Source organism: Candidatus Obscuribacterales bacterium (assembly GCA_019744775.1).
GTDB lineage: Bacteria > Cyanobacteriota > Vampirovibrionia > Obscuribacterales > Obscuribacteraceae > SBAT01.
On record JAIETZ010000011.1, the window covers coordinates 114,586 to 202,011 of the forward strand.

82 protein-coding genes (1 of these 82 only partly in view) are annotated in these 87,426 nt (G+C 46.9%); 43 read left to right on the forward strand and 39 right to left on the reverse strand.

All coding sequences use genetic code 11. The annotated features are described in order from the left end of the window. The 7 genes from miaB to K2Y22_16350 all read right to left on the reverse strand — a co-directional run. Positions 1 to 676, reverse strand: the 5' portion of a protein-coding gene (gene miaB / locus K2Y22_16320) for a tRNA (N6-isopentenyl adenosine(37)-C2)-methylthiotransferase MiaB (GenBank protein MBX9880024.1). The gene continues 593 nt to the left of window position 1, outside the view; 676 of the gene's 1,269 nt are visible here — the first part of the coding sequence; it begins with the start codon at positions 674 to 676; its stop codon lies off the left edge, out of view. A 156-nt stretch (positions 677 to 832) separates the two neighbouring features. Further along, positions 833 to 973, reverse strand: coding sequence for a hypothetical protein (locus tag K2Y22_16325; protein ID MBX9880025.1), 141 nt, complete (start codon positions 971 to 973; stop codon positions 833 to 835). A gap of 59 nt (positions 974 to 1,032) precedes the next feature. After that, positions 1,033 to 1,839, reverse strand: coding sequence for an FkbM family methyltransferase (locus K2Y22_16330; protein ID MBX9880026.1), 807 nt, complete (start codon positions 1,837 to 1,839; stop codon positions 1,033 to 1,035). A gap of 21 nt (positions 1,840 to 1,860) precedes the next feature. Next, positions 1,861 to 3,282 (reverse strand): hypothetical protein, encoded by a 1,422-nt coding sequence (locus K2Y22_16335; GenBank protein MBX9880027.1) that lies wholly within the window; start codon positions 3,280 to 3,282, stop codon positions 1,861 to 1,863. Between the two features lie 122 nt (positions 3,283 to 3,404). After that, on the reverse strand, positions 3,405 to 4,535 hold the full coding sequence (locus K2Y22_16340) for a hypothetical protein (protein MBX9880028.1): 1,131 nt from the start codon (positions 4,533 to 4,535) through the stop codon (positions 3,405 to 3,407). 114 nt (positions 4,536 to 4,649) lie between these two features. After that, positions 4,650 to 5,750 carry a bifunctional diaminohydroxyphosphoribosylaminopyrimidine deaminase/5-amino-6-(5-phosphoribosylamino)uracil reductase RibD gene (ribD, locus tag K2Y22_16345; GenBank protein MBX9880029.1) on the reverse strand — a complete coding sequence of 367 codons (1,101 nt, stop codon included), beginning with the start codon at positions 5,748 to 5,750 and terminating at the stop codon, positions 4,650 to 4,652. Beyond that, a complete protein-coding gene (locus tag K2Y22_16350) occupies positions 5,743 to 6,771 on the reverse strand; it encodes a 6-phosphofructokinase (protein ID MBX9880030.1) in 1,029 nt (342 codons plus the stop codon). Before K2Y22_16350 ends, ribD begins: the two co-directional genes overlap by 8 nt. 189 nt (positions 6,772 to 6,960) lie before the next feature. On the opposite strand from K2Y22_16350, the gene K2Y22_16355 reads away from it, so the two are divergent. The 6 genes from K2Y22_16355 (at position 6,961) to K2Y22_16380 (ending at position 11,526) form a co-directional block, all read left to right on the forward strand. Then, positions 6,961 to 8,100, forward strand: coding sequence for an acetate--CoA ligase family protein (locus K2Y22_16355; protein MBX9880031.1), 1,140 nt, complete (start codon positions 6,961 to 6,963; stop codon positions 8,098 to 8,100). A gap of 15 nt (positions 8,101 to 8,115) precedes the next feature. Continuing rightward, on the forward strand, positions 8,116 to 8,997 hold the full coding sequence (sucD, locus tag K2Y22_16360; protein MBX9880032.1) for a succinate--CoA ligase subunit alpha: 882 nt from the start codon (positions 8,116 to 8,118) through the stop codon (positions 8,995 to 8,997). Positions 8,998 to 9,174: 177 nt separating this feature from the next. Continuing rightward, entirely contained in the window at positions 9,175 to 10,110 is a 936-nt protein-coding gene (locus tag K2Y22_16365) for a patatin-like phospholipase family protein (GenBank protein MBX9880033.1), read from the forward strand. Positions 10,111 to 10,134: 24 nt separating this feature from the next. Further along, positions 10,135 to 10,983: a tetratricopeptide repeat protein gene (locus tag K2Y22_16370; protein MBX9880034.1), complete on the forward strand. Its 849-nt coding sequence runs from the start codon at positions 10,135 to 10,137 to the stop codon at positions 10,981 to 10,983. A 15-nt stretch (positions 10,984 to 10,998) separates the two neighbouring features. Next, a complete protein-coding gene (locus K2Y22_16375) occupies positions 10,999 to 11,229 on the forward strand; it encodes a tetratricopeptide repeat protein (protein MBX9880035.1) in 231 nt (76 codons plus the stop codon). 54 nt (positions 11,230 to 11,283) lie between these two features. Beyond that, positions 11,284 to 11,526: a hypothetical protein gene (locus K2Y22_16380; protein ID MBX9880036.1), complete on the forward strand. Its 243-nt coding sequence runs from the start codon at positions 11,284 to 11,286 to the stop codon at positions 11,524 to 11,526. On the opposite strand, the gene K2Y22_16385 is transcribed toward K2Y22_16380, so the two are convergent. Further along, positions 11,523 to 12,023 carry a flavin reductase family protein gene (locus K2Y22_16385; GenBank protein ID MBX9880037.1) on the reverse strand — a complete coding sequence of 167 codons (501 nt, stop codon included), beginning with the start codon at positions 12,021 to 12,023 and terminating at the stop codon, positions 11,523 to 11,525. The genes K2Y22_16380 and K2Y22_16385 overlap by 4 nt on opposite strands. A 361-nt stretch (positions 12,024 to 12,384) precedes the next feature. On the opposite strand from K2Y22_16385, the gene K2Y22_16390 reads away from it, so the two are divergent. Continuing rightward, positions 12,385 to 12,807: a type II toxin-antitoxin system VapC family toxin gene (locus K2Y22_16390; GenBank protein MBX9880038.1), complete on the forward strand. Its 423-nt coding sequence runs from the start codon at positions 12,385 to 12,387 to the stop codon at positions 12,805 to 12,807. A 91-nt stretch (positions 12,808 to 12,898) separates the two neighbouring features. Here K2Y22_16390 and K2Y22_16395 read toward each other — a convergent pair whose 3' ends face one another. The 3 genes from K2Y22_16395 to def all read right to left on the reverse strand — a co-directional run bounded on the left by K2Y22_16395 (position 12,899) and on the right by def (position 15,542). Then, on the reverse strand, positions 12,899 to 14,257 hold the full coding sequence (locus tag K2Y22_16395) for a YvcK family protein (GenBank protein MBX9880039.1): 1,359 nt from the start codon (positions 14,255 to 14,257) through the stop codon (positions 12,899 to 12,901). Further along, on the reverse strand, positions 14,254 to 14,766 hold the full coding sequence (locus K2Y22_16400; protein ID MBX9880040.1) for a hypothetical protein: 513 nt from the start codon (positions 14,764 to 14,766) through the stop codon (positions 14,254 to 14,256). The genes K2Y22_16395 and K2Y22_16400 overlap by 4 nt, the downstream gene beginning before the upstream one ends. Before the next feature lie 200 nt (positions 14,767 to 14,966). Further along, complete coding sequence (gene def, locus K2Y22_16405) at positions 14,967 to 15,542, reverse strand: peptide deformylase (protein MBX9880041.1); 576 nt, start codon at positions 15,540 to 15,542, stop codon at positions 14,967 to 14,969. 119 nt (positions 15,543 to 15,661) lie between these two features. On the opposite strand from def, the gene K2Y22_16410 reads away from it, so the two are divergent. Further along, the gene (locus K2Y22_16410) at positions 15,662 to 16,630 is read left to right on the forward strand and encodes a hypothetical protein (GenBank protein MBX9880042.1); all 969 of its coding nucleotides are present in this window, start codon (positions 15,662 to 15,664) and stop codon (positions 16,628 to 16,630) included. On the opposite strand, the gene cobU is transcribed toward K2Y22_16410, so the two are convergent. Further along, positions 16,631 to 17,182, reverse strand: a complete 552-nt coding sequence (cobU, locus tag K2Y22_16415) for a bifunctional adenosylcobinamide kinase/adenosylcobinamide-phosphate guanylyltransferase (protein ID MBX9880043.1) — start codon at positions 17,180 to 17,182, stop codon at positions 16,631 to 16,633. Between the two features lie 51 nt (positions 17,183 to 17,233). Here cobU and K2Y22_16420 point away from each other — a divergent pair, with 51 nt between their 5' ends. Together K2Y22_16420 and fabF are read left to right on the forward strand one after the other, a co-directional pair. Beyond that, positions 17,234 to 17,827: a M48 family metallopeptidase gene (locus K2Y22_16420; protein ID MBX9880044.1), complete on the forward strand. Its 594-nt coding sequence runs from the start codon at positions 17,234 to 17,236 to the stop codon at positions 17,825 to 17,827. A gap of 655 nt (positions 17,828 to 18,482) precedes the next feature. Beyond that, the gene (gene fabF / locus K2Y22_16425) at positions 18,483 to 19,757 is read left to right on the forward strand and encodes a beta-ketoacyl-ACP synthase II (GenBank protein ID MBX9880045.1); all 1,275 of its coding nucleotides are present in this window, start codon (positions 18,483 to 18,485) and stop codon (positions 19,755 to 19,757) included. A gap of 104 nt (positions 19,758 to 19,861) precedes the next feature. Here fabF and K2Y22_16430 read toward each other — a convergent pair whose 3' ends face one another. Together K2Y22_16430 and K2Y22_16435 are read right to left on the reverse strand one after the other, a co-directional pair. After that, positions 19,862 to 22,192: a hypothetical protein gene (locus K2Y22_16430; protein MBX9880046.1), complete on the reverse strand. Its 2,331-nt coding sequence runs from the start codon at positions 22,190 to 22,192 to the stop codon at positions 19,862 to 19,864. A gap of 131 nt (positions 22,193 to 22,323) precedes the next feature. After that, positions 22,324 to 25,014: a hypothetical protein gene (locus K2Y22_16435; GenBank protein ID MBX9880047.1), complete on the reverse strand. Its 2,691-nt coding sequence runs from the start codon at positions 25,012 to 25,014 to the stop codon at positions 22,324 to 22,326. Between the two features lie 319 nt (positions 25,015 to 25,333). On the opposite strand from K2Y22_16435, the gene K2Y22_16440 reads away from it, so the two are divergent. The 7 genes from K2Y22_16440 (at position 25,334) to K2Y22_16470 (ending at position 30,343) form a co-directional block, all read left to right on the forward strand. Beyond that, complete coding sequence (locus K2Y22_16440; GenBank protein MBX9880048.1) at positions 25,334 to 25,834, forward strand: cysteine dioxygenase family protein; 501 nt, start codon at positions 25,334 to 25,336, stop codon at positions 25,832 to 25,834. Then, complete coding sequence (cysK, locus tag K2Y22_16445; protein MBX9880049.1) at positions 25,834 to 26,802, forward strand: cysteine synthase A; 969 nt, start codon at positions 25,834 to 25,836, stop codon at positions 26,800 to 26,802. The genes K2Y22_16440 and cysK overlap by 1 nt, the downstream gene beginning before the upstream one ends. Before the next feature lie 2 nt (positions 26,803 to 26,804). Continuing rightward, complete coding sequence (gene cysE / locus K2Y22_16450; GenBank protein ID MBX9880050.1) at positions 26,805 to 27,524, forward strand: serine O-acetyltransferase; 720 nt, start codon at positions 26,805 to 26,807, stop codon at positions 27,522 to 27,524. A gap of 14 nt (positions 27,525 to 27,538) precedes the next feature. Beyond that, complete coding sequence (locus K2Y22_16455) at positions 27,539 to 28,495, forward strand: hypothetical protein (GenBank protein MBX9880051.1); 957 nt, start codon at positions 27,539 to 27,541, stop codon at positions 28,493 to 28,495. Between the two features lie 70 nt (positions 28,496 to 28,565). After that, the gene (locus K2Y22_16460) at positions 28,566 to 29,465 is read left to right on the forward strand and encodes a hypothetical protein (GenBank protein ID MBX9880052.1); all 900 of its coding nucleotides are present in this window, start codon (positions 28,566 to 28,568) and stop codon (positions 29,463 to 29,465) included. Between the two features lie 84 nt (positions 29,466 to 29,549). Next, entirely contained in the window at positions 29,550 to 29,894 is a 345-nt protein-coding gene (locus K2Y22_16465) for a hypothetical protein (protein MBX9880053.1), read from the forward strand. A gap of 236 nt (positions 29,895 to 30,130) precedes the next feature. Beyond that, positions 30,131 to 30,343, forward strand: coding sequence for a hypothetical protein (locus K2Y22_16470; protein MBX9880054.1), 213 nt, complete (start codon positions 30,131 to 30,133; stop codon positions 30,341 to 30,343). A gap of 334 nt (positions 30,344 to 30,677) precedes the next feature. Here K2Y22_16470 and K2Y22_16475 read toward each other — a convergent pair whose 3' ends face one another. Together K2Y22_16475 and K2Y22_16480 are read right to left on the reverse strand one after the other, a co-directional pair. Next, a complete protein-coding gene (locus K2Y22_16475) occupies positions 30,678 to 30,896 on the reverse strand; it encodes a hypothetical protein (protein MBX9880055.1) in 219 nt (72 codons plus the stop codon). A gap of 1 nt (position 30,897) precedes the next feature. Then, positions 30,898 to 32,031, reverse strand: a complete 1,134-nt coding sequence (locus K2Y22_16480; GenBank protein ID MBX9880056.1) for an acyl-CoA dehydrogenase family protein — start codon at positions 32,029 to 32,031, stop codon at positions 30,898 to 30,900. Between the two features lie 109 nt (positions 32,032 to 32,140). Between K2Y22_16480 and rpe the strand changes: the two genes are divergently transcribed. Together rpe and K2Y22_16490 are read left to right on the forward strand one after the other, a co-directional pair. After that, the gene (rpe, locus tag K2Y22_16485) at positions 32,141 to 32,803 is read left to right on the forward strand and encodes a ribulose-phosphate 3-epimerase (protein ID MBX9880057.1); all 663 of its coding nucleotides are present in this window, start codon (positions 32,141 to 32,143) and stop codon (positions 32,801 to 32,803) included. A 58-nt stretch (positions 32,804 to 32,861) separates the two neighbouring features. After that, positions 32,862 to 33,458 (forward strand): hypothetical protein, encoded by a 597-nt coding sequence (locus K2Y22_16490; GenBank protein MBX9880058.1) that lies wholly within the window; start codon positions 32,862 to 32,864, stop codon positions 33,456 to 33,458. On the opposite strand, the gene K2Y22_16495 is transcribed toward K2Y22_16490, so the two are convergent. Next, on the reverse strand, positions 33,455 to 33,847 hold the full coding sequence (locus K2Y22_16495; GenBank protein ID MBX9880059.1) for a hypothetical protein: 393 nt from the start codon (positions 33,845 to 33,847) through the stop codon (positions 33,455 to 33,457). The genes K2Y22_16490 and K2Y22_16495 overlap by 4 nt on opposite strands. Further along, positions 33,847 to 35,052 (reverse strand): ATP-dependent endonuclease, encoded by a 1,206-nt coding sequence (locus K2Y22_16500; GenBank protein MBX9880060.1) that lies wholly within the window; start codon positions 35,050 to 35,052, stop codon positions 33,847 to 33,849. The genes K2Y22_16495 and K2Y22_16500 overlap by 1 nt, the downstream gene beginning before the upstream one ends. Positions 35,053 to 35,116: 64 nt before the next feature. Here K2Y22_16500 and K2Y22_16505 point away from each other — a divergent pair, with 64 nt between their 5' ends. The 3 genes from K2Y22_16505 (at position 35,117) to ispG (ending at position 38,374) form a co-directional block, all read left to right on the forward strand. Then, positions 35,117 to 36,499, forward strand: a complete 1,383-nt coding sequence (locus tag K2Y22_16505; GenBank protein ID MBX9880061.1) for an MATE family efflux transporter — start codon at positions 35,117 to 35,119, stop codon at positions 36,497 to 36,499. Positions 36,500 to 36,592: 93 nt separating this feature from the next. Continuing rightward, positions 36,593 to 37,084, forward strand: coding sequence for a hypothetical protein (locus tag K2Y22_16510; protein ID MBX9880062.1), 492 nt, complete (start codon positions 36,593 to 36,595; stop codon positions 37,082 to 37,084). A 60-nt stretch (positions 37,085 to 37,144) separates the two neighbouring features. After that, the gene (gene ispG / locus K2Y22_16515) at positions 37,145 to 38,374 is read left to right on the forward strand and encodes a flavodoxin-dependent (E)-4-hydroxy-3-methylbut-2-enyl-diphosphate synthase (protein MBX9880063.1); all 1,230 of its coding nucleotides are present in this window, start codon (positions 37,145 to 37,147) and stop codon (positions 38,372 to 38,374) included. A 64-nt stretch (positions 38,375 to 38,438) separates the two neighbouring features. On the opposite strand, the gene K2Y22_16520 is transcribed toward ispG, so the two are convergent. From K2Y22_16520 to K2Y22_16540, 5 genes are all read right to left on the reverse strand, one after another. Further along, entirely contained in the window at positions 38,439 to 39,422 is a 984-nt protein-coding gene (locus K2Y22_16520) for an electron transfer flavoprotein subunit alpha/FixB family protein (protein ID MBX9880064.1), read from the reverse strand. A gap of 116 nt (positions 39,423 to 39,538) precedes the next feature. Beyond that, the gene (locus tag K2Y22_16525; GenBank protein ID MBX9880065.1) at positions 39,539 to 40,321 is read right to left on the reverse strand and encodes an electron transfer flavoprotein subunit beta/FixA family protein; all 783 of its coding nucleotides are present in this window, start codon (positions 40,319 to 40,321) and stop codon (positions 39,539 to 39,541) included. Positions 40,322 to 40,438: 117 nt separating this feature from the next. Further along, complete coding sequence (locus K2Y22_16530) at positions 40,439 to 41,134, reverse strand: TIGR00730 family Rossman fold protein (GenBank protein MBX9880066.1); 696 nt, start codon at positions 41,132 to 41,134, stop codon at positions 40,439 to 40,441. A gap of 3 nt (positions 41,135 to 41,137) precedes the next feature. Then, positions 41,138 to 42,181 carry a DNA polymerase III subunit delta gene (holA, locus tag K2Y22_16535; protein MBX9880067.1) on the reverse strand — a complete coding sequence of 348 codons (1,044 nt, stop codon included), beginning with the start codon at positions 42,179 to 42,181 and terminating at the stop codon, positions 41,138 to 41,140. 90 nt (positions 42,182 to 42,271) lie between these two features. Further along, positions 42,272 to 42,520, reverse strand: coding sequence for a hypothetical protein (locus K2Y22_16540; protein ID MBX9880068.1), 249 nt, complete (start codon positions 42,518 to 42,520; stop codon positions 42,272 to 42,274). 246 nt (positions 42,521 to 42,766) lie between these two features. Here K2Y22_16540 and gpmI point away from each other — a divergent pair, with 246 nt between their 5' ends. From gpmI to K2Y22_16570, 6 genes are all read left to right on the forward strand, one after another. After that, positions 42,767 to 44,311, forward strand: a complete 1,545-nt coding sequence (gene gpmI, locus K2Y22_16545; protein MBX9880069.1) for a 2,3-bisphosphoglycerate-independent phosphoglycerate mutase — start codon at positions 42,767 to 42,769, stop codon at positions 44,309 to 44,311. 172 nt (positions 44,312 to 44,483) lie between these two features. Next, on the forward strand, positions 44,484 to 44,732 hold the full coding sequence (locus tag K2Y22_16550; protein ID MBX9880070.1) for a hypothetical protein: 249 nt from the start codon (positions 44,484 to 44,486) through the stop codon (positions 44,730 to 44,732). A gap of 116 nt (positions 44,733 to 44,848) precedes the next feature. Next, positions 44,849 to 45,778: a hypothetical protein gene (locus K2Y22_16555; GenBank protein MBX9880071.1), complete on the forward strand. Its 930-nt coding sequence runs from the start codon at positions 44,849 to 44,851 to the stop codon at positions 45,776 to 45,778. 182 nt (positions 45,779 to 45,960) lie between these two features. Next, a complete protein-coding gene (gene rph / locus K2Y22_16560; protein ID MBX9880072.1) occupies positions 45,961 to 46,686 on the forward strand; it encodes a ribonuclease PH in 726 nt (241 codons plus the stop codon). Positions 46,687 to 46,790: 104 nt separating this feature from the next. After that, positions 46,791 to 48,356 (forward strand): AarF/ABC1/UbiB kinase family protein, encoded by a 1,566-nt coding sequence (locus tag K2Y22_16565; GenBank protein ID MBX9880073.1) that lies wholly within the window; start codon positions 46,791 to 46,793, stop codon positions 48,354 to 48,356. A 190-nt stretch (positions 48,357 to 48,546) separates the two neighbouring features. Then, positions 48,547 to 49,041, forward strand: coding sequence for a hypothetical protein (locus K2Y22_16570; protein ID MBX9880074.1), 495 nt, complete (start codon positions 48,547 to 48,549; stop codon positions 49,039 to 49,041). Here the strand turns inward: K2Y22_16570 and K2Y22_16575 are convergent. From K2Y22_16575 to K2Y22_16585, 3 genes are all read right to left on the reverse strand, one after another. After that, the gene (locus tag K2Y22_16575) at positions 49,038 to 49,859 is read right to left on the reverse strand and encodes a DNA adenine methylase (protein ID MBX9880075.1); all 822 of its coding nucleotides are present in this window, start codon (positions 49,857 to 49,859) and stop codon (positions 49,038 to 49,040) included. The two genes, K2Y22_16570 and K2Y22_16575, sit on opposite strands and share 4 nt — an antisense overlap. A 2-nt stretch (positions 49,860 to 49,861) precedes the next feature. Further along, complete coding sequence (gcvPB, locus tag K2Y22_16580; GenBank protein MBX9880076.1) at positions 49,862 to 51,340, reverse strand: aminomethyl-transferring glycine dehydrogenase subunit GcvPB; 1,479 nt, start codon at positions 51,338 to 51,340, stop codon at positions 49,862 to 49,864. Between the two features lie 74 nt (positions 51,341 to 51,414). Beyond that, the gene (locus K2Y22_16585; protein MBX9880077.1) at positions 51,415 to 52,038 is read right to left on the reverse strand and encodes a hypothetical protein; all 624 of its coding nucleotides are present in this window, start codon (positions 52,036 to 52,038) and stop codon (positions 51,415 to 51,417) included. A 105-nt stretch (positions 52,039 to 52,143) separates the two neighbouring features. Between K2Y22_16585 and K2Y22_16590 the strand changes: the two genes are divergently transcribed. Continuing rightward, on the forward strand, positions 52,144 to 53,376 hold the full coding sequence (locus tag K2Y22_16590; protein MBX9880078.1) for a hypothetical protein: 1,233 nt from the start codon (positions 52,144 to 52,146) through the stop codon (positions 53,374 to 53,376). Here the strand turns inward: K2Y22_16590 and K2Y22_16595 are convergent, their stop codons facing one another. Next, positions 53,377 to 54,651 carry a (Fe-S)-binding protein gene (locus tag K2Y22_16595; GenBank protein ID MBX9880079.1) on the reverse strand — a complete coding sequence of 425 codons (1,275 nt, stop codon included), beginning with the start codon at positions 54,649 to 54,651 and terminating at the stop codon, positions 53,377 to 53,379. It abuts the gene before it with no gap. An 8-nt stretch (positions 54,652 to 54,659) separates the two neighbouring features. Continuing rightward, positions 54,660 to 55,904, reverse strand: a complete 1,245-nt coding sequence (locus K2Y22_16600; protein ID MBX9880080.1) for an FAD-binding oxidoreductase — start codon at positions 55,902 to 55,904, stop codon at positions 54,660 to 54,662. A 69-nt stretch (positions 55,905 to 55,973) separates the two neighbouring features. Between K2Y22_16600 and csaB the strand changes: the two genes are divergently transcribed. The 6 genes from csaB to K2Y22_16630 all read left to right on the forward strand — a co-directional run bounded on the left by csaB (position 55,974) and on the right by K2Y22_16630 (position 61,372). Next, positions 55,974 to 57,065 carry a polysaccharide pyruvyl transferase CsaB gene (gene csaB / locus K2Y22_16605; GenBank protein MBX9880081.1) on the forward strand — a complete coding sequence of 364 codons (1,092 nt, stop codon included), beginning with the start codon at positions 55,974 to 55,976 and terminating at the stop codon, positions 57,063 to 57,065. Positions 57,066 to 57,135: 70 nt separating this feature from the next. Beyond that, complete coding sequence (locus tag K2Y22_16610) at positions 57,136 to 57,912, forward strand: WecB/TagA/CpsF family glycosyltransferase (protein MBX9880082.1); 777 nt, start codon at positions 57,136 to 57,138, stop codon at positions 57,910 to 57,912. Next, entirely contained in the window at positions 57,913 to 58,299 is a 387-nt protein-coding gene (locus K2Y22_16615; GenBank protein MBX9880083.1) for a ribonuclease III, read from the forward strand. 114 nt (positions 58,300 to 58,413) lie between these two features. After that, positions 58,414 to 59,505, forward strand: coding sequence for a cell wall metabolism sensor histidine kinase WalK (locus K2Y22_16620; GenBank protein ID MBX9880084.1), 1,092 nt, complete (start codon positions 58,414 to 58,416; stop codon positions 59,503 to 59,505). Continuing rightward, the gene (locus K2Y22_16625; GenBank protein ID MBX9880085.1) at positions 59,505 to 60,842 is read left to right on the forward strand and encodes a response regulator; all 1,338 of its coding nucleotides are present in this window, start codon (positions 59,505 to 59,507) and stop codon (positions 60,840 to 60,842) included. Before K2Y22_16620 ends, K2Y22_16625 begins: the two co-directional genes overlap by 1 nt. 71 nt (positions 60,843 to 60,913) lie before the next feature. Then, a complete protein-coding gene (locus K2Y22_16630) occupies positions 60,914 to 61,372 on the forward strand; it encodes a thioredoxin fold domain-containing protein (GenBank protein ID MBX9880086.1) in 459 nt (152 codons plus the stop codon). On the opposite strand, the gene K2Y22_16635 is transcribed toward K2Y22_16630, so the two are convergent. Then, positions 61,362 to 61,967, reverse strand: a complete 606-nt coding sequence (locus K2Y22_16635; protein MBX9880087.1) for an HAD family hydrolase — start codon at positions 61,965 to 61,967, stop codon at positions 61,362 to 61,364. The genes K2Y22_16630 and K2Y22_16635 overlap by 11 nt on opposite strands. Before the next feature lie 84 nt (positions 61,968 to 62,051). Here K2Y22_16635 and K2Y22_16640 point away from each other — a divergent pair, with 84 nt between their 5' ends. Next, complete coding sequence (locus tag K2Y22_16640; GenBank protein ID MBX9880088.1) at positions 62,052 to 62,483, forward strand: BlaI/MecI/CopY family transcriptional regulator; 432 nt, start codon at positions 62,052 to 62,054, stop codon at positions 62,481 to 62,483. On the opposite strand, the gene K2Y22_16645 is transcribed toward K2Y22_16640, so the two are convergent. The 5 genes from K2Y22_16645 to K2Y22_16665 form a co-directional block, all read right to left on the reverse strand. Beyond that, the gene (locus K2Y22_16645) at positions 62,484 to 64,121 is read right to left on the reverse strand and encodes a TolC family protein (GenBank protein ID MBX9880089.1); all 1,638 of its coding nucleotides are present in this window, start codon (positions 64,119 to 64,121) and stop codon (positions 62,484 to 62,486) included. Between the two features lie 15 nt (positions 64,122 to 64,136). After that, a complete protein-coding gene (locus K2Y22_16650; protein MBX9880090.1) occupies positions 64,137 to 65,465 on the reverse strand; it encodes an efflux RND transporter periplasmic adaptor subunit in 1,329 nt (442 codons plus the stop codon). A 5-nt stretch (positions 65,466 to 65,470) separates the two neighbouring features. After that, the gene (locus tag K2Y22_16655; protein ID MBX9880091.1) at positions 65,471 to 68,695 is read right to left on the reverse strand and encodes an efflux RND transporter permease subunit; all 3,225 of its coding nucleotides are present in this window, start codon (positions 68,693 to 68,695) and stop codon (positions 65,471 to 65,473) included. A 97-nt stretch (positions 68,696 to 68,792) separates the two neighbouring features. Further along, entirely contained in the window at positions 68,793 to 70,859 is a 2,067-nt protein-coding gene (locus K2Y22_16660) for an FAD-dependent oxidoreductase (GenBank protein ID MBX9880092.1), read from the reverse strand. Positions 70,860 to 70,928: 69 nt separating this feature from the next. Further along, positions 70,929 to 73,619, reverse strand: coding sequence for a pilus assembly protein N-terminal domain-containing protein (locus K2Y22_16665; protein ID MBX9880093.1), 2,691 nt, complete (start codon positions 73,617 to 73,619; stop codon positions 70,929 to 70,931). An 828-nt stretch (positions 73,620 to 74,447) separates the two neighbouring features. Between K2Y22_16665 and K2Y22_16670 the strand changes: the two genes are divergently transcribed. Then, positions 74,448 to 75,206 carry a response regulator transcription factor gene (locus tag K2Y22_16670; GenBank protein MBX9880094.1) on the forward strand — a complete coding sequence of 253 codons (759 nt, stop codon included), beginning with the start codon at positions 74,448 to 74,450 and terminating at the stop codon, positions 75,204 to 75,206. Between the two features lie 102 nt (positions 75,207 to 75,308). Here K2Y22_16670 and ahcY read toward each other — a convergent pair whose 3' ends face one another. Beyond that, complete coding sequence (gene ahcY, locus K2Y22_16675) at positions 75,309 to 76,583, reverse strand: adenosylhomocysteinase (protein ID MBX9880095.1); 1,275 nt, start codon at positions 76,581 to 76,583, stop codon at positions 75,309 to 75,311. Positions 76,584 to 76,945: 362 nt separating this feature from the next. On the opposite strand from ahcY, the gene K2Y22_16680 reads away from it, so the two are divergent. Then, a complete protein-coding gene (locus K2Y22_16680; GenBank protein ID MBX9880096.1) occupies positions 76,946 to 77,533 on the forward strand; it encodes a hypothetical protein in 588 nt (195 codons plus the stop codon). Positions 77,534 to 77,703: 170 nt separating this feature from the next. Here the strand turns inward: K2Y22_16680 and eno are convergent, their stop codons facing one another. After that, complete coding sequence (gene eno, locus K2Y22_16685; protein ID MBX9880097.1) at positions 77,704 to 79,017, reverse strand: phosphopyruvate hydratase; 1,314 nt, start codon at positions 79,015 to 79,017, stop codon at positions 77,704 to 77,706. Between the two features lie 195 nt (positions 79,018 to 79,212). Between eno and K2Y22_16690 the strand changes: the two genes are divergently transcribed. The 4 genes from K2Y22_16690 (at position 79,213) to K2Y22_16705 (ending at position 82,926) form a co-directional block, all read left to right on the forward strand. After that, entirely contained in the window at positions 79,213 to 79,566 is a 354-nt protein-coding gene (locus K2Y22_16690; protein MBX9880098.1) for a hypothetical protein, read from the forward strand. A gap of 174 nt (positions 79,567 to 79,740) precedes the next feature. Next, on the forward strand, positions 79,741 to 81,351 hold the full coding sequence (locus K2Y22_16695) for a B12-binding domain-containing radical SAM protein (protein ID MBX9880099.1): 1,611 nt from the start codon (positions 79,741 to 79,743) through the stop codon (positions 81,349 to 81,351). Positions 81,352 to 81,394: 43 nt separating this feature from the next. Then, the gene (locus K2Y22_16700; protein ID MBX9880100.1) at positions 81,395 to 82,330 is read left to right on the forward strand and encodes a hypothetical protein; all 936 of its coding nucleotides are present in this window, start codon (positions 81,395 to 81,397) and stop codon (positions 82,328 to 82,330) included. Next, positions 82,327 to 82,926: a hypothetical protein gene (locus K2Y22_16705; GenBank protein ID MBX9880101.1), complete on the forward strand. Its 600-nt coding sequence runs from the start codon at positions 82,327 to 82,329 to the stop codon at positions 82,924 to 82,926. Before K2Y22_16700 ends, K2Y22_16705 begins: the two co-directional genes overlap by 4 nt. Here the strand turns inward: K2Y22_16705 and K2Y22_16710 are convergent. The 3 genes from K2Y22_16710 to K2Y22_16720 are packed head-to-tail and all read right to left on the reverse strand — an operon-like array spanning position 82,917 to position 86,663. Further along, on the reverse strand, positions 82,917 to 84,197 hold the full coding sequence (locus K2Y22_16710; GenBank protein MBX9880102.1) for a Glu/Leu/Phe/Val dehydrogenase: 1,281 nt from the start codon (positions 84,195 to 84,197) through the stop codon (positions 82,917 to 82,919). The two genes, K2Y22_16705 and K2Y22_16710, sit on opposite strands and share 10 nt — an antisense overlap. A 6-nt stretch (positions 84,198 to 84,203) precedes the next feature. Continuing rightward, positions 84,204 to 85,874, reverse strand: a complete 1,671-nt coding sequence (gene ftcD / locus K2Y22_16715; GenBank protein MBX9880103.1) for a glutamate formimidoyltransferase — start codon at positions 85,872 to 85,874, stop codon at positions 84,204 to 84,206. Between the two features lie 18 nt (positions 85,875 to 85,892). Continuing rightward, positions 85,893 to 86,663: a M50 family metallopeptidase gene (locus K2Y22_16720; GenBank protein MBX9880104.1), complete on the reverse strand. Its 771-nt coding sequence runs from the start codon at positions 86,661 to 86,663 to the stop codon at positions 85,893 to 85,895. A gap of 56 nt (positions 86,664 to 86,719) precedes the next feature. Between K2Y22_16720 and K2Y22_16725 the strand changes: the two genes are divergently transcribed. Further along, positions 86,720 to 87,337 carry a class I SAM-dependent methyltransferase gene (locus K2Y22_16725; protein ID MBX9880105.1) on the forward strand — a complete coding sequence of 206 codons (618 nt, stop codon included), beginning with the start codon at positions 86,720 to 86,722 and terminating at the stop codon, positions 87,335 to 87,337. The last annotated feature ends 89 nt before the right edge of the window (positions 87,338 to 87,426 follow it).

The window sequence follows — 87,426 nt, forward strand, 5'->3', positions numbered from 1 at the left end:
TTAGATCGCGCGGGTGACCGGTAAGAAAACGAATGCGTTTGATGGCATCTTGTTCACCAATCATTTCTATCAAATGTCCAAGATGTCTAACAGGATCTAAATCATGCCCGTAAGCAGTAACGTTTTGTCCAAGCAACGTCACTTCCTTGTAGCCGACATCGACAAGTTCTTTTATCTCTTGCAAGATAACGTCAGGCGTACGGCTTTTTTCTCTGCCGCGTACATAGGGAACTATGCAATAAGTACAGTTGTAATCACAGCCGTAAATTACCGACACCCAAGCACTGAAATCGTTTTGTCTAATTACAGGTGTCTCCGGCAAATCATCCGGCAACTCTGTAAACAGCTCAGCTATGCGCTCGCCCTTTTCCGCCTGCAAAACCAAATCAGGAAGCCTATGTAAGTTGTGTGTGCCGAAAACCAGATTGACATAAGAGCATCTCTTCAAAAGATCTTCGCCCATGTCTTGCGCGACACAGCCACCGACTGCAATAAGAGAGCCGTCTCTTTTATGCTTATTCCAATGGCCTAGATAACTAAATACTTTGTCCTCAGCACCTTCGCGAATGGCGCAAGTGTTGAGAATCATCAAGTCAGCGTTTTTTTCGTTGTCCGTCTGCGCATAGCCAATTTCATCAAGCAAACCAAGCATATGCTCAGAGTCAGACTTATTCATCTGACATCCAAATGTCTCAATGTAAACTTGCTTCGTAGCCAAATCTAGTACCGGCTTAGGAGCTGCTCTCTTTCTTTGATGCGCTCAAGCAGATTTTCACAGGAGTTGCGAATCCATTCCATGCGCCCTTCATGTGAGGATGGCACTTCGTGCTCTTCATGGATTTTCGGGTAGATCACCTCGGCACTGCCGTCTTGATTGTGATCCACGTACATCGTAAATTTCAACATTTCCCGCCCCGCCAGTAGGCTCACCGGATATCGCCAAGTTATAACTCATGGCCGGTGAGTCAGTCATTATATCGCCTCAAAGATAAGAGCACGCTCATTATGCGACTCTCATTTAATTGTCAGGCGCTAGAGGCAATTCTTGTGAATGGCTAAGACACAGCGCAACGATGGGTCTGCGAAGGGCGCCTTGAGAGGATGAAGTGAATGCCCGTGAAATAACAAAAAGTTATTCGCCATGAGAAATTCTTTTGTCTCTCTGCCACACCCATCTATTAGAACTGCTTTGACTCTATTCTTCTCAATAAGGTTACTTGCTCCAGCTAATATCTTCGTCTCGTGACCTTCGGCATCCAATTTAATTACTAGAGAATCACTGGCAAACGTAAAACTATCGAGACGTCTGCATTTGATTGTGTGTTGTTTGTCCAGAAGTTGTTTCATGCCGGAATGTTGCAGTGGTGCAAATGCACCGGATGTCACACCCTCACAAAAAATCATTTCTTCTTCTGCGTCGGATAGACCTAATTGATACAACTCGGCATCTTTTCCTGCCATTGTTTTTGTCAATCGAACAAACGTGTCAGGGTTCGGTTCGAAGGCGTACATTTTTACATCGGCAATGCTGCCCACACGCGACAATACTGACGAAAACAAACCCACATTGGCACCAACATCAATAAATGCATCGCCCTTTCTCAAGAGAAAAGCAATATTTATAAGAGGTCCAGTTTCGTCACGAAGCAGCGCGCACATCTGCACAAAATCATACGCACGGATACAACCAATTTCTTGTCTACTGTTTACATACAGCGGCGACCCAAAAAGATCTATCGTCTTGTCGTATTCAGGCACAAGCAAACTCGTCAAAAGCGAACGTAACTTCGGTCGATTGAGGATATGCTTGTAAAAGATGTTGTAAATCAGTCGCTGCATTTACGCAACATGATATAGCAGTTATGGTTGGACTTCAACGTCGACTATATCTTCGTGCGGTGCGCTTTTCGCAGCTGTTTTCGCCGCGCTTTCGCCTGCCTCTTCAACAACTTCACCTTGAACAGTATGTTCAGCTTGCTTAGCCCAAGGACGATCGCGCCATGAATTGAAGGCATCGCCGGCGCCACCGGCCTTCGGCTTGAATTGGCTGGCGCCATCTTCAAGCAGCCCGGCAACTGAACCTGCTTCACCTGCTGCACCTGCACGTCCGAAGCGCCCAAGTCCTTTTAAAGGCGCCAGCAACATAACGGCTTGAGCTGCAGTCTGCCCAAATGTTCTAGGATCTTTTAGATATTCTCCAGCTCGTCCTATGTCGGAACCAATATCGGGAGCACCACCGTAATAGTTGGCTGCAGTTGCTAGTGGATCTATCACCGCATGAGCAATGTCACCAGCGGTTCCAACCGGTGTCATTAAAGTACCGATGCCTCTAACCAGCATGTCACGCACAGCATGACCTGCATAATCAGTCGGCGCGATTGGTCCGAATACTTGATTCATTGTCTGCTCAGTTGCATTTTCTGCCTGCTGCACAATTGCATTTTCGGGTCGATGCGGAGAAACCAAGTTGGCTAGACCTATGACGGCGTGAGCAACTTCACCTACAAATCCGGACACTGCCTGTTCAGCCGGTTTTAGAAAATCCGGAGTAATTTGGTTAATAGCCCCATCAAAAGCTTGACCTATACCGTCAATAATTCCAATAGTTGCGTTGTGCATCATTTGGTCTCGTTCTGCCACCGTGAGATCCGGTGGATTTACGTTTTGCGGCTCGCCGGTGTTCGCAAATGCATTGCCCTGCATTCTTAGCTCAGCTTTTTCTTGCCCCGAGTACGAAGACATTTCTCTTTGTGCGTCTTTCTTCTCGTTGCCGTTGGCATCGTAATGAGAGACATATTTCTTGTCGTAATTGACGAACTTAAATTCACCATCTTTGCCGACAATCATTTGTCCGCGCATATGGGATTTGCCATCCGTCTGATTCCATTGGTTTGGATCTTTCTTGTCCCGCTCCCACTGGTGACCGTTTTTGTCAGTGTAGTTCGTTAGGTGTCCTTCTTTATCGTAAGTAAACTTGCGAGACTTGCCGTCTTCGTACTTCACTTCAGAGACGCGCTTATGACCATTGGGACCATCTTCGAGCGTCGCGCCATTTTTCGGTTTATCCGAATGCATTTTGCTGAAGTCGCTAACAATTTCCGTCTTAGCAAGGTGCCCTTTCTCCATTTGCTGTTGCGCCATAGCAATAGTTTGGCTGGCATCGGTCGCTTTATGATCTGCGTGATCTTTATAAGCCTGTTCGGATGAACCAGTCAGATTTTTGCTTTCCGGTTGCTTTGATTGTTTATCCGGCTTTTCATTTTGACGTTCGGCTGAACTCATGACTCAATACATCTCCCTAAACCTTGACCGAATGGCGATTTGGTCCACCCCATAATCTGATATACCCCTCGATGGCTCGTTTCTGGACAAATATGGGTCGGTGAAGGAATAAAGTTAATTTTCTAGGCTATGTCCGATGTACCGTAGGCAGAACTAGTCTTTCCGCCCGTCAGCCTATAGACCATTTCGCCATAAAAGCGAAACTTTTGACTATTGCGCTCTCTTGGCGGGATTGCTTGCATCTCCGACCTTAGTTGCTCAAGCGGCAATGCACTGATACGAGCTATTTCGGCAGGCTCAAGACCAAAATTGCGAGCAAAGGCGGCAATTTCTGCCGGCGTAAGCGGAGTCCCAGCCTGTTGGTCCACTGGTTGCGGTTTTGGTTCGCTAGTTGTTGCCGGTGGAATAGTTTGGTCTGGTTTCACAGGCTCCGGCTTCTCGGGCTCCGGTTGCGGTTTTGGCTCGGTAGATGTCTCTGGTGGAACACTTTGATCTGGCTTCACCGGATCCGGCATCTCTGGCTCTGGCTGCGGTTTTGGCTCGGCAGACGTCTCTGGTGGAACAGTTGGATCTGGCTTCACCGGATGCGTATCCGGCTGCGGTCTTGGCTCGGAAGTTGCCTCCGGAGGTAGAGGTTGATCTTGCTTTGGTTTTTCCAGTGAATCTTGAGGCAAGCCAGTGGCAGCAAATTGCTTGCCGGCAGCTTCAAGAGCAATCAAATCTTCTTTGGAGTACTCATCATATTTTTTCTGCGCATCAACCTTTTCTTTTCCGTCAGCACCATAATGCGAAACATAGTCCTTATCATGATTGATAAAGGTAAACGAACCGTCCTTACCGACAATCATTTCACCATGCAAAACACTTTTGCCATCTTGCTGCGTCCATGCATCAGGTGCCGAAAATTTCCAAAGGTGTCCATCCTTATCTTTATACGTGTCTATCTGACCGTCTTTGTAAGTGAATTGTCTGGATGTGCCATCTGCATAGTTAATTGACTCAACCCGTCCGTTCTCATCCAACACTGGCGGATTGGGCGGAGCATCAGACAGCTTTTCGAGTGCGCTATCGTGAAACTCTACTGGCGGCAAAGTACCGTCCCCAGCATTCTTGAAGCGGTGACTGTCAGCATCATAAGCAAGCTTTGATTGAGCGTAAAGGTCGGCTACCGATCCACCTGAATGTGTATCGAAAGCATCTGTACGAAACTTGGGTAAGTCCAAATCTGTAGAGTCTTGTTCTGGTCTAAACATCGGACCCTCTCCTAGTAATCAACCGCTCGGCAATCCGTTGGAACGGCTGTAGTCACTAACTATCCAGCCCAGGGCAAACCTGGACAGCAGAGCAGATTAAATGTAGCAATTCGTTTAGAGCCGCGGCTCAACCAAGCCCTGGACCAGAATGTCGCTCCCCAGGGTGCTTATTTTCATTTGCCGAAGATTAAAGGCTTGGGTCAACAGCACTTCGGAAACATTTGCCACAGCAGGAATGGAATTAGCATCGGAAATAATCTTCGGCGCAATCAACCATTGCACTTCATCAACCAGTCCTGACTCCAAAAGGCTACCCGCCAATCGACTACCGCCTTCGCAAAGAACACTCTGCACGTCTCTTTCCAAAAGCCCTCTCAAAACTAATTGCAAATCGAGTCCGGCCGCATTGCTTTTCACCGCAACTATCTCTACATCTGAAAAAATCTTGTTGTCGCGTAGAGATTCTTCACTGCAGAAAATTATTGTCTTGCCGCCGGTTGTTTTCTGGAAGACTTTCATTGCCGGATCGAGTTTGAGTTTTGAGTCGACTATAACTCGAACAGGATCTCGACTTCCTCGAATGTCGCGAACATTCAGTTGTGGATCATCTTTTATCGCCGTGTGTGCGCCTACCATAACCGCATCATATTCATTGCGTAATTGATGAACATGCGCGCGCGCTTCAGCGCCCGTAATCCATCTACTATTGCCATGCCTGTCGGCAATTCTTCCATCAAGGGTTGTAGCCAATTTCAAACAAACCCATGGCAAACCGGTCTTAATACGTTTTACAAAAGCTCTGTTGAGCCATTGGCACTCATCTTCAAGTACACCAACTCTTGTCTCGATGCCGGCATCATTAAGTTGTTTGATACCACCACCGGCAACTTTGGGATTGGGATCGCCCATTCCGATGACTACTCGTTTCACGCCACTGGCAATAACCGCCTCGGAACAAGGAGGTGTGCGACCATGATGACAGCATGGTTCAAGATTGACATACAAAGTCCCGCCACGCGCTGCATCGCCTGCTTCTTTTATCGCGTGCACTTCAGCATGAGGTGTGCCTGCCTTTTCGTGAAAGCCAGAGCCGACAACTTTGCCGGTAGCATCGACAATTACCGATCCCACCATCGGATTAGGAGAAGTCCTGCCTGTAGCTTTACTAGCAAGCTCCAAGCAGGACAACATGTGGACTATGTCAATATCATCCAAAAAAGACTTCCGCCACTTTGTTGTAGAGACTCATATCAAGTGTCTTCAGTTTACCGACGCCGGCTTCGATTGGCACATCGACTATCTGGCTGCCATTCAAAGCAACCATGCGACCAAACTTGTTGGAATGAACAAGCTCAGCAGCAGCTACGCCAAAGCGTGTTGCCAAAACGCGATCAAATGCAGTCGGTGATCCACCACGCTGAATGTGACCGAGCACTACAGCACGTGTTTCACACCCTGTTTCTTTCTCAATTATTTTGGACAGACGTTCGCCAATGCCACCGAGAATTACGTGACCGAAAGCATCAACTTCTTGAGACTTAAGCACTTCTTCGTCTTGCAACTTAGCGCCTTCTGCGACAACGATAATCGAATAACGGTGTCCTTGCTTCTTACGCTTATTAACAACTTCAACTACATCTTTCAATGCAGTCGCTTTTTCCGGCACCATGATGTAGTGAGCGCCACCAGCTATGCCGCCGTAGCAAGCGATCCAACCAGCGTGACGTCCCATTACTTCGCAGACGAGAACTCTGTCGTGTGATTCAGCTGTTGTGTGCAATCTATCAATACACTCGGTAACGATACTTACAGCTGTATCAAAACCAAAGGTAAAGTCGGTTGCATCCAAGTCGTTATCAATTGTCTTTGGAACACAAACAATATTCAAACCGAAATCTTTGTTCAATTTAAAAGCAACACCGCAAGTATCTTCACCACCGACAGCAATTAATGCGTCTAATTTATTGGCTTTCAAATTTTCAACAATCTTTTGCGGGCCGCCTTCAACTTTGTACGGATTGGTACGCGAAGTTTTGAGAATTGTGCCACCTTGCTGCAACAAGTTGTATGTATCATCAAGCGCAAGCGGCATCGTCTTATTCTCGATAGGACCACGCCAGCCTTCCATGAAGCCGATTACTTCAGAACCTTTTTCATGGCTGCGTGTTACGACAGCACGAATAACTGCATTAAGACCTGGGCAATCACCACCACCCGTTAATATGCCAATCCGCATTCGTATCTCCTTGTTTAAAGCGCATAGGATCAGTAGCTTCGCTTGCCATCTGTCCGTTCATCCGTTCAAATGAATAATCAATTTTACAGTTAAGTCCCTATTTCGTTGCTCTAACAAGGCTTCATGATCTACACTAAACCTCATCGATAGCAAACCCCGACTGCGCCCAACTGGGCTGGAGGCTGGCACTTGAATCTCTACGAATATGAAGCGAAAGAAATCTTTGCTGACTATGGCATCACCATTCCGCCTGGTGTGCGCATTACCAAACCTGAACAATTGGCTGGAATACACTTCGGATATCCACTGACACTAAAATGTCAGGTGCTCACTGGTGGACGCGGCAAAGCCGGCGGCATCAAGTTCGGTAAGGACTTAAAAGACGCTCAAGCTCTTGCCAAGGATCTCCTCCAACTTTCCATCAAAGGCATCAAGACAGACAGTCTTTTGGTTGAGCCAAAAGTTGCTATCGCCAAAGAGCTTTACTTGGCAGTCACACTCGATCGCTCACGCGGTTGCCCAATTTTCATTGCCAGCGCCGAAGGCGGCGTAGAAATTGAATCATCAGGCAAAGTTGTCACAATGCCGATTCCATATCCGTTCCATCCATATGTAGCGCGCGAGTTGGCCAAGCAGTTGGGACTTTCTAAAAAGGTTCTCAATAAAGTTGCTGACATTGCCACCAAACTTTATCAGTGCTACGACGAATTGGATCTCGATCTGGCTGAAATCAATCCTTTGGTTATCACGGAAGGCGACGATGTCTTGGCACTCGACGGCAAGATTGTCGTCAACGATGACTCAATAGACAGACATCCGGAATTCCAAGGTTGGGAAAAGGATCACCTCGCCGGTCTTAGCGATCGCGAAGCTCGCGCAAAAATGCTCGGCTTGAACCTAGTCGAATTGGACGGCAATATCGGTATTCTCTGCAACGGCGCAGGACTAACAATGGCCACCATGGACATGGTCAAATACTTCGGCGGAGAGCCGGCCAACTTCTTGGATGTTGGCGGCGGCTCCGATAAAGACAAGACACTCTTTGCTTTGGATATCGTCAATGAGAATCCGGACGTAAAAGTAATCTTGTTGAACATCCTGGGTGGTATCACTGCCTGTGATGAAGTTGCTGGAGCTCTGATTGAATTCATCAAACAGAATCCGCATCGTCAAATGGTTGTCCGTCTACGCGGCAACAATCAAGACAAGGCAGCAGAAATGCTTGCTAAATCAGGATTGAAACTGATACCGGATTTGGAAACAGCTGTAAAAGAAGCTGTGGCTAAATCAAAATCAATTGCTTCTACTAAAGAAGTAGCAAAAGTATAAAGGGGCGAATAAACAATGATTTTAGTTAACAAAGAAACCAAAGTTATCGTGCAAGGCGCCACCGGAAAGATGGGCGCAACTCATACCAAACGTATGCTCGATTACGGAACCAAAGTCGTTGCCGGTGTTACACCAGGCAAAGGCGGAGAAACAATTCATGGCGTGCCTGTTTATGACACGGTTGCTGAAGCAGTAAGAGCAACAGGTGCCGATTGCTCAGTCAGCTTTGTGCCACCATACTTGGCACTCGATGGCGGCTGCGAAGCAATTGATGCAGGCGTCGGTCTTGTTTGTGTGATTACCGAAGGTATTCCACCAAATGACACAGCTAAATTGGTTGCTGAAGCTAAGCGCAAAGGCATTCAACTAGTTGGACCGAACTGCCCTGGAATTATTTCCCCAGGAGCAAGCCTTATTGGTATTTTGCCAGGCAATATTTTCAAGCCAGGAAAAATCGGCATGATTAGCCGTAGCGGCACATTGACCTACGAAATTGCTTTGGCTTTGAGCGAAAACGGTCAGGGTCAATCAACTTGCGTAGGCATTGGTGGCGACCCTGTTAAAGGCATGGGCAATCTTGAACTGCTAAGCATGTTCAATGATGATCCAGGCACCGAGCTAATTGTTCTAATCGGTGAAATTGGCGGTACGGCTGAAGAGGAAGCTGCTGCCTACATCAAGAAGAACATCCGCAAGCCGGTCGTTGCCTACATCGCCGGACAAACCGCACCTCCAGGAAAGCGCATGGGTCACGCCGGTGCCGTCATTGAAGGTGGTAAGGGCACAGCTGAGTCCAAGATGAAAGCCTTCAAGGAAGTGGGCATCGAAGTAGCCGTCACTCCGATTGAAGTCGTTGAGCTGGTCAACAAGGCTGCCAAGCAGTTGGTCAGCAAGTAATTGCGGCAATTTGCACAAAGGGAACCCCGGCATGGCTGGGGTTCCCTTTTATATGTTGAGTCAGATCATTAATTAAGCTACACTAATATTTAGTAGCTTATAAATAGAACTTTCGGCGGGGTCAGACCTCTACTTGTCATCCCGCATAATAGAAGAAGCCCCGTCCCACGATACACAATGACCGACGACAAGAAAAAGACGAACAAGGAAATCAAAAAGCCAAAGACCGCATTGGTCCTTCCAGGTGGTGGCGGCCGCGGCGCCTACCAAGTCGGCGTAGCCAAAGCATTTAAAGAACAAGGCATTGAATTCGACATGGCGTTCGGCACCAGTATCGGCGCCCTCAATGCTTCGCTTATCGCACAGGATGCAATTCCACGCCTAGAACTTCTCTGGACTTCTCTGCGTCCAAAAGACATTTTCCGTTTGCCGTCTGCAATGCAATTGGGAACAATGATCGTCGGACAAGCTTTAGGACTACTCGATACATCACCACTCGAGCAACTTTTGTTGCGCGAATTGGATCTGCAGAAACTAAAAGCCAGCAAAACAAAAGTTGGTTTCGTCACAACAGATCTCTGTAGTCTTCGCACAAGATTCATTACCATCGATGACATCATGTCGACAAACGAACTTGTAGATGCCTTGATGGCAACATCTGCTGTACCAATGGCATTTCCACCCAGACACTTGCACGGCAAAGGTCTATGGGTAGATGGCGGCTTAGTACGCAACACGCCACTACAAGCAGCAATTGACGCAGGCGCCCAAGAAATTTTCATGGTTCTTCTGCACCCTGAAACAATTGATGCATGTCCTACAAACTTATTCCAAGTATTAGTACGCTGTCTCGATATTTTGCTTGATGCATCCGCACGCAAAGAAATTGAACTAGCCAATCTATACAACAGACTAATCGAAGAAGGCGCGTCTGAAGCTGAGGGTATGCACAAAGTAAACATCCACGTCGTGCAACCACGTAAACCAGTGAACACAACATTGCTGGAAATAGATCCCGAACGCTCTCGCTTCCTCGTCAAGCAAGGCTACGAAGACGCGATGGAACAATTAGTCACCATCTATCAAAATGGACAACGAGTACCCGCAGTTTAGAAAGCGTGTCAGAACTTTATTGCCATGAATACCCGTAAAGGTCTTCTCAAAAATCAAATTGTCCTCCTTACCTCCGTCATTGTCTTTGCTGCCGGTCCGACCGCAGCGGCCGATAGCAACAGTTTGACCGAGCAGGGAAATCAGCTAATAAAGCAACACGAATTCAATAGGGCAATCAATTGTCTCAACCAGGCAATACAGCTAAATCCAAACAACGCAGAAGCATATGCATATCGGGCCGATGCACAGATTGGATTAGTCAATTCAGAGCAAGCTCTGAAGGATGCCAATCAATCACTTCGCCTGAACCCGAAATCAGCGCATGCTTATGTTGCACGTAGCTCCGCTTACATTGTCGATGGTCAATACAAAAAGGCTATTGAAGACAATACTAAGGCATTGGCGATTGATCCAAAATTTGCCCCTGCATATATCTTGCGCGGTTGGTACTATTTCGAACACCGAAATTATCAACTCAGCATTGAATCATATACCAAAGCAATTGAACTAAAGCCTGAATATTCCCGCCCTTTCGCCATTCGAGGAAAGGTGTACAACGCTATGGGGCAATATCAAAAAGCAATTGAGGATTGCACAAGAGCTTTACAGCTCGATCCAAAATGTGATGTGTCCTATTTCATTCGCGCCAAGGCATACACTTCTCTCAAACAACATCAAAAGGCAGCGGACGATCTTGCTCAAGCAGAAGCATCCAATCCAAAAGACCCATGGATTTATATGAACCGCGGACTTTATTTTGAAGAACGAGGGCAACACAGAGAGGCTATTGCGGATTTCACCAAAGCTATAGAACTCAAACCAGGCTACGGACTCGGTTACAACAATCGCGGCTGGTGTTTTGCACAGCTCTGACAATATGAGAAGGCAATGGACGACTACAATAAGTCCATCAAGCTAAATCCGAAATACACTCACTTTTATAGTAATCGCGGGTACACCTTCGGTCAGATGGGACAATACCAAAAGGCGATTGAAGATTTTAACAAGACCATCCAACTCGATAATTCCGACTCGATTGCATACAATTGCCGTGGCTACACTTTGACACAGATGGGACAGCACGAGAAGGCGATTCAAGACTTCGACAAGGCGATATGACTCAATCCTGAATACGCGCCATTTTATTACAACCGTGGTTATTCACTAGCTCAATTGGGAGAGCATAAGGGAGCGGTAGAAGATTTCGGCAAGGCAATTCAACTCTCGCCTGACCTTAAAACAGCACACCGATATCGTGCTGAATCTTACCTGATGCTAGGTCAACCAATAAGTGCTCTAAAGGATTTCTTCGAAAGCCTCACCGCGAAATCCCAACGCGCAGTGACGCTCGACTGCCTGGTGCTCTTTTTATTGGTACTCTGTTTAAAACTTTTAGCGTCGAGGTCAAAGACTTAGTACTGAAAGCCGTTATTGCGCAAATGTACTAGTGGCTCGTCTTCATTCAGAATGCCACCGTTTGTTACTTCACCTAGAAGTACAACGTGATCGCCTGCATCTGTTGTACTGCGTATTATTAGATTCATGAATGCTACGCATTTCGCTAGAATTGGTCCAGCCTCAGGATTTGATACCACTTCCAGTCCTTCGAAGCGATCCATGCCTTCAGCAAATGGCTTAGCGAAATTCTTGAACATGTCCATGTTTTTCTTGGACAAGACGTTCAGTGTAAAAGTCTTTCCAACAGCCATCGCATCCATTACGTGCGTGCGCTCTTTTTTAATAACAACAGTGAGCATTGGCGGCTCAAAAGCGGCTTGCGACACCCAAGAAAGCAAGATGCCGTCTTTGTGTCCGTTGTGATTCATTGTGGCAACGTAGACGCCTGACGCAATACGCCCAATGGCTTTGCCGATTGCCTGTTTGTCACCTTGGTTAATAGTTGAATTTGTCATAGGCCAACATTACCGCCAATACGGCGCACCGTCATTAAGGTCGGTTAAATCGATTCAGAACACAGCCCCGCTTGACATATCGATCGTATGTAATTATAATGTGTATATAAATGATGTACAAAAGTGAGTAACAAGTGTCTTATCGCGTCAACGTAATACTCGAAGATCAAGTTTGGGAAAGTCTCAAGACTGTGCCGCGCGGAGAACGCAGCAAGCTTATTAACCAAGCGATTGCCGATCGACTACTAATGAGACGACGTGCACAGGTGGCGAAAGAAATGGATGAGCTGAGAAGCAAATTGCCAACACTTGACTCTCAAGAAACCCTCGATTTAATTAGGTCAGACCGAAGGCGCACCAAATGACTGTCGTCGTTCCAGACGCGTGCGTATTGATTAAGTGGGTCGTAAACGAGTCAGATCAGATTGCACAGTTAAAAGCAGGTTCTATTCTGCAGGCAGCAATCAAGGACGAGTTGCAACTCAAAGTACCATCATTGTGGTTATTCGAAGTTGGTAATACCCTCGGGCGACAACTACCCAAACACGCTGCCATTCTAATTGAAAAGCTCGTGCGCTTTGGACTGGATGAGCCTTTGTGGACAACAGATTGGCTTAATCAGACTCTATCAATTAGCTCCAAGTACAAAGTCACCTTCTACGATGCTTCGTACCATGCGCTAGCTATAACAGAAGGTGGCACATTCGTAACAGCGGATCTTGAATATGCCCGCAAGACTAAAAGCTTAGGGTCGGTAATTTATCTAAATGATTGGCAAGACTAGCATGGCGTGAGATCCTCCGCCCAAGCCTGCCCTGAGGAAACCCAAAGGGTCCCAGGATGACGCACAAATGCGTACTTCGTTGAACTCGTGATTAAAACAGCGATGCTACACGACGGCGAAGCGGAACCGGCTTGCCATTGCGGCGTTTGTTACGTTTACGACGAGAGTACCAGAAAATAAGAGCTTCCGCCAACTGAGTAGCATCGTGTTGCGACGGATTGTCGTGACTTACTACGTTGCGTTTAATTGGACGCACTCCTAGATCACGCACATGGTTTGGATCGTAGGTGACAAAATTTGGTGAAGCATCAGGAGACCCTTCTTCCGGAATATCCTCGTTCACTAATACCGCATCAACAAATTTATAGCCTTCGCCCATGGCACAGCCGGAATGTTCAAGCAATGCTTTGACGTGATCACCAACTGTATAGCCTGTTGTTTCACCAGGTTCAGTCATTACGTTGCAGACGTAAATTCGGCGAGCAGATGTCTGTCTAATCGCTTCTGATACTCCCTGTACAAGCAAGTTCGGAATTATCGATGTATACAAACTACCAGGACCAAGCACAACCAAGTCGGCATTCATGATTACATCAATAGCATCAGGTGCCGGCTCCGGATTTGCCGGGTCAACCGACATGCGAGCGATGTGTCCATTCGCTTCAGCAATGTGCGACTCACCACGCACTTCTCTGCCATCTTCCAGTTTCGCAACCAATGTTATGGAATTGAGCGTTGACGGCAAAACTTGTCCACGACTATTCAGAACGCGGCTGGCAACTTTCACGGCTTGAAGCATGTCGCCATGTGTAATTTCGCAAAGCGCGGTCAGGAATAAATTACCGAAGCTGTGCCCTTCCAGTCCTTGCCCAGTTTGAAAGCGATAACGGAAAAGTTCAGTTACCAATTTTTCTTCATCGGCTAATGCAGTAATACAGTTGCGGATATCACCCGGAGGCAGAACACCCATTTCTTCACGCAAGCGTCCTGACGATCCACCGTCATCGCCTACTGTGACAATTGCAGTCAAATTGTTGGTATAGACTTTTAGACCTTTCAATAAGTTGGCTAGCCCCGTACCGCCACCTATGACTACAATGCGTGGTCCTGTCTCCAACTGGGCACGGCGCAACAAGATGTCGGGAATAGATTCTCTGTCTTCCGGTAAATAGGACGCTACTACGTAAGTAAGCGTTCTGGCAAAAGCCACGCTAATAAGTACCGCCCCAACTGAAATTGCCAAAATGCCGCTTATTCTGTGCGGCAATACATCGGCCGCATGTTCAAGAATTTCACGAATGAAAACACCCGTCAGGGTAATTGGGTGAAAGCCCAGAAGCAGGAGCACACCCAGAACGATAACCAGGACACCCAAAAGCACAAATAGGATGTATCGCTTTAGTCCCGGCAAAGTCAGTCGCTTAAGTTTATGCGCTAATTCCTTGTTCATGACCTCTCCTCGCGGTTTGGTCGCATAGCTTCCTGTCCAGTGAGTCCTTCATCGGTAACGCAAGACTCGGCAAAGCCAATATTCAGTTCGCGATGTTGCTTCGCTACTTTGTACTGCGGCAACGCATCCTTAAGCCTGGCAGCTAACGCCTCGACAATAGTTGTTGAACGATGCTGTCCGCCGGTACAACCAATGGCGACGGTAAATTCACGCCATTTACCATCAGCAAATCTAGGCAGAATAGTGCAGAGCATCGAGGAAAGCGTATTCAAAAAATCTTGTGCCAGTGCTTGACGTAAAACGTAATCGCTAACCGGCTTGTCCAACCCGGTCAATGGTCTTAACGTTTCTTCCCAATAAGGATTTTGCAGGAAACGCACATCAAAAACCATGTGCGCTGGAGGCGGCGGTCCTTGTTTGTAGCCAAACGAAGTGATGGTGACCTCGAGGACATTGCTGCCCACAGATCCATCAACTGCGATCTTGCTTTTAGCCAAGTCTTGATTCAATTCCACTTCACCGGGACAACAAAAGTATATCCTAGTCCGATTGTAATGCCGCCGATGGTAATCCGCGCTGTTTTCAACCACTTCTTACTGTATTTTTACGCTCCGGCTGCGTTACACTCCGCCTTCGCTAGCCATCCGACCTTCCACGCTTCACTCCGCATCGCTCCTCGCGACGCTGCGTTCTCGCTGTAGCTTTGACACTACCCGATTAGTGCTTTCTGTGAATTGGCATCTACAACGATTGTTTCGTCCTTGTGTGCAACTTCAACAGCGACTCCATCAAAGCCATGCTTGGTTAGTTCCAAATCAGCTACAAGCTTCGATACAGCCTTATCGATGAAGAGCTGACCATCGAGGTGATCCATTTCATGTTGAATGGCACGGCAAAGTAAATCACCTTTAGCTTCTAATTTTTGCTCTTTGCCGGCGAGGTTGTGATAGCGAACAACAACGCGGCTAGCGCGGCGCACTTCAAAAAAGACATCAGGGAAGCTCAAGCAACCTTCCAAGCCGACCATTTCGCCATCAGCTTCAACAATCTTAGGGTTGATGAAGACGATTGGGCGCCGCGGCTCATCTGTCGGAGCCACGTCGATAACCATCATCTGCTTAGAAATGCCTACCTGCGGAGCAGCGAGTCCAACTCCGTTGTGTTCATACATGGTCTCGAGCATGTCATTAGCTAGTTTGCGCAGCGAATTGTCAAAAGAACTTATCTTTTTGGCATGCTGACGCAGTACATCGTCTGGAAAATAGCGTATTTCTAAGTTTGCCATATTGGTGTCCCTGTGGGCTTCCTGCCCGATATTAGCATACCCTTGGCAAGATTATCCTGTTCCCATTTTAAACAACTGAATATAATTGGGACAAACCGGTACAGAACAGCAGGCAGGACATGAAAAAATCCATCCGTCTCCTTAACCTTTCGTTAGCAGTAGGCTCCCTATTAATGGGGTCAATTGCCGGCGCAACCACGCCTCCTAAGTCCCTTAAAACAGATTGGGGCTATGACGCCAAGGTCAAACCGGCTTTCCATCCCGACGCCAAAGCTAAGCCACAGAGCAACCGCATGTCTATGTTGCCTGTAACAACTGCCCCCATTGAGAAAGAAAAAGATCGCCAGGCACAAGCTGTAGAAGCTTGGCTTGAAGTGTATCAATTGGTCTCCATGGACAACGAGCTGACGGAGCAACAGCAAAAGCTTGTTCAACAAAGTCTCTATGCCAAATTAATGGCCGGACAGAGCGCCGAAGTTATGAGTGTTATGGAATTTTGGCCAACCGTAAAACGCGTTTGCCAACTCATGCCCGCACAGTTGGAAAACTACAAGGACTTATTCAAAGCTCTATTGCGCCTCGAATTGCGTACCGCTCAGCAAAATCCATCAAATTTGTCGGAAAAAGCCAGCGGAGAATTGGAAGTTATCGCACAGTTGCTTGGACCGGAACGCGTGGCAGTGCCGGGCGATCCACCTCTGACTGATGCGGCTATTCAGGCTTATGCAAACATGGCTTGTTTCATCTTTGAACAAAATCACCCCGGACGCACTGTTGACGCCGAAGACAATCGCAAACTTTTCGCCAATGTCATCTGCGATAAATATCGCAATGCCCCCGATAGTGCATCTCGCGAAGCAATGTTGAATTTTGATTTGACCTGGGCGAAGTTCAAAATACTTTGGACAAAAGGAACAGAAGCTGATCATCAACAAATGCTTGAGCAGTGGAATACCGGAGCAAAACCGGCAGTAGCAACGGCAGTTAAACGTCCTCCAGTTACCGACGTGACCTTGGGCGCTGTTTTAAATAACGGCCCATGGAAAAAAATTCTGTTGGCGAAAATTGCAAAACCGGCTGTTCAGTAATTACTTAAGCTTGACTTGCAACCCGGAGCACATGAGACGAACATCGTCGGCAATTTGTGCTACCCATTGGTTGGCATAGCCAAGAAAGTCCCTGTACGCTCTGCCTAAAACTGTGTCCGGCACCACACCAAAGCCAACTTCGTTAGTAACCAAAATGAATTTCTTTTCGGCGTGATCAGAAATTGCCGACAGCAATTTGTCCACTGCTGTTGCTACATCACTCTCGTATAGATATGGATCTTGCCCATCCTCATATCTCTCCAACAATAGGTTGGACACATATACGGATAAGCAATCTAAAATCACGACCGCTGGTCCACTAGTCAGTGCATTGACTGCCTCCGGCACATCAACAGGAACTTCAATCGTTGTCCAATCGTGAGGACGACGCTGTTTATGCCGTTGAACACGAGCGACTCCCTCTTTGTCATTTGCCCAGACTTCCATGGTTGCAAGATAGACGACAGGCAATCCGGATTCCAGCGCAAGCTGTTCAGCCAATTTGGATTTGCCTGATCTGGCACCACCAGTAATGAGAGTAAGATTCTTCATTTGACGTTCAAGATTTGAACCACTTATCATACCGTCAATTCAGGGGGTTTCGTGAAGCAACTGGAAATCCAATTCCCAAAATCACCGCAGCCTCGTCGTCAAGCAGAGGCACCTGCTCCTGCTGCTAAAGCAAGCTATCTGACTTTCATGACCGAGTATGTTCGGCAAGTCAACGAAGACACCTTGCGTGTCACCATTGGCGGTGTCAGGATTGGGTCAGCCAAATATTCGCGTCTGGCACAAATAAATCTCCACACGCGCATCATTACCTTCTCTCGCTACGCAATTGAAAATGTACCGGAAAGAGGCCGCCGCTATCTCGTCTTGCACGAGCTGGCACACGTCAAAGAACCCACTCACAACAAACGCTTTTGGAACATCGTCGCCCAGTTTGAGCCCGACTACAAAAGAGTTGGCAGCGAGTTAGAAAAAGCGTTTCACGCCAATGTCCTTGAAGAAATGCGCCGCCAAAAAAGTGGCAACAAAGCAACGCCGCCTCTTATTTGGACGCCGCGACTTGATCATGCCGAAGAACTTGATTTTGATTACAACAAATTCGGCGGCAGCCACGATCTCGACTGTTCGTGGGACAGCGTCGATGATCTAGACGGTGGAATTATTACCGGTGGTTGGGACGAAGAATAACTATTCGACGAATTCGCTGCCAATCGTTGTGTGATCGTTGACTATGACAGTCACAAATGTAGCAAACAATAAAACTGCTATACCTACAAAAACGCCCATAACGCCCTCCCAATCAGGCTGCGCATTTCAGGACCGATTCAATTGTGCGAACGTAACTGTGGTAATTAGAGCCTCTTGTCAGAGCACCCCGCAAATGAATTCTAATTAGTCATTTGACAACAATTTTGACGCCAAATCCAGTCTTGGATTTGCGGAATACAGCCAAAACAATATACAGAACCTAAATAATTGCCAAAAGGAAAGTATAAAACTAGCTAGTGACCGCCTTATACGGTTAGAATTGCCAATGGTCCAAAAATAAGCGAAGCAAGCGTTGCGGTAGCGAAGTAGCGACGAAGGAGCTACGGAGCGGACTTGAAAAAGACCCAATGCGCGCCAAAGCGAACCTCGGTTGCTGGATGGCAAGCGAAGACACAAAAATTGGACAAGCGAAGCAAGCGTTGCGGTAGCGAAGTAGCGACGAAGGAGCTACGGAGCGGACTTGAAAAAGACCCAATGCGCGGCAAAGCGAACCTCGGTTGCTGGATAGCAAGCAAGGAGACAACCCAGTGAGTTGTCGGGGCAACCGTAAAAAGCGAAACCGGAGCGTTACATTGTGATCAGAAGCAACAGAAGAGTCGTTATTACAGGCATAGGGATGGTCAGTCCCCTAGGAATCGGCAAGGAAGACAACTGGAAAAACCTTCTTGCAGGACAAAGCGGCGCAGGTTACATAAGCCTTTTCGACCCAGACGCTGAACGTCTTGATGTCAAGATAGGCGCTGAGGTCAAAGATTTCGACATCACCAACTTTTACCCGGACAGACGTAAATGGGGTTCCATGCTCAAAGAGATGGACCGCGTTACGCTTTTCGCCATGGTTGCCTCCAAATTGGCAATGGCAGACGCCGTACTCGATATTCGCAAGGAAGCAGATCCAGAGCGCGTCGGTACCTTTATCGGTACAGGGGTTGGTGGTCTAATTACGACAACCTTTGAACAGATGCGCCTGATGGCAGACGGCCCACGCAGCATAAGCTTGCGTTCAATCATCAAACTCATGCCTAATGCTCCGTCCGGACAAGTAGCCATTGAATACGGCGCCAAAGGCCGCGCAAAGAGCGATGCTACTGCCTGCGCAAGTGGATTGGATGCATTATTCGATGCTTTCATGTACATCAAGAACAATCGCGCCGATGTAATGATCTCCGGCGGAACAGAAGCTTCAATCAATCCATTTGCAATCGCTTGCTTCAGCAAGATGATGGCATTATCCAAGCGCAATGACGATCCACAAGGTGCCAGCCGTCCATTTTCAGCTGACCGCGATGGCTTCGTCATGGGCGAAGGCGCCGTTATCCTCATCTTGGAAGAACTGAATCACGCCTTGAAGCGCGGCGCTCCGATTTTTGCTGAGATAGTCGGCGGCGGAGCCAGTTGTGATGCCACGCACATTGTTGCCCCTGACGAGAAGGGTGCTGGTGTTGCTCGCGCTATGAAAGAAGCATTAGCTGAAGCGGAAATGAAACCATCAGATATTGATTACATCAATGCTCATGGCACATCGACACCACTGAATGACGAGCGAGAGACAATCGCCATCAAATCCGTCTTTGGTGATCATGCTTACAAGATTCCAATTTCCAGCACCAAGTCCATGACGGGACACATGCTTGGAGCAGCAGGCGCATTGGGTGCAGCCGTCACTGCTATGTCTATTCAAGACAATATGGTCCACCCAACAATCAACTACGATAATCCGGATCCGAAATGCGATCTCGACTATGTACCAAACGTAGCTCGCGAAGCCAAGATTAACACCGCCCTAGTTGAAGCCCTCGGCTTCGGCGGACATAACACAGTATTGGTACTGAAGCGCTTCGTAGCGTAGCGTCGTTTGTCGTGCTTCTCGTAGGGGCGCATGCAATGCGCCCTTTTCCAAGAATCTCACGTCTCTAAGATGCGAGATCTTCGGCTAACGGCTCAAAATAACTTTTACTGCTTCGTCGCTTGAACTGTTGCTTGCTGAGCAGCGTAGCTTAACACGCTCGGATCCGGCATTGCCGGATCATTATTTAGGCTGCCACCACTTCCCATCATACCGACATTTGCACTTTCAGTATTCTCAACTGAATAAGAAAGCGCTGACTGATGACGGCTGTCTTGTGAGAGAAATGGAAAACGTCTGACCATCGCCTCTCTAGTCACAGCAGAGGTAGCGGAAGAACGCTTCGTCGAACCAAACAACTCCGGCATTGTACCTTTTAACTCGTCATACTGAGCAAGCGTATCAGCATCAAATCCACCAAGTATCCCTGACATGCCGGCATTTGGACCTCTTAGCGAATGACCTCTGTCAGAAGCCTTTAAAGTTTGAGAAAACGACGGCGTTACTATTCTTGTAAAACTAGTAGTTGGTTGAGCAGGCGGCGTAAAACGAAGTCTTCTGAAAGCCGGATGAATTTGAGCTGAGACAACTTCTGCTGCTTCACTTGGCGGCGAGTATAATCCGACTCGGAATCCTAATTCATTCATCCAATCAGGAAGTTGCTTGCTGAACTTCTCATATTGCTTCTCTTCAAATAAAGACTGCCAAGTATTCGTCGGACCCGTGATTGTAATATCGTCACTATTGGAAGCAGAATGCGCCGCCACGATGCTACCACCTACTGCAGTAAATGGTACAGCGTAAGAAGTAAATTTGGCATTGACACCAGAAACAAGTGAAGGCTGTCCGTATTTAGATTCGTACTTGAATTCGATCTTTGAATCGCCTTTGGTTCCAAACTGGGATTCAAAAGCAGCTATCCGCTCTGCGCTGAATGGATTTGAAGTCTCAACAGGTGCAACTTCAACTGCTTTCGCCTCTCTAACTTCAACAACTTCTGTTTCCGCTACATTCGGTTCTGCGGCCTTGACCTGGACTGCATCGACTTCGGCTTGAGCAACTTCCCTGACTTGACCTTCTGCCAATTGCGACTCGGTCGTGACAGTTGCAGTGTCTTGTGCACGGACTTGTTCAACTTCGGCGTTCTTAACGTCGGCTTCAGTTACTTGAACTTCTTTCGCATCGACTTTTCTTGTCTCGGTTTCAATTACTTGAACTTCTTTTGCATCGGCTTTTCTTGTCTCGGTTTCAATTACTTGAACTTCTTTTGCATCGGCTTTTCTTGTCTCTGCTTCAGTTACTTGAACTTCTTTTGCATCGGCTTTTCTTGTCTCTGCTTCGACTATCTTCTGCTCGACAGCCTTAGCTGTATCAGCCTTCGGTTCGGCCTTCGGCTCGGCTTTCGGCTCGGCTTTCAGCTCAGCTTTCGGTTCAGCCTTGCCTTGCGGTTCTTGAGCTTTGAGATTTCTAGTTTGGTTCTCGATAGGCTCGCCAGATTTTGCTTCAGAAGATGCTTTGAGCTTGAAAGTACCAGACCCTGCATCGGCAGACTTCGCATTATCAATTACAAAGTTCCGCTCAATTTTGCATTGGAGAAGTGGAATCTTTCTTGAAGTCGGTACTGGTTCAACCTTCGACTCAGCTTTACCTTGTACTTTGGTTTCTGCGCTAGCATATTTAGCTTCTGCGCTAGCGTGCACATTCGCTTCACCATGCCTGGCTTTTAGGTGGAATTTACCAAACTTACCCAAAGCCATTTGCGCAAGCGGGAAAGTTGCTCCAAAAGCGGCACCTTCACCGGAGACATTTAGCAGATCGTTTTGATTTATTTCTTTGCCGGCAACCAAGCTGGACGCATAATAGCCGCCCACGGCACTGCCTGCACCAATTACCGGTTGAGCGGCAATTTTCGTGAATCGATACTTGGCCGGTAAGAGATGATTTGCGCCGTCATACATGAGCATAGTAGTGGCACCACCAGCGGCATTTGCAACACGTCCCTGCATGTTATCTGCGTTCAAGTAAAAGTCATGAACGCCGGCACCAACTACGTTGCCTACAGTTTTGTTGCTCAACACCTTAATGGCTGATTCGCCCAGCTTAAAAGCCGTACCAAATTTCTTGCCGACTGTTTGCGTTATTAGCCCCGCCACCGAATAAGTGACAGCGCTTACAGAACCATGCACAAAGAAATCAGTAGACTTACCTACAAAATCATCCGGCTCATGTTTGGTTTTTTCAGTCTGTTTCGCCGGCTGAGCCTTGCCACCGTGAGCCAACCAGTCAATGTCATTGGCAAAATTCTTTACCGGATCAAAGATATCTTGCTCAACTGCGTTCGAAAACGAAGCGCCCAGGTCGTTTTGTACCCAGCCTTGCAGAGTCCTTTTCTCAGGACCTTTCTTATCGTCTTCAAACTGCCCAGTCTGCGAAGTCATCGCTTCACCACATCTCTAAACGTCGGTGCTTTCAACCGAACCTATGCAGAATAGGCACAGATTAGACAAAAATCAGACAGATGTCAGTGGGAGAATTACGAACTGGGCGCCAATTCCAGCTATTTTAGAAATTAAGCTTCTTCATCCTGGTTAGGTTTGCTGCCTTGTCCGACGCCGGTAGAAGGTGGTTCCTGTTGTCCGGAAGCGGTTGCTGTAGAAGTCGACGCTAGGCTATAGCCTGGACCGAAATCGACGCGTGAGTCAGGTCTGACAAAGAGTGCTGATTGCCGTTTTTGTGCATCGTTTGCCAGGTATGGATAGCGTTTAAGCAACATTGCCTGCTGTGCATCCTCTGCGGTGTGCAGCAATTGCATCAAGTGGTTGTATTGAGCTAGAGACACGGCATCAAAACCACCTAAAATTCCAGGAATACCTTGCATTCGTCCAGTGAGGGTGTGTCTGTTTCCGAGGGTGGACAAAGGCTTGAATGTCGGCGATACGATTCTGGCATCGTCTGCCAAATGAGTTCGAGTGCGTTGCACAAAAGCAATCACCTTGCTTGTCTCGGGCGACGATACCGTACCTGGTGACAAAAGGACTCTATGTCCAAATGGTTTCATCCAATCCGGCAATTTTTCAATGCGTTGATTTTCTGCACGTTCTTCGACAACCTTAGCGAACTCTTGTTTTGACTCGTTGACGCCGGCATTCATTGTCACCGCTGAAAAAATTGGGTTGACCGGATTATCTAGCCTGACGGACTGTCCTTCGTTTGTTTCGGCTTTTGCCAAAGCTTCGCGCTCCGGAGCAAAATCCATTTTTGGTGATCTCTCGGGTGGATAAACATAGCTAATCGTTGCTGTGGAATCAGAAATAGCTCTATAGAGCGTGGCGGCGGAAATGTCCGTATACAGATGAGATAACAAATCCCTGTTGGTTGCCAGACTTAGAATCATCACTGTCTGCACTAACCGAGCAGTTGTATCTGCGTCCTTTGATTGCTCGATAAGATCAATTGTCTTGAGCAAATTCGCATGCGCCAAATCGCGCATAGTGTACAAATTGTCTATCTTAGTGGACAGCACGAATTGAGACTCAGTTGTTTTTGCATTTTCCAAACGTTGAAATTCAGCAGCAGTCTTAACAACGGACACATCCGCGACAGATATTTTCAACTTGTCTGCAATAGGTGCCGTTGCTTTATTTGTCTCAACCAACTTGTTGTAGTCCTTCACGCTGGTATCAAGAGAAGCAATTGCCTTATCCTGCTGGGCTCCTTTGCCGGTAATTGCATCTTGCACATCTCTTTGCACAATGCTTGCTTTCTGCACAAGTGCTGCGCCTAATGGGTGACTAGTGTCTGCATGCTCTTGCACTGGAGCAACCGCCTTGGTGATGTTGTCGACGGCGCGGGCAACATCATGCTTAGGCTCAGGGGCTTTTGCCACCACCTCTCGCATGATGTCTTTACTTTGAGCCGGCTTCTCTACCGGACGATCTGTTGCAACCGGCATAGCTGGAGTTTCACTAATACGGACATCGCTCGTTTGACGTGTCAGTGGTTGAGTCTCAGCCGGCGGCTCAAAACTTCTAGCTGGAGAAATGTTTGTCGGCGCAGAAGGAATCGAAGAAATGGTTCTTGGAGTGGTTGCTGGCTTGCCTTTGCTTGGCGTATCAGCCTTCGCATCCGCAATGACACCCGGCGACGGATAGTCACCACGCAAATCAGTCGAGGGCCTAATTACCGGAGTTGTAGATTTTGGAGGAGTTGTAGATTTTGGAGGAGGTGTGTCTTTTGTTGGCGTCGCGTCTACTGTCAAATTAATGACCAGCTTCTTGCCGCCATCAAACCAGTGGCCAATTGTGTGACCACCGGCATCAATAGCTGTGCCGCTATTTGCCACCGGCATTTTTACATCTGATATCGGCGGGGGAAAAGGTACGTCTCCTTTTCCAATTGGTTTCTCCACAATCAAAGGCTTAACATGATCATCCTTCGCAATCTTCGTCATTGGCAATTCGCCTACTACAGGAGGCGTCTTATAGACGGACTCAGTTGCACTTATCTGTAAAACAACTTTGCTTTCCGTGTTGAACGGCACGTGCGCGTTTTTCTCATCGCTTATAACCGTCGTCTCTTTGACCTCAGCCACCTTACCTGTGATAGTCGGTTGTTTGGCATTAATTACTTCACTAGCAGGCGTAATTGCTTTGTCCAGAGTAGTCTCTTTCGCAATTGTGGTTTCTTTAGCCGGTGCGGCTTCCTTCGCCGGCATAACTTCCTTAGACTGTGTGACGATCTTTTCTTTCGCAGAAGATTCCTTTACCGAAGGTTCCGGCTTCTCGTATACGCTTTCGGTGATACCGGTTTGCAAAAAGATTTTGCCGTCAGTCGATTTACTCGATTTTGTCTCTATCTTTTCGTCAATTGCTTTTACCTGTTTTTCCGCAGGCAATTCATTCCAAAACTGCTCACCGATGCCGGTCTCCGCTTTTGTTTCACGTGAGCTGTTGAACATTCTCTCGTACATATCGTCGCCGGTTTTAATCAGCGATTCGCCGGCAGGATCAAGAACCCCCTGCATGGCAACCAGTCCCTTAAGCTCGGTTTTCGGCGGAAGCTCACTCTTCGGGGCATTGCTATCATCGGTCGTCACGTTAGCTGCTTGCGACAGTATTTGACTGGCTTCGGTTTGCTCCTTGGTCCCGGCATCGGCTTTGCTCGTCAGTTCCTGTTTATCCGAGCCGGCAGGCGCAGCCTTACGCCGCTCAAGACCTTCGTCTGAGCCTTTCGGCGTCTCTCTGCTGTTATCACCAGTCATAGTGTTAGTAAGTCCTACCTGTACTTATTTTTCCCATCAGGCGTGGCTTTAAAAACCATTTGAAGTGCCTTTGGGCTCTTGCTTCTAGCCGAACCAGGCAACTTTTAGACTAATTTCCAAGCGCCAGATATCGCCAGTGCCAATGAAATTTACTAAGATGTCAATATTATGGGTAGTTTTAATCTAAAAAGCGAGCACAATTAACCTTGGCAGCCAATTGCTCAAACCGCTAGCTTATGCGGATTCAAGGCTACTTCCGGCGATTTGCTCTATGATTAGTCCTCCTCAAATTAATCTTGCGTACAGAGGTTCTTACTAAATGTCCCTTTCTAGAGTTATCGAGCTAGCCGAAGCAGTTGCACAAGGCAAGTCATCTCGTGACGAGCTGGCTAAATGCCTGTCCAACTTCGTAGAAGAAAAGTTATGCATAGACGAGCACTTGTGCTGGTCTGCCGAGGGCTACACGCGGAAACAGGTTTACTGCTCGGAAAATGTTGAAGTAGTCATTACTTGTTTCCAGGGCAATCAAGAAAGTCCACCGCACGATCATGGTGGCTCCTGGGGAGTCGTTGTGCCTTATCAAGGCTCAATCAGTAACAAATTCTTTGAACGCATTGAGGGCAATAAAGTTCGTCCGACAAGCATGACAGTACAAAAGCCAGGTGAAGTCCTCATCCTCGAGAAAGAAGATATTCACCAGGTCACAGCCAATACTTGCGCCGACCATGGCAATCGCCATGCCTCAATCCATTGTTATTTCCCTCCGATACCAACTATGAACCAGTTTGTAGTTGAAGAAGAAGCACTAAGGAAGAAGTAATGAACATAGCTAAAGACATAACACATCTAATCGGCAACACTCCATTAGTACAGCTCAATAACCTAACGGAAGGTCTTGGTGCAACGGTTGCCGTCAAACTGGAATCGCTAAATCCTCTAGGGTCAGTCAAAGATCGCATCGGCGTATCAATGATCAACGAGGCGGAAAAAGCCGGTCTTATCAAACCTGGTCAAACAACAATTATTGAGCCGACATCTGGCAATACAGGAATTGCTCTTGCCTTTGTGGCAGCAGCTAGAGGATACAAACTTATTCTCACTATGCCTGACACAATGTCCATGGAAAGACGCAAATTGCTCACAGCACTTGGTGCAGAAATTGTCTTGACACCAGGCATCATGGGCATGAAAGCGGCAATTGCCAAAGCGGAAGAAATCGTTGCTCAAACTCCCAACGCATATATGCCCCAACAGTTTAACAACCCCGCTAATCCCAAAATTCACCGTGAAACAACCGCTGAAGAAATTTGGCGCGATACAGACGGCAAAGTCGATATCTTTGTAGCCGGTGTCGGAACAGGTGGCACCATGACCGGTGTCGGACAAGTTCTAAAATCCCGCAAGCCCTCTGTTAAATGTGTCGCTGTTGAACCAGTCGATAGCCCGGTCATAAGCCAGACAATGGCCAAGGAAGAATTGAAGCCGTCACCGCACAAAATTCAGGGCATTGGCGCCGGTTTTATTCCGTCAATTCTAGATGTGTCCATAATTGACGAAGTAATAAAAGTGACCAACGACGAGGCTTTCATCTACGGTCGTAGATTAGCCAAAGAAGAAGGTATTCTCTGTGGGATAAGTTCCGGTGCCGCCATTTGCGCAGCATTGCAGCTTGCCAGAAGACCTGAAAACAAAGGAAAATTGATAGTGGCAATTATGCCGTCTACAGGTGAGCGTTATTTATCAACTGCACTTTGGGCAGAACCGGCAGCTGAGTTAGCAAAAGCATAGCAATGTCAATTCTTGAAGATATAGCAAGCATTCAGCAAAAGGATCCGGCTGCAAGAAATTGGCTGGAAGTACTGCTTTGCTATTCCGGATTCCACGCAGTTGCCATTCACAGAATGAATCATGCCATCTGGAACTCAGGTGTTCCGGGGAGCAAATTAATTGCACGTTTGAACTCTCAAATAGTGCGTAGCTTCACCGGCATTGAAATTCATCCAGGCGCTATATTGGGACGCCGTGTATTTATTGATCACGGTATGGGCGTTGTGATTGGCGAAACAGCAGAAGTTGGTGATGATGTAATCATCTACCAGAATGTCACATTGGGAGCTCGCGCTGCGGCTCGTGGCGGAGCTGCCGCCAGAGGCACAAAGCGTCACCCGACATTGGGCAAAGGTGTAGTCGTCGGCAGCGGAGCCCAAGTCTTGGGACCACTGCAAATCGGTGACAACTCTCAAGTTGCATCCGCTTCTATCGTACTAAAAGATGTACCATCCAATTCTGTTGTGGTCGGTGTACCAGGTAGAGTTGTTTCTCGAGACGGACAAAAGGTTTCCGACGACGTACCTGATATTGAAGCAGAGGCAATTAAGAGCCTAAAAGACCACATACTCGCCCTTGAAGCTCAGGTAAAACAATTAATTAAAACACCGGAAGCAACAGTTACAGAACCAATGCCCCCCATGGACGCAGTGGATGTTTTCTTGCATGGGGCCGGCATCTAAACCAGGAGTATCAAATGATTTTGTCTCGCCTAATTCCGTTTATCGCGGCAGGCTTATTTCTCGTTGCCCCATTTAGTCCTTGTTTGGCCAATGACACTACGGCAAATCAGAACCTATGGCTACAGCTCATGCAAAAAGGTTCATCAGCACGCCAAGCCGGCAATTTAGACATGTGTGAACAGTACTGGCGACAAGCACTGGAATTATCCAATACATTTGCTATTAATCAAAATTGGCAAGATCAAAATATCCGCTGCTTGATGAGCGTCCTTAGCGAGCAGGGCAAGTGCAGCAACCTAAAGCAATTTTTTCAGGCGCTGGTGGCAAAGCGAAAAGGGGATTTGGCTGAATCAAATCCATCTCTGATTTGTCCACTTGATGCTTTGGCAACAACATTTGCTTGCGCCGAAAAAACAGAAGAAGCAGAATCAACCTACAAACAAGCATGGCAGATTGCGAACAACCAAGATCCAAAAGATGATCACACTAGAGCAGGCATCTTAATTCATCAAGCGCAATTGCATGCAAAGTTTAAATTAGCCGAAGCGGAGACTGAACTCAAGCAGGCATTAGATCTATTGCAAGACGCCATCGTAGATCCGTTGCAACCGGTAGCTCTTCGGCAATTAGCAGAAATTCTAACAAAACAAGATCGCTCAATAGAAGCCGTCGCGATGGCGAGATACGCTTGCGATTTAGCAATGCGTTTTTACCAATCTCCTACTTCACAGTTGTCTTACAATCAAACGCTGGCTTCAGCCTGCATGAAGGCTGAGCGCTTTGGCGAAGCGATTTATCCAACTAGCATTGCCAAAACTTATGCCAAAAAATTGGGACGTCAACAAGATTTTGAGGCTTTGAAAAAGCAATTATATGAAGCGCAACGCCTGACAAAACTCAAACCCAAGACGAATATGAGCCTAGGCAACAAAGCCATAAAATGGCAGGTGCCGGGCGATTTAATCTACTAGTAAATTGAAAACTGACTTGCCTGGGAATAAAGTACATTATTCCTAACCAGTAATGACGCAAGGTAACGCAATGGTAGACCAAGCCAGAGATCCTGTAAAAGCGGCTGATTCTGTCTTTGAAAAGCTGAAGAATCATCAGGTACAAGGCGCTGCCAACCAATTTCGCGATGAGATTTACCGCATGGAAAAGGCCGGTGGCAATGTCGCCAATAATGAAGCCAAATTTCTCCAGGAACTGGCAAAGAAGTCCGAAGCTGCAGGTCAAAACGAGCAGTTAAAAAAACTTGGCTTTCCGGAAATTCACATTACCCAAAGTGGTGAGCAGATACGAGTCAGTTTTGCAGACAATGGCGCAAATGGTTCATTTTCAGAGCAAAGTGTCGATTTTGAATTTACTCAATACTCGCGTCAACATCAAACAAAAGGCGTCCATGAGTTGCAATCCAATGAGTTCAAGATATCCGAAGCACCAAAGCCACAACAACCAACAAACAATTTAGAAGTTGGACGTACCAATTCAGGCGCTTACATAGGAAATGTTCGAGAACGGCACCAATTGGAAGAACCCCCGCAGAACCCACCAACTGACGCATCGCCAAATTATCCAAAACCTGTTTATGTGTCCGACAACAGAATGAAGGCTGGGGCTTCAGACGATCAATTCAGAAATCCGGATGGATCATGGAATTATGATTCACTTGCAGCCATGGGTGGACCCATGCTTACTGGACATAGCAGACACTGGCGAGATCAATTTCATTCAAGCTATATTGATACAGACATTTATCTCCCGCAAAATGCGCTGCAGAGAATTGGTGGTGGCCGCATCGTTGGACATTTACCAAGTGGTGATCCAATTAACGGCTCAATTGTAAGATTCGCTGACGGTCCGCATTTTGTGGGTACAACCACTCCATTTAGCGTAGGATATGGCAGACAAGTGTCTATCGACGCCAGACTTCATTACTAATATGCCGGCTTACTCATAGAGACTTGTCCAAAACTCCTCCTAGTCGCATACATAGTGGATACGAGGAAGTGGAGGATGCTTACTATGATTCAGACAGCAGATAGAAATAAAGTTTACGTGGCGCAAAATGGTGTTGTTACTGCCATAAAATATCCGGATGACTGCGTACGGCTGTTTCACCACGACGACAATGGTCATGTAGACAAACTATTTGAACTTCGCTGGCGGATGCAAGAAGCTCTCTGCGCTCTATATATTCGAGACGAACGGGGCAAGTGGCTTGTCGGCTGGGACCATCCGGATAAGGACTCAATTTACGAGTTCAAAGAAACTCAAATAAGAGACCTTAACGTCACACCAGAAGGGTTCATTCAGGTTTTTTACGACAACGGCAGTATTTTAAGAGGCACTTCTTACCAATTGCAGTAAGTGTCGTACCTGCCGTCAAAAACCCAGTCCGATGAGCCTCCATCCGGTGTTATCAGAATCTTTTGCCCAAACCAGTCCAAGCTACCAGGTTCAAAAGACCAAAAAATGAGCACAGGAGGCTCTCCAATGACACTATGGGCTTTTGGAGTAGTTTAAAATACCTGATTATCCGACCTGCAATTAAGTACAATAATCTGGGTATTAATCTAATAGGCAAATCAGAAAGGACGATCGTTATGGCAGAGACTGAGCTGGAAAATGCCTTTTCCACACTAGCGGCAGCCTTTACTTACACGGAAAATGAAATCAAGGAAGAAGTAGAGGTAATCAAACAGCAGATTGTTGCGCTTAAAGATCGCATTCTCGAGCTGCAACACGACAAAGAATCGCTTGCAAAAGACAAGCAAGCGATAGGTGAAATGCACGCGCGTTACGACAAAGAGGCTTAAGTAGCCAAGGAAAAAATGCCCGCTATTGATTGCCCCTACTGCGGCGCGATTATGAATATGCCATTGAAATTTTGTCTGGCATGCGGACATGCAGTGTCCGAAACCGACCTGCGAAAATACGGCGGCATAAAGACAGCCATGAGGGGTGGTGTCACTAAGCGCCTTGACGAAAACCTTTCACACTCTTCCTTCGAGAGAGTCAAGAAAAACTACTTCATAGTAAGATCAGTCAGAGAAGCACTGTGGATGCTGGCAATATTTCTCGGCTCGCTTTTGATTTTCTTCTTTGCCCTCAAGACATTTATGGAAGCCTATGGCAAGAAGCACCTACTGCCTAAGATATACCATCATCAGTATCACCGGCCGGACGAACAACGCCCATCTCGATAAGCAGCAAGAATTCCTCACGGCTCCAAATCTTTTTAACAGTCGGCGATTTATATAAGTTAGCGCGAATTTGTTTCTCGCCGGCGCTGACAATTTCATAGAGGTACTCCTTCTCGTAATAAGGAGGCGCCTTGACGAAGACCTTCTGACCTTTGACTATATCCATGTTATCGAGCTGAAACTAATTGTCTGGCAATTGCCGCTTTAGAGGAAGCTCCAATTGATTCATACACCTGCAAAACCTTGCTGTCGCGCATAAGCTTCTCTACAGGATATTCGCGTGAATAACCGTAGCCACCGAAAATCTGCACAGCATCGGTGGCAATCCGTGTGGCTGCATCTGATGCAAAAACTCTTGCAGTTGAAACAATATTCTCTGCATTTTCTCCAAGACCAATGAGATGAGCGGCTTGAAATATCATCAAGCGTGCGGCTTCAATGTCTTTTGCCATATCGGCTAACATAAATGACACTGCTTGGTGATTGGCAATTGGAACGCCGAAGGTAGTTCTTTCTTTGCCATAGACTACTGAATGTTCCATCGCAGCACGGGCAGCTCCCACACTCAATGCACTAATCTGCGGCAGCACATACTCGAAAGCCTTCTTGGTCAGTTGAAGTCCTTCGTTTTCTTGTCCGATCATTTGCTTGGCAGAAACGGTTACCCTATCAAATATCACATCACGAAAATCTTGAGCCTTTAAACCCAATTCACTTCGCCTGTCGGAAATCTTAATTCCGGAAGCATCTGCCTGAACTACAACTGCTACAAAACTACGCATGTCCTCATCAGAGGCAAGAACATAAAACCATTTCGCGCGTGAAGCATTTGCCACCATTTTGCGAGAGCCGCATATGACTAATTCGTCTCCCTTCTTCTTATAAGTGAAACCAGCCTTACTTGCACCATTACACATAAGGGACGGCTCAACAAGCCACGAGGCAAAAGACAATTGCGAAGCAATCGGTTCAACGAATTCGTTTTTCTGTTCTTCCGAGCCATGCAAAATTATTGGAGCCAGTACCAAATTATTTGCTGCAATTGATAACGCGATGGCCGGACAAGCCGCTGCCAATTCTTCGGTAATCAAACACGAATCCCAAGGGCTCAAAGCTAATCCACCCAGCGATTCCGGCACATTAGTATTCATCAAGCCAATTTCAAAAGCTTGCTTGATTAGAGGCATCGGAAACTCTGCCGACTCATCATACTGATGTGCTTTCGGGGCAATCTCATTGGCGGCAAAATCTTTGGCTAATTGCCGGTACTGATCTTGATCTTCAGTGAGCTTAAAGTCCATATATTTCCTTAATAGCAGTATCTTCTCGGTAGGGCGTTTCATAGGATAATAACCTTATCGCCCGTGGTTAGCATTATTGGCGATACAGGTACTTCACATAGGATGCGTTATGAAAACACTGGTGGCGCCTTCAATTCTTTCAGCTGACTTTGCCAACCTCGGTCACGAAATCAAGAGGGTTGAGGAGGCTGGAGCCGATTGGATTCACGTTGATGTCATGGACGGACACTTCGTTCCCAATCTAACAATCGGTGCACCAGTCGTTAAGGCAATTCGCAAACAGACAAAATTACCTCTCGATGTTCACTTGATGGTGACGAATCCTGATCAACTTCTGCTTGACTTTGCCGAAGCCGGCGCCGATCACATTATTGTTCATGTCGAAGCCTGTACTCACTTGCAGCGCACCCTGTCGCACATCCGCTCTCTTGGCAAGCTTGCCGGTGTTTCTCTCAATCCGGCGACTCCGCCGGAAACTCTGCAATATGTCTTGAATGACATCGACGAAGTGCTTGTAATGTCCGTCAATCCTGGGTTTGGAGGACAGAAGTTTATTCCTGCCGTGGTACCAAAGATCCGTGTCATAAGACAGATGTTCAATGAGATTGGTCGTGACGTGCATATTTCCGTCGATGGTGGCATCAACGACCAAACAGCCAAAACAGTTGTGGAAGCCGGTGCCAATGTTCTCGTGGCCGGCAATTACGTTTATCGCTCAGACAATATTGCCGAAGCAATCGCCAGTTTGAAAGGGCAGCCTGTCAGGCGCTAGCTTTCCCTGATAAATGATATATAATCTTCGACACCTAGCTTGTTGAGGAAGATTAGCCATGCGGAAATTTGCGGTATTACTACTAGCAGTATCAACATTACTGACCGCACCGGCATGGGCGGCGGATGCCGATGATGACGGCGAAGAAAAAGAAAAGAAGCCGTCTTACATAAGAGACACCTCTTCCATCGGTCAAAGCAGAAATGGTGTTGTCGCAGCCGATCAAATTCTTGAATTAGGAGTTTTGACACCAAATTCCCTGCAGCTGCAAGCTGAGCAATCTTTGCGTATGGGAAATTTGGATCGTGCGCTTATGGTTTTGCAGCGTTGCGTAGAGATGGCACCGTTGGATGTCGAAGCACGTATGACCTACTCGCAAGCCCTCGAGCAAGTTCTCACGAAACAAAAGAAGCGTGATCCAAAGCTATTCAACTTCCTTGTAAAACAATGGTTGTTTGTCGCCAAGAAAGCTGAGTTTCCCGATCAGAAGATGCAGGCTTACAGCAAGCTTTACGACTTAACAGGTGCAGCGCCGGGACGCTTTGAAAGAGCAGACAAATATTTAGCACGCGTGCTTCTACCTGAAGACGGTTCTATTCCTGTAGCGTTGAATGCCAGCCATCACAAGAAGAAAGAAAAGAAGGACGAGATCTAGGTCTGACTTTTCCTGGATTTTTTCAGCAGCCAGATAGATATATTTTTCAGCATTCTAATAAGTCCATAAATGATGGACAATAGTCCGACTTTGATCCAGACCATCGAGACATGCATTTGGATGAGGTGGTCCTGCACAGGGCGTGCATATTCCGGCAGGATATTGTCCGGCATATGCTTTGCTGTTTCTAAAACAAAGCCTATAAGTACATTGCCGATGCCAAAAACAAACCATGGCCATGCCGGTTTATAACTGACTAAAAGCGGTACAAAACCAGCCAATAGAAGAAAGTCCGGCAGCCAAATATAAGGCGAACCTGCTGGAATAACAAAGGACAATGCAAAACTTATAAGCCAGATGACACAAGCAAAAATGCTTACCTTGTTCATCAGCCGGAAATTGCTCCCTTTAAGAGATTGGCAATTACCTTTATTTCAAGCGGAATCTGTTCCACCTTTAGTCCGCCGTCGACAATAGATTTTGCAAAGCCGACCTTATCAAAATCACCAAGACCTCTGGCGCGCCATAAACGATTGAGGATGACCGTGCGTCTTTCTTGTCCATCAAGATCGCTCAATGTGATTGGAGCAGTGTCTTTATATGGCTGCAAATAACGATTTAGCAACTCGATAACAACTGCCTTTTCAAATACATCTTCAATTTCACCGGAAGATAAGACGTGCAAGCGATCACAGGGGCGCAGCATATCCATCACCAGCTGTGATTCTTCTGCTGCGTCATTATCTAGAATAACCACAATCGGTATATCCACTAGGTCTCTTAAATCTAAATAGCGTCGAGCAGCTTGCTTGGCGCCCCCAACTGGAGCAACTAAGACTGCCGAACTATCCAAATCTATTCCCAAATTGCGCGTCAAATAGGGAATTAAAAGCGCTTCTGTTTGTCCTTCAACTATCAATAGAAGCTGAGGCAAAAATGTCCCAGGCAATTTATTGCGCCAGGCTGCATATACTTCGCGAAAACAAGCTTGAGCTTCCACGATGGTCTTGGCGTTGAATTCGTGAAAACGATTTTCAAATTCCTCCAGACAAGCAACGAAAAATGCCGCGCGTGTATCGCCAAGCCATGGTCCGTCGGAGTTGATTCTAGTAAAGTCCAATTGCATTTGGTCTAATGAATACAGCCAGTGCATCTGCGCTGACTCGACAGCAAGATCTTTCAACCAGGCATTATTCGATTCAATTTCTTTACCGTCTTCATTTCGCCACCACTGGCAGTACCAGGCTTCAAAACTGACCGGACTGTAACGTTCAATATCTTCCAAGGCAAGCACTGCGTTTAAAAGTTTATTGGCCACAGTGGTATTTTCAGAATTGCCCCCAAAAGCCAGACGGAAAATGCTTTCTTGAACCGTTCGAGGCAATTCCTCAAAAATGCGCGAGTTAACAGCTGGATATTTAATTTGTTTAGCGGAAAGTTCGTATAAGCGAGCAACTCTGTCACCGGGCTCGTCAAAGCTGACAAAGCGCTGCAAGCAGGACCAATATTCTTCGGCAGAAGCGGATCTAACCTTGTAGGGCACCCCTAGGTGCCTTATCTCGCCTTCGCCGGGTATTTTCTTTTCTAAAGCCAAAAATCCAAACCACTTAAAAGAATCAGTCTATTTATTATATGGCAAGGATTATATTGTAATACCTATGGCCGACGCTAGTAACACCGCCGGAAATTCCGACGCCGTCATTTTAGAGGGCTCCCTTTGGGCTGCCATCTGGCATATGGCATGGCCTATCGTCTTAGATTTTGGAGCTATCGCTCTTGCCAGCCTCTTTGATGCCTGGATTGCCGGCCGTATAGGGGCAAACGCCCAGGCGGCAATTGGCGTCGGCGCTCAAATAATGTACTTGCTCATTATTATGACTAATGCCCTGCCTGTAGGGACAAGCGCTCTTGTTAGTCGCTTTTGGGGAGCAGGCGACAAGAAAGAAGCCAAAGAAGCTGCCCGCCATTCAATGATTTTTGCCTTTTTCTTTGGCACGGTTACCGTCATTTTTGGCTTAGTCATATGTAGTCCATTGTTGAAATTCCTTGGTGCCACTCCGGAAACCGAAGAATTAGCCTGGCAGTTGCTTCGATTTGAACTAATATCGACCTTGCCCTTTAGCGTTATGTGGATAGCCAAATCCATATTTAGAGCTAAAGGTAATGCACGTCTGCCAATGGCCATTACCTTTTTCACTTGCGCAGTAACGGTAATAACCGAAATTGTTCTGTGTATATATCCATTTCAGTTCGGCATGTCCGGAATTGGTATTGCCTGGCTAGTTGCTGCGGCAATAAGCATGGTAATCATTCTCTACCTATTGAAAGAATCAGAATTTGGTGAATGCCTTAACTTCCACTATCTGCATCCGAAGTACTGGTCATTGAAATGGTTCAAACGCCTAATGAACATTGGTATTCCATCAAGCATTCAAGATATGGTCTGGGTCATTTGCAATTTCGCCATTCTCATTATTCTTGCGCGCACACACGACCCCACTGCCGGTCAAGCGGCCTGGGCTGTTGGCTTGCGTGTCGAAGAGTTGCTCGCTTCGTTTCCTTTATACGCAATGGCCCGCGCAGCAGGAACAATCATTGGACAAAATCTTGGTGCCAATAGACCAGACAGAGCCAGCCGTGCCGGTTGGCAAATTGCCGCAGCCTCTGCTTGCTGGTGTCTAGTTATGGCAATATGCATGTTCCTGTTCGGCAAACAAATAGCCAGCTTCATGAGTCACAGCGATGATGTGATTCTCGATTCTGTTCGCTATTTGCAAATCATTGGTCTTTCGATGCCGTTTCAAGCATTCGCCATTACTCTCTTTGGCGCAATGCAAGGCGCAGGCTACACTCGTTGGCCCATGGTGGCTGAAGTAATTTGCTTGTTGTTCATTAGACTGCCGCTTTGCTGGTATCTCTCCATTGAATTGCATCTTGGTTCAGTTGGCACTTGGGCAGGCATGGCACTATCTGTCGTGCTCGTAGGCATTTTGGCCAGCTGGCAATTCAAATCCGGCGCTTGGAAATCCCAAACTGTTTAAGTCTCACAATCAAGGGCAACATTTAACCTCTTGACTGTGAACTTTTTGCCTGCTTTTCCGTATATAGAGTATCAACACTGAGGGGTAAGCGTCATGGCAAGTAGTTTCTCTTTGGCATCTCGGCTTCAATATGCGGTACCGCAAATAAAATTGTGCATGGTGCACGAGAATTTTGATCAGGCCAATTTATATAGACTTAGAAAAATAAGTGATGTCGATCTTTATTTAGCACCACTGCGACATGCAACCGAAGAACACTTTGTCAGCCTACATTTAAATGCACGACAAGATATTATTGGATTGCATGAAGTCTCACATGGCTCACTGGTATCATCCGTAGTGCACCCACGGGAGGTGTTTAAGGCAGCTATTGCAGCAAACAGTTTTTCCATAATTGTCTGCCACAATCATCCTTCAGGAGCACGCGTTGAACCGTCGGATGAGGATATTGAAATTACTTATCGACTTTTAAAGGCCGGTAAGACTTTGTGCGTGCCTGTCATAGACCACGTAATCTTAAGTCCTAATCAACCTTTGTACAGTATTAGGGAAAACATGCCGGAGATCTGGGATTTCGGAGCCTAATATGCTATTTTTGGTCAATCATATAGAAACCAAATGTGATCCGCTTAAGGTTGCTCAATTATGCAGGGATACCAGCGACGCAATTCCACCTCCGTGAAGGTGGGCGACAAATTTATTGGCTCCAGCCATCCAGTGCTGGTGCAGTCAATGACCAACACGGCTACAGAAGATGCGGCAGGCACAGCCAAACAAATATTTGAATTGGCAGAAGCCGGTTCAGAAATTGTGCGCCTCACGGTGAATACACGGGAAGCTGCACAAGCTGTTCCTAAAATTATCTCCGAACTGGAAAAGCTGGGAGCCAATATTCCTCTTGTCGGTGATTTCCACTACAACGGGCATTTGCTTTTAAACGAATACAAGGACTGCGCCAAGCTCCTTGCTAAATACCGCATTAATCCAGGCAATGTGGGACGCGGCGACAAGCATGACGACAATTTCAAGTCGATGATTGATGTAGCGCTTAAGTTTGACAAACCTGTAAGAATAGGGGTCAACTGGGGCTCGCTTGATCAAGACCTGCTGGCGCGCATGATGGATGAAAACGCCAAATCGAAGCGCCCCAAAGATGCTCACGAAGTGCTAATTGAAGCTATAGTTGCCTCAGCCATTGAATCAGCACAAGCGGCAGAATCATATGGCATGCGCCACGATCAAATTATTCTGTCGGCAAAAGTATCAGAAGTTCCTGATCTCATTGAAGTCTACAGAAGACTGGCAAGCAGTTGCGACTATGCTCTACACCTTGGCTTAACAGAAGCAGGCATGGGCGCAAAGGGAATAGTTGCCTCAACTGCTGCTCTGTCTGTATTGCTTCTCGACGGCATAGGCGACACAATTCGTGTGAGTTTGACTCCTGAGCCAGGTGCCAGCCGCACACAGGAAGTCTTAGTCTGCCAACAAATCCTGCAATCTATTGGTTTGAGATCTTTCACACCGCAAGTAACGGCATGTCCAGGTTGTGGGCGCACAACAAGTTCCGTATTCCAAGAATTAGCCAAGCAAATTCAAGAACATTTACAGAGAGAAAGACCAATTTGGCAAAAGGAATTCCCTGGCTCAGAAGTATTGAAAGTCGCCGTTATGGGCTGCATCGTAAATGGTCCTGGTGAATCACGCCATGCAGACATTGGCATATCACTACCAGGCACCGGTGAGGAACCTCGCGCACCGGTCTATATAGACGGTGAACATGTCACAACCCTAGCTGGTCCAACTTTAGCAGCCGACTTCATTGCTATGGTTAACGATTACGTCAAGAAAAAGTACGGACAAGTAGCTTGCCGTTAAAGCACTTTCGTCATTGTTTTTGTAGGGGCGCATTGCATGCGCCCTTTTGGAACAACGAACTTGTTTAATTCTTCCCGTTCATGTGCTTCAGTTCTTCAGTAACCTTCGGCACAATCTCAAGAACATCACCAACGATGCCGTAGGTAGCATGTTTGAAGATAGGCGCTTCCGGATCTTTGTTGATAGCAACAATGACTTTAGAAGACGACATGCCGGCTAAGTGTTGGATGGCTCCGGAAATTCCACAAGCAATGTACAACTGCGGGCTTACTGTCTTGCCTGTTTGTCCAACTTGATGCTGGTGGTCAATCCAACCGGCATCGACTACGGCGCGTGAAGCGCCAAGTGCAGCACCCAGTACATCACAAAGATTTTGCAGCACAGGCCAATTTTCCGGTCCTTTGATACCACGACCGCCGGCAACGATAATTGGAGCTTCGGAAACTTCAATTGTTTGCCCCTTGGCGGCGTGAACTTCACCAACCTTGGCACGAATGTTGCCTGCGGCAACTGCCAGGTCTTCTACTTGTGCTTGATGCCCTGCATCAGCTGCAGCCAATGCGAATCTGTTTGGACGCAATGTCAAAAACACTAATGGAGAAGCAAATTCGTAAACACCATATGCTTTGCCGGAATACATAGGTTTAACGGCCGTCAATGACGATCCTTCGCTCTTGATCTCGGTAACATCCGTAGCAATTGGCGCATCTAGTCTTGCAGCCACGCGTGGGATGAGATCTTTAGCCATTGAGGTTTGAGCGCTGAATACAAATGCCGGATCAGCTTTTTTAACTGCTTCGGTAACAGCTTGCGCATAACCTTCTGTCGAGTAGTTAGCAAAATCGCCACTATCGACGACAAATATTTTTGCCGGCTTGTACTTGCTAATTTCTGCAGTCAGTCCTTTTACATTTTGACCAACTACAACTGCACTAACAGAACCACCAACGTTGCCTATCAAGCGAGCTGCTTCGGACAATGCTTCTAAGCTGGACTTTCTTACTTGTCCGTTGCGTTGTTCGATGAAAACTAAAATTCCCTGTGCCATTTTTGTATACCTCTTTGTGCGCTCCGGTTTCGCTATCGCTTCACCTTCGCTTGCTGTCCAGCAGCCGCCGTGCGCTCCGCTGGCGGACGGCTCCTCGCCGCCCTTGCGTCGCTTCCTCAGATTACGTGGGCTTCTTCTCTGAGAAGCTTCACCAGGGTCTTAGCCTGAGTATCTACATCACCATCGATCAATTTGCCTTGCGGTCTTTCCGGCGGCATAACCATTTGCTTGAGACGCATTTTGCGCTTGTCTGCTGAAAAGTTGCCGGCCACGCCTAAAGCATTGGCGTCCTTAACGGCTATTTCTTTGCGTCGTGCTGCCATCACACCCTTGATTGAAGGATAGCGTGGTTCGTTCAAGCCCTTCTGGGCACTGAACAAAGCAGGCAAATTGCCTTCGACTATTTCATGTGCGCCTTCGATTTCGCGCTCAGCTTTGAATTTGTTGTCTGTCACTTCCAATTTCACTGTCATCGCAACTTGCGGCATATCCAAAAATTCAGCGAGCATGGAAGGAACAGCGCTGTTGTCTCCGCCTACTCCTTGCTGTCCGCAGAATACTACGTCGTAACCACCCTCTTTGATTACATTAGCTAGAATTTTCGCCGTGCTCAGAGGATCAAGATTTTCCAACTCTGCATCTTTGACATGAATTGCCGAATCGATACCGCGAGCCAATGAATCACGTAAAACTTCGGTTGCTTCATTTCCACCGATTGCAATGGCAACGGTTTCTCCACCGAATTTTTCTTTCAGCTTCAAAGCTTCTTCAATGGCAAACTCATCATATGGGTTGGTAATAAAACGAACATCAGCTGTATCAATATTCTTGCTGTCACCAGCAACTTTGATTTTGGCTTCAGTATCCGGAACTGACTTTATACAGACGGCAATTTTCAAGGTTTCCCCCTTCAGCTCGCCTAACACGCGTGGCGACTAGACCTTGAATTATAGGTCAAGATCAAGACACGGCCCGGTTTTTACAAGTTTCCTTAACTGACTTCGGCTTAAATGAAATTAGGGATTTTCCGGCTTCTTAAGCTCTGGTTTGTCGTAGCACTTTTCCGCCTCACACCAGGCTATGTGTTCGACGAGTTCATCAGGGTCGTCATATACGGCAAATAAGTCCATGTCTGCCGGAGAAATAAACCCTTGCGGCAGCATTGTATTTTGCATCCAGTCAATAAACGGCTGCCAATATTTTGAGCCAACAAGATATACTGGGAATCGCTTGATCTTCTTAGTCTGAATTAAGGTGAGCGCTTCTGTTAATTCATCCAGCGTGCCAAAACCACCTGGCAACATCACGAAAGCCATAGCGTATTTAACAAACATCACCTTGCGAATAAAGAAGTAACGAAAATCCAGTTCGATAGTTTGAAATGGATTCGGCTTTTCTTCGTTGGGCAGACGGATATTCAGTCCAATGGATACTCCGCCTGCTGCTTTGGCACCTTTATTGCCCGCTTCCATCACACCAGGTCCGCCGCCTGTGATTACAGCAAAGCCTCTTTGCGCTAATTTAAAAGCAATTTGCTCGGCTAACTTACATTCGTTGCTATCTTGGGCTATGCGTGCCGAACCGAATAGCGAGACAGCAGGTCCAACTTTAGACATTGAGTCAAAGCCTTCCACCAACTCGGACATGACACGAAAAATCTGCCACGTGTCTTTTGACGTTATTTCGTCAACTACAAATCTACTGTCGTTCATTTATTACCCAGCTATGAAGGATACCAATGCGTGTTTGTCGGACATCTGACCTGTTTTAACAAGGTTTTCCAACTCGCACAAACGCATGCGTTTTTCCACCAACCAATTCAAAGACAAATTGCGAATACGTTTTAAATCCGTCTCCACCAACCAGTCACGTGAATTGATTTCATAGGCAACCTTGCGAGCCATTTCAGTTATAGATATTTCTCGGCGACTCACACCGGCGCCGCCCGGCATATCGGACAACAACTTATCCGCGCAAGCTTTGGTATCAAGCCAGCGAGATAATGTAGTATGCAGGAAAGCAATTATGGGAATACCGCTTTGCCTACTGAGCAATTCATCAAGACTGGCCAAAGCCTCTTGCTTGTTGCCGGCAGCCCAGGCATCAGCAAGCGTGAATACATGTGAATGGTAAGAGCTGAGCTTGCGCACAACTTCCAAAGTAATATGCTTTTCCGGCAGAAGGTAAGTGGCGGCCTTTTCGATTTCCATGGCGATAGCGCGCAAGTTAGCTTCTGTGCTGTCCACTAAATAGTAAATAGCCTCATCGTCCATGGTTGCGCCATGAAGCTTAGCTTCCTTGCGGCACCAGGTTTCAATATTGCCTTTGCGCGAACCTGGATAATACTTCTGTCGGACAAACTCTTCAATTTTTGCGTGCACGCTTATCGTCTTTGACGTCTTGAGATTCTTATCAAAGTTATGCGGGCAAGCAAAAACAACATAGGTGTTTTCAGCAACCGCGGCTAAAGCACTATTGAAATCGTCAAGATCACGCTTGCCTGCTTTGCTGTCATTTTCACTGTCGTCTTTTGCTGATTTCTTTTTGGTGAATAATTCACAGCGATCAAAAAGGATCATCTTGTTGCCCGATCCAAAAGGCAGGCTGGCCAAATTGTCGTTGATTGTCTGCAAATCAGGATTTGTCATCCGCACATAGTTGAATGCTTCCCACTGCGGATCGACAAGCTCAGCTTTTAGCTCGGCAACACGCCGACCCAACAAAAAATCTTCTTCTCCTGCCAGCACGATAACGGGCATTTACGCCTCACAAAAACGACAATGACAAAAGTAACCGCTTTGCAAGATGTTTACATGGCAGCCACTTAAATATTGGAAACTGCGAAACAATTACTTGGCGTGCGCTTTTGTATCTTCGGTACGCTGAACTGCGTGACGATGCTGGCTCTTCATCCTGGCATCCACACCCTCAACCATTACGCGCAACTCTGTAACCTTGTCGTAAACATCAATGGTTACTCGGGAAATGGTCACCATTGCGTACAAGAGAATGGCTAATGTGACGACGATAAGCCCAACGCATGTCCATTTCAGCGTTTGTACTTCTTTGAGTAACTTCTGTTCTGAACCCGTTGTCATGCGCCGACCAACCTTTCCCTTAGCTAAAAGACATCAAGTTTTTCATGATTTATCCTAAACTCTTGAAAGCCCCGCGTCTACGATTTGGTCTATGATAAATCCTAACAAGCAATAGCGAAACGAAGGATTGCGACCTGAGCAATCCGAAGTTGAGCGTGGATGAGCTGGATGGCAAGCGAAAGCAAAGGCGAAGCCGTCGCTGGAGCGCAATCTATGAGGACGGAGAATAATTTTGGATATGAGACTATGAATCCCGTAGTGCTATTAGTTTTAGACGGTTGGGGCGTTACTGAAAAGTCCGAGGGCAATGCCATTAAGGCTGCCAAAACCCCAAACTACCAGCAGATGCTGAAATTGTTTCCCAATAGCTTGCTTGATGCCTCCGGTGCAGCAGTTGGTCTGCCGATTGGACTGATGGGCAATTCGGAAGTTGGTCATTTAACGATTGGTTCCGGTCGTGTGGTTATTCAAAAACTTACACAGATAAGTGAAACAATTGCCGATGGCACATTCTTTGCTAATCCGGTTTTGCTGGAAGCCTTAGAGCGTGCTCGCAATAATAATTCGGCCGTGCACATTCTTGGTTTGGTCAGCGACGGCTGCGTGCATTCCAGTCTTGATCATCTATATGCATTGATCGACATGGCTAAAAAAGAAAATGTAAAAGAGATAGTTGTCCATCCAATTCTCGATGGACGCGATACACCGCCACGTTCAGCCTGGCGTTTCATGCGCGAGCTGGAAAAGAAACTTGCCGGCGTAGGAATTGTTGGCGTTGTCTGCGGGCGATACTACGCCATGGACAGAGACAATCGCTGGGAACGCACGCAAAAATACTACGATGCTTTGACCTTGTCCTCAGGCATAAAGGCAGAATCCGCTCAAGAAGCAGTGCAACATGCTTACATGGAAATGGACACCGGCGATGAATTTGTAATGCCGCATATCGTCAATGCCCGTCCAATTCAAGATGGCGACAGTGTAATTTGTTTCAATTTCCGCCCGGATAGAGTCAGGCAAATAAGCAGATGTTTGACTCAATCATCATTCGATGGTTTCGAAAGAGCAGCACTACCGAAAACTTATTACGCTTGTCTTACTGAATACGACAGATCACTCAATTTACCGGTGGTTTTTGCACCGGAAGATATGCCTTCGCAAGATTTGGTTGCTACGCTACCGGAAATTCTTTCTTGCCACCACATCGGTCAATTACACACGGCGGAAACAGAAAAATATGCGCACGTCACATACTTTTTTAACGGCGGCATGGAAAAACCTTTTGATGGCGAAGAGCGTATCCTTATTCCATCTCTCAAAGTTGCCACCTACGACAAGAGTCCCCCTATGCAAACAAGCAAAGTATGTACCACTGCTTGCGATGCAATAACGTCAGGTGCCTATCCATTCATCGTGCTCAACTTTGCCAATCCTGATATGGTCGGACACACGGGAATTATGGAAGCGGGCATTGAAGCTGTCGAATCAGTCGACAATGCTTTTGGTCAGCTTTTAGAAACGATAAGTAAGGCAAAGGGAACTTTGCTGATTACTGCTGATCATGGAAATATTGAACAGCTAATCGACTATGAAACAAAAGAGCCACATACGGCTCACACCACAAATCCAGTTCCATTTGTGGTGGCAGATTTCAGCGGCAAAATTCGCAATGGCGCCAATTTAGTCGACGGCACACTGGCTGATGTCGCTCCGACAATTCTTGAACTACTTTCCATTGACAAGCCTCGTGAGATGACAGGAAAATCACTACTTAGAAACTTCAAGATCTAGTTATTGTTACTTACAGACTTATCAACTATTTGAAGTAGCTATTAATTCCTGTTATTATTGCCGACGGCTTAGGCTGCTAAGAGTTACTAACTCAAGTTCGTAGCCTACGTGTGAGCGAGGTCCCCGACCGAGCAAAACACGCAGTAAACAAATAAGGAGTGGACCGCGTATTATGAATTCGAAACTTCAAACAATCGGTTTAGCAGCAGCGAGCTTTGCTCTTGTTGCAGCATTGACAGCTTGCGCAGGCGGCGGAACTGGCGGCGGTGAAACACCAGCCCCAACAACAACCAGCACTGAAACAAGCACCGATACCAGCACGACAACAACAGCAACAACAACAACTGATGCTGGTGCTGGCGCTGGCACAACAACCGGCACCACAACCACCACAACAACTGGTGAAGGTGCAGCTCAGTAAGTCATTGACTTATCTGACTTAAGCGTCACTGGCGCTTAACAAATGAACTCAGGAACAAGCCCCAACGGAAAGCGTCTGCTAGTACGAAGGGGCTTGTTCAATTAAGGAAGATATTTATGAAATGCGGGATTACTTTCATATTGGCATTGGGATTTCTGGCAACTTGTGGAACTGCAAGTGCTCAAGATCCAAATCTTTCATCGTTGATTCCACAACCTCCGGCAAACACAGACTCTGTACTTAACAACGGCCCTGTTGTAGTACCGCCAATAAGTTTCATCGACATTAATTCCGGACGCTTCGGCAAATTGGAAATTGATCTTGTCGATGCGCAATTCCTTGATGCCGCCGTCGACAAAATGCATCTTATTGCCAAGAATCTCGACCTGAACTCCGGCACATTAGAGTCACTGGACATTGATATTAAAGGCGGGCACTTCCAAGATTTCACATTCGACAATTTGGTTTTGTCCACGGCCGGCACACTTAACTTCGATACTGGCGTTTTGCTTAATCAAAAAATATTGCAATTTAGAACTCCCGCAACTGCACAAGTATCAGCCGTAATTACTGAAGAAGGTCTCAATCGTTTTCTCAAATCCCCACGCACTCTTGATCGCTTGTCGGTAAATTCCGGCAAGAAACTAGGCTTTCTAAAGAGCCTTCTGGGCAACAACGCCAATATTGGACTGACTGTGACAAACGGCAATATCACTTTGGATAAAGGCAACAGGGTGACAATCGCTATGGATACTAGACTTGCCGCCGGCGGCGTTGGCGTACCAATCCCAGTACAACTCAATACTCGCCTCGGACTCAAAGACGGCTGGGTTGAACTTAGCGACACTCACCTTTTAACCTCGGGTCAAGAAATCTCGCCAGAACTTTCTCAAATGATAGTCAAGAAGGTGAACGGGCTTGCCAACTGGGGTCAGTCAACTGACGACATCATCTTTAAGTTCACCAAACTGAAAGTCGTTCCCGGCAATAAGTTCATCCTGGAAGGCACGGCTGATGTCAACAGGCTGCGCTTTGGAAGAAATTAAGCTCCGAGCGAGAATGGAGCGTTGCGATAGAGCAATGCAGAATGGAGCGGGGAAATGCCGGATGGCAAGCGATGGTGCAGCGAGCGCAGCGAACGAAACCGGAGCGTTATAGATCAGTCATTCGTGGCACAGTTAATATAGAATGCCACGACGGGGCTTGAGCCCCCTAGAAATGACAAAAGATGTACCGGCGGCGCGATAACCGTCAGTTAGACCAACTAAGACCAGTCAAATTCACGCGTAACTTCACTAAGAATGCGGAAGGGTCAGTATTAGTTGAGTTTGGCGACACCAAAGTTTTAACAACAGCAAAAATTGAAGAAAGAGTTCCTGCGTTCCTTATGGGCAAAGGCGAAGGTTGGATTACCGCTGAGTATTCCATGCTTCCAGGCGCTACTCATGTAAGGACCGTGCGCGAAGTCACCCGTGGGCAACCGTCAGGCAGAACAAGCGAAATTCAGCGTCTAATCGGTCGTTGCCTGAGAGCCGTTGTCGACAGACGTGCCTTGGGTGAACGCACCATCACGCTTGATTGCGATGTCCTGCAGGCTGACGCCGGCACGCGTGTGGCAAGCATCTCCGGAGCCTTTATAGCTTTATATGACGCGCTTTTGAAACTACAAAAGTCCCTTCTCTGGGATTCATTGCCTATAACTGAGCACATGGCGGCTGTTTCCATTTGCCAGGTACAAGGCTCGCTTGTTTTGGACCCTAACTACAATGAAGACTCGCAAGCGGAAATGGACTCAAATATCGTGCTGACCGAATCCGGCAAAATTCTGGAATTGCAGATGACATCAGAAGCCAAGCCCTACGAGGCATCCAAAATGCCCGAGCTAATTGCTTTAGCCGAGAAGGGTGTTAAGGAAATTATCGAACTGCAATACAAAGCTTTTGGCGGCCGGTAGACACTTTCACGCGTTGCTATCTTAAATTTATCTTGGTTGCCTGCTGACAACAGGAAAAATATCGATAATATAGTGGTCTAAGACTACGCACAAGAACCAAGATCTTGAAATCCAAGTCGGAAAAAATGGACTTTAATCCCGTACATGAAACGTTTCGGGACGTTTCCGCTTGGAAGCTAGTCAAGTCGGTTTGGAGAGTTTTCTGGCGCATCTATGAGCAACAAGGTTTTGCCGGCGCCTTTCGAGTCATCCCAATTGTCTGGACAATCATTTTTGCTGTCCGTGGTTTTGCCCGCTATCACTCCTTAGAGTTCCAGCGACTGGCTGAAGCTTCCGGCAAAGAAATTGACGAAGTCGAACTCACAGACAAGCAGACTGAAGAATACAAACGCTTGGGTGCCTGGTTGCGCACACAACTGCATGGATTGGGCCCGACATTCATCAAGATAGGACAAACGCTTTCCACGCGTGCCGATCTTTTGCCTTTGCCGGCAATGTTGGAGTTGACCAAATTACAGGAAGAAGTTGAACCGGCTCCATATGATGTAGCTGAAGCAACTATCGTCAACGATCTTGGCGGCAAACCGGAAACGCTTTACGCCAAATTCGATAAGACACCATTAGCTGCTGCATCATTGTCGCAAGCTTACTTAGCCGAACTGCACGACGGACGTCAGGTTGTTGTTAAAGTGCAACGTCCCGGATTACCTGAACTTTTGAAAAATGATGTGCAAGCACTGACTGTCATTTCCGAAGAGGTAATGAAATATCCAAGTCTGGCGAGACACACAGATTGGCCAGGCACAGTAAAAGAATTTGCACGCACTGTATTTGAGGAAATTGATTACATTGCCGAAGGACGCAATGCCGATTGCTTCAGACACAATCACCGCCTCAATGAGCGCATATACATTCCGCGAATCATTTGGCGTCTTACAGGCAAGCGCGTATTAACCATTGAATATGTGCCCGGCGTTAGAGCAACTGATGTCGAAGCAATTGAAAAATTAGGCATTGATCGCAGAGAAATTACAGTTATTGGTGCCAACTTCTATCTCAAGCAATTACTTGAAGATGGTTTCTTCCATGCTGATCCTCACCCGGGCAACATGCGTGCCATGGCTGACGGACGCATTGGAATTTTCGACTTCGGCATGGTCGGTCGCGTATCACCTGAATTAAAGCGCAGTATGGTGCAGGCTCTACTACATGTGATAGATCGTGATTATCTTGGCTTGGTCGATGATTTCGTCGATATGAAATTCCTGCCGCCTGATGTTGACAGACTTGCTCTCTGCCGCGAAATTACACCTATTGTTGAAGCTCGCTTTGCCGAAGGCTTAAACAAAGTCCGTTTCCGCAAACTGCTTCTAGACTTTTCTGATTTGGTCTGGCGCTATCCGTTCCGTTTGCCCAGCGAATTTACCTTCATCATGCGCGCGCTTTTGACTCTTGAAGGCGTTGCCTTAACCATCAATCCTGACTTTAATTTCATAGACGCTTCCCTGCCATTTGCCCAGCGCATGGTCTTGAGAAACTCGGGAGCAGCTATTGGCCAGGTAATTATGAAAGAAGTTTTCCCCGACGGGCGATTCAATCCACAAGCGGCTTTGAACCTTTTCCGCACTGCAGCAAAGCTGTCAATGCTGAGTTCCGGCAGCGGATTTTAGAAGAAAAGGACTTGATATAAGTCCGGAAATTCTGTAACCTTTGGCACATTCCTGGGAGAAATCCCACTTAAGACGCGCTGACTAGAAAGATATTTCGTGCATTTTTTCCAAGTGGACTTATGATCAGTCAGGCGCACTGGAATCTCGGTGTCGTAAGGTAACTAGGAAACTAGAAGGAACTGCCCACTATATGTCGGCAACACTAACCTCTCAACCCAAATCATATATATCGCAAGAGAGAGCGACGGCCACTAAATGTAAAGGCTGTAGCCGCTATACGGACCACAATGCCAAGTTCTGTGGCGAATGTGGCAGCGAGACGGTAACCGTTCCAAACTTTGCCGGTCTCAAAGGACATATACCGTTGAAGGTGGAACCAGCCTTAGCTGCTGAGCTTAAGGACCTGGATTTCAACATGTTCCGCCAACGCGTATTCCTCATTATTCATACCTGTGCATTCTTAGCGCTCAACCTAACAGGTGTTGCACTGGCAATTAAATGCTATATGGGTGTATGGGGCGACGAGGGCACCAAATTGGCGCTTGCACTGATACCAATGTTCTATATCAATCTATGCGCTTTGGTATTCCTTTCGTACATCAAAGGCACCAGAAAAGAAATGCAACTTCTGCGCCAAAAAATTAGCCGCGTCCGTTTCAAAATTGAATACGGTTCAATTCTCTAATAGTTATAAATAAACAGTTCTCGACCAACCTTGCTCAAGTTTTCCTGATTGCAATTGTTCATGCCGTATTGCAATTTCCAGGATTTGATCTTGGCCCACTTCGAATATAGTCGTCTAACTTCTGGACAGTCATCGTATGTAATAAGAAACCGATGCCTGCTGTCTTTTAAGAGCTTAGCCAATCTCTCGTGATCAAACTCATGCAAGCTGCCGTTGCGTCCATACAAATTGGACGAAAGATAATAAGGCGGATCAAGAAACAAGAAAACATCCTTACCAGGCTTTGTAATCACGTCTTCAAAATCCACATTGGTGATTTTCGTACCGGCAAGAGCTTCCGGCAGTCCGATTAAACGCATAATTGAAGACTCAGTAAATCTGTCCAAACTAGCTTGGCTGGAGAAGCCTCCGGCTCGCGTTGTTCCGGAAAAGGTCACTCTATTGAAAAAGAAAAAGAGAAGCGCTTGTCTGTATCTATCTCTTGGTTGTTCTAAGCGCGCTTTCTGAAAGTATTTCTTGATTTGTGCGCCGGATCTAAAACTGCCATGCAATTTGCTCAAATCAGCAACAAGCTTCTTGCAGAGCTTTTTATCCTGACCAATGCGCCAGAAGGACACAAGCTCTTTAAACTTGTCATTTATCCAGTAGGAATCCGCCAGGTGATTAGCTTTGGCATGTAAATAAACACTACCACCGCCGACCATCGGTTCGCGGTACTCGCCGATTTTTTTCGGCAGCATTTTGGCGATCTTAGAAATCGCCTTTTGTTTGCCACCCGGATACCTGAGCGGTGAACGAAATTTGGTCGGTTCTTGCACCCTTACTCCGGTTGCCAGCGCAGATTCGGCTTTCGGGCAGCTAATGCTTCGTCGAGTTTCTTAACAGGCGTTGTGTGTGGCGCATTGCGTACCAATTCCGGATTGTCTTTGGTTTCTTTATCAATTGTCTGCATTATCTCGATGAATTCATCAAGCGTTTGCTTTGATTCAGTTTCCGTAGGCTCAATCATCATAGATTCAGGCACAACCAACGGGAAATAAACCGTCGGCGAGTGAACGCCATAATCAAGCATACGCTTAGCGATATTCATCGTATTGACGCCACGTTCTTTTTGCCAGATGCCGGAGATGACAAATTCGTGCATGCACGGTTGATCGTATGGCAGATTGAAATTACGGCGAAGATTTTCCTTCAGATAGTTGGCACTCAAAATAGCATCACGTGAAACCTGAGTTAAGCCGTTGCCGCCATGGGCAAGGATAAAGGCATAGGCTCTAACCAAGATTCCAAAATTACCGTAAAAGCCTTTGACCTTACCTATTGTCTGCGGGCGGTCGTGATCGAAGTAAAAACGATCTTCATCTCGGCTGACTACAGGTGCAGGCAGGAATGGCTCTAAGTCGGCACGCACACCAACGGCACAACCACCTGGTCCGCCGCCGCCGTGTGGCGTCGAGAAGGTCTTGTGCAAGTTCAAATGGCAGACATCGAAGCCCATCGCCCCTGGAGCAACCAGACCCATAATGGCGTTCAAATTGGCCCCGTCGTAATAAAGAAGTCCGCCGGCTTCATGCATCAGACGTTGTACTTCTTGAATCTCTTCTTCAAAGAGTCCCAAAGTATTGGGGTTGGTGAGCATGATACAGGCAACATCATCGCCCAAGACTTTCTTCAATTCTTTTGGATCTATGTGTCCGTTCTCTTTGGACTTAATTTCGACAACCTCAAAACCCGCCATTGCAGCAGTTGCCGGGTTTGTACCGTGAGCTGTGTCAGGCACGATTACTTTGCGGCGCTTGCTGTCACCTTTGGCTTCGAAATAGGCTTTGATGATAAGCAGTCCTGTAAGCTCTCCATGAGCACCGGCTGCGGGTTGCAGTGTTACTGCCGGCATGCCGACTATAGTGGCAATAGCTTCTTGCAAATTCCACATCAGCTCAAGGGCACCTTGAATTTGGTCTTCCGGCTGATTAGGATGTAATTCTCTAAAGCCTTCAAGAGCCGCCATGGCATCGTTTATTTTCGGGTTGTATTTCATTGTGCATGAGCCCAACGGATAAAACCCGGTGTCGATTGAATGATTGAGCTGAGAAAGTCTGACAAAGTGCCTGACCGCTTCCAATTCACTTACTTCCGGCAAATGAAGCTTTTGGTTTCTTATGTATTTGCTGGGCAAAAGCGAATCGAGTGAAACTTCTTTCCCGCCGGCAGAAGGGACGCCATGCTTGGGCAGAATATGAGCTCTGCGCCCGCTATCGGATTTTTCATAGATCAGTTTTTCGTAGATTGCCGTGTCCATAATCTTTATCACCTTTTGTAGGAGCGCATTCCACACCATGTGTAGGGGCGCATTGCATGCGCCCTCATCATGTTCTAGTGCTCAAAAATATCTCTATATCCACTAATATCCAAATCTGTGACTGCCGGCAAGCAAGCAAATGCTTGATTGGCCAACTTGGTCAATTCTTCTCTCTCTAAAAGCTTCACCATTTGATTGTAGATCGGAATCAAAACGCGCACATCTTCTGCTGCATAGTCCAACTGCGAAGGTGACAAATCCGCTCTGCCCCAATCACTTGTCTGATTTGTCTTGTCCATTTCAGTGCCGAGAAATTCTCTTACCAGATCCTTCAAGCTATGCCTGTCTGTATACGTGCGCACTAACTTCGAGGCTACTTTTGAGCAAAATACCGGCCACACATCCACGTGCAAATAGTATTTGAGCACAGCCATGTCAAATCGTGCATAATGGCAAAGCTTCAGGACATCTGACGACAAAAGCTTCTTCAGGTTAGGCGCATTGTCATCAACATAGCGAATGAAGCTAACCACACCCTCATCGTCGCAAATTTGAGTTAAACAAAGACGGTCACGTCGAAGGTTAAGTCCCCGGGTTTCAGTATCCACTGCGACAACTGGCTTCTTCAGGTAGTGCGCAAGCCGCTCGGCAGAAAGATCGCCTACAAAGATATCGTCCTGGGAAACCTTATTTGACACTGTCTAAACCCCGAAAAGAGCCCGCGAAAAATACAAAGCTCAATTATAGATGCGTCGTTACACAGAAGTGGGCAGGGGTACATATTATTTGTGAGAATAAAGATTATGAAAGCTCAACTATTGAAGTCCCAAATTTCCCTTATGGCGGCAAGCCTCCTTTTGTGCCCAATTTTGCAGGCATTTAGCCCCGCCTACGCCTTCAGGCTGTCAGTGGGTACCGTCCAGGCTGAAAAGCGCTTGGAACCAGCTCAGCCGACTCCAGAGGATGTCAACGATCCAACCTACGATTTAACAGAATCGCCCTGTGTTGTCAGCATGATCAAGTTATTGGCACACTATTTGCCCCAGCAAGTTTACTTTCTAAACTCCGAACCACAGCCGAATTACCCAAGCATCAACATCATCTCTTTGCTGATTAAGATAGCTGCTGCATCAAGACCATTGGACAAGCCGCTGGTCATAAGGAAGGAGCTTAATCTTCCGCCGCCTGTAATTAAAACGGAGAATACAACTAATCAACCAAAGGCTAAAACTAAGCCGGACAAGAAAACAGGCAAGCTCTCCATCGGTGAAAAAACACCAGCCCTTGATCAACTTGATCCGGAAGCGACTGTCAAAAAAGAACAGGAAAGAAAAAACAGAAGCATCGCTTCTGAAAGCCTTTACGACTCCAAAAACTTAGAAGCTAAACCGACAGAAGAAACAGTCGAACACAACAAAATCAAGACGGCTAATTTGTATTCCGACTTCATGGCGCCAACAGTGCATCTCAATCCTCCCAAGGAAAACATGCAATTTTTATTCTGGACTTGTCCGGCAGACACAAACAGTGCCAACGGCGCTCAAGACATGCGGTCTTCAGCAGAGATAAAATTCGAAGGCAGCTTTGTAGTGAGCCAGCAAGGCGCACGATTTAAATCCATACACGGCCGACAATTCACCTTGGACGAGGGCAAATTACTTGCCTGCAACAGGCAGGCGGAGCTGTCATTTATTACGCCTTTTGGTTTGGTATCTTTACCGGCAGGCACCAGTGCATTTCTAACGTTGGACAAAAATACTCTATCGGTGCAAGCTGTTGAATCAAGCGGCAAATCAATAGTTGCCATATCCGTTAAGGACGGCAAAAGACTTTTTCTAGCAAGCGGACAACAACTAGTTTTAAGCGCCGACGGGAAACCGGCAATCAGTCAATTTTCCATTTCGCAACTTACCGAAAAAGAGCGTCTGTTCAATAGTCAGGCATCTTACTTAAATCAACAGCAAGCTTCTGCCTTGTCTGAGCTAATGAAGCGAATTACAGCTTCAACTACAGCCGCCGGCAGCAATAGCCGGTAATTAATCTTTAGAACAATAAGCCTTATCGAGAAGCTCAGCTAAGTGAACAGCCTTGACTGAAAGTCCGGCTTCTTTTATGCCTGCCTCCAACTGCATTAAGCATCCTGGATTGGTGGTGACAACCGTGTCAGCACCACTTTCTTTGATATGGGCAATTTTAGGAGTAAGCACTTTCATACTTAAATCAGTGTGTGTCAGGTTGAAAATTCCGGCACTACCGCAACACTGTTCAGCATCGACAAGTGGTATCAATTCCACGCCTGGCACATTTTCCAAAAGCGTCACAGGCTCATTAACAATTTTTTGCGCATGATATAAATGACACGCTGCATGATAGGCCACTTTTGATTTAAGTTCTTCCGGGGCAGCGGCGAATTCATGCTGTTGCAAAAACTCTGTTATATCAACTACGCGCTTAGAAAAGTCTTCAGCACGTTCATGCCATTCAGGATCATTTTCCAATAATTCACCATAGCTCTTAAGCATGGCTCCGCAGCCGGCGGCTGTTACGACAACAGGGCCTTTTGTTGTCTCAAACAATTCAATATTTTCCTTGGCTAATGCTTCGGCAATATCGGTTTCGCCGGCATGAAAGGCAAGCGCACCGCAGCACGTTTGCTCAGGCACATTTACGACTTGCTTTTGGGCGACAAGCAAGCGGCGGCAGGCATGATTCACCTGGTTGTATAAAACATCCATTACACAGCCGCCGAATAGCTGCACAGTGCCTTTCTTCTCACCAGGCGCCCAGGATTGTCTGGGCAGTGGCTCAAATTTGGGCACGTTAGGCAAAAGCACCCGCCACTGATTGTATTTGCCCAATAGGTTTTTCAGCCACGGCAGCATTTCAAATACATGATCGGATCCGGTTTTTTGCCAGAGCCTTAAAAGTTGAGCTAATTTTCTGAGCAGTCCATAATCAGGCAATACATTTTCAAAGACGTAGCGCATCATTTTGCGTGTCGCCGGCGACTTCATTTGTGCAAGAGCCGGTCTTGCTTGATTCAAAATCTTTTCATATTTGACACCTGAGGGACATGCCGTCTGGCAGCCCAAACAACCAAGACAAGAATCAATGTGTTCCACAAGCCTGTCAGTCAACTCTAATTCATTTCTTTGCCACAGGTTCAAAAGGTAAATACGACCGCGAGGCGACTCTGTTTCTCGACCGGTTGCCTGATAAGTTGGACAAGCCGGCAAGCAAAGTCCGCAGTGAATACACGCTTCTAAAAGTTCCAAATCTAGTTTATGCGGGCTCAATTCTTGGTTAGTCATAAGGTAATTCACAATGCGGCAAGGGGGTTTAGCAAACCCAAGGGATCAAATTTCGTCTTCAGTTCTTTTTTCAATTCGTCGGCACAAGATGTATCCTGTCCTAAATATTCGGTTGCAATTTCAAATTCTTCATCTGAAGAAGCAATTATCAACTGCTCATTGTGAGGTTTGAAAAATGCTTTTAGGCTCTCCTTCAATTCCAGCATAGTCGACTCATCTTGAGCAAATATTTTTATCAACGACATATTTGGTCTGGCTTGCCACAAGACAAACTTATGGTCGCTACGCCATTTTTCGACTATCTTGGATATTTGCGTCCATGTAGCAGAAACTGTCAATGGCTGTGAGTTAAGAACCGATTCCGGCGAAGAGAGTTTTACCCAGATAGAAGTTGCAGGCTCGCCTGCAACTTCTTGTCCGTCTATTTTTAACTGGTTACCAATCGCCAGTGCTTCCCGGCTAAGCTCAGCAACTTCTGACGAATGTCCATGCAAGCGCGCTATAAGCATTGCCTGTCTTTGATGCAATACAACTCCCATTGCCTCGATAGCTTTAGTATCTTCAGATGCTAAGTCGTAGAGCAAATGAGAGTCGATAAGCTCAAGACATGAAAGTGGTAAACCGGACCCTGTTAAATTGCGAGCCAAATCAACGAGCACTTTTGCATCGTTACTTATCCAGCAAATTGTCTTTTCATTTTCCGGCAAAGCATAAAGTCTCAGATAGGCCGCGTAGGGAATTCCCAGAGTGGCATGCGAGCCGACAAACAATTTAGTAAGGTCATAGCCGGTGACATTTTTCACAACCCTGCCACCACATTTGGATATGTCACCAGAGGCAAGAGCAACATCTAGTCCTAAAACCAATTGACGAGGACCACCAAATCTATGGTCTAACGGTCCGCCAACTCCAGCATTAATTACATCGAAAACAGTGACACTATCGTCTACTGCCGATACGGGCCACCACTGCCTGCTTTTCTTGAGATAATCATTGAGTTTGTTTACGCTAATCCCTGTTTCAACCTTAATAACCTGATCTTCAAGGCAGTGCTCCAGCACCTTATCCATTTTTGAAAGATTCAGAAAAGCGAATTCACGACTGGACTGCTTAGCCTGTATAGCTTTTGGCAACTTGCGTCTAATGCCTGGGACAATTGCCAAATTATGCTCGCCAGCATCACGCAAAACCTTTGACAGTTCGTCCTGAGTGGCTATTTGATAATCCTTGACCGTCTCTAATTCTTTTGACATGCTTATCGCGTGACTTCTCAATTACAGTCAATAAGCATATATTATTGAGATGTGATTTGGCAGGGGTAAATGGCGATAAATCATAAACGCAATCTCGTTATCGTGTCCGGATACTACGGGTACGACAACATGGGCGATGAGGCAATACTTGAAACTATCGTCGGCGAGTTGAAAACACTTGTACGTGCAGATGAAATTGTCGTGCTCTCGCACAACCCGGAGGCAACCAAAAGCATATATCAAGTCGACTCAATAAGCCGATTTGATTTTCCTGGCTTGGTTTCACTCTTAGGGAAAGCAAGGCTTTTTATAAGTGGCGGCGGTGGATTATTCCAAGACACCAAATCTTTCGGGTCTCCGGCTTATTATGGACTGCAGATTTTTCTTGCCCGAGCTTTTGATGTGCCGGTGTATGTATTTGCCCAGGGCGTGGGGCCGTTAAAAGGCATTTTGTCTCGCACAATTACAAAGTCGGCTCTGTCACAAGCTTCTTTTACAACAGTGCGCGATCATGAATCAGATCAATTGCTCACTGATTGGTTTATCAATCACGAAATGACCGCCGATCCTGTCTGGTGTCTTAAGCCAAACACAGTTGAAAATGGCTTTCCCGATGATGGTTTGCTTGTTGGCTTATCCTTAAGACCAAGCCCTGCACTCACAGACGGACACATAAAGCTTCTGGCAAAAATTCTCGATGAAAATCTGACCGACAACACGACAATTGTCCTTCTGCCTTTGCAGCCAAGTCAGGACATAACAGTTCTGTCTAAATTTCAAGAATACTGGCAAGAAAAAGGCAGGAAATCCCTTCTCTTTGACTCGGCTCAATGCAAATTGCCCAGTCAATGGTTATCCGTTATCGGCTCATTGAATTTTCTAATAAGCATGCGTTTGCACGCCTTGATCATGGGCATTGCTGCCGGACGTCCTGTTTTAGGCATCAATTACGACCCCAAAGTGGCGCAACTGCTTGAAGACTCGGGGCTTCCCATGTTAAATCTAACCAAGGACGAAGCAGCGGCAAAATGGCCGGATCAAGTGAGAAATGCACTGGCCAAGGGAAAAGAGCTGTCACTGCAAGCAGCCAAAGAAAGTATTGCTCTAAAAAAGACTGCTTGCCAGAACTTCAGCATTTTGGCTAAAATCCTCTCATCGTAAGGCGCATGGTATATGCGATTGCGGCTAAGTAGATATTTACTCGCCGCGAAACCACTCTGTGAATACAAGCTTGTCAGCTATACACTTGTCAGCAATAAGTAAATCGCGAGAGAAAGTCCTCGGTTATCCGGTCGACATTGTTGACCGTGATACCGCTCTTTCCATCATTGAATCATCCTGGCATTCAGGCAAAGGATTGAATGTTGTCACCTTGAATGCGGAGATGGTTATTGCCGCTCAAAAGGACAGCAATTTAGATCGCATCATTCGTCATTCAAGTTTGATCATTGCCGACGGGGCAGGTGTTGTTTGGGCACTCAAACTATACGGTCATAAAATTAGTCGCCTGCCGGGCATTGAATTGGCAGACGCCACTCTGGAACTTGCATCGAAGTTGGGCAAAAAGGTTTCTCTGATTGGCGGCAAAAAAGAAGTATTGGATGCTCTTGTCGATGTGGTCAAAGAGCGTTATCCGGGCATTGTCCTTGCCGGCTGTCATCACGGCTACTTTGCCGATGACGAAGAAGAAATCTTGTCCGAAATTGCTCAAAGCGAACCTGATCTTGTCCTTGTTGCTTTAGGCGTACCGCGCCAAGAAGTCTTCATTGATACCTATCGCGCAAAATACTTTCCTAAAGCGGCGCTAATCGGCGTCGGCGGCAGCTTCGATGTTTGGACAGGCAATGTCAAAAGAGCACCGGCAATTATGCGCAAACTAAATTGCGAATGGCTCTGGCGACTTATCAAAGAACCCTGGCGCGCCAATCGCATGGCTTCCGCTTTACCGAATTTTGCCTGGCAAGTACTTGCGGAAAAGTTCATTCCTTTTACAGCTAAATCCAAGTAAATGATTTTTGCCGAAGGACAAGTCGAGAAGGAAACGGCCAAGCTAATACCCCTAAAGGTGCTTGCCCATCTAGGCGATGCCGTTTTTCACCTATTTGAGAGGGAAAGACAAACCCTGACGATAAAGTCGGCAGCCCAACTCCACAAGCAGGCAGCCTCCCGGGTCTCCGCTCTAAAGCAGGCGGAACTGCTTGCCGAACTAATGCCCCAATTAAGCGAAGAAGAAGCCGATATTGTAAGGCGCGCGCGAAATCTTAAGGTGAGCAATTACCGCAAATCCGGACAGGACATATATCGCCAGGCTACCGCCTTTGAAGCACTGCTGGGCTACCTGCACCTGACAGATGAAAGTCGGCTTTTATCTATCCTGCACTTAACCTTGAAATAAAAGCTAAATTCTTAAAATATAGGTTCCATTCCTAAGGGATCTTCTCCTCTGGTGATAATTTAGCCTTGGTGACCCGCGTTTTACCTGCAATAGCAGTGGATGGTGGTCTTCGGCTTGACCATAACATCAGATAACATCTTTGAGAGCTTCAACAATTACAGCGCTGACGGCCTTTTAGTCAGCGATGGCAATGGAAAAATCGTTGCCTCTAACAAAGCCGTCTCTAAACTTACTGGACGCGCCACCGAAGAAATAGTTGGGCAAAACATCTCGTCACTGCTTGCCTGTAGTTGTTTAAACGACGAAGAGAAAAACGGTAATCAGCTTTTACTGTCCACAGCTGAAGACACCAAATTGCATAGCGGGACGTTGATTTGCCCCAACGGCATGGACCTGCCTATACCTGTGACACACAGTCCCATTGGGTCCTCCGATGGCAGTACCGGCACTTTGACTGTACTTTACATAATTCAGGCGAGTTCCGTTCAGCAAGCGCAAACGGAATTTGTCAGCACTGTCAGTCACGAGTTGCGCACACCACTTACATCAATCAAAGGCTTCGCCGACACCATACTACGTGCAGGTGATCGACTGGATGCTGCACAACAAAGAAGATATATAGGCATTATAAAAGACCAAGCCGATAGGCTCGCTCGCCTTGTTGAAGACTTGCTTGCAGTGTCTCGATTAGAAGCGCGCAAACTGCAATTCACTATTCGTGCAATTGACTTAACAGAAGCGATAAACAGAGTAATTCGCAACTTGATGGAAAAGGGCCGCAATCATAAGTTGGTCACCAAATTACCCAACGGCTTGCCGCCTGTCTGGGCTGATGCCGATAGACTTGAGCAGATTTTAACCAATCTCATCGACAACGCTATAAAGTATTCTCCACCTGATACCACAGTTACAATTGAAGCCAGAGAATTAACGGGCAAGCCCCCATTTGTGGAAATATCCATAAACGACGAGGGTGGTGGCATACCGGAAGAACATCTATCAGAAATCTTCAACAAGTTCAGCCGTCTAGATAATCCACTGGTGAGACAGACAGAAGGAACAGGACTGGGGCTCTACATCACTAAATCATTAGTGGTGGCACTGGGCGGAAGCATTAGCGTAACAAGCCAACCCAAATCAACAACCTTTACAGTCAAAATTCCTGCCGCCACGCTGGAAGAACAAGCAGCGCGAGGTAGAGGCTAATGATTCTACCGAAACCTTCAATTCTGATCATCCATGAAAGCCGCCAAGCTGCTACTTACGCATCACTTCTGGAAAAGACAGGCGCTAAAGTACACGCCGTCACATCATTCGATGAAGCCAATGAATTGCTTTCCTTCCTGCATCCCGATCTTGTTCTTCTAGCTGCCACCATGCCACAAGGCGACGGACGGCTTTACTGCCAACAGATAAGAGCAACCCTTGTGCATCCGCGTCCAGTGCTTGTGCTTATGCATTCTGGCGATGACGTCAATGAGCGCATTAAATCATTCCGTTATGGCGCCGACGATGTGCTTGCCGATCCAATAGACAAAAACGAATTAGCCATAAGAGTCTTGGCTCACTTACGACGCCGTCAGGAAGAATTGTCCTCACGTCTTACTCAATTGCCGGCGGCCACCCTAAGCAGACGCATGCTTGAACAAAGTCTGGTATCAGATCGAACCTGGGCGGCCTTGTCCGTTGATATAAACAACTTGCGCGTTTACAACGAAGTGTATGGAGACCTGGCAGGCGATCAATTAATCAAGGCACTCGGCGCCATTCTTGTCGACTCCGCTTCCGAAAATGATTTTGTCGGGCACATTGAAGCTGACGATTTTCTTCTTATTACCGATGCAGCATCCGCTGAAGAAAAGGCGGAAAAGATTTGCCAGCAGTTTGATAGGGCCAGCAAGCGTTTCTATCCAACTGAGGATATTGAACGAGGCTATTTAATCGCCACCGGTATTGGTGGCATTCGCAGACGTTTGCCGCTTATCTCAATTGCTATAGGCATAGTCAATAGCACGACACGTCGCTTCCAAAGTTATGTGGATGTCTTGACTAACGCACACGATGTGCGCAGTTTGGCTAAGCAAAAGCCTGGCTCAGGTTGGGTTTCCGACGGCGTCATGGAGCCGGGTGTATACTGCAAGGATCCTCTACGTTCCCGCATTTTGGTTGTTGAACCGGATGGGGCCATGGCTTGCCTCCTGCAAGAAAATCTCTCACTGGAGGGCTATGTGGTCGAAGTTGCCTCATCAGCTGCCGAAGCTCTTGATCTATGCCGCCACGAACCACAACCGGATCTTGTCTTGCTTGAGTCCACTCTGGCAGACAGAGGAATAGATGGCTGGGAATTTTGCCGCATGCTTAAATGCGACGACCACTTAGGCAATATCTGGGTGATTATGGCTACCGCCCATCCCGACCAGGTTAGAGCCCTGGAAGCCGGTGCCGACCTCTATTTGCCCAAGCCCTTCGATATTCCATCACTCCTATCGGAAGTAAATTCTTTACTGCGTTCTAGGCTTTATAGAGTAGGTAGAGCCAGTTAAGTAGGGGTTTTCCCATTTGCTATTGAGGCGAATTGCCTTAGGCTAGCGCCTAATACGTTTTGGTGAGGTTTATGAAAAGCAAATCTGTATTGGCTCTGGTGCTGACTCTAACTGCCTTCAATTCACTGTCGAATTCTGCATCGGCTCAAGAGCCGAAAGGTCCGCACAGACAAATATTAGCCATGGCCGGCTACACAGACAGCGAAAAGCCGAAAGTAATCAGCTTTCATGCCGACTGGTGTCCCACTTGCGATCAACTGCAGCCATCTATCGACAAAGCACAGGGTCGCTATGGCTCACAAGTTGACTTCATCTCCGTAAATATCGACGATGAAAAAAACAAGGACATAGTGCGTCTCTACAGAGTACGCGGCGTACCGGAAGTTGTTTTTGTCAATTCACGCGGTAAAGTCGTAAGCACATTTATGGGCAATGAGCCGAAACAATTGAAGATTGGCATGCAAAAGTTGCTCGATGATAAATCAAGTCAAACAACAGCCATCGCCAAAGGCTCAGGCGTTACGCAGTAGTTTTTACTTTCAAATCAGCCAGTATCCAGTCAATTGCTTCTGTAATTTCTGAAGCAATGTAGTCTGGCTTAACAGGCCATTGATATGTACCATCAAGTACTTGTTCGCCGTAACCTGTGCGAACGAGCACGCCCTTACCACCTATGTTATGCGCAAGCTCAACATCTGTTGATTTGTCGCCGACAACATAAGAGCGATTTTTATCCAAAGTCGTATCGTCACTGCAAGCTCTTTCAACCAAACCAATTTCCGGCTTGCGGCATTTGCAGTTGCCGGTGTATTCCGCAACTGTGCCGTCAGGCAAATGCGGGCAGTAATAAACAGCATCTAAATAAGCACCTTCTTTTTCCAACAAGGAAACAAGGCGGTTGTTAAGGTCGAGAATGTGTGACTCCGGGTAATAGCCTCGTGCTGCCCCTGATTGGTTGGTGATTAATATGGCAGCCACGCCTGCCTCATTAAGGCGGCGCACAGCCTGTGCAGCACCGGCAATGAGTACCAGCCGTTCGAGCTGGCGGATATAACCATCTTCAACATTTAAGGTGCCGTCGCGGTCTAAATAGACAACGGGCCGTCCCTGTGGCTTGGAAGTCATGGGCTAATTTTATCACCTGCGGACAGCATATTTGTTGACATTGACAACATATCTCCTATTTCTTGTCGCAGGGTTGTCTCTGGCATGATAGGATTGCCTCAGGGCAAGAATTTTTCGGGTATTCGTGAGTCAAACATGAGAATACAAGACGATAACGCGTCATTTCGTTTTAACCAATCCGGTCTGAGAAAGTTCCTCGGTGATTTGGAATGCGAAATTATGGAATTGGTTTGGAAAAAAGCCAACCCCACAGTAACCGTACGCAATGTGTTTGAAGCTTTAAAAAAAGAAAGACAAATAGCCTACACAACAGTGATGACGACTATGGTGCGCCTCTCTGAAAAAGGCCTCTTAAAAATCGTCGACAAAGCAGGCTTAGCAAACTGCTATGCACCGGCTGATACAAGAGATGAATTCATTCGCAAATCAGTATTCTGGGTTTTGAAACAATTCTCGCGCGAGTTTCCGCACGAATGCCAGGAATATTTCGCCAAAGCCAAAGCGAAAAAACGATAATTAGTCCTTGATGGGCACGCCGCTGGTAAGCGTGTCTAGGGTAATTCGCCCGAGAGCTCTTAAAAGCCTTACTTGGGCAGTGTTGAAACTGACTATTGCGTTAGCTTTGTCCGCTAACGCATTGACATAGTCACGTTGAGCAATGACTGCTGCAAGATCAGTGTCAACACCTTCGGCAAGCCTTGTAGTGGCAACGCTTAACTGTTCACGCGACGAATTGACATAGTCCGTTGTCTCATTGATAAGACTTTCAGCCTTAATACCATCAAGATAAGCCTCACGGACCTCCTTATAAACCTTGTTTAGTTGTTCAACACCCTCTAATTGCACACGCCTGGCTTCCCACTTAGCTTCCTGAACCCTCGCTGCATCGACTGTACCCATGCCTGGAAGCGCCCACTGAACATTTATTCCTATTTGATAGATTTCCACAGTTGTAAATTTTGGACTGCTACTGGCGCCACTACCAGCAGGCACCATGCTGCTTGTGGAAAACGAACCAGCCGACATGCCACTTGTCGAACCACTACTGGACTGTGCTTGCTGAACATTGACAGCATCAGCGCCGGTGGCCGCCATCGTAGCGGTACCTTGAACGGTAGGCAACAACCGGCCGCGAACAACTCTGACATGATCTCTAGCGGCTAAACGCAACTGCTCATACTTCTTCAATTCAGGACGATTCTTAATGGCGATTGCCACCAGATCATTTATTGCCAATGAAGAATCAACGAGTCTCACTTTCTTAACTAGTTGATCTTTCATCAACAAATCAACTGATGGATCAAGGTTTAAAGCTGTCGCCAAATTGATAGCCGACTGGCGTCTTTCTATCTGTTGGCTAATTAGATTTTGTCTATCGCGCGATAGTTGCGTCTTGGCTTGCAACACATCCAACTTAGTGTTTGCGCCATTTTCGAACAAAATATTGTTGCGCGCCAATAATGACTCGCCAAGCTCAACCCCTTTAATGCGAATTTGCAATAGTACGTTATTCAGCACAAGTTGATAGTAAAGCTTGCTGGCATCAAACAGAACATCGTTGGTTGTGCCTTTCAGTGACCAATTTAAAGCCTTATAGTCATGACTTGCTCTAAGAGCGCCAAACAAAATGGTACCGCCTTTAAACAAGTACAAATTCAAAGAGTTTGGTATTACCAAATAAGGACTATTTGCTGGTGCTATTTGTCCAAACGGGCTGGCATAGTTGCCCCTAATACCCTGATATGAAACACCATTGACCACTTCCGGCAAAAACTGTCCCATATTGGTCCAGAAGCGCCAGCGACCCATTTCCCTGTCGGCGTTGGAAATTTTTATCGACAAATTCCCATCAAGGGCGGCTTGACAAACATCTTTCAATGAGATGCTGCGCGCTGAATCAGCATCAAGTTGATACGGTGAAAGCGGCACTTGCGTCTGAATTAGAGCCTTTAGAAGCGGTGTTTTCACTTCCACCTGATCAGGTTCACGAAAAATCGTCCCTGTGGTTTCTTCCGATTCCAGGCGAATTCTGTCTAGAATGGTGGCATCAGTTGAGTCATCACCCTTATTCGGCTGAGCGAAAACGCCTTGAACCAAAATCGACTGGCTTAAGCCCAGGCACAATGCAATGAACAAAATTGTCTTTCTTGTCATTGGTATTATCCAGTCCTATTTACCAGAGTCCTGCTTGTCGGATATAGGCGCAACTGCTTCGCCTTCTTGCAAATCAACAGGAGGACTTAGAACAACAACGGCATTCGGCTTGAGTCCTGCCTTAATTTCGATTTCATCGCCGAAATCTCGACCAATAACAACCTTTTGATAGTGCGCCTTATTACCTTCAACCACCACCACAAACATACCGTTATTCAGAGGCACAAGAGCTGTCCCCGGAACCCTTATCCAAGGCTCTTTGCGCTCAACCTTGAGGCGTACTTGCGCGTACATGCCAGGCAAAAGTGCCTGATCACGATTATCAATTCGAACCTCAGTTTGCCTGGTACGCGTGCTCGGATTCAAAGCATCTGAGATATTGGATATTTTTCCGGAAAATTCACGCTCCGGATATTCCGGTACCAACACTTCCGCTTCTTGCCCTTGTTCCAAATAACGAGCAAAAGTCTGCGGCACATTTACGTAAATGCGCAACTTTTCAATTTTAGCTACTTGGAATAACTCCAAATTCGAAGACTGACTACCAGAAGTAATTAATGCTCCCGGATCAACTTTCCTTAAAGTGATTGTTCCATCAAAAGGTGCTCTAACAAATTTAAAACTCTGCTTAGCAAGAAGTGAATCTAAATCCGCTTTCTTAGCATCCACTTCTGCCTTGGAAACATTTACTTGCGAACGGGCAGTGGCAACAGCCTCCTCAGCAGCTTTTTCATCAGCTTGGGCTGCGCTCAATGAGGCAACGTCCGACAAATAGGCACGCACCTTCTCATCGCGGCTCTGCAGGCTGACAGCTCCTTTGGTTGCCATAGTCTTCCATCTATTGGCCGTGGTATTGCTGTAATCTTCATCCGCTTTTGCTCTATCAACCTGCGCCTTGGCTGCCGTAAGCTTTGCCAGAGACTCCTGCAAAACGGATTTTGAACTGACAAGCCCAGCTTGGGCACGCACCAGTGAAGCTTTAGCCTCGGCAACATCGTTATCGATTGTAGGAGTGTCAATTTCAGCCAAAAGTTGTCCGGTCACAACTTTGTCACCGATATCAACCAGCCGTCTTTTTAAGTATCCGTCTACACGAGCATAAATGCTTGTGTATTGAATAGCATCAATGCTACCCGGCAACAATCCTGTTTCCTCAAAAGGTGCCGGTTGGGCAACAACGGTGTGCACACTTTTCACGGCACCTGCAGTTTGTTCGTACATCTTTGCCAGTTCCATATTCCGCAATATCCGTGGCAACAGTCCTAAAAGGAAAAATACGGCAACTGCTCCAACAACAATTAGCATGACTGTCTTCAAATTTTTAGGACTGCTTTGTTCCGCCATATTCTTCACTCTTTTTCAATTTCTTTGGGTTTAGTTTTGCCGTGCCTAATGATGCTGAACATAATCGGCACAAAGAACAATGTAGACAAAGTAGCAACCGACAAACCACCGATTACTGCACGCCCAATAGGAGCATTGATACCGGCACTCATGGACATCGGAATCATGCCCAAGATCATTGCACAGGCTGTCATGCAAACCGGTCGAAATCTCTGGAATCCGGCCGTGAGCGCAGATTTGACCACATCGTGATTTTCCCGCAAGTTCTCATTGCAGAAGGTAACTACAAGAATACTATTGGCCGATGCAACACCAATAGTCATGATTGTGCCCATCAAAGCAGGCACGCTGAGCGTAGTCTGCGTTACAAACAAACTCCAGATAATGCCGCATAAGGCTCCGGGAATAGCCATCAATATAATTACCGGATCTGTCCAGGATTGAAAATTAACCACGAGCAGTAAATATATAAGCAGCAGGGCTCCGGCAAGTCCAATTAGCAATCCGGCAAATGCGCCATTCATAGCCAGAACCTGCCCGAGGGTCACAACTGTGGTTCCGCGTGGCAGTTTTTTGCAGACGTCTTTCAAAATGTTATTGATGTCATCGGATACACTGCCAAGATCTCTTGTCTGGCAGGCGGCATAAATATCATATGTCGGTTGCACATTGTAATGATTGACCACATAGGGAATGTACTTTCTTATTGGCTGAGCTACGTTGCAGAGCAATTGAGTTGACTGCTCGCCAGTCGGCGAGATTTGCGCTTGCGACTGCTGGGAAGATGCTGCTTGAATATGTGTCGTGGCTGACGAAATTGGAATGTTTCCAATGTCTATCAAAGAGCCGATTCGGTATTGTGGTGACAACGTCTCCAAATAATACTGCACGCCATTTTTTGGATTCACCCAGAAATTCGGCGATACCTGAAAGCTTGAGCTCAAGGTAATTAGAGTAGCGTCCGAAATATTGCTCTGCGTAAGTCCCATCTGATCCGCTCTTGTTCTATCCACTTCAAATAAATACGCCGGACTATTTACTACCTGGTGCAAACACACATCAACGGCTCCAGGTATTTTGTCGACAGCACGCTTTATTTTCAGAGCCAGCTCGAGGTTTTCCTTTTGATCCATGCCGATTACTTTTATGTTTATCGGAGCCGGCAGTCCGGCATTGATTATTTGCGTAATGATGTCGGCCGGCTGAAAATAGTAAGAGCACTCAGGATAATCCTTGGTGAGCATGGCCCGTATGCGTTTTTGATATTCGGCTGTCGAGCCTGCTCTATCTTCCTTTAGAGTAATCAGAATTTCACCATCAGCTTCACCGATTGTCTGGCTGTCGGTAAAAGCAAAATTGACACCACTCACAGGTAGACCAATGTTATCGGTCAAAACTTCGATATCGTCCTTAGGAATTATCTTGCCGATAGAATTTTCAATGCTCCTGTAAATACGCTCAGTTTCTTCAACTCTGGTACCGGCAGGCACATTCACGTGCAAGCGAAGTTGTCCGGCATCAATTGGCGGAAAGAAATCTCTGCCGACAAACGGCAATAGACACAGACTTATTGCATAAAAACATAAAAATGCCGCTACAACAGGCATTCTATGATCAAGTGCCCAGGCAAGAGCCTTGTGGTATTGATCGCGAAGAGCATTAAAATGCCTATCGATATACAGATAGATCCGCTCAAAATATCCTGGTTCTTTCACTTGCCCTTTTGGCTTCTCTTCACCGGCGACATGTTCTTCTGAGGCAAATAAGTGCTTCGACATAAGCGGTACGATCGTTCTTGATAATCCATAAGAAGCCAACATGGCAAAAGACACAGCCAGTCCAAGCGGGATGAACAATGAACGCGCCGGTTCGATTAATAGAAAGACAGGAAGAAAAACAATACAAATGGAAATTGTCGAGACAAATGCAGGCAAAGCAACTTCTTGAGCACCATCAAGAATGGCTTGTTCTACATGTTTGCCCAAATCTAGTTGTCGATGCACATTTTCAATTTCCACAGTGGCGTCATCGACGAGCATGCCGACAGCCAAGGCAAGTCCGCCTAATGTCATTGAATTTATCGTGTTGCCGGTGACGTAAAGTCCAATTACCGAACAAAGCATCGCCAGAGGTATAGACGAAATCACGATAAGCGTACTACGCCAACTGCCCAGAATCGCCAACATAAAAAGTGCAGTCAGTCCGGCGGCGGTAACAACTTCCTGAAACACCTCGTCTACTGAATCGCGAACAAACTTTGATTGATCGGTCAAAATATCAAGCGTGGCCGAAGGAGGCAGTGTGTCTCTTATCTTGGGTAGCATAGCCTTAATTTTGTCCACAACATCGAGTGTTGAGGCCGTGCCATTTTTGAGAATATTCATTATTACTGAGCGATGGCCATTGAGATTGACTATATTTAGCTGCGGTTGATAGCCATCATGCACAAAACCAACATCCTTCACGTAAACCGTGGCTCCACCAACGTGCTTAATGGGAATGTTGTTAAACTTGTCAATCGCATCAGGAATATTGTTGAGCGTAACCCAATATTCCGATCTGCCCAACTTAGCGGTACCGCTTGGAACAATGATGCTTTGATCGTTTATAACATCCATCACATCGGTCGGCGACAACCCATAGCCGACAAGAGCGCGCGGATCCAAATCAACACAAACTTGTCGATACTTGCCGCCGTTGGGGAAAAGTATTGTCGAACCTTGCACTGTCGAGAGTTGCACACGTATAAAGTTGCTGGCAAGGTCAAACAGTTTTGCTTCATCGAGTTTTTGACCGGATACGACCAATTGCAAAACAGGGACGTCCGTAGCTGATGACTGAGTGACAAACGGAGGTGTTATGTTTTGCGGCAACTGTTTCATAACGGCGTTGCCTGTGCTCGACACCTGAGCAACCGCTTGTCCGATATCAGCACCCTTATGCAAGTAGACCTTAATAATGCTCATACCGTTAAGCGACATTGACTCAATGCGCTCAATACCACCAACAGTTGAAGCAAAAGCTCGCTCAGTAGGACTAGTAATTAAATTCTCAATGTTGTCCGGCGACATGCCCGTATATGTCCAAACACAACTTACAACAGGGACATCAATCGACGGAAAGATATCTATCGCCATGTTGCGTATGGAAACAACACCAAATAAAGCTATAAGAATCGCCAAGACAATGAAAGTATGTGGTTGGCTAAGCGCGAGCCTTACTATCCACATACCGATGGTCACCTCATGATCAAATGCTCCGCTCCAAGCAGGCATATATCATCGATATAGCGGCATGACGATAGCGAAGATTCCTATAATAATACGCTTATTTTTGAAATTCTTCGAGATTAGGGGATATGAGTTTTTCCGTCACGCAAGACAAAATATCCTCAGCTCTGACAAACCCTATAAGTTTTTTTGATTGATAACTATCAACAATCGGTAGCCGCTTAAAATCATGGTCGTACATGGTCATTGCCACCATGGTTGTATCATCCGATTGTGCCGCGCAAATGGGCTGAGTGATCATATACGTCTTAGCCTCTAGCTTCCGCACATCTATAGACTTACCAAGATTAGACTCAACAGCATTTAATAAATCGGTATTGGTTATCACCCCAACCAGCTTCTCACTTTCATCAATGACATAGAGAACACTTGCCGCATAGCTGTCCATCAGACTTAAGACTTTGTCCAAAGTATTGGATTCGGAAATAGTGGCCGGAATTGGTCGTATAAGGTCGGACAACTTCATGGTTGCCAGGATCTTCTGCACTTCATTCTTTTCTTCCCAGGCACCCTGGCGCTGCTGTATTGCTAAAGCAACAGCTTTGCGTAGTGGAGCAAGGCTTTTTGAAACCTGGGCAAACACGTCACGTCCTAGAACTAAAAGCTGCAAATCAGTTCGAGCGCGACAGGAATTGCGCCGATTTCTTCTATCTACAAGGGCACCTTCTCCAAAAAAATCATCCTTACCAAGAACCGCTACGACGTTTTCCTCGCCGTCGGTCTTCTTTATGATTTCAACCTCGCCATCTTGAATTGCGTAGAATTCAGACGCCGGCTCACCTTCTTTAAATATCCAGTCTCCGGCTTTGAAATAAGCGCTGCCGACATTGCGTGTTCGATCTATTCGCGGGCCTGTCAGCGCCGGAGGAAATAGAAATCCTAAAGTCCAAGTCAAAAGAACTGCCAGTTGTTGAACAAAAGACGGCAGCTTAATGAGATACGTGGCACGCCACGTCATCCAGGCAAGAGTGCCTGAAAGTTTGACACCTAATACTTCAGCAACAGCACTTTTACCGCCAATTGAGCATAATGTGCCAAGCGATTTGTGATGAAATGGCTTTGTTTGCCGCCCACTTAGTCTAGCTCTAATGTTTTTTGCCAATTGAGCTCCCTGACGCTCGGCAAATTGAGCTGTCGTGGGAGACAATTGTCCATCAAGAGCATTTGGCACAGCAGCACAATCACCAATTGCCCAGACATTTTCAAAGTCCGGCACGCTCATATCGGCATTCACTGCAATGCGCCCATGTTCTTTCACAACATCCAGCTTGTCTACCAAGGCGGCTGGACGGGTGCCTATTGTGCAAATGACAGTGCCCGCCTCTACAAATTGCCCGTCCTTCAATCCGACTCCGTCTTTGGTGCAATAAGAAGCACCTGAATTCAAAACGAATTTAATACCGTTGAGTTCCATTTTATTTTTGGCAAATTCGCGCAAAGATGCGCCGACCTCAGGCAGAATCTGCCCTCTGGAATGCACTAACGTGACATTTATTTCTGACTCCGAAAAATTTGCGTAATAGCGAGCACTGCGCGTCATGAAATCATATATTTCACCGGCAACCTCTACACCGCTAAAGCCACCACCGACGACAACAACGGTCAGCAAACGCTTTTTCTCATCAGCGCTTGAACAAGTTTCAGCGCACTCCATTTGATTAATAACGTGATATTGCAGAGCCAGCGCATCTCCAACTGTTTTCATTGGGAATGCATGGTCGGGCATACCCGGAATTACGGACAGATTAGAAGCCGTGCCGCAAGCAATTACCAACTGATCGTATTTGATTGCGCCACTACCGCCATGGAGATCTTCATAAACAACTTCGTTGGAGGCAAGCCTTAATTCGTTTACTTCCTCCATGCGAATTTGCGTATGTGGTAAAAGCAAGCGTAAGGGAGCGGCCATGTCCTTAGGATTAATCGTGGCAGAGGCAACCTCGGCCAACAACGGATGAAAAACCATATGGTTTTCACTAGCAAAGAGAACTATTTCACATTCATCTTTGTGAAGTAGTTGGCGCAATTTTTTGGCGCATTTTACACCGGCAAAGCCACCACCAATTACGATAATTCTCTTTTTAGAACCTGTCACGTCTGCCACCCAGCCCCTCAAGAAAAGAGGGCGGGACTTATATCCCGCCCTCTTCGTTTTATTACACCTTGATCAACCTTAGAAGTTATCAGGGATAGGTGCTGCACCTGGCTGAATTCCAGGAACTCTTTGTGGACGTTCAGCGCGACCGGAGGTCATGTAACGCTCATCAACAATAGTCGGTTCGACTTGGAGGATGTTCGTATCACGCGGTGCTTCGGTTCTGCTTATCTCCTCCGGCAGTTTCAGCTGACCTGGTGTTCCAGGAACGATGACTTCCGGACGTACCGCCACAACAAGTTCACTTTCGTTCTTGTTGAAGGCTTTGGACTTGTACAGAGCGCCTAAGACTGGTATTTCACCCAAGATAGGAGTCTTGTTCAACTCACGCGAACTGTTGGCTGATACCAAACCTGATATGTAGAGCTCTTGTCCCGGCTTCATTTCTACAATCGTCTGCGTTTTTCTGACGATAAAGGCTGGGATTGTAGATGTGCCAAGACCTAACAAGTTCAAACCGTTAGCTTGGTCGAGCAATCTCTCTTCAGGTGATACCTGCAGATTTATCGCTCCTGTTTCCAGAAGTACCGGAATGATATTCAGTCTCAAACCGAATGGTTCAAAGCTGATCGACTGCTGAGCAGTACCGGCTGTAGCGATAGATTGCAATATTGGGATTTCACCACCGGCAAGGAAGGCTGCACGCTCACCGGATATTGTTACCAGTGTCGGCTCAGCGAGCACACGCGCACGTCTTTGAGTGATGATACCTTGCACTGTCGGGTTGATTGACCAGCGACCCAGATTTCCACTAGCAAAGTTGGAAGTGGACGTAAATAAGTTGGCCAATCCGGTTGGCGAGAATGTACCGGCACCAGGAGCGCTACCGAACAAGGACGAAGCTTGCAAGAGAGCGTTTGGAGCAAGTGCCATTACACCTTGACCGACAGGGCTTGTGGTCAGAGCGTTGGTCATGCTGCCATCCGGGTTGATAACGGCACCATTCAGGAATCTGACTGGAGAAGTCACAGCACCGTAACCAGGCAACTTGTTAGGCATCTGTTGTAGGAAGCCCAAGATTTGCGATACCCAGTTAGTATCTTGTGATGGTGCCAGCGTGGTTGGAAAAACCGGGGTACCGGCAGCATCAGCAATTCGTCTTACAGGGTTGCCGAATCCTAACGGGAACACAATGCGGTTTGGCGCTGTGAACGTACCGTTGAGAGTCGTCTGCGTGGCGTTTTGATCGAAACCATAACCACCGGGGTTACTTCCGTTCAATCCAGGCAAAGTACTCAAAACTGACTGGTTCGCCGTGCCGCCGCCGCCTAAACCGAAGGCGAAGGTGTTATTGGTGAAGTTCAAACCTAGCTGGAGACCAAGTTCTCTTACCGCTACCGAGTTCATTTCCATGAAGGTCACGTGCAACACGATGAGTGGTGTCTTTCTGACACGAATCAAGCTCGTCACACGGGCAGCTTCAGAAACAATGACCTGAGCTTTACCAACGTTGTTGTTCAGGTTAGAGAAGAACGTGTACTTATCTACCTGAGAAATTTGCGAAAGCGTTCCGCCGGCACCACCGCCACCGCCGCCACCGCCACCGCCGCCGCCACCACCGCCGGCGCCACCGGATTGCGATTGCTCACCGATACGAGCGTTGATTAAACGGCTGTTCGCGGCAAGAATGCTCATCCCGCGATCATCCATAAATACGTTTGCCGCACTGAATGCTCGCAAAACAGATTCCGGGTGATCAACATCACCGACAAGAAGAACCCTGTCGCCACCGCCGACACTGAAAGGTTTCACGATAATACGGGGATCAATTTCCCGGATTGTCGACTGCAGTGCGGAGTAGTCACGGCTAACCTTAATATCAATGGCAGCAGAATTACCCGCATCATCCCAAACCACCATGGTGGCACCACCAGGTGCTTTACCAAGGAGAACCATTTGGTTTTCAGCTACTACAACCGGTTCAGCAATAGATGGTTCGCTTATAGATGTACGAACAATCTTATTGCGCAACTTGAAAGTACGGGATTGATTGACCTTTAGTTCAATCACGTTGCTCGGCTTAAACTCTTCGAGTTCAACAGCTCCGGATACAACCGGTGGAATTGGTGTAGACAATGTTCCGCTGTTGTCACCTTGAGCAATTATTTGATCAGGAGCAAGCTGAGCAATTTGCAATTTATCGCTTGATTCCGATTTCGCCGCAAGAACTTCTTTAGCCATTTCAGGTTCAGCAGGCTTTGGAGCATCTACAATTGGAGTTGGCTCAGATGGGGTAACCGATACGGTCGAACCGGCATCTGCCGTCACTTGCGTTCCACCGACCGGTTCACCCATTGCTAGAAGTGTTGGCTTTTCAACAACCGTTGATGCGGCAGACGCTACATGGTCTTCTGCAACTGCCGGCAATGTCGGGTGAATGGTCAAAGCTGCTGCAGGCATCTGCGAAGCGGCGTCTTTGCCTTTACCGAAGAAAAGCATCACTTGGCTGTCGGAAAATCCAGAAGCCAGACCATACGCTGTATACAAACCAAGTCCATTATTGCCGGCCGCCTTGGCGGCGACTGGACGCTTAGTTTGCGCGCCGGCAACTTTCGTTGTTTTGGCTGCCGATTTTGCCACCGGCTTGGATACACCGGCCAACTTCTGCCAGATAGCTGGCGACGCTGGTTCGGATAGCACCGGCATGACGCTAGCCTGCAAAAGTGCAAGTGAGACACTCAGGGCTAGGCACAACCTTGGCTTATTCATTTTCTTCCTCTCTTCTAGTCTTTCGTCTTGCTTCACTTATATGGAAGGGACTAATTGACTGTTTGTGTTGACGCCGAACTTGCGATTAGTAAGACCATTCGTAGTTATTTATATGATCGACGTTCTTATATTTGATCTTTATCAGATAGCTATACAAGATATGCATTAACCATATGTGGGTGACAGTATGAATAAACTTTTGCTCATTGTCAATCATTCTGGTTAGTTTTGAAAAAAACTTGGAACCGCAGTGGTGGCATGCCCGCAAAGCGCCACCACATAAGGTGCCTGTCTCTGTGCAGAGTGCCACCATATGTAATATCGGTAACTATTTATCTGAATATTGAAAACGACATGCCACCACTGGTGGAGTCATGCACATTTATCCGACACCACAACGATGTCTAAAACACGCTTGGCAGGCTACCGTTATCCCGTCGTAACTCAACAACCCAACCGTTCAGCTTTTACCGCCGGCCTTTCCACTACATTATATATAGGTAAGAATTCAATCCTACGAACTAAGCAACTTAAAGCGCTTGACAATTAACTCCTGGAAAACCGCCAACCATGCCAATATCCCTTGGCTATTCGATTCTGTGGTCCTTTGCCCTTATGGAGAATCGACACTTGCCTACTGTCCCTGATAAAAGGATGGCGCGGCTCAAAAAGCTTGCCGTTTTCAGACCTCCTGACCTCCAAATTGCGCTTCTTTTGTGAACTTTGAGGACATGTCATGGGCTGGCATGCTATAGTCTCTTTGATTATGATTTAGAAGACTCAGAGCAATCTGAATCCGCCAATCTTCAAGTGAGAAATTGCATGAATATGACCTTAAGTGAGAAAGAGATAGATACTGTGGGTGACACAAATTCCGGCGCCGAAAAAATTCTGGTCGTCGACGATGAGGCTTCAATTCGCCGCATCCTCGAGACACGCCTCAAAATGGGCGGCTACAACGTAGCAACAGCTGCCGATGGACAAGAAGCTTTAGAGCAGTTCAACGCCTTCCAACCAGATTTGGTAATTTTGGATGTAATGCTTCCGAAAGTTGATGGCTACGAAGTCTGCCGTGAAATACGCAAGACATCAGACACACCAATCATCATGTTGACCGCTGTTGCCGATGTGTCCAACCGCATTCAAGGTTTGGAAATTGGTGCAGATGACTATGTCGTCAAACCATTTAGCCCGAGCGAATTGGAAGCGCGCATCAAAGCCGTTTTGAGACGCACCGTTGAGCGCCAACAAGAAACAGGTCAAACAAAGAGCACCAATGTAATCACTATTGGTAATCTCAAAATTGATTTGAACAAGCGTCAAGTCACACGCAAAAATGAGCGCATCCGTTTAACAGGTATGGAATTCAGCTTGTTGGAACTTCTGGTGACCAATTCCGGTAAGCCATTCTCACGCAGTGAAATTCTGCAGCAAGTCTGGGCCTATCCTCCGGATCACCGCATCGACACCCGCGTTGTCGATGTACACATAAGCCGTCTGCGTTCGAAGCTGGAAGAGGATTCGTCCAATCCTGATTTGATTCTTACTGCCCGAGGTATTGGGTACATGTTCCAAAAGATTAGCTAGGTTAGACAATTACATTCCGAAAAAGACTTCGTACACAGAGGGCTGCTCACGCAGCCCTCTTCTATTTCCGGCAATGTGGTTTTGGATTCGGTAAGTTGAACCTTACGTCCCAACCTTCCAGGAGCCCATGTATTCGACCATCTCTTTGGTAAGCGAGTCGATCTTCACGCCCATGGAGTTGAGCTTAAGTGCGGCAATTTCCGTATCGACGGCTTCCGGCAATACGTGCAGACCAGCCTTAAGCTTGCCTTTATTTTTTACCAAGTATTCTAGCGAAAGTGCTTGGTTGGCAAAGCTCATGTCCATAACGGATGCCGGGTGACCTTCAGCGCACGAGAGGTTGACCAATCTACCTTCGGCCAAAACATAGATCTTGTTTCCATTTTTCAATGTGAACTCTTCCATGAATTCTCTGACTGGTCTATGCGACTTGCAGTTCTTTTCCAGAGCCTGCAAGTTCAATTCCAAGTCAAAGTGACCGGAGTTGGCAACGATAGCACCATCACGCATCTTCTCGAAGTGCTTGCCGTCAATTACGTGACGGTTGCCTGTTACGGTGATGAAGATGTCGCCAATTTCAGCAGCTTCGTCAATCGGCATTACACGGAATCCATCCATTACAGCTTCTACTGCACGAATTGGATTTACTTCGGTGATGATCACGTTGGCGCCAAGACCACGTCCACGCATTGCCGTGCCCTTACCGCACCATCCATAACCGAGAACAACCAAATTACGTCCGGCAATCAATCTATTGGTGGCACGAATAACACCATCGAGAGTTGATTGACCCGTGCCGTAACGATTGTCGAACAAGTGTTTTGTTTGTGCGTTGTTTACAGCAATTGCCGGGAAAGGCAATGCTCCGTCACGCTGCATCGACTCTAAACGAGTGATACCAGTTGTAGTTTCTTCTGTAGAGCCAAGAATGTCCTTCACCTGATCAGGGCGCTCGAGTACAAGAGTCGCTACCAAATCAGAACCATCATCAATGATGAAATTCGGTTTGTGATCTAGAGCAATTTGCACATGGCGGTGATATGTCGGGATGTCTTCGCCTTTAATTGCATAGACGGCCATGTCGTGTTTAGAAACGAGAGCCGCAGCCACATCGTCTTGAGTAGACAACGGATTGGAAGCGATAAGCAACGCATCAGCTCCACCGGCTTTCAATGTTAGGGCAAGATTTGCGGTCTCGGTTGTGACGTGCGCACAAACGGATACTTTCAAGCCCTTAAACGGTTGTTCTTTGGCGAAACGATCCCGAATTAAACGAAGAACCGGCATGTCGCGCTCTGCCCACTCAATACGCGTTTGCCCTTGTTCAGCCAAATTCAAGTCTTTGACTTCGCACTTAGCCATAGTCTTATTACTCACTTTGAAACCTCAACTGCTGACAATACATTTGAAATAAGTGCCCATGTTAGCAGGCTTAGGAAAACCAGCCAGGCACTTGCGTTCACCTTTGTTTCCAAGAGATTATACGCGACGCGCGCCTCGCAATGCCAGCGATATCCAACTACCCCAAAATAATACATACGATTGTTTACAAAAGCCTGACTAGAAGCAGTTTGCTGTGAAACCACAGCCGTGAAGTCAATAAGAGAAAAGTACCTTGCCCCTGACAAATGTTAAATCATTAGCGCTTCCTTAAAAACCCAGATAGCAACTCCGTTTCCAAGGGTACAGATCACTTACAGAGGGTAAGCCTCCACAAGGGAATCCCCAGGACGGTATCTATGGCATCAACGCGGAAACTAGCATCAATAGCATTGCTCTTAACCCTAGCGGTTTCGATAGCTCCGGATGCCAGCGCTCGATTTTTGCACGGTTATCTAAAGAAAGACCGAGCTGCTGCCAGCACCACCGATGGTGCCCAGCAATTGCAGCCATCTTCTTTTCCATCTACATATGAAGGACTCTGGCGCTGTCAGAGTACAGTCATTGATTCGCAAATCAATATCGTGCCGCCAGGACACAAACTAACCTCTGTTATCCGCTTTGTAAAAAATACAAACGGCAGACTAATTGCGCAATGGGTACAGCCCGGCTGGAATGAAACCCAAACATCTGTTCAAAAATTCAACGAAAGCGAAGCCAAATTGGATCGCACCAATGTCTACTCAGGCGACGGCAACTCATCCTGGGCAGCACGCTCGCAGGATGTTTTCACGCAAATCGATGACGCCACCATGGTGGCACAAAGCGAAGTAGACCAATATATGGATGGTGTATATATCGGGAGATATCGCACCGAGTCGATTTTGTCGCGCATTACTCAGCCTGAGGACTTGTCGTCTACAGGCAAAGCAATGGCAAATAACTAATATATACTGCGGCGCTGCTAGTGCGGTGGCCCCGACGACCCACAGGGTCGTCTCCTTGTCTGCTATCCAGCATCCGGTGAGCGCTCACCGGCGACCGTTACTTTTTAAGTCCGCTCCGTAGCTCCAATGTCGCTACTTCACTACCGCCGCTCTTGCTTCGCTTCTTTGTCCTATTTAGCTGTAACGCGGTCTTTTTCTTTGCTGCGGAATTGAGCAAACGCTTCGCGTCCGGCGTAGTGTGCCGCATCACCCAGCATTCTTTCTATGCGCAACAATTGGTTGTATTTAGCAGTACGTTCCGAACGACATGGGGCACCAGTTTTGATTTGTCCGCAACCGGTGGCTACAGCCAAGTCAGCAATGGTGGCATCTTCGGTTTCACCAGAGCGGTGACTCATAACTGATGCATAACCATGGCGATAACCCATGTTGACGGCATCCATTGTCTCGGTCAAAGTGCCGATTTGGTTTGGCTTAATTAGGATTGCATTGGCGACACCAAGATCGATACCACGCTTAAGTCGCTTGGTGTTGGTGACAAATAGATCGTCGCCCACCAATTGAATGCGCTTGCCGAGACACTCGGTCATCATCTTCCAGGCATCCCAGTCTTCTTCAGCGACACCATCCTCGATACTAATGATTGGATAGCGGTCTACCAACTTGGCGTAGTACTCAACCATTTCTTCTTTGGAAAGCGTCCGATTTTCCTTAGCTAAAACGTATTTGCCACCACTAAAGAACTCACTGGAGGCCGGATCGAGGGCCAAAGAGATATCTTCTCCCGGCTTGAAGCCAGCTTTTTGTATGGCTTCGATGATCAATTCCAATGCATCTTCATTCGTCTTCAACGTAGGCGCAAAGCCACCTTCATCACCGACACCAACAGACAAACCACGCTCATGCAAGACCTTCTTCAAGCAATGATATGTCTCAGCACCCCAGCGCAAAGCATCGGCAAAAGTTGGTGCACCAAGTGGTGCGATCATAAACTCCTGGAAGTCGACACCATCTTCAGCGTGTTTGCCACCATTCAATATATTCATTAACGGCACCGGCAAAATGTTTGCGCTAATGCCACCAACATAGCGGAAAAGCGGCAGCCCGACTGAGTTTGCAGCAGCCTTAGCCACAGCCAGAGAAACTCCAAGCATTGCATTGGCACCTAAGTTGGACTTATTTTCAGTGCCATCAAGTCTGATAATTTCGCTGTCTACGCCACTTTGATCGAGTGCATTGATACCAAATAGATGCTCAGCAATTTTTTCATTGACGTTTGTAACGGCGTTTTTGACACCTTTTCCGAGATAACGCTTTTTGTCCTCATCACGCAATTCAGCTGCTTCAAAGGTTCCCGTCGAAGCCCCGGACGGCACAGCTGCTGACGCTCGCGCACCATCGTCGAGCACCACTTCTACTTCGACTGTAGGATTGCCTCTGGAATCCAAAATTTCTATGGAGGATATCTCTTCAATATGTGCCATCTGAACTCTTCTCCTTCTTGCACTTTTTTGCTTTAAAAAAGTGCGCTCATTAACTCCAGTTTAGGTATAATCCTTCCTGTTAGGTCGCCGATGTTGATGCTCTCACAAACAAGGCAATACGGCCCGACAGTTAAGCAAAATTAGTACCGCAAACACAGTCCTTCGCGCCATCGCCTAGAAATGACCGGTTCCAAAATGAGCCAATCGCAGGGAAGCAGCTTCCAGGCCATTCAGGAATACTTTCAGCGTCAATCATGCCGATATTGTTATCAACCGTTTGCGGCTGATGGCGTCCAGCTCTTAAGAGAAGAGCCGGGCATCATGGTAGTGCGTGTTTGCTGCCTACAGTGCTCACGACCACTTGGCGTAGCCATAGTCGGCACCAATAACAAAAAAGCCCAGGCTAAGAAGACTAAAGTCTCCGAGTGGACCAAGAAGGACACTCAAAAGTTTGAAAAAATGCCGGCAATTACCTACGACGACGTGCTGGCGGCACACCAATTTTTTGATTCACTGGGCTCTGACTGGCAAAGACACCTAGGTCGCTAGTCGCTCAGAAAATAAATATCAGCCAGCCAGTTGCTACAATTAAGTGAACGGGCGCATGCAATGCGCCCCTACGAAAAGCGAAACAAGCGTTGCGAGGAGCAATGCACAGTGTAGCGAACGCAGGATGCGAGTAGCAAGCGAAAGCACTGGCTCTGCAGTGCTGGAGCATTAAATATGGCATTAGGTCACGAGGTCGCACTGTTCAAACCTCCAGCCAAGTCGCAAACGACTTTGGCCATCAGCTTTGCCTTTCCTAATACATACGAAATAGGTATGTCCAGCTTGGGCTACCAGCTTGTCTGGTGGCTTTTGGAGCAAGATCCGGATACTTCCGTATCAAGAGTCTTCATGGACTGCCAGGAATCAGGTTGGCTTAATTCCCAACTAATAGGCTTCACACTTTCATGGGAACTGGACTACATCAACGTTCTAGAAATGCTCAAGAAAGGCAATATTGCAAGCTTATCTCAACAAAGAGACAACGACGCTCCAATTATCTTTGGTGGTGGTCCAGTGCTTACCGCAAATCCGGAACCATTTGCTGAAATATTCGATGTGATTCTTTTAGGAGACGCAGAAGTTACTGTGCCTGCGTTTCTCAAAGCTCTCAAGGACACTGCCCACATTCAAAACAGAAAACAAAGACTAGAAGCACTTGCTGCCACACCCGGTATCTACGTTCCACAATTCTATGCTTACACAGCAACCGAAACAGGACCAATAAGTGCAATTAACACTATCGGTAATGTCCCTGCAGAACCAATTAAGCAAACTTACAATGCACCTGAGGACTATATTGCGCATTCATTGATGCTTGCACCTGATACCACATTTGGTGATACGTTCCTCATTGAAGTTGTCCGCTCATGCCCGCAAGAATGTCGCTTTTGTTTAGCAAGCTATTTAACTCGTCCATTCCGCGTCGCCAGCGTGGAGAATATAGTCAACACAATTGATCAGGCTTTGCCTCACACAAAGAAAATTGGTCTTTTGGGTCCGTCCATTACTGAACATCCTGAATTTGACAAATTAGCCTCGGAGCTCATGAAGAGAGAAGAAATTCGGATCTCGGTTCCGTCCGTGCGCGCCGACAGTCTAAATCCGCTTATTGTAAAAATGATAAAAACGCTGCATCAAAAGTCAGTGACTATTGCAATTGAATCGGGATCAGAACGCCTTCGTTCAATCATGAAAAAGAATCTAACTGAACAGGAGATACTCAAAGCAGTTCAACTAATTCATGCAGGCGGACTGAAAAACATGAAATTCTACAGCATTGCCGGCCTGCCTGGTGAAACGCAAGAAGACCTTGATGAAACCGTTCGCTTGATGAGTCAATTGAAAAAAACCTACAAACAAATGCATTTTGTTTTGGGTGTAAGTTCATTTGTGCCCAAAGCACAAACACCTTTTCAGTGGTCGGGACGCGACAAAAAGTCCGGCGAAAAGATAGAGTTGCTGCGTAAGTCCTTAAGTCGCATAGGAATAGAAGTCCGCCCGGAAAGCCATAATTGGTCCGATGTCCAAGCTGTACTAGCCCGTGGCGACCGCAGGCTCACTCCCGTCATGCTTTCCGTAGCAGAAAATGGCGGCAAATTAGGCGCCTGGCGCAAGGCTTTCAGACAATTTGCAGGCAACGTGCCTGATGAAGAGTATTACGCCTTCCGCAATATCCCTGTCGATGAAACCCTGCCCTGGTCTCACCTTATCCATACTGGCAAAACCAGCATGCTGAAGCGGCATAACGAACAAGCAGTGGAAATTGCTTTAAAACAGAAGGGTTGAAAAGCTTATAAACTGGAGACACTTAGACCCCTGAGGACCAGAAATGTCGCATCATCTTCACCTTGAAGGACTGATTGATCCTATTGCCAACGATCTAACCTCGGGCGCTGCTGAAATTGCGCTAAGGGCAATAACAGTATTTCAGACAGTACTTACGGAAAGCCGCGATTTGCCGCCGGCAAAAATCAAAGAAAACATGGCCGCAGCTGCCAAGGCAATAGTAAATGCCCAGCCGGCAATGGCTCCTTTATTCCACCTGGGCAACCAAGTGCTTCTGGCAATTGATAGCGCCAACTCCATGGACGAGATACAAGCAGCCTCCGACCTGGCACTCCAAGAATTTGATGCACGCCTATGCAAAAGTGCCGACAAAATTGCCGATCACGTCTACAAACTCATCCCACCAGGGGAAATGGTCTTTGCTTATTCATTCAGCACAACGGTCGTCAGCAGCCTTCTGCATGCCCGCTCCGATGGCAAATTTTTCCGCGCCGTCTGTACCGAGTCACGCCCAAGCATGGAAGGACGCAAGTTAGCCACAATGCTTGCAGATGGCGGACTAGAAGTCCTGCACACATTTGATTCAGCCATGGGACTAATTCTACCCAGTTGCCGGGTCGCCTTCATGGGTGCCGACAGCGTAGGACAGCCAGGTATAGTCAACAAAGTCGGCTCGTGGATACTTTCTCTGGCTTGCAAGGAATTGAATATTCCGCTATATGTCCTCTGCGGTACAGAAAAATTTGTACTGGGCGAGCAAGTATTTGAATTTGAGCGTCACGAACGCGCCGGCAGCGAAGTTTGGGTAGACAGCCCCAAAGGTGTGCGTGTTTTGAACAGACAATTTGAATTGATACCGTTTTCGCAAATTGCCGGTGTCGTCACCGAGTTCGGCGTCTTGGGCGAGAAGGACATCGACAAACATATAGGTACAATGGAAGTACATGATGCATTGAAATTGGAGACAACTCCTTTTTGAACTCCACTAGACGACCAAAAACCTTTGTCCCCAAAGCCGTATCTGCGCTGCTTTTACTGATTTCTCTTTGCGCTCCCAAAGCAGAAGCAAGGCTTGGTGAGGACTTCGGTTCGTTTTTAAACAGATTTACCAAAGCAACCAATGCATTAAAGCCTTTGGCACAATTGCCCGGAGTAAGCACACAGCACTTTACCTTTGAAGTGAATGTACCTATGCAGCAGAAGAAACTTTCGCCTGGTTTTGCCGCCGGTGTTACAGTAACGGTAACCGAGGGGAAAATAGTCGGTCAGTCTCTAGCAGTAAAACCGGGTAATAATGTCCCTGCCGGTCAAAAGCTTGCCTGCCTTCACGGGTTTTCCTTTGCTTATGAGGCAATCGGTAAAGCCATTCCGCCAACACGTGATAAAACAGAAATTGAATTCAATGCCTTTTGCAATGCCATTGATCGCGCCTGCATGGGCGAAGTGCAATATTTACGATATCCGGGAACTAGAGCCCTGGTTGCTATTCAGAGAGACTCTACTAACGGCAATATCTTAATTGCAGTCACTCCGGAAATGCCGACGCCTATAAAGCCTGCGGCTCCTCACGGATAAAGACCACGCAAAGTACGCGCCTCAACAATTCTATTGAGAGCCAATCTCATTGCCGCCACGCGCAATGTGTACGGTCCGCGTTTTGCTTCCGCAAATATTTTGTCCATTGCCCGGTCAAGTAATTGATCTAAGCGGTGATAGATTTCCTCTTCCGACCAAAGCAAACGAATGAGACCTTGCACCCATTCAAAATAGCCGACGGTTACACCGGAGGCATTGGCAATAATATCCGGCAAAACAATTATTCCTTTTTCCGCAAGAATATCATCAGCCTGTGGAGTCGTTGGCGCGTTAGCTCCTTCAACAACAATTTTGCAGTTTATTTTGTCGGCATTTGCAGCAGTAATTTGATTGGCAACTGCACAAGGCGCCAGAATATCGCACTTAATTTCCAACAAATCGTGATTGCTTACAGACTGAGCTTCCTTGAAGCCGGTTGCCTCGCCGTAATTGCGCAAGTGTTTTTCCAATTCCGGCACGTCCAAACCCTTTTCGTTGTAGAGTCCGCCATGTGCATCAGAAACTGCGATGACGGTAAATCCGGCATCGTAAAGACTACGCGCAACAACTGAACCTACCTGACCAAGACCTTGAATAACTACTTTGGGAGAATTGCCGGAAAGCTCAAACTCTTTGGCAGCACGTTTAGCGCAAAACCCGACACCATAACCTACTGATTTGAGAAGTCCTAATGAACCACCGATAGATTTTGGCTTGCCTGTTACTATCGAAGGAATAGTAAAGCCGTGGTTCACACTGTAAGTATCCATTACCCAGGCCATAGTTTGCTCATTGGTATTTAAATCCGGTCCTGGAATATCTTCTGAAGGACCAATTAATTGCAAAATTTCAGACGTATAACGCCTAGTGACACGTTCTAATTCCTGACGGCTTAGTTGTTTTGGATCAACTCTCAATCCACCATGTGCGCCACCAAAAGGCAAACTCATGAGCGCGCATTTCCAGGTCATAAGCATAGCCATTGCCGCCACTTCGCCAAGCGACAAATCCTGATGGTAACGAATGCCGCCTTTGCCCGGTCCCAAGGAAAGATCATAATGGACACGATAACCGTTAAGCACTCTTACCGAGCCATCGTCCATTCTTGTCGGCACAGTTACACAAAGTGCCCTTTTCGGCTGGCGCAGAGGCGCCAATTGGCTTTCATCCAGCTTAAGAGTATGAGCTGCTTGATCAAGCCTTCTCAAAGACATTAAGTAGTCTTCGTTTTCCCATTCATTGGGAAGATACTCGCCATTACCTTCTGACATATGTTCCTATCCGCCTAGTTTGGCTAATACAACCTGTCTACCCGAGTCTACCTTGCCTCTTGCATGATTAATAAGCGCGTCTGCATTTTCTCTTATAGCCTTGCAAAATTGTTTGTCCTCAATGCCAGGCAAATTAATGAGCACATTCATGTATGCGCCCTCTGCAGCGGCACCAGCTGAGACAATAGCCACGCCGGCATCCGACAGAGAATTTGGATTGCCGTTTTCAGCGACCATAAAGGCAAGCTCCAATGCTTCTATGCTTTTCTCCATTGCCGCATAAGGCACAAGCGTTGCTTTTTTGTTGGCTCTCTCAATGGCCTTTTCTCTTTCTACCTTTTGCTCATTCGTTGCCTTTGGCAAACGGCGAGCAGACATGCAAGCATTGAATGCTTGAGTATCTTCATCAACTAAATTAATCAGTCGTGACTTAATAGTTTGAGCTGCAACCGCTATTTCATTCATAGCATTTTGCTGACTTTCAAAACCTTTCTTGCCGAAGGTTAGATTAGCCACCATAGATGTGAGTCCGGCTGACAGTCCACCCATTAATGCTGCGACGCTGCCTCCACCGGGAGCCGGCGTATCGAGAGATATCGAATCAGCAAAATCAGCAAGCGAAAGATTTCGCAAAAGCTTTCCGCTTTGTTCAACCCTGTACTCAATTATCTTTTCTTTTGGGTCAAACTTGCTAATATCGGATAGCCCAAGCGACTTAACAGCAGTTGCAACAAGCACCGACTCAGGCACGCCACTAGACACGCCCTGCTTCTCCAAATAGTATTTGCCTGCAGCTAATATTGGCGCCAAGGGCGTCAACCCAACTATTTCCGAACCTGTTACACGCACACCCAACTTTTCGGCAACTTGAACAACCTCATCAAAAACTTGATGCAGACTTGTTACTCGATAATCAATTAAATTGATGGAAACCTGAGCTTGTTCATACTCGTCGATATACCAACCAACAGCTTTCACTGCCGCCAATGAACCTGGCACCATTACATTGCTGCCGTCGGCATTTTTTACAATGTTGCCGTTTTCGTCTCTTTTTGCGCGACCTGCTTCACGAATGCTAAAAGCAATTTCGTTAGCCAATTTTACCGAGCGAGTGTTCAAGTTGACATTGTAGGCAATCAGGAATTGTCTAGCGCCAATTACAGTAGCTCCGGCAGCGGCATTGAAATTAGAAGGTCCATAATCAGGCTTGAATCCATTGCCCATACGTTCAGACAATCCTTCATATTCGCCACGGCGCACATCAGCTAAGTTTTGACGATCAGCAGATTTTGCAGCCTCTGCATATAAATAAACAGGAATCCCTAAGTCCTTGCCTACACGCGATCCCAATTTGTTAGCCAACTCGATGCAGTCGTCCATTGATACGCCGCTTACAGGAATGAATGGACAAACATCGGTTGCACCAATTCGCGGATGCGCCCCTTGATGTTGGCGCATATCAATCAATGTCTGCGCTTTGGCAATTCCTTGATAGGCAGCCTCTAATACAGATTCGGGTCCGCCAACAAAAGTCATCACCGTGCGATTGGTGGACGCACCTGGGTCGACATCCAATAGCCTGACACCATCAACGCCCTGAATTGCTTCAGCGATTGCATCTAATACTTTCTGATTCCTACCTTCACTAAAGTTAGGAACACATTCCACCAGCTTCATTAAGCTCGAACTCCTTTATCAAATTATTTCTTTGTTTGGTGATCTGCCATACATCCACCAAAGAGTTGCTAAGACCATAACAATTGACGCTGCAGCCCATCCCAACGCCCACATCTGCGCTGGAATCATTGTAAGTTTTTGCATTGTGGTTGCATCCGACCAGCTGCCGAAAGAATCAATGCCAAATGATGTCGTCAAAAGTGTCATTGCCGAAGTCACTGCATTAAGTGCAGTCTGAAAAGCCAGAAAGAAAAACAAGAAATGTGCAGTCCGTGCTCGCAAATTCAAAGCACACCAAACAAGACCACCAGCCAGTGCTAATCCCCAAACAATGCTGCCCACACCTTCCAAAATTCTTCCTTCAGAAAAAATGGTACCCAGCATCAGGGAAAGACTTGCCAGTCCAATTAAACAACCCAACATAAAGAGCATGAAGCGAGACATCGATTCGCTGCGTCCCAACAACAGAAAGATACAGCCAAAAACTGCCGTCCCTAAATATCCTGCTTGTGTATAGATAAAAGGAATGCCACCACTGCAGAATGTCAAGCCGCCATGTCCCTGATTGTCACTAACAATAGTCAATCCGCTTACTTGCCCACCAGTTGCAAGGCAGGCAATCGCATGTCCCAATTCGTGCAGCGTGGTTACAAAGACACTAATCGGTCCTAGAATCCAATTGAAAACAGGGACATTCCAAAGCACCAAGCTCAAAGCTGTCGCCAATACTAAAAGCCAAATTGATCCGGCAGAACTTTTCTCCGCTAAGCCTTGGGTTTTAAGCCTCACTCTAGATAACTCCGGATTGACGATCTAATGTATACATTTTAGGCTATTTAGATACTATGACACCATCTGCCGACAGAAAATCCCATGACTCAATGCAAAGCGACTACTTCAATGAGCGAGTCAACTTCTTCTGCCAACCAATTCCAAAAGACATTCAAGAACGCACCAGAGAAATTGTCGGTACGGCAAACTTAAGCGGACAGTCATGGGTTCTGGACGTCGGATGCGGCGTGGGCGTGCTCTTCGGTCACTTTTTAGAAGCTGGTGTATTAGAGGAACACATTACCGGCTGCGACTTGAGCAGCGAAATGCTGAAATCAGCCAAAGAACGCTACAGGCATGCCAAGTACTTTCAAGGGGACATTATTGACTTCCCTGCCAACCTGCCTCATTTCGATGCAATTTTCTTCAATGCCTGTTTCGGCAATATTTTTGACCAGAAAGCAGCGCTTCAAAAGGCCGCTGCCTTACTTAAGCCCGAAGGAGTGATAGTCATCAGTCACCCACTTGGTTCTAAATTCGTGGAGCAGTTACACGAAAATGAGCCACACATTGTGCCCCACCTTCTGCCAGACAAAGAAACCTTGACAAGCTGGTTGGGCGAACTGGCTATCCACGTCAACTCTTTCAGGGACGAGGAACTCCTCTATATCGCCTGCTTACAAAGAGACTAGGTTGTAAAAAATTCGGAGAGGGAGGGATTCGAACCCTCGGTACAGCTTTTGACCGTACAACTTCTTAGCAGGAAGCCGCTTTCGACCAC

Excerpts from the sequence above, each read along its gene's own strand:
- K2Y22_16475 (MBX9880055.1), bottom strand. The coding sequence starts at position 30,896 with ATGGATATAGTCAAAGGTCAGAAGGTCTTCGTCAAGGCGCCTCCTTAT.
- K2Y22_16480 (MBX9880056.1), bottom strand. The coding sequence starts at position 32,031 with ATGGACTTTAAGCTCACTGAAGATCAAGATCAGTACCGGCAATTAGCC.
- K2Y22_16370 (MBX9880034.1), top strand. The coding sequence starts at position 10,135 with ATGAATACCCGTAAAGGTCTTCTCAAAAATCAAATTGTCCTCCTTACC.
- K2Y22_16390 (MBX9880038.1), top strand. The coding sequence starts at position 12,385 with ATGACTGTCGTCGTTCCAGACGCGTGCGTATTGATTAAGTGGGTCGTA.
- K2Y22_16540 (MBX9880068.1), bottom strand. The coding sequence starts at position 42,520 with ATGACAACGGGTTCAGAACAGAAGTTACTCAAAGAAGTACAAACGCTG.
- sucD (MBX9880032.1), top strand. The coding sequence starts at position 8,116 with ATGATTTTAGTTAACAAAGAAACCAAAGTTATCGTGCAAGGCGCCACC.
- K2Y22_16680 (MBX9880096.1), top strand. The coding sequence starts at position 76,946 with ATGGCATCAACGCGGAAACTAGCATCAATAGCATTGCTCTTAACCCTA.
- K2Y22_16645 (MBX9880089.1), bottom strand. The coding sequence starts at position 64,121 with ATGACAAGAAAGACAATTTTGTTCATTGCATTGTGCCTGGGCTTAAGC.
- K2Y22_16630 (MBX9880086.1), top strand. The coding sequence starts at position 60,914 with ATGAAAAGCAAATCTGTATTGGCTCTGGTGCTGACTCTAACTGCCTTC.
- K2Y22_16340 (MBX9880028.1), bottom strand. The coding sequence starts at position 4,535 with ATGTTTAGACCAGAACAAGACTCTACAGATTTGGACTTACCCAAGTTT.
- K2Y22_16665 (MBX9880093.1), bottom strand. The coding sequence starts at position 73,619 with ATGAATAAGCCAAGGTTGTGCCTAGCCCTGAGTGTCTCACTTGCACTT.
- K2Y22_16430 (MBX9880046.1), bottom strand. The coding sequence starts at position 22,192 with ATGACTTCGCAGACTGGGCAGTTTGAAGACGATAAGAAAGGTCCTGAG.
- K2Y22_16635 (MBX9880087.1), bottom strand. The coding sequence starts at position 61,967 with ATGACTTCCAAGCCACAGGGACGGCCCGTTGTCTATTTAGACCGCGAC.
- K2Y22_16650 (MBX9880090.1), bottom strand. The coding sequence starts at position 65,465 with ATGGCGGAACAAAGCAGTCCTAAAAATTTGAAGACAGTCATGCTAATT.
- K2Y22_16435 (MBX9880047.1), bottom strand. The coding sequence starts at position 25,014 with ATGACTGGTGATAACAGCAGAGAGACGCCGAAAGGCTCAGACGAAGGT.
- holA (MBX9880067.1), bottom strand. The coding sequence starts at position 42,181 with ATGCCCGTTATCGTGCTGGCAGGAGAAGAAGATTTTTTGTTGGGTCGG.
- K2Y22_16325 (MBX9880025.1), bottom strand. The coding sequence starts at position 973 with ATGACTGACTCACCGGCCATGAGTTATAACTTGGCGATATCCGGTGAG.
- rpe (MBX9880057.1), top strand. The coding sequence starts at position 32,141 with ATGAAAACACTGGTGGCGCCTTCAATTCTTTCAGCTGACTTTGCCAAC.
- K2Y22_16695 (MBX9880099.1), top strand. The coding sequence starts at position 79,741 with ATGGCATTAGGTCACGAGGTCGCACTGTTCAAACCTCCAGCCAAGTCG.
- K2Y22_16640 (MBX9880088.1), top strand. The coding sequence starts at position 62,052 with ATGATAGGATTGCCTCAGGGCAAGAATTTTTCGGGTATTCGTGAGTCA.
- K2Y22_16690 (MBX9880098.1), top strand. The coding sequence starts at position 79,213 with ATGAGCCAATCGCAGGGAAGCAGCTTCCAGGCCATTCAGGAATACTTT.
- K2Y22_16490 (MBX9880058.1), top strand. The coding sequence starts at position 32,862 with ATGCGGAAATTTGCGGTATTACTACTAGCAGTATCAACATTACTGACC.
- K2Y22_16600 (MBX9880080.1), bottom strand. The coding sequence starts at position 55,904 with ATGTCAAAAGAATTAGAGACGGTCAAGGATTATCAAATAGCCACTCAG.
- K2Y22_16330 (MBX9880026.1), bottom strand. The coding sequence starts at position 1,839 with ATGCAGCGACTGATTTACAACATCTTTTACAAGCATATCCTCAATCGA.
- K2Y22_16465 (MBX9880053.1), top strand. The coding sequence starts at position 29,550 with ATGATTCAGACAGCAGATAGAAATAAAGTTTACGTGGCGCAAAATGGT.
- K2Y22_16700 (MBX9880100.1), top strand. The coding sequence starts at position 81,395 with ATGTCGCATCATCTTCACCTTGAAGGACTGATTGATCCTATTGCCAAC.
- cysE (MBX9880050.1), top strand. The coding sequence starts at position 26,805 with ATGTCAATTCTTGAAGATATAGCAAGCATTCAGCAAAAGGATCCGGCT.
- K2Y22_16625 (MBX9880085.1), top strand. The coding sequence starts at position 59,505 with ATGATTCTACCGAAACCTTCAATTCTGATCATCCATGAAAGCCGCCAA.
- ftcD (MBX9880103.1), bottom strand. The coding sequence starts at position 85,874 with ATGAAGCTGGTGGAATGTGTTCCTAACTTTAGTGAAGGTAGGAATCAG.
- K2Y22_16395 (MBX9880039.1), bottom strand. The coding sequence starts at position 14,257 with ATGAACAAGGAATTAGCGCATAAACTTAAGCGACTGACTTTGCCGGGA.
- K2Y22_16595 (MBX9880079.1), bottom strand. The coding sequence starts at position 54,651 with ATGACTAACCAAGAATTGAGCCCGCATAAACTAGATTTGGAACTTTTA.
- K2Y22_16590 (MBX9880078.1), top strand. The coding sequence starts at position 52,144 with ATGAAAGCTCAACTATTGAAGTCCCAAATTTCCCTTATGGCGGCAAGC.
- K2Y22_16455 (MBX9880051.1), top strand. The coding sequence starts at position 27,539 with ATGATTTTGTCTCGCCTAATTCCGTTTATCGCGGCAGGCTTATTTCTC.
- K2Y22_16655 (MBX9880091.1), bottom strand. The coding sequence starts at position 68,695 with ATGTGGATAGTAAGGCTCGCGCTTAGCCAACCACATACTTTCATTGTC.
- cobU (MBX9880043.1), bottom strand. The coding sequence starts at position 17,182 with ATGAAGAATCTTACTCTCATTACTGGTGGTGCCAGATCAGGCAAATCC.
- K2Y22_16530 (MBX9880066.1), bottom strand. The coding sequence starts at position 41,134 with ATGAACGACAGTAGATTTGTAGTTGACGAAATAACGTCAAAAGACACG.
- def (MBX9880041.1), bottom strand. The coding sequence starts at position 15,542 with ATGGCAAACTTAGAAATACGCTATTTTCCAGACGATGTACTGCGTCAG.
- K2Y22_16505 (MBX9880061.1), top strand. The coding sequence starts at position 35,117 with ATGGCCGACGCTAGTAACACCGCCGGAAATTCCGACGCCGTCATTTTA.
- K2Y22_16510 (MBX9880062.1), top strand. The coding sequence starts at position 36,593 with ATGGCAAGTAGTTTCTCTTTGGCATCTCGGCTTCAATATGCGGTACCG.
- K2Y22_16555 (MBX9880071.1), top strand. The coding sequence starts at position 44,849 with ATGAAATGCGGGATTACTTTCATATTGGCATTGGGATTTCTGGCAACT.
- K2Y22_16410 (MBX9880042.1), top strand. The coding sequence starts at position 15,662 with ATGAAAAAATCCATCCGTCTCCTTAACCTTTCGTTAGCAGTAGGCTCC.
- K2Y22_16375 (MBX9880035.1), top strand. The coding sequence starts at position 10,999 with ATGGACGACTACAATAAGTCCATCAAGCTAAATCCGAAATACACTCAC.
- K2Y22_16470 (MBX9880054.1), top strand. The coding sequence starts at position 30,131 with ATGGCAGAGACTGAGCTGGAAAATGCCTTTTCCACACTAGCGGCAGCC.
- eno (MBX9880097.1), bottom strand. The coding sequence starts at position 79,017 with ATGGCACATATTGAAGAGATATCCTCCATAGAAATTTTGGATTCCAGA.
- gpmI (MBX9880069.1), top strand. The coding sequence starts at position 42,767 with ATGAATCCCGTAGTGCTATTAGTTTTAGACGGTTGGGGCGTTACTGAA.
- rph (MBX9880072.1), top strand. The coding sequence starts at position 45,961 with ATGTACCGGCGGCGCGATAACCGTCAGTTAGACCAACTAAGACCAGTC.
- K2Y22_16385 (MBX9880037.1), bottom strand. The coding sequence starts at position 12,023 with ATGACAAATTCAACTATTAACCAAGGTGACAAACAGGCAATCGGCAAA.
- K2Y22_16550 (MBX9880070.1), top strand. The coding sequence starts at position 44,484 with ATGAATTCGAAACTTCAAACAATCGGTTTAGCAGCAGCGAGCTTTGCT.
- csaB (MBX9880081.1), top strand. The coding sequence starts at position 55,974 with ATGGCGATAAATCATAAACGCAATCTCGTTATCGTGTCCGGATACTAC.
- cysK (MBX9880049.1), top strand. The coding sequence starts at position 25,834 with ATGAACATAGCTAAAGACATAACACATCTAATCGGCAACACTCCATTA.
- K2Y22_16350 (MBX9880030.1), bottom strand. The coding sequence starts at position 6,771 with ATGCGGATTGGCATATTAACGGGTGGTGGTGATTGCCCAGGTCTTAAT.
- K2Y22_16440 (MBX9880048.1), top strand. The coding sequence starts at position 25,334 with ATGTCCCTTTCTAGAGTTATCGAGCTAGCCGAAGCAGTTGCACAAGGC.
- K2Y22_16725 (MBX9880105.1), top strand. The coding sequence starts at position 86,720 with ATGACACCATCTGCCGACAGAAAATCCCATGACTCAATGCAAAGCGAC.
- K2Y22_16460 (MBX9880052.1), top strand. The coding sequence starts at position 28,566 with ATGGTAGACCAAGCCAGAGATCCTGTAAAAGCGGCTGATTCTGTCTTT.
- K2Y22_16495 (MBX9880059.1), bottom strand. The coding sequence starts at position 33,847 with ATGAACAAGGTAAGCATTTTTGCTTGTGTCATCTGGCTTATAAGTTTT.
- K2Y22_16710 (MBX9880102.1), bottom strand. The coding sequence starts at position 84,197 with ATGTCAGAAGGTAATGGCGAGTATCTTCCCAATGAATGGGAAAACGAA.
- K2Y22_16335 (MBX9880027.1), bottom strand. The coding sequence starts at position 3,282 with ATGAGTTCAGCCGAACGTCAAAATGAAAAGCCGGATAAACAATCAAAG.
- K2Y22_16365 (MBX9880033.1), top strand. The coding sequence starts at position 9,175 with ATGACCGACGACAAGAAAAAGACGAACAAGGAAATCAAAAAGCCAAAG.
- K2Y22_16615 (MBX9880083.1), top strand. The coding sequence starts at position 57,913 with ATGATTTTTGCCGAAGGACAAGTCGAGAAGGAAACGGCCAAGCTAATA.
- ispG (MBX9880063.1), top strand. The coding sequence starts at position 37,145 with ATGCAGGGATACCAGCGACGCAATTCCACCTCCGTGAAGGTGGGCGAC.
- gcvPB (MBX9880076.1), bottom strand. The coding sequence starts at position 51,340 with ATGGACACGGCAATCTACGAAAAACTGATCTATGAAAAATCCGATAGC.
- K2Y22_16520 (MBX9880064.1), bottom strand. The coding sequence starts at position 39,422 with ATGGCACAGGGAATTTTAGTTTTCATCGAACAACGCAACGGACAAGTA.
- K2Y22_16670 (MBX9880094.1), top strand. The coding sequence starts at position 74,448 with ATGACCTTAAGTGAGAAAGAGATAGATACTGTGGGTGACACAAATTCC.
- K2Y22_16570 (MBX9880074.1), top strand. The coding sequence starts at position 48,547 with ATGTCGGCAACACTAACCTCTCAACCCAAATCATATATATCGCAAGAG.